78 protein-coding genes, 1 tRNA gene and 3 pseudogenes are annotated in these 107,017 nt (G+C 38.0%); 34 read left to right on the top strand and 48 right to left on the bottom strand.

Annotated features, from left to right (window positions below):
- Nucleotides 1-319 precede the first annotated feature (319 nt).
- Nucleotides 320-976: a hypothetical protein gene (locus D0T53_RS08820; protein WP_163266966.1), complete on the top strand. Its 657-nt coding sequence runs from the start codon at nt 320-322 to the stop codon at nt 974-976.
- 251 nt (nt 977-1,227) lie between these two features.
- On the top strand, nt 1,228-3,864 hold the full coding sequence (gene ppc / locus D0T53_RS08815) for a phosphoenolpyruvate carboxylase (RefSeq protein ID WP_255489422.1): 2,637 nt from the start codon (nt 1,228-1,230) through the stop codon (nt 3,862-3,864).
- A 92-nt stretch (nt 3,865-3,956) separates the two neighbouring features.
- On the opposite strand, the gene D0T53_RS08810 is transcribed toward ppc, so the two are convergent.
- Nucleotides 3,957-6,170, bottom strand: a complete 2,214-nt coding sequence (locus D0T53_RS08810) for a leucine-rich repeat protein (RefSeq protein ID WP_163266964.1) — start codon at nt 6,168-6,170, stop codon at nt 3,957-3,959.
- A gap of 134 nt (nt 6,171-6,304) precedes the next feature.
- Between D0T53_RS08810 and D0T53_RS08805 the strand changes: the two genes are divergently transcribed.
- Nucleotides 6,305-6,739, top strand: a complete 435-nt coding sequence (locus D0T53_RS08805; RefSeq protein ID WP_163266962.1) for a phBC6A51 family helix-turn-helix protein — start codon at nt 6,305-6,307, stop codon at nt 6,737-6,739.
- Between the two features lie 62 nt (nt 6,740-6,801).
- Here D0T53_RS08805 and pflA read toward each other — a convergent pair whose 3' ends face one another.
- The 7 genes from pflA to D0T53_RS08770 all read right to left on the bottom strand — a co-directional run bounded on the left by pflA (nt 6,802) and on the right by D0T53_RS08770 (nt 14,228).
- Nucleotides 6,802-7,524, bottom strand: coding sequence for a pyruvate formate-lyase-activating protein (pflA, locus tag D0T53_RS08800; protein WP_163266960.1), 723 nt, complete (start codon nt 7,522-7,524; stop codon nt 6,802-6,804).
- A 96-nt stretch (nt 7,525-7,620) separates the two neighbouring features.
- Entirely contained in the window at nt 7,621-9,852 is a 2,232-nt protein-coding gene (gene pflB / locus D0T53_RS08795) for a formate C-acetyltransferase (protein ID WP_163266958.1), read from the bottom strand.
- Nucleotides 9,853-10,178: 326 nt separating this feature from the next.
- Nucleotides 10,179-11,414, bottom strand: a complete 1,236-nt coding sequence (gene xseA / locus D0T53_RS08790; RefSeq protein WP_163266956.1) for an exodeoxyribonuclease VII large subunit — start codon at nt 11,412-11,414, stop codon at nt 10,179-10,181.
- 221 nt (nt 11,415-11,635) lie between these two features.
- The gene (locus D0T53_RS08785) at nt 11,636-12,130 is read right to left on the bottom strand and encodes a metallophosphoesterase (protein ID WP_163266954.1); all 495 of its coding nucleotides are present in this window, start codon (nt 12,128-12,130) and stop codon (nt 11,636-11,638) included.
- Nucleotides 12,127-13,062 carry a DMT family transporter gene (locus D0T53_RS08780; RefSeq protein ID WP_163266952.1) on the bottom strand — a complete coding sequence of 312 codons (936 nt, stop codon included), beginning with the start codon at nt 13,060-13,062 and terminating at the stop codon, nt 12,127-12,129. The genes D0T53_RS08785 and D0T53_RS08780 overlap by 4 nt, the downstream gene beginning before the upstream one ends.
- Before the next feature lies 1 nt (nt 13,063).
- Nucleotides 13,064-13,609, bottom strand: coding sequence for a nitroreductase family protein (locus D0T53_RS08775; RefSeq protein WP_163266950.1), 546 nt, complete (start codon nt 13,607-13,609; stop codon nt 13,064-13,066).
- Nucleotides 13,610-13,619: 10 nt separating this feature from the next.
- Complete coding sequence (locus tag D0T53_RS08770; RefSeq protein WP_163266948.1) at nt 13,620-14,228, bottom strand: riboflavin synthase; 609 nt, start codon at nt 14,226-14,228, stop codon at nt 13,620-13,622.
- A gap of 162 nt (nt 14,229-14,390) precedes the next feature.
- Between D0T53_RS08770 and D0T53_RS08765 the strand changes: the two genes are divergently transcribed.
- Nucleotides 14,391-15,314, top strand: a complete 924-nt coding sequence (locus D0T53_RS08765; protein ID WP_163266946.1) for a YeiH family protein — start codon at nt 14,391-14,393, stop codon at nt 15,312-15,314.
- Nucleotides 15,315-15,317: 3 nt separating this feature from the next.
- Here the strand turns inward: D0T53_RS08765 and D0T53_RS08760 are convergent, their stop codons facing one another.
- From D0T53_RS08760 to D0T53_RS08745, 4 genes are read right to left on the bottom strand one after another with little or no spacing between them, the layout of a single operon-like run.
- Nucleotides 15,318-16,715, bottom strand: coding sequence for a DUF6056 family protein (locus D0T53_RS08760; RefSeq protein WP_163266944.1), 1,398 nt, complete (start codon nt 16,713-16,715; stop codon nt 15,318-15,320).
- Nucleotides 16,712-17,644, bottom strand: a complete 933-nt coding sequence (locus D0T53_RS08755) for a glycosyltransferase family 2 protein (protein WP_163266942.1) — start codon at nt 17,642-17,644, stop codon at nt 16,712-16,714. Before D0T53_RS08755 ends, D0T53_RS08760 begins: the two co-directional genes overlap by 4 nt.
- A 19-nt stretch (nt 17,645-17,663) precedes the next feature.
- Nucleotides 17,664-18,701 carry a glycosyltransferase gene (locus D0T53_RS08750; RefSeq protein ID WP_163266940.1) on the bottom strand — a complete coding sequence of 346 codons (1,038 nt, stop codon included), beginning with the start codon at nt 18,699-18,701 and terminating at the stop codon, nt 17,664-17,666.
- Between the two features lie 47 nt (nt 18,702-18,748).
- The gene (locus tag D0T53_RS08745) at nt 18,749-19,750 is read right to left on the bottom strand and encodes a lysylphosphatidylglycerol synthase transmembrane domain-containing protein (RefSeq protein WP_163266938.1); all 1,002 of its coding nucleotides are present in this window, start codon (nt 19,748-19,750) and stop codon (nt 18,749-18,751) included.
- 111 nt (nt 19,751-19,861) lie between these two features.
- On the opposite strand from D0T53_RS08745, the gene rsmA reads away from it, so the two are divergent.
- Both rsmA and corA read left to right on the top strand, forming a co-directional pair.
- Nucleotides 19,862-20,665 (top strand): 16S rRNA (adenine(1518)-N(6)/adenine(1519)-N(6))-dimethyltransferase RsmA, encoded by an 804-nt coding sequence (gene rsmA, locus D0T53_RS08740; RefSeq protein WP_163266936.1) that lies wholly within the window; start codon nt 19,862-19,864, stop codon nt 20,663-20,665.
- Nucleotides 20,666-20,689: 24 nt separating this feature from the next.
- Entirely contained in the window at nt 20,690-21,634 is a 945-nt protein-coding gene (gene corA, locus D0T53_RS08735; RefSeq protein WP_163266934.1) for a magnesium/cobalt transporter CorA, read from the top strand.
- A gap of 81 nt (nt 21,635-21,715) precedes the next feature.
- Here corA and D0T53_RS08730 read toward each other — a convergent pair whose 3' ends face one another.
- From D0T53_RS08730 to D0T53_RS08715, 4 genes are all read right to left on the bottom strand, one after another.
- On the bottom strand, nt 21,716-23,089 hold the full coding sequence (locus D0T53_RS08730; protein WP_163266932.1) for an MFS transporter: 1,374 nt from the start codon (nt 23,087-23,089) through the stop codon (nt 21,716-21,718).
- A gap of 12 nt (nt 23,090-23,101) precedes the next feature.
- Nucleotides 23,102-23,779: a porin family protein gene (locus D0T53_RS08725; protein ID WP_163266930.1), complete on the bottom strand. Its 678-nt coding sequence runs from the start codon at nt 23,777-23,779 to the stop codon at nt 23,102-23,104.
- Nucleotides 23,776-25,554 (bottom strand): LysM peptidoglycan-binding domain-containing protein, encoded by a 1,779-nt coding sequence (locus D0T53_RS08720; protein ID WP_163266928.1) that lies wholly within the window; start codon nt 25,552-25,554, stop codon nt 23,776-23,778. Before D0T53_RS08720 ends, D0T53_RS08725 begins: the two co-directional genes overlap by 4 nt.
- A gap of 70 nt (nt 25,555-25,624) precedes the next feature.
- Complete coding sequence (locus D0T53_RS08715; RefSeq protein WP_255489421.1) at nt 25,625-26,356, bottom strand: 1-acyl-sn-glycerol-3-phosphate acyltransferase; 732 nt, start codon at nt 26,354-26,356, stop codon at nt 25,625-25,627.
- A 128-nt stretch (nt 26,357-26,484) separates the two neighbouring features.
- On the opposite strand from D0T53_RS08715, the gene rlmD reads away from it, so the two are divergent.
- The 5 genes from rlmD to D0T53_RS08690 all read left to right on the top strand — a co-directional run bounded on the left by rlmD (nt 26,485) and on the right by D0T53_RS08690 (nt 32,307).
- Nucleotides 26,485-27,894: a 23S rRNA (uracil(1939)-C(5))-methyltransferase RlmD gene (gene rlmD / locus D0T53_RS08710; protein ID WP_163266924.1), complete on the top strand. Its 1,410-nt coding sequence runs from the start codon at nt 26,485-26,487 to the stop codon at nt 27,892-27,894.
- Between the two features lie 75 nt (nt 27,895-27,969).
- Nucleotides 27,970-28,977: an aspartate-semialdehyde dehydrogenase gene (locus D0T53_RS08705; protein WP_163266922.1), complete on the top strand. Its 1,008-nt coding sequence runs from the start codon at nt 27,970-27,972 to the stop codon at nt 28,975-28,977.
- A 196-nt stretch (nt 28,978-29,173) separates the two neighbouring features.
- Nucleotides 29,174-29,659 (top strand): T9SS type A sorting domain-containing protein, encoded by a 486-nt coding sequence (locus tag D0T53_RS08700; RefSeq protein WP_163266920.1) that lies wholly within the window; start codon nt 29,174-29,176, stop codon nt 29,657-29,659.
- Nucleotides 29,656-31,008 (top strand): hypothetical protein, encoded by a 1,353-nt coding sequence (locus D0T53_RS08695; RefSeq protein WP_163266918.1) that lies wholly within the window; start codon nt 29,656-29,658, stop codon nt 31,006-31,008. Before D0T53_RS08700 ends, D0T53_RS08695 begins: the two co-directional genes overlap by 4 nt.
- Before the next feature lie 24 nt (nt 31,009-31,032).
- Complete coding sequence (locus D0T53_RS08690) at nt 31,033-32,307, top strand: hypothetical protein (RefSeq protein ID WP_163266916.1); 1,275 nt, start codon at nt 31,033-31,035, stop codon at nt 32,305-32,307.
- Between the two features lie 86 nt (nt 32,308-32,393).
- On the opposite strand, the gene rhaD is transcribed toward D0T53_RS08690, so the two are convergent.
- From rhaD to D0T53_RS08665, 5 genes are all read right to left on the bottom strand, one after another.
- Nucleotides 32,394-33,203 (bottom strand): rhamnulose-1-phosphate aldolase, encoded by an 810-nt coding sequence (gene rhaD, locus D0T53_RS08685; protein ID WP_163266914.1) that lies wholly within the window; start codon nt 33,201-33,203, stop codon nt 32,394-32,396.
- Nucleotides 33,204-33,235: 32 nt separating this feature from the next.
- Nucleotides 33,236-34,267: an L-rhamnose/proton symporter RhaT gene (rhaT, locus tag D0T53_RS08680; RefSeq protein WP_163266912.1), complete on the bottom strand. Its 1,032-nt coding sequence runs from the start codon at nt 34,265-34,267 to the stop codon at nt 33,236-33,238.
- Nucleotides 34,268-34,359: 92 nt separating this feature from the next.
- Nucleotides 34,360-35,616, bottom strand: coding sequence for an L-rhamnose isomerase (locus D0T53_RS08675; RefSeq protein ID WP_163266910.1), 1,257 nt, complete (start codon nt 35,614-35,616; stop codon nt 34,360-34,362).
- A gap of 46 nt (nt 35,617-35,662) precedes the next feature.
- Entirely contained in the window at nt 35,663-37,135 is a 1,473-nt protein-coding gene (locus tag D0T53_RS08670; protein ID WP_163266908.1) for a rhamnulokinase family protein, read from the bottom strand.
- A 264-nt stretch (nt 37,136-37,399) separates the two neighbouring features.
- The gene (locus tag D0T53_RS08665) at nt 37,400-39,460 is read right to left on the bottom strand and encodes an acetate--CoA ligase family protein (RefSeq protein WP_163266906.1); all 2,061 of its coding nucleotides are present in this window, start codon (nt 39,458-39,460) and stop codon (nt 37,400-37,402) included.
- Nucleotides 39,461-39,758: 298 nt separating this feature from the next.
- Here D0T53_RS08665 and rpoN point away from each other — a divergent pair, with 298 nt between their 5' ends.
- The 5 genes from rpoN to D0T53_RS08640 are packed head-to-tail and all read left to right on the top strand — an operon-like array spanning nt 39,759 to nt 43,441.
- Entirely contained in the window at nt 39,759-41,213 is a 1,455-nt protein-coding gene (gene rpoN, locus D0T53_RS08660; RefSeq protein WP_163266904.1) for an RNA polymerase factor sigma-54, read from the top strand.
- A 13-nt stretch (nt 41,214-41,226) separates the two neighbouring features.
- Nucleotides 41,227-41,856, top strand: a complete 630-nt coding sequence (locus D0T53_RS08655; protein WP_163266902.1) for a hypothetical protein — start codon at nt 41,227-41,229, stop codon at nt 41,854-41,856.
- 36 nt (nt 41,857-41,892) lie between these two features.
- Nucleotides 41,893-42,273, top strand: coding sequence for a glycine cleavage system protein GcvH (gcvH, locus tag D0T53_RS08650; RefSeq protein WP_163266899.1), 381 nt, complete (start codon nt 41,893-41,895; stop codon nt 42,271-42,273).
- Between the two features lie 26 nt (nt 42,274-42,299).
- On the top strand, nt 42,300-42,806 hold the full coding sequence (gene purE / locus D0T53_RS08645) for a 5-(carboxyamino)imidazole ribonucleotide mutase (RefSeq protein ID WP_163266897.1): 507 nt from the start codon (nt 42,300-42,302) through the stop codon (nt 42,804-42,806).
- A gap of 23 nt (nt 42,807-42,829) precedes the next feature.
- Nucleotides 42,830-43,441 (top strand): SIS domain-containing protein, encoded by a 612-nt coding sequence (locus tag D0T53_RS08640; protein ID WP_163266895.1) that lies wholly within the window; start codon nt 42,830-42,832, stop codon nt 43,439-43,441.
- Nucleotides 43,442-43,515: 74 nt separating this feature from the next.
- Here the strand turns inward: D0T53_RS08640 and D0T53_RS08635 are convergent, their stop codons facing one another.
- The 3 genes from D0T53_RS08635 to D0T53_RS08625 form a co-directional block, all read right to left on the bottom strand.
- On the bottom strand, nt 43,516-44,298 hold the full coding sequence (locus D0T53_RS08635) for a hypothetical protein (protein ID WP_163266893.1): 783 nt from the start codon (nt 44,296-44,298) through the stop codon (nt 43,516-43,518).
- A 147-nt stretch (nt 44,299-44,445) separates the two neighbouring features.
- A complete protein-coding gene (locus D0T53_RS08630; protein WP_163266891.1) occupies nt 44,446-45,339 on the bottom strand; it encodes a transporter in 894 nt (297 codons plus the stop codon).
- A gap of 44 nt (nt 45,340-45,383) precedes the next feature.
- Nucleotides 45,384-45,527, bottom strand: a complete 144-nt coding sequence (locus tag D0T53_RS08625; RefSeq protein ID WP_163266889.1) for a hypothetical protein — start codon at nt 45,525-45,527, stop codon at nt 45,384-45,386.
- A 146-nt stretch (nt 45,528-45,673) separates the two neighbouring features.
- On the opposite strand from D0T53_RS08625, the gene D0T53_RS08620 reads away from it, so the two are divergent.
- The 4 genes from D0T53_RS08620 to D0T53_RS08605 all read left to right on the top strand — a co-directional run bounded on the left by D0T53_RS08620 (nt 45,674) and on the right by D0T53_RS08605 (nt 50,404).
- On the top strand, nt 45,674-46,255 hold the full coding sequence (locus tag D0T53_RS08620; protein WP_163266887.1) for a helix-turn-helix domain-containing protein: 582 nt from the start codon (nt 45,674-45,676) through the stop codon (nt 46,253-46,255).
- Nucleotides 46,256-46,297: 42 nt separating this feature from the next.
- Nucleotides 46,298-47,950, top strand: a complete 1,653-nt coding sequence (locus tag D0T53_RS08615; RefSeq protein WP_163266885.1) for an AMP-binding protein — start codon at nt 46,298-46,300, stop codon at nt 47,948-47,950.
- Between the two features lie 27 nt (nt 47,951-47,977).
- Complete coding sequence (locus D0T53_RS08610; RefSeq protein ID WP_163266883.1) at nt 47,978-49,177, top strand: hypothetical protein; 1,200 nt, start codon at nt 47,978-47,980, stop codon at nt 49,175-49,177.
- A 333-nt stretch (nt 49,178-49,510) separates the two neighbouring features.
- Entirely contained in the window at nt 49,511-50,404 is an 894-nt protein-coding gene (locus tag D0T53_RS08605) for an AraC family transcriptional regulator (protein WP_163266881.1), read from the top strand.
- Nucleotides 50,405-50,595: 191 nt separating this feature from the next.
- Here D0T53_RS08605 and D0T53_RS08600 read toward each other — a convergent pair whose 3' ends face one another.
- The 3 genes from D0T53_RS08600 to D0T53_RS08590 are packed head-to-tail and all read right to left on the bottom strand — an operon-like array spanning nt 50,596 to nt 52,935.
- A complete protein-coding gene (locus tag D0T53_RS08600; protein WP_163266879.1) occupies nt 50,596-52,002 on the bottom strand; it encodes a PspC domain-containing protein in 1,407 nt (468 codons plus the stop codon).
- Between the two features lie 12 nt (nt 52,003-52,014).
- Nucleotides 52,015-52,350 carry a PadR family transcriptional regulator gene (locus tag D0T53_RS08595; protein WP_163266877.1) on the bottom strand — a complete coding sequence of 112 codons (336 nt, stop codon included), beginning with the start codon at nt 52,348-52,350 and terminating at the stop codon, nt 52,015-52,017.
- 12 nt (nt 52,351-52,362) lie between these two features.
- Complete coding sequence (locus D0T53_RS08590; RefSeq protein ID WP_163266875.1) at nt 52,363-52,935, bottom strand: PspC domain-containing protein; 573 nt, start codon at nt 52,933-52,935, stop codon at nt 52,363-52,365.
- A gap of 474 nt (nt 52,936-53,409) precedes the next feature.
- Here D0T53_RS08590 and D0T53_RS08585 point away from each other — a divergent pair, with 474 nt between their 5' ends.
- From D0T53_RS08585 to D0T53_RS08565, 5 genes are all read left to right on the top strand, one after another.
- Nucleotides 53,410-54,636 (top strand): 3-phosphoshikimate 1-carboxyvinyltransferase, encoded by a 1,227-nt coding sequence (locus D0T53_RS08585; protein WP_163266873.1) that lies wholly within the window; start codon nt 53,410-53,412, stop codon nt 54,634-54,636.
- A gap of 27 nt (nt 54,637-54,663) precedes the next feature.
- On the top strand, nt 54,664-55,080 hold the full coding sequence (locus D0T53_RS08580; protein ID WP_163266871.1) for a phospholipase: 417 nt from the start codon (nt 54,664-54,666) through the stop codon (nt 55,078-55,080).
- A gap of 13 nt (nt 55,081-55,093) precedes the next feature.
- The gene (locus tag D0T53_RS08575) at nt 55,094-55,918 is read left to right on the top strand and encodes a metal ABC transporter permease (protein WP_163266869.1); all 825 of its coding nucleotides are present in this window, start codon (nt 55,094-55,096) and stop codon (nt 55,916-55,918) included.
- A gap of 382 nt (nt 55,919-56,300) precedes the next feature.
- A complete protein-coding gene (locus tag D0T53_RS08570) occupies nt 56,301-57,713 on the top strand; it encodes an amidophosphoribosyltransferase (RefSeq protein WP_163266867.1) in 1,413 nt (470 codons plus the stop codon).
- A 23-nt stretch (nt 57,714-57,736) separates the two neighbouring features.
- Nucleotides 57,737-58,576: a lysophospholipid acyltransferase family protein gene (locus tag D0T53_RS08565; RefSeq protein WP_163266865.1), complete on the top strand. Its 840-nt coding sequence runs from the start codon at nt 57,737-57,739 to the stop codon at nt 58,574-58,576.
- A gap of 14 nt (nt 58,577-58,590) precedes the next feature.
- Here the strand turns inward: D0T53_RS08565 and D0T53_RS08560 are convergent, their stop codons facing one another.
- Nucleotides 58,591-59,997 carry a transporter substrate-binding domain-containing protein gene (locus D0T53_RS08560; RefSeq protein ID WP_163266863.1) on the bottom strand — a complete coding sequence of 469 codons (1,407 nt, stop codon included), beginning with the start codon at nt 59,995-59,997 and terminating at the stop codon, nt 58,591-58,593.
- A gap of 161 nt (nt 59,998-60,158) precedes the next feature.
- Between D0T53_RS08560 and D0T53_RS08555 the strand changes: the two genes are divergently transcribed.
- From D0T53_RS08555 to D0T53_RS08540, 4 genes are all read left to right on the top strand, one after another.
- Nucleotides 60,159-60,674 carry a pyridoxamine 5'-phosphate oxidase family protein gene (locus tag D0T53_RS08555; protein ID WP_163266861.1) on the top strand — a complete coding sequence of 172 codons (516 nt, stop codon included), beginning with the start codon at nt 60,159-60,161 and terminating at the stop codon, nt 60,672-60,674.
- 502 nt (nt 60,675-61,176) lie between these two features.
- Nucleotides 61,177-61,857 carry a succinate dehydrogenase cytochrome b subunit gene (locus tag D0T53_RS08550; RefSeq protein WP_163266859.1) on the top strand — a complete coding sequence of 227 codons (681 nt, stop codon included), beginning with the start codon at nt 61,177-61,179 and terminating at the stop codon, nt 61,855-61,857.
- Nucleotides 61,858-61,888: 31 nt separating this feature from the next.
- Nucleotides 61,889-63,847 (top strand): fumarate reductase/succinate dehydrogenase flavoprotein subunit, encoded by a 1,959-nt coding sequence (locus D0T53_RS08545; protein WP_163266857.1) that lies wholly within the window; start codon nt 61,889-61,891, stop codon nt 63,845-63,847.
- 18 nt (nt 63,848-63,865) lie between these two features.
- Complete coding sequence (locus D0T53_RS08540) at nt 63,866-64,621, top strand: succinate dehydrogenase/fumarate reductase iron-sulfur subunit (protein ID WP_163266855.1); 756 nt, start codon at nt 63,866-63,868, stop codon at nt 64,619-64,621.
- Nucleotides 64,622-64,744: 123 nt separating this feature from the next.
- Here D0T53_RS08540 and D0T53_RS08535 read toward each other — a convergent pair whose 3' ends face one another.
- From D0T53_RS08535 to D0T53_RS08490, 12 genes and pseudogenes are all read right to left on the bottom strand, one after another.
- Complete coding sequence (locus D0T53_RS08535) at nt 64,745-67,849, bottom strand: glycoside hydrolase family 2 TIM barrel-domain containing protein (RefSeq protein ID WP_163266853.1); 3,105 nt, start codon at nt 67,847-67,849, stop codon at nt 64,745-64,747.
- A 503-nt stretch (nt 67,850-68,352) separates the two neighbouring features.
- Nucleotides 68,353-68,577, bottom strand: coding sequence for a T9SS type A sorting domain-containing protein (locus D0T53_RS13615; RefSeq protein ID WP_370457809.1), 225 nt, complete (start codon nt 68,575-68,577; stop codon nt 68,353-68,355).
- Between the two features lie 72 nt (nt 68,578-68,649).
- Nucleotides 68,650-70,983, bottom strand: a pseudogene (locus D0T53_RS13610) (family 43 glycosylhydrolase); the annotation flags it as partial.
- Between the two features lie 9 nt (nt 70,984-70,992).
- A pseudogene (locus tag D0T53_RS13745) lies at nt 70,993-71,766 on the bottom strand (immunoglobulin-like domain-containing protein); the annotation flags it as partial.
- A gap of 336 nt (nt 71,767-72,102) precedes the next feature.
- Complete coding sequence (locus tag D0T53_RS08525) at nt 72,103-73,773, bottom strand: RagB/SusD family nutrient uptake outer membrane protein (RefSeq protein WP_163266848.1); 1,671 nt, start codon at nt 73,771-73,773, stop codon at nt 72,103-72,105.
- Between the two features lie 20 nt (nt 73,774-73,793).
- Nucleotides 73,794-76,967 carry a SusC/RagA family TonB-linked outer membrane protein gene (locus D0T53_RS08520; protein ID WP_163266846.1) on the bottom strand — a complete coding sequence of 1,058 codons (3,174 nt, stop codon included), beginning with the start codon at nt 76,965-76,967 and terminating at the stop codon, nt 73,794-73,796.
- Between the two features lie 25 nt (nt 76,968-76,992).
- Nucleotides 76,993-78,549, bottom strand: a complete 1,557-nt coding sequence (locus D0T53_RS08515) for a fasciclin domain-containing protein (RefSeq protein ID WP_163266844.1) — start codon at nt 78,547-78,549, stop codon at nt 76,993-76,995.
- Between the two features lie 39 nt (nt 78,550-78,588).
- The gene (locus D0T53_RS08510; RefSeq protein ID WP_163266842.1) at nt 78,589-80,409 is read right to left on the bottom strand and encodes a fasciclin domain-containing protein; all 1,821 of its coding nucleotides are present in this window, start codon (nt 80,407-80,409) and stop codon (nt 78,589-78,591) included.
- 11 nt (nt 80,410-80,420) lie between these two features.
- Complete coding sequence (locus D0T53_RS08505) at nt 80,421-82,010, bottom strand: RagB/SusD family nutrient uptake outer membrane protein (protein ID WP_163266840.1); 1,590 nt, start codon at nt 82,008-82,010, stop codon at nt 80,421-80,423.
- Between the two features lie 23 nt (nt 82,011-82,033).
- Nucleotides 82,034-85,336 carry a SusC/RagA family TonB-linked outer membrane protein gene (locus tag D0T53_RS08500; RefSeq protein ID WP_163266838.1) on the bottom strand — a complete coding sequence of 1,101 codons (3,303 nt, stop codon included), beginning with the start codon at nt 85,334-85,336 and terminating at the stop codon, nt 82,034-82,036.
- 14 nt (nt 85,337-85,350) lie between these two features.
- The gene (locus tag D0T53_RS08495; RefSeq protein WP_163266836.1) at nt 85,351-87,906 is read right to left on the bottom strand and encodes a fasciclin domain-containing protein; all 2,556 of its coding nucleotides are present in this window, start codon (nt 87,904-87,906) and stop codon (nt 85,351-85,353) included.
- A gap of 186 nt (nt 87,907-88,092) precedes the next feature.
- Nucleotides 88,093-90,195: an RICIN domain-containing protein gene (locus D0T53_RS08490; protein WP_163266834.1), complete on the bottom strand. Its 2,103-nt coding sequence runs from the start codon at nt 90,193-90,195 to the stop codon at nt 88,093-88,095.
- 368 nt (nt 90,196-90,563) lie between these two features.
- Between D0T53_RS08490 and D0T53_RS08485 the strand changes: the two genes are divergently transcribed.
- The gene (locus D0T53_RS08485) at nt 90,564-93,302 is read left to right on the top strand and encodes a glycosyl hydrolase (protein WP_163266832.1); all 2,739 of its coding nucleotides are present in this window, start codon (nt 90,564-90,566) and stop codon (nt 93,300-93,302) included.
- A gap of 101 nt (nt 93,303-93,403) precedes the next feature.
- On the opposite strand, the gene metG is transcribed toward D0T53_RS08485, so the two are convergent.
- The 3 genes from metG to D0T53_RS08470 all read right to left on the bottom strand — a co-directional run bounded on the left by metG (nt 93,404) and on the right by D0T53_RS08470 (nt 98,651).
- Complete coding sequence (gene metG, locus D0T53_RS08480) at nt 93,404-95,443, bottom strand: methionine--tRNA ligase (RefSeq protein WP_163266830.1); 2,040 nt, start codon at nt 95,441-95,443, stop codon at nt 93,404-93,406.
- 585 nt (nt 95,444-96,028) lie between these two features.
- The gene (locus D0T53_RS08475; protein WP_163266828.1) at nt 96,029-96,556 is read right to left on the bottom strand and encodes an RNA polymerase sigma factor; all 528 of its coding nucleotides are present in this window, start codon (nt 96,554-96,556) and stop codon (nt 96,029-96,031) included.
- 325 nt (nt 96,557-96,881) lie between these two features.
- On the bottom strand, nt 96,882-98,651 hold the full coding sequence (locus tag D0T53_RS08470; protein ID WP_163266826.1) for a DEAD/DEAH box helicase: 1,770 nt from the start codon (nt 98,649-98,651) through the stop codon (nt 96,882-96,884).
- A gap of 332 nt (nt 98,652-98,983) precedes the next feature.
- Here D0T53_RS08470 and pncB point away from each other — a divergent pair, with 332 nt between their 5' ends.
- A complete protein-coding gene (gene pncB, locus D0T53_RS08465; RefSeq protein WP_163266824.1) occupies nt 98,984-100,144 on the top strand; it encodes a nicotinate phosphoribosyltransferase in 1,161 nt (386 codons plus the stop codon).
- An 85-nt stretch (nt 100,145-100,229) separates the two neighbouring features.
- On the opposite strand, the gene D0T53_RS08460 is transcribed toward pncB, so the two are convergent.
- On the bottom strand, nt 100,230-102,236 hold the full coding sequence (locus D0T53_RS08460) for an OPT family oligopeptide transporter (protein ID WP_163266822.1): 2,007 nt from the start codon (nt 102,234-102,236) through the stop codon (nt 100,230-100,232).
- Nucleotides 102,237-102,445: 209 nt separating this feature from the next.
- On the opposite strand from D0T53_RS08460, the gene D0T53_RS08455 reads away from it, so the two are divergent.
- From D0T53_RS08455 to D0T53_RS13600, 3 genes and pseudogenes are all read left to right on the top strand, one after another.
- Nucleotides 102,446-102,527 (top strand) — tRNA-Leu (locus D0T53_RS08455).
- A gap of 177 nt (nt 102,528-102,704) precedes the next feature.
- Nucleotides 102,705-103,244 (top strand): hypothetical protein, encoded by a 540-nt coding sequence (locus tag D0T53_RS08450; RefSeq protein ID WP_163266820.1) that lies wholly within the window; start codon nt 102,705-102,707, stop codon nt 103,242-103,244.
- 191 nt (nt 103,245-103,435) lie between these two features.
- Nucleotides 103,436-103,650, top strand: a pseudogene (locus tag D0T53_RS13600) (helicase); the annotation flags it as partial.
- Nucleotides 103,651-103,694: 44 nt separating this feature from the next.
- On the opposite strand, the gene D0T53_RS08440 reads toward D0T53_RS13600, so the two are convergent.
- From D0T53_RS08440 to D0T53_RS08425, 4 genes are all read right to left on the bottom strand, one after another.
- Nucleotides 103,695-104,288: a YdeI family protein gene (locus D0T53_RS08440; protein ID WP_163266818.1), complete on the bottom strand. Its 594-nt coding sequence runs from the start codon at nt 104,286-104,288 to the stop codon at nt 103,695-103,697.
- Complete coding sequence (locus tag D0T53_RS08435; protein WP_163266816.1) at nt 104,285-105,421, bottom strand: DNA alkylation repair protein; 1,137 nt, start codon at nt 105,419-105,421, stop codon at nt 104,285-104,287. Before D0T53_RS08435 ends, D0T53_RS08440 begins: the two co-directional genes overlap by 4 nt.
- A 126-nt stretch (nt 105,422-105,547) precedes the next feature.
- Nucleotides 105,548-106,102, bottom strand: coding sequence for a flavodoxin family protein (locus D0T53_RS08430; protein ID WP_163266814.1), 555 nt, complete (start codon nt 106,100-106,102; stop codon nt 105,548-105,550).
- An 87-nt stretch (nt 106,103-106,189) separates the two neighbouring features.
- The coding region (locus tag D0T53_RS08425; RefSeq protein ID WP_221411514.1) for an AraC family transcriptional regulator at nt 106,190-107,017 on the bottom strand (828 nt) is incomplete at its 5' end.

Raw genomic sequence — 107,017 nt, 5'->3', positions numbered from 1 at the left:
TTTTTTTACTTCGCATCTCCTGCAAAGCGGGTGCAAAGATAAATACTTTTTTTACCTAATTCCAAATTATTATTGAGGTTTTTTTGTGATTTTTTTTCTCAAAACAAACAATCTTATGTTAGACAACATGTTAACCTCAAAACTTTTTTTGTGATTACTACTATTAACTCCTTAAACACGTCTTGAAACGAAAGAATAAAGACTTTTCTTCTGCATTTAATACTAATCCACATTTTACCTCGTTATTTGTTTAAGTGCTTTTAGAAAAACATCGATGTTGACATTTCTCTTATCAACAATTAAAAAACTTATTTGAAGTATGAAGAAAATATTTTTGTTTCTTTTAATCTCAACTTGTTTACTCTTCAACTTTTCGTGCGATGACGGCGACAACGAACAACACACCAACCCTATTGAGGAAACCAAACTATACCTACCAATGCAAGTAGGCAACTATTGGGTATATGATAAGTATATCATATCGCCTGACGGAAAAGAAACGTTTAAAGGTCAAGATTCGCTAAGAATTAAAGAAGAAAGAACTTTTAAAGAAAAAACCTTCTTCGTTTTTGAAGAAAAATTGAATCTCGGAAAATGGAGAGAAGTATATACAAGGACAGACTCCAACGGATATTTAATTAGCGAAACAGGGCAGATATATTTCTCTAATATTAATTTTAAAGACACATTGGCTATACGCGATGATATATATTTTAGCATATATGCCAAAATGGAAAAAGTAGACAATACCGTTTCTGTTCCGGCAGGGTCTTTTAATAATGCACTAAACTTCAATGGTAGCACTACAGTACATCTAGCACATTCTCCCTGGGCTGAAAATGCTCCCGATATATATAGTTATTATGCTAAAAACATAGGAATAATCTGTTACAATAACTATTATCTAAATTCGCCCGACATCATGGAATACAGGCTGGCTAAATGTTATGTAAACGGAAAAACTTATCCCAAATAAAATTCTTTGAGAAAAACAAAGAAGACAGAGCTTAGCTTCAAAACTAAGCTCTGTTTCATTTATATGACCCACACACAATAATTTCAGAAATTCATCTTTTCAAATTAAAGCACAATAAATAGTCCTAATTAAAGACCAATTTGATGAATAATTAAATTTCCACAAACAATATTATATTCTCCTTTGTTCAATTTTTGTATTTTTACCAAACTTTTTAAATAAGCGAAAGTAAATAATTATATATATAGATTATGAAACAATCACAATCACTGATGCATCAGAACACAAAAATGCTGGGAGCCCTCTTAGGCGAAAACATAAGGGAAGCTTTAGGCGAAGAAATGTATGAGCGCATCGAAACTATCCGCAGGTTATCAAAAGCAGCACACGAAGGAGAAGAAAAATCTCATGAAGAATTAGTTGAAACTTTGCAAAACCTATCGGATGAAGAATTTCTGCCTGTAGCAAAAGCTTTCAATCAATTTTTAAACCTTACAAATGTTGCCGAACAGTACGATATAATATCGCCTCATGCCGAAGCAAGTGAAAATCCGGTAAACTTTAAACGGATATACGACAAACTTAAAGAGAATAAGATTGACAACTCTAATATTGTTGAAGCAATTGAGAACATGTCGATAGACCTTGTTTTAACGGCACACCCCACCGAAATAAACAGACGGTCGCTAATTAATAATCTGAATGAGGTTAATGAATGCCTGCAACAACTGGATCATGACGACCTTGTAGATTACCAGAAAGACCAGATAATGCGCCGCCTTAAACAGCTTATAGTGCAATACTGGTACACCGACGAGATAAGACAAAACAGGCCAACGCCTAACGAAGAAGCTAAATGGGGATACGATGTTGTGCAAAACAGCTTATGGCAAGCCGTACCTGCTTATCTGAGAGAGTTAAACAAACAATTAAACGAGAACTTCTCATATATGCTTCCTGTTGAAGCATGCCCCATACACTTTTCATCGTGGATGGGAGGCGACCGCGACGGAAACCCGAATGTAACCGCAAAAGTTACCGAAGAAGTATTTCTTCAAAGCCGAAGAAGAGCTGCCGAATTATTTTTAAAAGACATCGAAGTTCTGGTTAAAGAGTTATCAATGTCGATATGTACCTCCGAATTCAGAGAGTATATTGGCGACAGCGAAGCTCAGGAGCCTTACCGTGTAGTAACCAAAAAGCTACGTTCGCAACTTCGCAAAACCATTGCATACCTTGATAATAAAAACGAAGGAAAGCAAGTTACACTTACAAGCGATATTTTAATACATAACAACCAGTTATGGGAACCGCTATACGCAATATACAAATCGTTGTCGGCTTCGGGTATGAGTATGATTGCGAACGACAAACTACTCGATACATTGCGCCGGATAAAATGCTTTGGCTTAACACTTGTTCAGACCGATATACGTCAGGAAAGCACAAGACATACCGAAGCTATTTCGGAACTGACAAAATATCTGGGAATGGGAGATTACGAATCGTGGTCGGAAGAAGAAAAACAAGCCTTTCTTATCAGAGAGCTCAACTCCAAACGCCCGTTAATCCCTCAAAACTGGGAACCTTCGCCCGATACAAAAGAAGTTCTCGATACATGTAAAGTTATAGCCCAAACCCCCGAAGGAACAATACCTGTGTATGTTATATCGATGACACGTATGCCTTCGGACATACTAGCTGTATATTTATTGCTGAAAGAAGCACATTGCCCATATGTACTACCGGTTGTTCCTTTGTTTGAAACCCTGAACGACCTGAACAATGCCGACTCTATAATGAGCGAATTATTCAATATAAGTTGGTACAGAGGTATAATAGAAAATAAACAAATGGTAATGATCGGTTATTCCGATTCGGCAAAAGATGCAGGAGCAATAGCTGCCGGATGGGCTCAGTACAGAGCTCAGGAAGCGTTAATAAAGAGTTGCGAAGAAGCAGGAATAACGCTCACTTTATTTCACGGACGTGGAGGAACAATAGGTCGTGGAGGAGGCCCTGCTAAAGTTGCACTGTTTTCGCAACCTCCGGGTTCGTTAAAAGGCGGGCTTCGTGTTACCGAACAGGGCGAAATGATACGCTTTAAACTCGGATTGCCCGACTTGGCAATTCATACCCTTTCGTTATATGTAGACGCTATATTGGAAGCAAACTTACTGCCTCCACCTGCACCTAAAGACGAATGGAGATTGGCTATGGACGAATTATCCGAAACTTCGCGCGAAGTTTATCAGAGACTTGTAAGACATAACCCCGACTTTATTCCTTATTTTTATCAGGCAACCCCCGAAGCCGAGCTTGCTAAATTACCGTTAGGTTCGCGTCCAGCCAAACGACGTCCAACAGGAGGAGTAGAAAGCCTTCGTGCAATTCCATGGATATTCGGGTGGTCACAAAACAGGTTATTGCTTCCCGCATGGTTAGGAGCCGGCGAAGCTATACAGGCTGCGATTGATAATGGCAAAAAACAGACTCTTGAAACAATGTATGCCAAATGGCCTTTCTTCAACACCCGCATAAGCATGCTCGAAATGGTGTATGCAAAATCGGATTCGCGCATGGCGGAATATTACGATGAGCGGTTGGTTGACCAAAAACTACAATATTTGGGTAAAGAGCTAAGAGAAAGCCTTCAGAATAATATAAAAGTTGTGTTGGAAATCGCACACGATAATTTCTTGATGCAGAGCCTGCCTTCTATTGCAAATAATATAGCAATGCGTAATATATATATCAATCCGTTAAATCTGTTACAGGTCGAACTTCTGTCGAGATGCAGAAAAGACACAAACCCGTCGTCGCAGCTTGAACAGGCATTAATGGTTACTATATCGGGTATTGCGGCAGGAACCCGCAACACCGGATGATACTGTTATTATATAAACGTTCTAAACAAACAAGGTTGCCAAATGGCAACCTTGTTTGTTTATGTTTCGAAAAACTAAAATTCGTATAAGTATTATTGTTTGATAATATTCATTATTTCATCGTTTATACGTACCAAATACAGACCTTGAGGCAAGTGACTTATACTAATACGTTCGTTTGGCGAAACCATTTGTTGTAATACAATTTTTCCAGTCATATCACAAATGGTTAAGAACGAGTCTTTTTCAAGACCATTAACATTGAAACTCTCTAAAACCGGATTGGGATAAACCCGCAATTTTGAATCACTAACAATTACCTCTATGCTTGTACCCGCAGTGGTTGTAAAACTATCTGAGAAAGAAACAATATTATTATGTTCACTGTCAAAAGCCGAAAGTGTATAGAAAAACATTGTTTCTGCCGATAAGTCTTGCAGCGTATAACTTATTCTTTCGCCTGCCATCCGAAGGCTGCCTTCTGCATCTAAATTGTATGTTTTATAAATCTGAGTTTGGTCTTCATCCGTATAAACAGTAATGCTATAAGCCGAAGCATTCTTTACCGGATACCAACTTATAACTGCCAATTGTCCGGCAACATCATTTTGAAGGAAAACATCTTCTACTGTTGTGAAATTTCGCCAAACCGGATGATTGGCATATAACTCCTTACTACCATGAGGAATGTGAAGAGTTAATCGGGAAATGCCATCGAAAGTATTGGAATAACAAGTGGGAGGTGTGACAGACGATTTCAAAATAACATTCTTAAGCCCATTGCAATTATAAAAAGCTTTTTCTCCAAAAGAATATACCTGTCCTTCAAATGTCAATTTTTCGATATTACTACAGTAAGCAAATGCCGACAAACCAACAGTTTTCAACGACTCAGAAAATAACAACTCTCCATTCAAATTGCAATTATTGAACGCCGACTCTCCGATATTTATTAATGTTTCAGGAAATTTTATCTGAGTCAAATTTGTACAACCTTCGAAAGCTCCTTTACCAATAGCCGTAACACCTTCTTCAATAATCACCTCTTTTAGCGTAGCTTTATACCTGAACGGAGACGTATTACCCCAAATAAATTCCGCGCCCATATAAATTGTTTCGATGGGGCAATTGCCAAAACCTCCTGCAATAAAATTAATTGAGGAGCCTTTTTCCTTTACAATTTTCGTCAAAGATGTACAGTTATCAAAAGCACTTTGACCCACATTTATTTCAGCCTTCCCCGGAAAAGTTATCTCCTTTAATCCGGTGCAACCATAAAAAGCACGTCCCCCGATTTTCTGAAGATTATCCGACAAGTCAATTTCTACTAATCCTGTACAACCCGAAAAGGAAACTATTTCAGTTACCGAATTAGGCATTTTAATCTCGGTTAAACCCGTGCAATCAGAAAAACTACAAAGTTTTGTAACTTGGTCGCCAATCGTCACATTAGTTAAAGTAGGTGTATTAAACCCTATTTCCATATTTCGTCCTATATATACAGTTTCAATAGGACAATAATTAAATACAAATACACCATCCATTGACAACGCTTCGCTTCCATCTTCAATTGTTACTGTTTTTAAATTAGTACAACCACTAAAGGCATATCCGCCAATGCTGGTTACGCTACTTGGTATAGTAACAGAAGTAAGATTTGTCCAATTACTAAAAACATCATTTTCAATCCTCATTGTCCCTTCTTTAATATCGGGAGATGTTGCTTGGGGAGTTTCCCCTTTATAAGCATATAATATTTTTTGAATATAGACATAACCATCCTGTTGATTATTCCACCAAGCAGTACCGGCAAAAGCATATGGACTAATACTTTTTATACCCTCTGGCACTTCAATGGTTGCTAATCTTGCACAATTAGAAAAGGTGTTTGCATCAATAGTTGTTATACCTTTAGGAATCGTAATAGAAGTAAGACTCTGGCAACCCCCAAAAGCATACTGCCCAATATATGATACGCTTTCGGAAATTGAAACAGAAGTAAGGTTGCCGCATATATAAAAGGCATATACTGAGATTCTGGTTACGCCTTCTTCTATCACCACCTGAGTGATAGACTGAACAAATTTGCCCCATGGATAAGGGTTATACCGCTCGTCTGTATTCTGTCCCGGTGTATACGATATCATTTTTCCGGTTCCACTAATAGTCAATAACCCTGTCTCTGTATCAAAGTTCCAAACAACATTATCGCCACCTTCCCCACAAGAACCACTTGTTTCCAAAGCAAAACCGTGCACAGCAAATAGGCTGCATATAGTCAATAACAGTAATTTTATTAGTTTCATAAAAAATGCAAATTATAAAATTTCGATAAAGATATAATAAAAACTAATACTAACATTAATGATTGTTCATATCCCCCGAAGAAATTCATGGAGTTTTATCTATAAGTAAAAACAATATTTAAACTCTAACGATTATGGCAAAATATACTCCCGAAACAGTAGAAAAAATCTGTATCCTTATATCAGAAGATTACCTCTCAATAGCTAACGTATGCGATGCAGCGGATATAAGCCGCGAAACATTTTACGAATGGAAAAAGTCTAAACCCGAATTTGCTCAGGCTGTTGAAGAAGCCATCGAAGAACGTCAGGAACGTTTGTACCGACTTGCCCGAAATGCAATGCGCCGAAAAATGGAGGGTTATACCCAGAAAATAGTGAAAAAGAAATACGTTCCTTCCCCACTCGACCCCGACGAACTTGAACTGAAAGAAGTGATAGTAACCGAAAAGCATTGCGAACCTAAAGCCTCCGACATTGCCCATACACTAAAAACGGAACAATTACCCCGCCGTCTTAACGATCTCAACTACATATATCAACCTATGCCCGACGATTACGAAGGGTAGCTTGATTACATAAAAAACGTTCTTAAAAAAACACCTTGGAGTTATTAACGAAATTTGTATGGCTAAAGAAGCGGAAGCCCGTAAGATTTGAATATGTCTTCTGCGTTTTTCACCTGTTCGGGTGTTGGAGATGGCACATCTTTAAGCTTGTATTCCTTATTCATTTCTTTCCACTTGTGTATTCCCATTTGGTGAAAAGGTAGAATATCTACACGTTGTACGTTAGGATAGTGCGATACATATTCGCCCCATTGCTTTAAATCGTTTTCATCGTCCGAAAATCCCGGAACAAGAACATAACGCAACCAAACAGGTTTGTTTATTTCTTCTAGATAATCGAAGAAATCTAATGTAGGTTCGAGCGGACGAGCTGTAAGGGCTGTGTATTTTTCGGGATTGATGTGTTTGATGTCGAGAAGAACTAAATCGGTTAAGTTTAAAACCTCTTTTATTTTATCGTTCAACAAATATCCCGATGTGTCGACGGCAGTATGCAAACCTTCCTGTTTGCATAATTTGAAAAGATTGAGTATAAAGTCGGGTTGAAGAAAAGGTTCGCCTCCCGAAACAGTAACTCCTCCGTTCCTCAAAAAGCCTTTTACTTTTTTTATTTCGCTGAAAGCTTCTTCGGGGGTTACCTCTATTTTAGAATCCGACATGTTCCATGTGTCGGTATTGTGGCAATACAAACAACGCAAAGGACATCCTTGTAAAAACAGAATATACCGTATGCCCGGACCGTCTTTTGTGCCAAATGATTCGATTGAATGCAGCTGCCCTTTCATCTTGAGTTTCTTTTGTATAAAGATAAAAACGAACAGACCGATTAACGTGATAGTTAAAGCCTGTTCGTCTTTTTTGTATAGTTTCTGTAAGAAAGATTAGAAGCTTGTAGTTATAGTTCTGCTTATAACGTCAAGCTGCTGCTCTTTAGTCAGTTTTATGAAATTAACAGCATATCCCGATACACGAATTGTTAACTGTGGATATTTCTCAGGGTTCTCCATTGCATCTATCAGCAAATCGCGATTGAATACGTTTACATTCAGGTGGTGGCCTGTTTGGTTGAAGTAACCATCCATTAATCCTGCAAGGTTGGCGATTTTTTCGTCATCGTTTTTACCTAAAGTACCGGGAGTAATGGCGAATGTATAAGAAATACCATCGTTAGCATGTTCGAACGGAAGTTTTGCAACCGAAGACAAAGATGCTACCGCTCCTTTTGTATCGCGTCCGTGCATAGGATTTGCACCGGGTGCAAAAGGAGTTCCACCACGACGTCCGTCGGGAGTGTTACCCGTTTTTTTACCATACACCACATTGGATGTGATAGTCAGTACCGATTGGGTAGGAATAGCGTCTTTGTACATTTTACGCTTACGTATTTTGTTCATGAATTTTTCAACGATTCCTGCTGCAAACCTATCGGTGTTTTCGTCGTTATTTCCGTATGGAACATAATCTTTTTCTACTATATAGTCTACTGCGTCACCGTCTTCGTCTCTCACAATACGCACTTTTCCGTATTTGATAGCTGCGAATGAGTCGGCTATAATTGACAAACCAGATATACCGAATGCCTGAGTACGCACAATGTCAACATCGTGTAAAGCCATTTCCAAAGCTTCGTACGAATATTTATCGTGCATATAGTGAATAATATTCAAAGCTTTTACGTAAGTTTCGGCCACCCAGTCTAATGTGCGGTCGAATTTCTCCCAAACTTCGTCAAACTCAAGATAGTCGCCCGAAACTTTCTCAACCCAATGTTTAGGCAATACCTGAGCTTTTGTTTTTTCGTCTTTACCTCCGTTTATAGTGTAAAGCAATGCTTTAGGCAAATTGGCTCTGGCTCCGAAAAACTGCATTTGGTGACCAATACGCATTGGCGAAACACAACATGCAATACCATAGTCGTCTCCTAACTGAGGACGCATAATGTCGTCGTTTTCGTATTGAAGTGATGATGTGTCGATAGATACTTTTGCGCAATAACGCTTCCAGTTTTCAGGCAGGCGGTCGCTCCATAAAACCGTAAGGTTTGGTTCGGGTGCAGGCCCCAGATTATAAAGTGTATGCAACATACGGAAACTGTTTTTCGTAACCAGCGATCTCCCTCTGTTAGTCATACCTCCCAACGATTCGGTAACCCAAACAGGGTCGCCCGAGAATAGTTCGTCATATTCGGGTGTGCGAAGGAAACGTACGATACGTAGTTTCATTACAAAGTGGTCGATAAATTCTTGTGCCTCTTGCTCTGTAATAACTCCATCTTTCAGGTCTCTTTCGATATATATATCAAGGAACGTTGTTACACGTCCAAGACTCATGGCGGCACCGTTTTGATCTTTAATAGCTCCTAAATAGCCGAAGTATGTCCACTGAATAGCTTCTTGTGCATTTTGTGCAGGTTTCGAAATATCAAAACCGTAAGCAGCAGCCATACGTTTCAATGCTTTCAGCGCATCAATCTGAGAACTCAATTCTTCACGAAGGCGGATCAGGTCGTCTGTCATCACAATAGGATCACATTCGGCAAATCTTTTCTTGCGTTCTTCTATCAATCTGTCTACTCCATAAAGTGCGATACGACGATAGTCGCCAATAATACGTCCACGACCATATGCATCGGGCAGACCGGTTAATAAACCGTTGCTTCGTGCCCTGCGTATACTATCTGTGTAAGCGGCAAAAACTCCTTCGTTGTGGGTTTTACGATATTTTGTAAATATTTCTTCTGTTCTGGGGTCTATTTCGTATCCGTATTCTGCTAGGCTTTGTTTTACCATTCGCAGACCACCATTCGGAAATATGGCCCTTTTAAGAGGTTTGTCGGTTTGTACTCCAACTATTTTCTCAAGGTTTTTGTCGATATAGCCGGCGCCATAAGCGTCAACAGCCGAAGGTATAGATGTTTCGGCATCGTAAACGCCTTTTTTCTTTTCTTCGACAAACATTTCGCTCAATTGAGCCCACAGGCGGTTAGTAGCATCTGTTGGTCCCTCAAGAAAACTGTCGCTTCCGGTGTACTCTGTGTAATTTTCTAATATAAAGTTATTTACATCAATTTCTTCAATCCATTTTGTACCACGGAAACCTTTGTATGAGTCCATAATGTTAATTAATTTTGTTGTTTTTATTACCCTTAACTATATATCTCATTTACGAGGCTACAAAGTTACGTAACAAATAAACAATATGCAATTTGTTAAACATTTATTTCAAAATGTCTAGCATAGAAGCATGTTTTACAACATGAATTCTTTCTGTTTTTACAAATGATAAGAATTATAATACTCGCTTTTGTTAAGTCTGCATTACAATCTGTCTTTGATTAATAAATGACACCTATATGCAATAAGAAATAATGATTATTGATTTAGCCTCTCTTGCTTATAGATAATTCGCGTCAAAAGATGTATACAGGTAATCTGTTTTCTTAACCTATTGTCGATATTACTTTTCCGTCAGAGAACAGGGTGGTTATTTGCTCTCCTTTTGTTAAATCAACTGCAGATTTCACTATGGCATTTCCTTTCAGGGTTAGCGTATAACCTTTCTTCAGTATGTTTTCGGGAGACACCAACTCCAGATATTGAGCTTTTACCGCAAGCGCATGTTCGTGTTCTTTTAATAGGTGAGATGATGCTGTTTTTAATCTGATGGTAATTTTTGCAAGCTCGGATAACTGTTCCTTTGTCTGCTCTTTTAGCAGATACGAGAAATGAGTAGTCAGATTATTTATTCGTATGGCTTCGTTTTGGAGCAGCTGGGTTGTTTTATAGCTGATTTGTTCTTGCAGGAATAACAGTTCGTTTTCGACACTTTCGTTTTTTGCGATCAGAAATTCAGCTACGGCAGTAGGCGTTTTGCATCGGGTGTGAGCCACAATATCTAATACGGTATCGTCTCTTTCGTGCCCGATTCCTGTGATAATGGGTAGTGGAAATTGTGCCGAACTGGTTGCCAGCAAGTATGAATCGAAACTGCTTAGCTCGGAAGAAGCTCCACCTCCCCGAATAATAACTACGGCGTCGAACAGGTCGATATATTGGTTTATCTTATCTAAAGCCAAGAGAATCGATTCTTCAGTCCGTTCGCCTTGCATAATAGCCGGAAATAATTTTGTATAGAAAACAAACCCTGATTTATTGTTTTCTAACTGGTTGCAAAAGTCCTCGTATCCGGCAGCCGTGGGCGACGATATTACAGCTATACGATTTACAACATACGGCAGCTGTAATTCTTTGTTAAGGGTTAGTACGCCTTCCTCTTCTAGTTGTTTAAGTATGAGTGCACGGTTGCGGGCTTGGTCGCCAAGAGTATAGCTGGGATCTATGTTGTGAACATTGAGGCTGAATCCGTATAACTCGTGAAACTCTACGCTTACCAAAACCAGCACCTTGATACCTGAAACAAAGGGCTGACTTGTTTCGCTTTCAAAATAGGGTTTAAGTATGCGGTAAGTATTTGCCCATACAGAGGCTCTGCCCCGCGCTATTATATTGCGGTTCGAGTCGTCCTTTTGTATAAACTCCAGATAACAATGCCCATTTTGGTTTTCCCTTACGTCGCTGGTTTCAGTCCTTATCCAATACATATCGGGCAGGCAGCCTTTCACGGCGTTTTTAATCGCACTATTCAAATCGTACAACGAAAGTATCTGTTCATTCATATCCTTAACTATATAAATTGAGTAAGCAAATACAAAGTTGGTTTTTTAAGTTTGATTATCCTCTGACTAAAATGTTAAAATAGAGCAAACATAATCTTTATGAAAGAAGTATTCTATGTACATAGAAACGCACAGTAAAGGGCGCTAATTGTATCTTGATAGAATTAATGTGTGACTGTTGTAGATTTTAGTTTGCGATAAATAGACGACAAATATCGGGCTTACCGGTTTGCCAATTCAATAACTTCAAGGTCTTTAATCTGCCCCTTATCCAACACAAATTTCAACAGTGTACGTACAGTGTGAAATCCATAGAGTCCGGCAGCACCCGGATTTATTGTGAGGCAACCATATTGTTTGTCATATATAACTTTTAGTATATGCGAGTGACCACAAATGAATAACTTGGGAGGCGACACCTGCAATATTCCTTTAATTTTAGGGTTGTATTTTCCCGGATATCCTCCTATATGCGTCATCAATACATCTACACCTTCTGTTTCGAAGCGTAGTATTTCGGGGTAAGCAGAACGAACTTTAGTGTCATCTATATTTCCGTATACAGCTTTAAATGGCTTGAATGCCTCGAATTGCACAGCCAGTCCAAGAGAACCGATATCGCCTGCATGCCAAACTTCGTCGCAATCGGCAAAGTACTCTTCATACTTCTTATCCCAATGGTTATGGGTATCCGATAGCAAACCTATTTTTTTCATTGCTTAGATGTTTGTATTTGCTCAGCATCCAGATCGGCTTTCGATTTACTCTGTGTAACCAGATATACACCCATAAATACCAGAATGCCCGAAATAAGCTTTCCTACTGAAAATGTATCTTGCCCTATACTGATAGCTACAAAAGATGCAATTATGGGTTGCAGATTATTGTACATCGATATAGTAGTGGGACGTATTCTTTTTTGAGCTACTGGGATAAGCATATAAGCGATGAATGTAGCAAAGATTAGAACATAGGCATAAAATGCGAATGGCAGGCTTTCTGTTTGCTTGAATAAGTCAGCATTTACAAGGTCTTTATAAAACAACGGAACGAAAAAGATTGCTGCATACAGGAACATCCACTTCATTATAGTTACCGACGAATATCTGGTACTTAACGGGCGCGTAATTACCAGATAGAATGCATAGCTGAACGAGCTTCCTACAATAGACAGATTCCCGATCATACCCGATTCGGTTGTTACATTTCCGTGGTGGCTGCTGTAAACCAACGATACGGCTCCGGCTATTCCTAAAAGAACTCCTCCTGCCTTTTGTAACGTTATGGGCTCTTTTAGTATAAGCGCCGCTATTATCATGGCAAAAAGCGGGCTGCTTGTTGTGATAATGGAAGCATCGACAGGCGACGTATTTCCCAGTCCGAATATAAATAAGCCTTGATTAAATATTATCCCGAAAATGCCACCTCCCAACAATATAAGGTGGTCTTTTATAGCAACCCTCTCCTTTTTCATAAATAGGGATGCTATCCAGAAGGCTATTGTGGCAAAAAGTATTCGCGATACTGTGTACCCGAATGGGGATATAAAGTTTGACAGAAGATATTTCCCGATAGGAATGTTCAAAGCGAACATAGTTGCCACGGAGAACATTGTAATATGCCCCCATTGCTTTTGCGATATAGCCATGTTATTTATATTTGTTGTAAGAAACGACCTCTTCTGTAGCCTTACGTTTTTTAGGACGTAACCCTTGGGCAGGGTAGCCTATTACTATGTCGAGTATTACACGTTTACTTTCGGGGATGTCCAAAAGTTTGCGCATTTTCGATTCATTAAACCAGCCCAGCATACAACTGCCTAAACCTTCGGCTTCGGCAGCTAAACATATGTGTGCAGCGGCAATACCAATATCGACATGAGCAAAGTGCTTGTCTTTTATCATTCCACCTATACCCGATGTAAAATTCACTTTCTCCTCTACAATAAGTATATGCACAGGAGCCTGTTTAGTAAAGTGATTCATCCCTAATAGCTTTGCCGATGCTGCATCGGCTACTTTATTTTTCAGATCGGGATCGTCAACTACTATAAAGTGCCACGGCTGCGCATTACAAGCCGACGGCGAAAGCCGTGCAGCCTCGATAATACGAGCGACTTTTTCAGGTTCAACAGCTTTATCTTTATCGTAAGCTCTTGTGCTCTGACGTTTGTTTACAAGTTCAAGAAAATCCATAATTATAGAATTAGTCTTGTTGAACAGCCAATATACGGCTTATATATTTGCCTATAATATCAAACTCAAGGTTTACTGTTGATCCCTCTTTTATCTGGTGGAAATTAGTAAACTCGTAAGTATAAGGTATTATAGCTACCTGAAAGCTATTGTTTGTAGGGTTCACAACAGTAAGGCTCACTCCGTTTACTGTTACCGAGCCTTTGTCTACAGTCATGTAACCGCGTGTAGCCATCTCCTTGTCGAAGTTGTATTGAAAAGTAAAATACCAACTACCATCGGCTTCTTCAACTTTTATACATTTGGCTGTTTGGTCTACATGCCCTTGTACAATATGCCCGTCTAAGCGTCCGTTCATCAACATACTGCGTTCAAGGTTTACTTTGTCTCCGGGGCTTAGTAATCCAAGATTCGAACGCTCTAAGGTTTCTTTTATGGCTGTAACAGTGTATGTATCTTCAGTCATGCTTACTACAGTAAGACATACACCATTATGGGCAACACTCTGATCTATTTTCAACTCGTTCACGAACGAACACTTCATTGTGATATGCAGATTCTCACCTTCTTTTTTTAGCGCAACCACAGTTGCAGCTTCTTCTACAATACCTGAAAACATAGTCGTATGATTTAATTTTGTTGGTACAAAGATACTACTTTTTAAATCAAAGCATAGATTCATATTTAAGTTATTTAATGAAGACTAATTAACTTATCTTTATAGTGTATAGATTAATAATCTCATATTCTGTTATACCTTTGTATAAAAATCAATATAGTTATGTCTAAAGTATTATGTCCTTTATTTTATGTAATTCCCGCACTCTGTTTGTTCCCGTTTGTCAGTCCGCCTTTGGCTTTGTTTTCCGGCATCTTTCTTGCCTTTCTGTATAAAGGCGAGCCGGTTTTTAATTCGGGTAAATTGACTAAGTATTTGCTTCAGATATCCATTGTTCTGATGGGTTTTGCAATGCCTGTCAGCGAAGTTATACATACCGGCAAAACGGGTTTTGTGTTGACTCTAGTCTCGGTTTTCCTAACCTTGTTGTTGGGTATACTTTTAGGGCGCATATTTAAGGTCGAAAAAAATACATCTCTACTTATATCGGGTGGAACTGCCATTTGTGGAGGAAGCGCCATTGCTGCAATTGCTCCTGTAATTAACGCAGAGAATAACCAGATTAGCTTTTCTCTTGCTGTGATTTTTATACTTAATGCCGTGGCTCTTTTCGTCTTTCCTGTTGTCGGGCACTTATTTTCGATGGATGAAACTACTTTTGGTTATTGGGCGGCAATTGCAATTCACGACACCAGTTCGGTTGTGGGTGCATGTGCCGAATACGGAGAGAAAGCCCTTCAGGTGGGAACAACAGTAAAACTTACCCGAACTTTGTGGATAATACCTGTAGCCTTTATTATTGCTTTTTATAATAAGAATAAGGCTTCGAAGATTTCTATTCCGTGGTTCATTGCTTTATTTGTTATTGCCATACTTATTGGATCGTATGTTCCCGGTATGGAAGAAACTAACGGACATTTGAGCTGGCTGGGACGAAAAGGCATGACTATTGCCTTGTTCTTTATCGGAACATCTATAAAAATGGATGAGGTGAAAAAGGTTGGTATTTATCCATTTTTACAAGGTGTTTGTTTATGGATATTAGTTACTGCTATATCCCTTTGGTGGATGATTTCTTACTTTTAGTAGCTATTCGGGTTTCATTTCAACCGATTCAATTCCATAATATTTAGAAAAGACATTATTATCCCATAATTCCGGATTGTTAAAGAAATCGTAATAATGAACGAAGCGGGTCTTTTGCTCAATTGGTTTACCAACAAAAGTAACATGCTTAATTCCTTGCTGTTTTGCTTCCTTTACAATCTCGATACGCTGCGAAAAAACCGTGTTAATATCGTCAAGATCTTTGTATCCCCGGTAATAATCGGCTACGAAGAATAATAGAGCAAAAATTAACGATGTGTACGCTATACCTTTTATAAGTCCGCTTCTGAAATCGAGGTTGGCATATAGGGCCGCAATACTTATGATAAGCAAAGTGTTAATGCCAAACGAAGCGCGCCCCGGAAAAAATGGGGAAGCCGACATTACCAAAGTTGCGATTAGTGCTCCAGCCAGCCATATGGATGATAAAATAAATGTACCTTTTTTGAGCTCGGTTTTTCCGTAATAACGATGGATAATGAAACTAAGAGCCAGAATAAATGCAAGAGGAAGACAATAATAATAGAAAGAAGCCAATGCGCTAATAAATTGTCCCAGATACCGTAATACAATCGAACTTTGTTCTACCGGGAACTCGGCATACCTTACGTAATTGCCCGGTGCTGCTATCAATAATATTGTCCCGGTTATAGTTCCTATAAGGGCTGTTATTGCCCAACGAGGTATTCTTTTTTCCCTTATCTTAAACAAAACAAGAAATACCGAAACTATACAAACCAGAGCGACAGCCATATTCTCGTTTGTCCATCCTGCAATAATTCCTGCAAATAGGAATAGGATAGTTTTAAAAAGGTTGTCATTGCTATTTGCATTCAAAAAATGTAATTTGAACGGAATCAGAAAGAGAACAATAATAAGTGTACCCCATAAATAATTAGCACTGCCAACTATCCACAGCATTGTTTGCGCAAATGCAGGTTGAAATAGCCACACAAGCATGGTTATTCCTATAAGTAACGATACGTTGTAGGGAGAATCCTTTTTTTTCACCAAATAATAAACAGCAACTATAAGAGCTACAAAAGCCATACTGTTCAGTAAGTCGTTCCATGGACTGCCTAAAAGTAATAATGTTTGCGCTATAATATGCACAATGGTTCGTCCACCCCAAACAAAGTAATGACGGTATTGCGATTCTAAAATTTGTCCGAAACTATTAAGATGATTGTCTCCGAACATACTGTAACTCCAATCGTCTCCATATAACATATGGAGCGAATTTAAGATGTAAACACCACCGAAAATTACGAGCAGAGCACACCCAAAAAGGATTCTTCGAACAGCTATGTTATCGGTTAAATTTTCAAATGTTGTAGCCAGATTATTCATCTGTCTTGCTACACTTTTAAATACTGTCATTCTTGTTCAGTTTCTTTAATAACGAATAAGGGTCTGTGTTTGGTTTCAAGATAAGTACGGGATATGTATTGCCCTAAAATACCGAGACAGAAAAGTTGTATTCCCCCAATAAAGAATATAATACATATTGTTGATGGATAACCGGCTACAGGATCGCCCCAAATAAGAGTTTTGGTTATTATAACAGTAATCATAACCAAAGATATTAGAAAAAAAAGCAAGCCAAAAAGTGAAGCTATAGCTAAAGGACGCGTTGAGAATGCAACAACTCCTTCGAGCGAATAGAAAAACAATCCCCAAAAAGACCATTTGGTTTCGCCTGCCACACGTTCGATATTTTCGTACGAAATCCATTTAGTATTAAAGCCCACCCATTGAAAAATACCTTTCGAAAAACGGTTGTACTCAGGCATATCAATAATGGCATTTACCATTTGGCGAGTCATTAGTCTAAAATCACGCGCACCGTCGACCAATTTGGTATCCGATATTCTATTCATCATTTTATAGAATTGGCGGGCAAAGAAAGATCGGATAATGGGTTCGCCTTTCCTATCATCTCTACGGGTTGCTATACAATCGTAACTTTCCTCCTTTATGGCTATATACATTTCGGATAAGAGAGCGGGCGGGTCTTGAAGGTCGGCATCTATCATCGCAACATAATCTCCTTCCGAGGCTTTTAATCCGGCAAGTATAGCTGCTTCTTTTCCAAAGTTTCTGGAGAACGAAACAAACCGAACTCTTTTATCTTTCCTTCGTAGTTCTTTTACAATGTCTAAAGTTTTATCTCTCGATCCGTCATTTATAAAAATAAATTCAAATGTTTGTTGGTTCATTTTTGCCGAAACCCGTACCAATTCTTCATACAGAAAAGGCAGTGCCTGTTCTTCGTTATAACAAGGTATTACTAACGAAATTTTATCCATTATTTTTTTCTTGTTTAGTTTATGTCCGTTTGCCTTTAATATAAGTTAGTTCTTCAAAAATACTCAAAAATAAAGAGCATCGGTACTTTATGAAGAACAATAGTATATTTTCTTTTAGGCTGATTTTGTTTTTCCTGATATTACGAGAAGAAATTCTCACATTTTTATCTTTTATTATATGAGCTATTCTCTTTTTTTTGAAATTAAAAGGATTGCTGTGACCGGTAAAAAATTCGTAATGTATACTTACTATAGCACGCAGCAAATAATCGTTCTGCAAACGGGGTGTTAAATCCATTTTATTATCTGCCCGAGATAACGGCTCTATAACATTTTGCTTAAGCATGTCTAGATAGATGAGCTCCTGCTCCCATCGTCCTTCCTTGTACGATTGGGTCAGAGAATCCCCATTCAGTTCGTAGTGATACAACACATCGTTAACAAACAAAACACTCTTCGAGTGCGATATTGTTGTTATTGTAAACAGGCGGTCTTCGTTTTGACGAAGATCCGGGCTGAAACGTATGTTATTGTCTTCAATAACAACTCTTTTGAATAGATGCATCCATAAAACACCTTGTATAAATGTTCCCCCGAATTTATCAGCACCTATCATTGTATGCAGAATTTCGGTCTTTAACTTTTGATTTTCATATAAGCCATCGAAAGGAATTCTGTTCATTATATGTTTACCTCTATAGGCATTGAATCTGACAATGTCTGCCTGACAGTCTTTCAGGTGGGATGTCAGAATCTCGTACATATTATGTTCTATTCTGTCGTCAGAATCAATAAAGCTGATATAATCGCCATTAGCGTACATCAGTCCGGAATTACGAGCTGCCGAAACTCCGGCATTCTTTTTGTGAACAACTTTTATGCGGGAGTCTTGTTGTGCATAATTGTCGCATATATCTCCGGACGAATCGGTAGATCCATCATTAATCAGGATAATTTCGAGTTTTGTGTATGTTTGTTTTATTACAGAGTCAAGGCATCTTGACAGATATTTTTCCGTATTATAAACAGGGATTATAACTGATATAAGTAATGACATATTTTGACCTGTTTAACAATGTTTCTTTATCGTTTCTGTAGGGATTATTATTTTCGATTCCTGATAGCCATAGCAGTGATTCCAAATAATCCGCAAAGAATTACCCAAAGCGATTGTATTGCAAATACACCTGTTGCAAAGGCTGTTGCTTCAACATTGTTTACACCATATAGTGTAAGCGAGGCTATTACGGCAAGCTGCCATGGGCCTAATCCTCCGTTCGATGGCACTCCCATACTTATACTGCTAAGGGCAAATGCTACTAATGCTGCAATAAATCCTAAATTTTCAGTAAACCCAAAGGCGAAAAATGTTATATAAAAATAGAAGAAATAGGATGTCCAGATTGCAAGAGAGTAGAAAATCAATCGTCCTTTTGTTTTCATCTTCCAGATGTCTTTCATGTCGTTCCACATTCCGACAAGAAGATCTTTCACTTTTTTTACAATGAAGTTCTCTCCCATATATTTGAATACAACAAATATTATAAGAACGGAAACTAATATTCCTATATATAAATAGGGCGATGTTATTAGTCGCGATATACTACCCAAACTTTCTTCGCTCTGTTTCATTAAAAATTGCATATTAAGAAAAAATGCAACAACAGTTATTAGCAAAACAGTGAGTGTGTCTAGTACACGATCCAAGATCATTGTTCCAAATAATTTTGTGAAGGGAATTTTTTCGTCTTTGGCAACAATTCCGCATCTCCATATTTCTCCTGCACGAGGCAAAGCAAAGTTTACGGCATAACCTCCATAAATTGCAAAACAAAGATTTGATACTTTAGGAGAGTATCCAAGCGGGCGAATAAGTAGCTCCCATCGATATCCTCTGATAGTATTACCTAACAACCCAAATATGAGAGAAAATAATAAGATACCCCAATTTGCATTTTTAAGTATCGACCATAATTCCTTGGGATCGATATCCTTTACGAAGAAGTAGACAATAAGAATGCCCAGACCTAGAGGAAGAATTATTTGAAGGATAGTTTTTACCAGTGATTTTTTCTGAGGGATGGTTTCTTCAATATTATTATCCATTTATCCGATGTTTTATAAATAGCTGAATGTTATTATTTTTCGACAGCTCGCTAAAAGCCTTAAAAAATATTCATTATCTTTGCAAGCTACAAATATAATCATAAGTTGTGGATGAGAGCTGTTAAACCAAAAAAATTCCTGGGTCAGCATTTCCTTAAAGATTTGCAAATAGCAAAACGAATAGCCGATACGGTTGACGATTTTGCTGGTACTCCTATCATAGAGGTAGGGCCCGGAATGGGGGTACTTACACAGTTTCTCATTGACAAGGGAGACCTTACGGTTGTTGAACTTGATAAGGAATCGATCCCTTATTTGGAAGAACGTTTTCCCACGCTTAAAGGGAAGATAATTGAGGCCGATTTTTTAAAACTGGATATTTCTGATATCTATACAGACCAGTTTTGTGTTATAGGTAATTATCCGTATAACATTTCGTCTCAAATATTTTTTAAGGTACTGGATTATAAAGATCGCATCCCGTTTTGTTCGGGAATGTTACAGAAAGAAGTTGCAGAACGTATAGCTTCGAAGCCAGGGAATAAATCATATGGAATATTAAGTGTATTGTTACAGGCTTGGTATGATATAGAGTATTTATTTACGGTCAGCGAACAGGTTTTCGACCCTCCGCCTAAGGTCAAATCGGCCGTTATCAAATTAACAAGGAACGGGCGCAAACAGCTGGATTGCGATGAAAAACTTTTCAAGACGGTTGTTAAAACAAGCTTTAATCAACGCCGCAAAACATTGCGAAACTCGATGAAACCTCTTTTGGGTAAAGATTGTGAAGCGTATTCTGATCCAATATTTGATAAACGGCCTGAACAGCTCTCGGTAACACAATTTGAGGCATTAACCAATATTGCAAAAAAATGCCTGCAAAACCGGGAATACAATTCGGAAAACGAGTAAAGAACCTATCAAAAAGCGGAGAGTATGTCAGAAATCAAACTCTTTTACCATAAGGATAATGTTATACGGATAAGCCGTAGCCTTGAATTTCTTAAAGAAACCCCGATCAAAAATTTTCTTTGGATTGACTTAAACAATGTTGATGAAGAGATAGAAAATGAACTGGAAGACTATTTGAGAATATATATTCAGGAAGAAGAAGAGATGATAGAGATAGAGATGTCGTCTCGTTATATGGAGACTTCCGAATCGCTTGTCGTAAATCTCAACTTCCTTCTAAATTCATTTGAGAAAGAGACTGTTTCGTTTATATTGAAAAATAATCTTCTCATAACTGTACGTGACGAAGAGCTTGTGTCGTTTCAGGAAACGATAAAGAAAATATCTGCAAATCCGCGTAATTATCCAACCGGATATCATGTTTTTGTGGCTTTGCTCGAAACACGGGTAGAGGTAGATGCCGACATGATTGAGGAAATGACTCATCATATTACAGATTTGAGTAACAGTATAAGTATACAGGAAGCTGACGAGGAACTTTTGATGGAAATAAAGAACCTTCAGGAAAAGACGATGCTTTTACGCGAAAATATAATAGAGAAGCAACGTGCCGTATCAAGCATGCTCAAAAGCGAACTTATACCGAGGGAATTGCATGGCAAGCTAACTATATTGGTAAAAGATATAAATTCGCTTTTAGAACATATTCGTTTTAGCTTCGACCGTCTGGACTACTTACAAGATACATTCCTCGGTTTCGTTAATATCGAACAGAATAAGATAATTAAGATGTTTACCGTAATTTCGGTAATTTTTATGCCACCTACGCTTATTGCAAGTATTTATGGAATGAATTTCACTGTTATGCCGGAACTTGATTGGAAGCTTGGGTATCCGTTATCTATCGGGCTGATGGTATTTGCTTCAGGTATTATCCTGTATTTCTTCCGACGAAAGAAATGGCTTTAATTTATCTTATAAAAATTACAAACCCTTTCGATATATCAATCGAAAGGGTTTTTTATTAGTCATGAAGTCTTGGACTTATAATTATTCTATTGTGTTTGCTTCGGTAGCTGCCTTTTTATCCATCCGACGGGTAATTATACCATATATAACAAGGGCTATAGCCGAAATCATGCCGATTCCGACAAATACATACCAAATGTAATGAGCATTTTCTGTAACTACTGCGTATTCAGCAGGCGTATAATCTTTAGGGTCAGGGCAATATTTATTAAGTAAAAAACCTGATAACCCGAAAGCAAGCAGATATGATAAGAAAGAATGCAAGTGGCTAAACCCTAGATACAATCCTTCTTCACCCTTTGGCGATTGAAGAGAAAAATATTCAAGATAGCGTGGTGAAATGAAACACTCGGCTAATGCTTGCATAGCTATACCTACAATCATCATAAAAGCAATAGGATGAAGTCCTAGAATATACTCTGCTCCTATCTGATTGCCAAAGGACATTACCAGCGCCGAGAAAGGAATTATAAGCATACCGATGGTCATTGAAGCTAAGGCTGTACGTTTTTTCATGAGTGATGTAACTAAGTTTACACACATAAAAACCACAAAAGGGTTTACATTAGCATACCATCCGGGCGAGGCTTCTGCTCCTATCATCCTGATTACAAATTTAGGCATTGTTGCATACATCTGCCCTTGAATCAGCCAAAAGCCACTTATAATGAGTATTAGGGTTATAAGGCGTCCGTTTGTACAAACTTTAATAAAAGCACGACCCACCTCAGCTAAACTTTTGCCTTCGCCTTCTGTTTTAACAGATTTATAGAGAAAATAAACTGCAACTAGGGCTATTAGCGTCATTGCTGCAGAGAAAAAATTCAAGTATACAAGACCTTCATTTCCCATTCCTCTCCTTAAGGGGTCTACAACTGTTTTGCCGATGAAAGCACCGAAGTTTACCATCATGTAGAATATCGAATAACCACGAGCCCTGTTTTCAGAAGTAGTTTCACGCGCTACGGTTCCGGTTATAACAGCTTTGATAAAAGAACCTCCTATAACTATAAGAATTAATACCGGAGCTATACTCCAACGCAGATGGCTGGATTCTAGACCTGTAAAAGTTGTTTCCATACCATACTGTACCAAGCCTGCGCTTTCCAGCATAGTAGGTAGTAATCCTAATCCACCATAACCAATAGTTAAAAGACCAAAGGCTAGAATTATAGATGATCTGAATCCGATTTTATCGGCATAGGCACCTGTGAATGTGGGTAGGAAGTACAACAAAGCAGAAAATATACCCGAAATTATACCCGCTTCTATATCACTGAATCCCCATACATTAGACAGGTAAAGAGTTATTACGATAAAAACAGCATAGTAGGCTAACCTTTCTAAAAGTTCTACAGAGTTAGCTACCCAAAACGCTTTTGAGAATTTTGTCATTATGTATTGGTTTTAGAATGCTTTGATATAATAAGTAAGCTTTGCCGATATTACACGATTTGCCGAACGGCTGAAGCTATCGGCACTTTCTCCAGATTTGTATATATCTCCCAGACCAAAATAATAACGGCCTTCAAGGGCAAAATTCCCAATTCCTGTTCTTAATTCAAATCCAACACCTCCCATTATTCCGTAATCAAATTTATGCTGAGCATTTCTGTTGTATTGAGGTGTACTGTTTTCGTCAATATCATTTGCTAAGGCTTCGCTTATCTTTTCTTTTTCGCTAATCAGAAATTGAAATTTAGGGCCCAGATTTACAAAGAAACGCCCCTTTCTTCCAAAATAAATATGACTAAGAACCGGTAATTCTATATAGTTTAACGAATGTTTGTGTGCATATTCGGGATTGTTTTTAAATTTACCTTCCCAGCCTTGTTGGCTATAGTTTAGCTCGGCAATTAGTCCCAGATTCTTTTCCGATATATATCGAATTGCTAATCCGCCATGAAACTGTTGTGTATTTTGTGCCGGTATCTCGGCTCGTTGATGTATTAAACTTTGAGTAGAGAATGTAGGCCCAAAACCTATCCCAACATTCCATTCCGGCTCAAATTTCGATTGGGCTTTTATAAGGTTTATGCTGCATACTACAACAAAAAGAAAATATATGAAGGTCCTTTTTATCATTTGCTCAAATCAATCTTTTCTATAGTGGCATCTGTTTTGTAATGAATGAAAAACAAGCCGGAGTTAGTGTATCCGTTACCTTCGTTAGATTTTTCGAAATGAAAGGCCGATTGCAAGGTTGTTGAATTCAACATATATAGCCTGTTTTCAAACGAGTCTCCATGCCGGGCTAAAGCTGTCATAAAATATATTCCTGTATCGTATCCTAGTAATCCATAACGGGGGTATGTGTTAATCATAGCCTTCCCATACCAGTTTCTATACCGGTTCATCAAACTTTGTACAGCAGGACTATTAGTGTCGGCATAGAATGAAGAATAAATATATGTTCCGTAACGGTAAAAATCCTGAAGATACTGAGCCGAATAAGCCTGCCATTCCGGGTAACCGAATATATTTATTTCGGTATTTGCATACGACTTCTTCATATTTCTTAATGTAGGTATTATTTTACTGAGTGTTAATATAGAGCTCGATGTTGGTATTACTATATTTTTTGCCGAAGGATCGATCGCGTTTTTAAACTGTGCTTCAAAACTTTGTCCAACATTAATGGTACGGCTTTTTAATGTCGACATTGTAAGGTTGCTATTCAGTGTAGTTATAAAATCGGCCTTATCGTTAAGCGTACTTTCGTCTTCGATAATAATAACATTGTAATCTCTGAAATATTTACAGAAAGAAAAAGCGGCTTTGGCATAAAGTTGGCTTATTGGCAAATTTACCTGAAAAGATTCAGGGCTTTGTTGTAAATCCCAATCGTCTTTTACCGGAAATGGAATGGCATATTTTATGCCATGTTCAAAGGAAAACTTATTTAGAATGCGTATTTCATCAGATGTTACACCCCCAATAATAAGATCGAGGTTCTTCATCTCGTAAGTATCGAGTAGGCTTTCGAGTTTTTTAGTATTGTGCCCTTTGCTTATATCAAATGTGTATATTTCGGCTGAAAACCCTTGAGCCTTTATATCCTGAACAGCTAGTAAAAATCCTTCGTAATACTCAATGAACCGACTTTGCTGATGATCGCGTTGATCTAGTAAAGGAAGCAATAAGCCAATTTTCATTGTTTTATTATTTTCGGTAGTATAATTGTTGGTTGTAGCTATAGAGGTATTAACAGTTTCAGTATATTGTGGTGCCGATTGTGCCGGCGTTGTAGATGCCGCTTTATGATCTGTTGGGATAGATAGCATCATACCTTTTTTTAACCCGTTCTCTTTTACCGAAGGATTTGCTTCAGCTATTTCTTGTATCGATACATTATACTTTTGAGATAGACTAAATAGGGTTTCTTTCGGCTCAACTTTATGACTGATATAGCTTTGAGTAATTGCGCTTGGTTGAACTGATGCTACTGGAGTAGTTTTTACTTTTGGTATGCGAATAACATTGCCTATTTTGAAGTTTTCGGAAGTTAGCCCCGGATTTATAGCGACAATTTGGTCGATAGGCACATCATAAAGTTTCGAAACCGAAAATAAAGTTTCTTTACTTTTTATACTGTGAAAAAAAGAATTGTCATCGACTGACACTGCGGTTGTTTGGGTAGCAGGAATCCGTAATATTGTTTTTTCTTTTAACCCTTTTTCGATACCGGGATTTAAATCGTATAATTCCTGTAACGAAACTTTGTGTAACGAAGCAATAGAATAAGCTGTTTCACCCTTTAAAACAGTGTGCGTGCGGTAGTTTGTTTGTTGTGAAAAGGTAACTTGCGACAAGCTTAGCATAGAAAAAAGAATAGCTGCGCAAAAATATTTTAACCTCATGATTTTATTGGTTTTAATTGAATTAATTGCAAATGTACAAAATTATATAGTTAAAAAAGTCTGTGTTTTCTTATTTATAAATATCCCATAAACCGGAATGTACTTCATTATGAGTTTTGTTCAATAATTCGGGTATGTCGTCTTCCGTCATACCTTGAGTAGGAATCGGATCGTGTATTATAAGTTCCATTTTTCCCGGATTTATAAGGTATGTATGTATTTTCATCACATTAAAAGGTCCATTAAGTGTAAGGGGAACAACTGGAAGTTGCATTTGTTGTGCAATAATAAAGGCTCCTTTCTTAAAGCGTCCCATTGTTCCGTCTTTAGTTCTCGAACCTTCGGGGAATATGGTTATCGAATCGCCTTTTTTCAGTTCTTGTTCAGCTTTGGTTATGGTTTCTTTCATCGATTTTAAACTTGATTGATTGACAAAAATGTGCCCTGCAATTTCAGACGCTTTACCCACAAACGGAATTTTTCTCAACTCCTGCTTTTGCACCCATTTAATGTTTTGTCCCAAATATCCGTATATAAGAAAAATGTCGAATGCCCCCTGATGGTTTGGGGTGAAAACATACGAAGTGTTCTTGTCTAGTTTTTCGCGTCCTTTTACCGTGATTTTACATAAAGAAAGACGACAAGCAAGTTTGGACCAATAACGAGGAGGTACAACACTCCAAAAACGATTATTGCCTAATGTGCAACCAATCATAACAGTAAGGGCTGTTATAATTGTAGCAATAGCAAATATTGGTAAAAATATAAATATTTGATAAAGGGCTATTAAAAACTTCTTCATAGTGGGCATTACTGGATAAACGAAAAAATACTCTAACATACAAAAATACATTTTATTAGTTAAAAGTAGTACTGTCTACTGCAAAAACATTACTACATTTGTGGTCTTAAAAGTAGAAACGACAACTAATGGCAAGAAAGAAAAAAGAACTTCCTATACTCGAAGCAATAGAAATAACCGATGTTGCCGCCGAAGGCAAAGCGATAGCTAAAGTAAACGATATGGCAATATTTGTGCCTTATGTTGTGCCCGGCGACATTGTAGACTTACAAGTAACGCGTAAAAAAAATAAATATGCCGAAGCTAAGGCTATAAATTTCATAAAGTATTCGGACAATCGGACAGAGGCTTTTTGTGAGCATTTTGGCGTTTGTGGCGGATGCAAATGGCAAATATTGCCATATAGCGAACAGCTGAAATATAAGCAAAAACAAGTAACTGATAATCTTACCCGCATTGGTAAAATAGAACTTCCCGAAATAGCCCCAATTATGGGATCGGAAAAAACAACTTTTTATCGCAATAAGCTTGAATTTACTTTTTCGAATAAAAGATGGTTGACTCAGCAACAAATCGAATCGGGGGTAACTTTCGATAATATGAACGGGCTTGGATTTCATATACCGGGAATGTTTGATAAAGTTCTCGACATTAATAAATGTTGGTTACAAGATGACGTATCGAACCAAATACGGAATTTTATACGTGAGTACTGTTTTCGCGAAGGTTCTTCTTTCTTCGACCTGCGTAATCGTGGCGGCTTGATGCGTACCCTTATTGTCCGCACCTCTACTACCGGGGAATTGATGGTAATTGTTGTGTTTTATGACGATGATCGTGAGCAAATAGAAAGTGTGCTTAAAGCGGTAGAGTCAGAATTTCCGCAAATAACATCGTTGTTATACATTGTTAACCAAAAAGCCAATGATACTATAACAGATCAGGAGGTTATGACATGGAAAGGCAACGGGTTTATTTATGAAGAGATGGAAGGGTTGAAATTTAAAATCGGCCCAAAATCGTTCTACCAGACAAACAGCGAACAAGCTTATAATTTGTATAAAATTGCCCGCGATTTTGCTGCGCTTACCGGAAATGAGTTGGTTTATGATCTTTACACAGGCACAGGTACTATTGCTAACTTTGTAGCAAAGAAAGCTAAACAGGTGGTTGGTATTGAATATGTTGAAGATGCTATAATAGATGCACGATTCAATTCGGAAAACAACGGCATAAACAATACTCTTTTTTATGCAGGAGATATGAAGGATATACTGAATCAGGAATTTATTAACGAGCACGGAAAACCTGATGTTATTATAACCGATCCGCCACGCGCTGGTATGCACGACGATGTTATCGATGCTATTTTGTTTGCCTCTCCCCAACGGATAGTGTATGTAAGCTGTAATCCGGCAACGCAAGCCCGTGACTTAAGTTTACTCGATAGCATGTATAAGGTTACAAAAGTTCAGCCAGTTGATATGTTTCCGCATACACATCATGTTGAAAATGTTGTTTTATTGGAAAAACGATAAATCAAGATATATAATGTTATTACTTTTATATTTACCTTTGCATAATATTTTATCAATCAATAATTAATTACTAAAATGAAAATTGCTATTGTTGGAGTTAGTGGTGCTGTTGGGCAGGAATTTCTCCGTGTGATTGAAGAGCGTAGCTTCCCTTTCGATGAGTTGGTGTTGTTCGGTTCGGCGCGTAGTGCCGGAAATGTCTATACTTTTAAAGGTAAGGACTATACAGTAAAAGAACTAAAGCACAACGATGATTTTAAGGGTATCGACATCGCTTTTGTATCTGCCGGAGGTAGTATCTCGACCGAATTTGCGTCTACTATAACTAAGCATGGAGCAATTATGATCGATAATTCAAGCGCATTCCGTATGGATGCAGACGTACCTTTGGTTGTGCCTGAAGTAAATGGCGAGGACGCAAAAGTACGTCCGCGTAACATCATTGCCAATCCCAACTGTACAACCATACAAATGGTTGTGGCACTAAAGGCTATTGAAAATATTTCGCATATCAACCGTGTGCATGTTGCAACATATCAGGCTGCTTCGGGAGCCGGAGCATCGGCGATGGATGAACTTGTAAACCAGTTTAAACAGATTATGAACGGGGAAGAAGCCACTGTCGAAAAATTTGTTTATCAATTAGCGTATAATGTTATTCCTCAAGTAGATGTATTTACCGAAAACGGATACACAAAGGAAGAACTTAAAATGTATAACGAAACGCGCAAGATAATGCATTCCGATATTGAGGTTAGTGCTACTTGCGTACGTGTTCCTGTTATGCGTGCTCATTCCGAAGTTACATGGGTCGAAACCGAACGTCCTGTAAGTGTTGAGGAGGCTCGTGAAGCATTTGCAAAAGCCGAGGGTATTGTATTGCAAGATAATCCTTCGGAGAAAGAATATCCAATGCCTTTATTCGTTACAGGTAAAGAGCCTGTTTATGTAGGGCGTATTCGTAAAGATCTGGCAAATCCGAATGGGCTAACATTCTGGACGGTAAGCGATCAAATAAAAAAAGGAGCTGCACTTAATGCCGTTCAAATAGCAGAATACCTTATTAAGGAGAACGCTTTGTAAGTTTACTATATTCGAATAATATAACAGAAGGTTATGCTGAATAAGCATAACCTTTTTTTGTTATACAACACTTAAAAAAAGTAAGTGTGAACTAAAATGCGACTTATTTGAAATAATAATGGAAGTGTATGTTTTACCTTTCATTTACTTTTGTTTAAGTAAACAGGTTTACTAACCAAATTAATATCTGAAAAATATGAGATTAAAACTTTACTTGGCTTTTATTTCTCTTTTGGGCAGTTCGTTGTTTATTCAAGGGCAAAATTCTTTGAAGATAACAAGCTGGGACAATACAGAGAAAAAGATTGAGCTTTCGTTGTTGGATAAAATTACATTTTCGGGTGACGATTTAATTTTTTCGTATAATGATGGAAGTGTTTCTGAGAATTTCGGGATGCAAACTGTCAGGAATATTACTTTCCCTCAGTCTCTTAATAGTATTGAAGATGTAACTGTTAATAAAACATTGCTCTCTGTTTTTCCAAACCCTGCAACCGACCGTATTGCGTTAACAAATTTACCGGAGGGTAGCAACACGGTGTCTATATATTCTATTGCAGGAAGTTTAGTATTAACTGTACAGTTAAGTTATTCGACACAGGCCATTGATGTTTCGGCATTGGCACAAGGTTTATATATATTGAAGACGAATAACGAAGTTGTAAAATTCACAAAACAATGAAAAAACAGTTATTAATAATAGTCGCTATATTTTTTGCAATAAGTGTTTCTGCGCAAAAAACATTGAACCTGTATAAAAACGATTTGTCGGTTCTAAAGTTCTCGACCGAACAAATTGATAGTATAAAAGTTAGTAATGAACAAACTAAGCTTGATATTTATCAATCGGACGAAAGTTTAACCAATGTTACACTCTCCGAAATTGACAGTATTAATTTTAGTGACGGAAATTTAAACAATCTGGCTTCCATTAAAACATTAGGAGTAACTCAAATATCTTTTAATAACATAATAATGGGACTCGAAGTCTTATCCACAGGCGGATCGTCGGTTGCCGAAATGGGGATTTGCTGGAACAATCGTAAACTACCTACAATAAACCGTAGTGTAGTAAAAGTGACTCCCGATATGGATTTGACTGACATAAAACTTACAGGATTAGAAAATAATACAACATATTATGCCAGAGCATTTATAAAAAATGCAAGAGGTGTTTCGTACGGAAATGAGCTTAGTTTTACAACTAAAAGCGGAATGCCTATTATTCAAACGATATCGGCTGTATATAACCGTACAAGTAAATCGGCTTATTGCGTAGGCAATCTGGTAAATGCTGGAACAAGTGAAATTACAGAACATGGCTTCTGTTGGTCAACAAAAAGCGGTGCAACTATAAATGATTCTAAAAAAGTTATGGATAATACCGCTTTGGGGCAGTATAATTTCACAATTGAAGATCTGAATATCGATAACGATTATTTTGTTCGAGCTTATGCAACTAATGCATCGGGGACTACTTATGGTAAAGAATTCAGGGTAATTCCTGTTATGGGAAATATTACTTATCATTTTGCAGGAGGGGCAACACCTGAATATATGGGAGAGGCTAAGTTTAAGATGTTGAAGCAGGCAATGGATAGCGCTTGTTATTATTTCAACAAATATACGGGTTATACAGCCAATATTCGTGTCGATCATCATGAGGGAGTTCCTACAGCTGAAGCTAGCTATCGGGGGCAGTTGAAATTTGGAGCGAACGAACGCTATCTGTTTGTTGGTACAGCTATGCACGAAATGGCTCACTATTTTGGATCGGGAACTCATTGGAAATGGATAGAGTATCAGGATTCGGGTTTTAACCTGCCGGTAGCAAATGCGCTTGTAAATGAATTGACCAATGGCTACTATACTAAGCTTAGTGCCGGAGGATATCATTATTGGCCTTTCGGGTGTAATCAACGTGAAGAAGTTGGAAGTGATCCGGGTGGATTCTCTAATGAGAAATACCTCCGCATTATGGCCAAATTAGTATGGGCTATGCAGCAGGATTGTGGTTGGAGAATAGAATAGTGAAACCCTATAACAAAAAATAAAATGAAGAAAAAATTATATATATTGGCCTCATCATTGTTTACTGCATTTAATTTATTGGCAGCAATTCCGAACGCGAATGCAGTTACAGATGACTGTTTTACCCCAATGTTTCCGACAGGAAATCTTGTTCCGGACCCGGAAATAACAGCAGTTAGTAAGTTTTCAGAAAGTTGGGGATCTGTGTCTATTACAATGCTCAAAAGTGAAATTTACTGTGGTACATCGAGTGGTAAAATATCGAATGTTGCAACCGGCTCTTTCTCTTTTAATGTAGACTGGCAGCCAAACACCAAGTATGTTATAAAGGCGATGGTGAAAACCAACGGGACTTTTCAAATAGGAACAGGAAATACCTATATAAATAATGGAAATGCTTCGACCGACTTTGAAATAGCAAATACAAACAATGAATGGATTGTATTTGAGAAGCGTTTCACTACCGGAAATTCGGCAACAAGTGGAAATTGTTGGTTTAATAATTATCAAAAGGCCGGGACAATAGGTTATATCGATAATTGGGAAATATATGAGGATATTGATATAAAAGTATCAACAACAAGTCTGGCTTTTGACGAGAATAGCCGTGAGCAGGTTATTAAGGTTTCGGGTGTTCAACTTTCTCAGAATATTTCGATTACTTTACCGTCGGGACTAACTGCCGAACCTGCATCTATTGCAGCTACAGCGAAAGATATTGATGTAAAAATAACCTATGATGGATCGACAGATATTAGCGGTAATATCGTTTTCAAGAGTGGAGATACGGAAAAGCAAATTTCGGCTGTAAGTATAAATGCAGGCAATTGTTTTGAACCAACCTTTCCGGAAGGAAATTTAGTTTCCGACCCACATATGTTGAGCCTCTCAAACTTTTCGGTAACGGGTACTTGTCGGCTTGTTTCTGTGGTCTCCGAACCCGGAGTTCCTTATTGTGGTATTACTTGTGTAAAAGTGGGAGACGAATCTACAACAAATAGTGGATCGATAGGCGTTTCGGATATCGAATGGGAGCCAAATACTATTTACCGTGTAGTTGCAAAAGTAAAATCGATGGGTACTTTCTGTATGTCTGCTACCGGAGTTGATGGAGACGGAACCGATCGTAACTTCGTTTTCGCAACCACAAGTAATCAGTGGTATGCACTCGATCATTCTTTTATAACCGGCGAAGATGTATCTAAAGGACAATGCTCGTTTAATAATGGAAATGGAAGTACTACAAAATATATTTATGTCGATAGTTGGGAAATCTATAAAATTGTACCAAAGAACTGATAAAATACATTTCTGTTAACAGATAAAAAAGCCTGCTCGTAAAAAAGCAGGCTTTTTCTATAGAATTAATTTTATAATTTTTCTGATTACTTAGGTAGGTTGAACGCGTCTCTCAATTCATTCATTTGTTCCAGAGTTGTGCCTGTTGGTTCGAAGCCCATAGATTTGGCTGTAAGATATATTTGAGCCGATTTAGAAAGTGTGTCAACCATATCAAATGCTTCCATAATATCTTCACCTGTAGCTACAACGCCATGTTTTTCCCACATAACAACATCATACTCTTCAAGCTCTTTAATTGTCGCATCTGCCAAAGCAAAAGAACTTGGCATTTCGTAAGGGATAATGCCCAATCCTCTGGGGCAAAAAGCCCGGGTTTCGGGGATCATACTCCAAAGAAGAAAAGTAAGCTTATCCTTCTCTAAGAACGCAGGGTTATGAGTCATTGCAATAAGATCGATAGGATGCGAATGGAATACAGCTTTGTAAGACGATCCTTTGCCTATCAAATAATCGTGTATTGATAGATGCGACACTAATTCCGATGTTGGTTTTACCGGATTGTCTGCAATAATTTCGTAATGCGCACAGTCGTCAAGAATACGTATCACCGAACCGTTATCCATTGGCCAGCGTGCTAAATCGCGCATACGCCTGTTTGTGCCTTTACAGAAAAAATAGCATCCTTTAAGGTTTGGTAAAGTTCGGCCAATAGCTATTTTATCGCTTATCGGTTTTAAACTTTTTATTTCATCGTCAACAACATCGGTTATGTTTATTGTTATATTGCCTCCATTGCGTTCGGCCCAGCCCTTTTGCCAAAGGTATCCTGCTACCTCTGCAACATCGCCTACCTGTTTAGCTAGCTCGGGACGATTGTCCAAAATAGATTTCATGTAATTTTTTTATTAGTGAATATTTTGTTTAATTATGATTGCGCCATTGATACAACAATGATTGAAGATATAAGTACAATTAAACCGACAACCAGTACCGCAATAGTTGATTTGCTTACACCTTTCCACTCTTTCAGTATAATTCCCCATACATTACTGAAAGTGACATTCAGCGACATAAGGATACTCCACGAAAAGGCTAATAGTACAGGACTCTCGGTAAGAAAACTCTTACCCATCTCCAAGCCAAAAAATTGTGAATACCACAAAATTCCTGCCAGAGCGCAAAATAATAAATTATTTGTCAAAGTTCTACTATCTACCGCAAAATATTGTTTTCCGGTGCTATTCTTTATGTTTTGTTGAATGCAATATATTGCATTTGTAAAAAATCCACCAAGGGTTACCAGAAAAATAACAGGAAGTCCAGCAAATAAAGGTTTTACGCCCCCAATCAAGGCAGCTTCTTTAATTGGCACCCCGGCATCAAGTCCTAAGGCGAAACATGCGCTCATAACCCCCGCAAGCAATGCAACCAATAGTCCTTTTGTTAGAGCAAAGTCTTTTACGGCAGCTTTACGCTCTTCTTCGCTCATGTTTTTCGAACGTAAACTACCTGCATAGCCGATAATAGCAATACCTGCCAATGTTATACAGACTCCGATAAGAAGCATCAGTCCCTCTCCGTGTAACAAATCGGTGCCGGCGATAAGTGCAGGAAATATTGTCCCGAATGCGGCACATGTCCCTAATGCGATGCTTTGTCCTAAAGCGACACCTAAAAAGCGCATACTTAGCCCGAAGGTTAAACCTCCAACACCCCACAATACTCCAAATGTTATAGCTTTAAGCGCGCCTCCCGACGACCACAACTCTATTAATCCGCTATCGGAAGGAACTCCAAGCAGAGCTCCGAGGAATGGAAAAACTAACCAGGCAAATATACCTTGTGTAAGCCAGAAGCATTCCCATGCCCAATTTTTCACTTTATTTATAGGAACATACGAACTTGATTGTCCGAAACTTCCTATGGCGATTATAATTAATCCTATAATTGTATTCATGGTGTTTGATTGGTTATTAATACAAGCTATGGACTATGGCATAAGTATAAAACTTACGCTCATAATCCATTGCTATAAGGGTAATAATTTTATTATCGTTTTGATGTTACATCTTTTTCGTATTGCTGTACTTCTGTAATATAATCTTCACCAACAGCAATGTCGTTTTTCATACAGAAATAATCCCAAACAGCGTTCCATGGTAATCCTTTAGCCTCTTCAAGCAAAGCCAATCTTTCGAAGTATTGCTCATTGCTTTCGTATTCGCGTAGCTTGGCAATAGGCTCAAGCATTGCCTGTAAAAATGCTTTTTGAGTTGCGCGTATACCAATAACGTAAGCACCAATGCGGTTAATAGAAGCATCGAAGAAGTCGAGCCCAACGTGTACGCGCTCTAGTGCTTCGGCACGAACTATTTCTTTTGCTAAGTCTGCAATATCGTCATTCAAAATTACCACATGGTCAGAGTCCCAACGGATAGGACGGCTCACATGAAGCATGATTTCGGGCGTAAATAGAAGCATTGCTGAGATTTTATCGGCAACACTTTCTGTTAAGTGGAAATGTCCTGTATCTAGTGTTACTATTTTTTGTTTTTTTGCACCATATCCCAAGTAGAAATCGTGTGAACCTACTGTATAGCTTTCGAGGGCAATACCGAACAATTTAGATTCAAGACAGTCTTTCATGTTTTTGTATTCGGTCTTGAATATTTCGTCTAACGATTGTTCTAATATCTGGCGGTATTTATAGCGGTTTACAGTCAGATCTTTCGATCCGTCATGTATCCAAAGATTCATAATACATGGGTCGTTCTGGAATTTACCCATTTCTTCAGAAACTGCACGACAACGTTTAGTGTGCTCGATCCAGAAATCGCGGATCGATTTGTCGGGGTTTGCTAAAGTAAGGTTGCCACTTTTAGGATGACCGAAAGATGTTGAGTTAAAGTCCAGTTTCATCCCTTTTTCTTTAGCCCATTGCATCCAGCTTTTAAAGTGCTCAGGTTCAACTTGGTCGCGATCTACAACTTTTCCACCAAAATCTCCATATATCTCATGCAGGTTCAAACGGTGATTACCTGCAACAAGCGTTAATACTTTTTCGATATCACTGCGTAGTTCGTCAATGTTACGTGCTCTTCCCGGATAGTTACCTGTAGCTTGAATACCTCCGCCGCCAACACTTTCCAGTTTTTCGAAACCAACTACATCGTCGGCTTGCCAGCAGTGAATAGAAATAGCAACTTTTTGCAATTGTGTCATTGCTTTTTCTACATCAACACCAACAGCAGCATAGCGCTCTTTTGCTATTTCGAACGATTTTTGTATTAATTCATTTTTTTTCATGGGTTTATTTATTTAAAAAGTTGTTATAATGATATAGTTTCTTTGGCTACTTGGATATTTGAATAAAAGTCTGGTAATGCTTATTCCATACCTCAGAATCTTTAGGCTCGAATACTGTAGGTGTTGTTGAATTACGGATCACTTTTCTCATATCGGATAGAGACGAAACTGCGCCTACACCTTTGGCTTGCATCATCACATTTCCTATGGCTGTAGCCTCAGCCGGACCTGCCACAACCGGAATTCCGATTGAATTGGCTGTCATTTGGTTGAGTAATGCATTTTGCGAACCACCTCCAATAACATGTAATTTTTCGATAGTAAACGGTGCTACTTTTTGCAGGCAATCGAGTACAGCCTTATATTTCATGGCAAGACTATCGAAAATGCAACGAATAAAATCGGCATGAGTAACGGGCGCCTTTTGTTTCGTTTTAACACAAAAATCAACAATAGCTTTAGTCATGCTTTCGGGGTTTGCGAAAGAAGGATCATCGGGATCGATCAGCGATTGAAATCCTTCAACCGACCCCGATAATTCCACTATTTGAGGATAACTGTAATTTGTACCCGTTGTCTCCCATTCTTTTCGGCACTGTTCGAGCAACCACATTCCTGTAATGTTTTTCAGGAATCGGGTAGTGCCGCCAACTCCACCTTCATTTGTGAAGTTCATCTGGAATGAGTCTTCGTTAATGATGGGATCTTTTACTTCGATACCCATCAGCGACCATGTTCCCGAACTGAGGTAAGCGAAATTTTCGTTTTCAGCAGGAACAGCAGCAACGGCAGAACCCGTATCGTGCCCGGCGACGGCTACCACAGGAACCCCATTCAATCCACAATCCTTATTTATATTATCTGTAGTATAGCCGATTACCTCGCCAGGCATGACAATAGGTTGCATTATTGATGGATTAATATCCATAGCTTCGAACAACTTAGGTTCGAAATTTTTAGTTCTCGGATTTAATAACTGAGAAGTTGAAGCTATTGTATACTCACATACTTTTTTTCCTGTAAGTAAATACGAAAGGGCATCAGGCATAAACAAAACATCTTTAGCCGCATTAAGAGCCGAAGAGTTTTCTTTTTTTGCTGCAAAAAGCTGAAATATACTATTAAAATTCATTATTTGAATACCAGTAAGCTCATAAACCTCTTTTCGTGGTATAATCCTGAAATATTCTTCGGGGATGCCATTTGTGTAAGGGTCGCGATATGAGCGGGGCAGTCCTAAAATGCTGCCATCTTCTCCTAAATAAACAAAATCGACTCCCCATGTATCGATGCCGATAGCATCGAGTTTAACTCCTTTCGACGCAACTACTTTCAGACCTTCTTTTAAAGCTTCGAATAACGAAAATATATTCCAGTAATATTTGTTATGTATCCTTTGTATCTTATTCGGGAAACGGGTCATCTCTTCCATTTCGAGTTTACCGTCGGTAAGTGTGGCTAAGATTGAACGTCCGCTTGTTGCGCCTATATCAAAGGCAAAGAAGTTAAATGTTTTCATGAATAAATATTATTATATGTTACAAAAATAGATATTAGAATAGGCAAATCGCCTCTAAAAATGATTTATATACTTTAAATATTGACACAACACCCAATTTGGATGTGTTTTCGTATTGTTGTCTATATATGCGTTTTAAATAGCATACAAGGATGTGCTAAATTCCTTTTTCTTCGTTTTGTGATATTTTCATCATTCCTGAAGTAAAGGCAGCCTACAATACAACGGCTGCCCTTATATTACCACTTAAAGTATTGAGATTTCTCACTTTTCTATACGTATACGGGCATCAACAGCAATTACCTGTTTGTCGTTTGCCAGAAGCGGATTAATGTCAATTTCTTTTATTTCCGTAGCAAAACGAAGAAGTATGGATAAACGTACGATTATTTCGGCGAACAAGTCTTCGTTTAGTCCCTTTTGCCCTCGTGTTCCTTGTATTATTTTGTACGAACGTAACGATCGTATCATTGACGTTGCCTCGATAAAACTTAGCGGCGCAAGCCCCGATGCCACATCTTTTAGAACTTCTACAAAAATCCCACCTAATCCACATAACACAATGTGTCCGAATTTGGGCTCATATTTTGCACCTATAAAAAGCTCGGTGCCCGACAACATGGGTTGTACCATTACCGAATGTACTTCGGGGATATTCATAAGCCTGTCGAATTCGAATATAAGATGCTCCTTACTCTTTATATTAAGAACCACGCCTCCTACATCCGATTTATGCACAGGCCCAACGCATTTTGCAACAACGGGAAAATCGACTCGTTCGGCAAAAGCGACAACTTCGTCCCTGTTGTCCGATACAAATTCTTCCACGCAAGGTATTCCCGCAGCTCTCAGTAACAGGCGGACGGTATCGGGGTCGACATATCCGTTAACTTGAATAGAGTCTACAATGCGGCGTATTTCGGATATATTTACATCTAAATCTTCAATTTTCCCAACCGAAGGTTCGGTTCGGGTAACTACTTTTGATAAGGCATTGGCCAACGCTACTTCGTCGATAAAATTCACATGCCCTTTTTGCACAAATTCGCTCATTTCTTCAGCAGCCATTTTTACGGACGGAAGAATAGGGTAAATTGGAATTGGGGAGTTCTTTATTTTTTTGTCCAAAACATCATATGCTGCCCGTACTTTTGTTACGCCGGGATTTCCGTATATCACAGCAATACCGTCTACTGCCATAAATTCGTCAATGCATAAGTCTATAGCCAACCCCAAGTGTTCGCCTGTACCCGTCCCTAGTATATCAATGGGATTAGATACTGCCGTTCCGGGCAATAGTTTTTCTTTAAGTTTTTCGCCTAGTTCTTTAGGCATTTCAGGCACATCAATTTTTCCTTTCGATAAAGCATCGGTAAGTATTACCGCAGGGCCTCCCGCTTGTGTTATAATAGCCAGATTTCGGCCTTTTAATTCCGGCATCAGCAACACTGCTCCTACATTAGCCAGCTCGTCGCGCGAATAACAACGAATGATTCCCGCTTTTCGGAAAAGTGCTTCGACTGCCAAATCGGAACTGGCAATAGCACCCGTATGTGACGATGCAGCACGGCTACCCGATTCGGTTGTTCCCGATTTTATGGCAGCTATATTACATCCTTTTCGGATTAAGGATGCTGAGTGCTCCAGAAAACGATCGGGATTTTTAATTGTTTCGGCATATATAAGTTTAACCCTTGAACTGGTTTTAGCATCGAACGATTCATCCCAATATTGCAGAACGTCTTCGACACCGATTTGAGCTGAGTTACCTACCGACCAAACCGAACTGTATCTTAACCCTAAGCGTATTGAGGACTCGATAATGAAAGTAGCCGTTCCTCCCGAACTCGAAACCATGTCTACACCTTTAGCGTCGAGTAAAGGGACGGGTTTCGTAAAAATGCACTGATGATTTAGATTAAATATTCCACTGCAATTAGGGCCAACCATTGCTACATTGGCATCATTAACCAATTTCAGAATCTGTTGTTCCATTTCTGCTCCTTCGACAGTTTCTTCGCTAAAACCGGCGGAATATACAATGAAAGCTTTGACTCCTTTTTCCTCAATCAATGTTTTCATTACACTATAACAGGTTTTTGCTGGTATCGAAATCACTGCCAGTTCAGCTTTAGGAACATCTTCTACTTTTCTGTACGATTTTATGCCTTGCACAAGATCTTCTTTGGCATTAACGACATATAAATCGCCTGAAAAAGTTCCGTTTATAATATTGAATAAAGCACTACCACCGGGCTTCAGTATGTCGTTAGAGCCACCTACAACAATAATACTTTTGGGGTTAGTTAATTGTTTGTTTATCATAGCCTGATACTTTTTACACAAATATAACTTTAAGTTTTCTATCAAAATGATACTCAAATATATTATATAACATATTTTATGCTTGTTTTTGTTTGTTTTCGAGCTCATGTAACGGTGTTTTACCGGGCAATCTGAAAAGAACGTACTTTTTTGTGTCAGATAATATTCAACTAAAAAGGATCGGAACTGTTATAAAAAATAGATAGTGCTATTGCATACTTTGATTTTTGACCGATAGTTTTACTATTTAGTCAATTTTTGTGTAAGTTTGTATATCCGATAAATCAAAACAGGTTTTATGGCTTTACGGCAGCATTTACAACAGAAACAACAGCAAAAGCTTACGCCTTTGCAAATGCAGGTTATTAAATTAACCGAGTTGCCTTGTGTTGAGTTGGAGGAGAGGATAAAACAAGAGCTGGTAGATAACCCTGCCCTGGAGGAAGGACGAGACGAAGATTTCTCGGCAAACGATGTGGCTCAAGACGATTTTGACGAAGGAGCAAGCATAACACAAGAAGATATTGCTTTGGGCGACTATGCCAACGAAGAAGATATTCCCGATTACAGACTGAATAATCAGTACTCCGGAGAGTTCAGAAGAAATGACATGCCATTCTCGGAAGGAGAATCTTTTCACGAGTCGTTACTTAATCAGTTACGCTTATACGAACTTAATGACAGGGATGAGAAGATAGCTGAATATATTATTGGAAACATAGACGAAAACGGATATCTGGAACGCCCATTAAGTGCCATATCCGACGATTTGCTGTTTCAGGTAAATGTTGACGTAAATGTTGACGAACTTGAAAAAATATTAGACATAATACAAGAATTTGAACCGGCCGGAGTTGGAGCACGTAATTTGCAGGAATGTTTGTTATTGCAATTAGAACGTATGCCCGAAAATGATATTAAACGTTCGGCTGAAATTATTGTAAAGAAGTATTTTGACGAATTTTCGAAAAAGCATTACGTGAAGATAAAGAAAGCCTTATCGGTTAGCGATGATGTGCTGAAAGAAATTATTGAAGAAATAACATCGTTAAATCCTAAACCCGGAAATAATTGGGGTGATTCGCTGGCATTGGCTATGGGGACTATAATCCCCGATTTTATAGTAGAAACATTTAACGGAGAGATAGTATTGAGTTTGAATAACCGCAATATTCCCGATCTGAAAATAAGTCGTGAATATTCGGATATGCTGCAAGGTTATAACGATAATAAAAAAAGTGTTTCGGGCGACACAAAAAATGCTATATTGTTTGTAAAACAAAAGCTCGATTCGGCCCGGTGGTTTATCGAGGCATTGAAGCAAAGACAGGAAACTTTGCAACGAACAATGGAGGCTATAATAGAGTTTCAATACGATTTTTTTCTGTCGGGCGATGAAACACAGCTAAAACCAATGATATTGAAAGATATTGCCCAGCTTTCGGGTTACGACATATCCACAATATCGAGGGTAAGCAATAGTAAATACGTACAAACAAATTTTGGAATATATTCGTTGAAGTTTTTCTTTTCAGAGTCGTTACAGAACGAGGCCGGAGAAGAAATATCGTCGCGTGAAGTAAAGGCAATTTTGAAAGAATGCCTTGATAACGAAGATAAAAAAAAGCCGTTGACGGATGATAAATTAACTGACATCCTCAAGCTAAAAGGTTATACTATTGCTCGCCGTACAGTTGCGAAATATCGGGAGCAAATGAATATTCCGGTTGCCCGATTGAGGAAAGAAATTTAAGCTGCTTAATATTATGAGAGTTGGAAATTTTTTAGCAAACGTATTTTCTATAATTCTGCATCCTTTTTTAATGCCTTTTTATAGTGTATTGCTCTTGTTTATGTACACAAACTTCATAGGGGCGTTTTCGAAGCAGGTTTTTAGCTTTTTGTTTCCGATATTGCTTTTTAGCGGAATCATTCCGGCATTATTTATTTTGGTTCTGAAAAAGGCACGAATGATAAAAGATTATGCTTTGTCGAATCGATTCGAACGCTTTATCCCCTACTTGATGTCTTGTTTTGCTAATGGTACAATGTTGTACTATTTCTACTCGTCACATATATATTATTGGTTTTTGGGTGTAATAGCTGCACCTTTAACGGTATCGTTAGCCGGATTCCTTATAAATATATTTACAAAAGTAAGTGTTCACATGCTGGGCATAGGAGGACTTTTAGGCGTAACGTTATCGGTTTGCTATAATGTGAAGTCTTTGAATCCCTTTCTTTTATTTATTATTTTGTTTATATTAGCCGGGTGCCTTGCTGTGTCGAGGTTATATTTGCGGCAGAATTCAGCATGTCAGGTTTATGGCGGATTTATAGTAGGATTTGCAGTGTCTTTTCTTACTGTTTGGGGAAAGATTGCGCTTAGTTATTAAAACAAAATATTGTTAAATCATAAAAATTATATTGCGATGAGCTATCCTGAAACTTTAAAGTATTCGAAAGATCATGAATGGATCCGGGTCGAAGGAGATATAGCATATGTAGGAATTACTTATTATGCACAGAAAGAACTTGGCGAAATTGTATACGTTGATGTTACCACAGTTGGCGAAACAATAGAGCAAGGAGCCGTGTTTGGCAGTATTGAGGCTGTTAAAACAGTGGATGATCTTTTACTGCCTGTTTCGGGCAAAATACTGGAGGTTAATGCCGATTTGGAGAATAATCCGGAATTGGTGAATAACGACCCGTATGGAAAAGGATGGATTGTAAAGATTGCACCATCGAATGTTGCGGAAGTTGAAGGATTGATGGCGGCTACCGATTATAAATCTCAAATAGGAGAATAACCTGTTTAACAATATAAAGCTAAAAAATGAAACCTGTGATAAGTATTATAATGGGCAGTACCTCCGATTTGCCTGTTATGGAAAAAGCTGCAAAGTTTTTTGACGAGATGGAAGTGCCATTCGAAATAAATGCTTTGTCGGCACATCGAACTCCCGAGCAAGTGGAAGTATTTGCAAAAAATGCGAAAGACCGAGGAATTAAAGTTATAATAGCAGCTGCCGGAATGGCGGCTCATTTACCCGGAGTAATAGCTTCGATGACTACTTTACCCGTGATTGGCGTACCCATAAATTCGACTTTGGACGGCATGGATGCTTTATTGGCAATAGTTCAAATGCCTCCCGGCATTCCAGTGGCAACAGTAGGTATAAACGGAGCATTAAATGCCGGAATATTGGCTTTGCAGATGATTGCTACGGGCGATGAAGGGTTGCAGCAAAAATTAGCCGTTTACAAAGAAGACCTTAAAAAAAAGATTGTAAAAGCGAACGAAGAACTGTCGCATGTGCAATATAAATTTAAAACAAACTAAAAAGACAGTTTTGTCGTTGATAAATGGAAATGGACGAAATTAAATGTCTGCTGGCGGACGAGTCGCAGGCAATATTAAATATACCGGTGTCGGATGCATACAAGGAAGCTATAGACCTTATTGTAGAGTATGTACATAAGCGAAAAGGGAAGCTGGTGACAAGCGGAATGGGCAAGGCTGGGCAAGTAGCCCAAAACATTGCTACTACATTCAGCTCAACAGGTACACCTGCTATATTTTTGCATCCCAGCGAGGCTCAACATGGCGATTTAGGAGTTCTTCAGGAGAATGATATCATGCTGGTTATTTCCAATTCGGGTAAGACCCGCGAAATTGTCGAGCTGATTCTTCTTAGCAGGGGATTAATAAAGGGCATAAAATTTATTGTTATAACCAGCAATCAGGAAAGCCCTTTGGCCGAAAAATCGGATGTATGTTTGTTGACAGGCAACCCCTGCGAGGTTTGCAACCTTGGGCTTACACCAACTACCTCGACAACGGTTATGACCGTAATTGGAGATATTTTGGTTGTTGGAACAATGCGAAAGATTGATTTTAAACCTACCGAATATGCAAAACGGCACCATGGCGGTTACTTGGGCGATGTTTCGCGGAAAATGAGTGAAGAGGAATAGTCAAAAAATCATCGATAATACAAAAAAGCCTGCTTTTTTACGAGCAGGCTTTTTGTATTATATAGGTTAAAATTTCATCTTACTTCAATCCATATTTCGCCATTCGGATTTTTTGAGCTTCTTTTCAGTTCCTTTTTAATAATATCTTTTTGCTTTAGCTTTCTCACAACCTCTGCATCGGACACATTTCCGTTGATATAATAAGTTGGTTCGTTTCCGTATTCCGCCATCAAATCAGTATCGCTCTGTTTATTCCTGCTTTGCTTTATTGTAATGCTGTTGTTCCGTAAAGAACCATCTACTCCGTTAGAAATCCGGTTTCCAAAAGAATTGGTCTTGGGACTGCGTTGCGAGTATTGTTTTTTCAACTCTTCCATTTTAGCCTCAACAGCTAAACGAGCTTCTTCAAGAGTTTTATAAGTTAACCCCGATGATGTCTTTTCTGATTTATTGTTTCCTGATGTCTCATTTTGTGTAGCAGTGTCAGCTTCCGATTGTGTTGATTCTTCAGATGCAACTTCTCTTTTTATCGGGATAGACTTCGCTGTATGTTCAATTTCGCCCTCATTACTGGTTACTATATATTCTCCGTTTTCGTCTTGTGTAACCTTCACTTTTAGTCTGGGGGTAGCAGCTTTTTCCTCTTTTTTTGTTTGTTCAGGATCGTTCTCTTTAGGTTGATCCTGATCTGTATAAAATACTACAGCTCCGTCGTCATCTATATAGAAAGTCTTAAGGCTACTGAATCTTTCTTCCAACTCTTTCTTGTCTTTTTCCGATATTGAACTTTGTCCGTTAATAGAAAAAGGAAAGCAAACAATAAAAAGTGTAATTAAAGTTCTGATAGTTTTGTCCATTTGTATTATTTGTGAATAATATTGCTCTTTTTTTGAATGCGCAAAGATAATATAAATTTTTAAGTTTCGCGTTTTAAACGAGATACTTATGCGTAAAAGTATACATTTTGAGTCGTATTATCCTAAGAAAAAAGGTTAAAAATGCAGTTAGTTAATATCCCTCCTCTTCTTCCATATTTGATACGAGTTTATCAGATTTTGCCAAAGAACGTAAGACCCGGGAGCAATTGACGATATCGGGTTTAAAAATGTTTGTGCCATCCAGATAGCTAATATTGTATTTTTTTGACCCAATCCTTGCCCTCCGGCTACTGTGTCATTAAAACGCTTGCCTAAGCGGCGACCTACAAAAAACTGTAATATGCATATTATCAGCGCTATTAATGCTATCGCTATTTCTATAAAATAATTATTTTCGTCCTGATTCAGAATAAATGATACGGTTTTGGCTGTAACAATAGTAAGGGCTATGCTCCACAAATAGAACGATACCGATTGTTTCCGCCGGATAACGCAATAAGCAAATGGAGAAATTTTCTTCAAAATCAATGATGCAATAAAAGGAGCTAAAAGTATAAGGAATACTTTTTCGCAAATATTGATAGCCGATTGCCAAAAAGAAAGTTCGGATGCATGCCCCAGATAAGCAAAAATAACAGGCGAAACTATTGCAACAGACAAATTACTTAATAAGCTGAAAGCTGCCAAACTAACCATGTTTCCGCCCAACATGCCGGTAATAACAATTGCCGCAGTGGCGGTAGGTGCCAATACGCAGATCATTGCGCCTTGTGCCAAAACCGGATGTATAGGGGCTAACAACCAATATACAACTAGGCTACCACCCAGCTGAATAAGCACAAGCAGAAAGTGAAGTTTTGTTATTCTCATATCCTTCAGCGAAAGCTTACAATAGCTGATAAAAAGCATTATTATAAGCAAATAGGGAGTAATATCTCCCAACAAACTTAGCTGTTTGTAAAAAATAATGCCTATCAACATAGCAATGGGCATCATGTATGATTTTATTGTATTAAGCATTTTTTTTGCAGCTTTACTATACCATTGATATTTGCATTGTTATATTACCCAAGCCCCATTCTCCACGATGTGTTACAAACAGAACAGGATATCACAAATGACGAATAACGGGGCACACCATCTTGTATAAATTGTTGTGTATAGGTATTGCGTGCAACAATTGATGAAACCGCAGTTAAATATCTCATGAATTTTATTTTAAAATGTAAAGAAAGTAAATATAATGATGTAGTTCGTATTGTTTTAATACCCAGATGGTACAAAATAAAAAAAATATCATATTTTTGTGTTCTATGCGAGAAAAAAACGAGCAGATCAACTTAGAATATAATACATGAAAGCAAACAAAAAAATAGGCGACCGTATAAAACAATTGCGAGACTCGAAATCGATTACGATAACCGAAATGGCTGAACGTTCGGGTTTAGATGAAAAACAAATAATAAAGATAGAACAAGCCGAAGATTTACCGTCGCTAGCTCCGTTGATAAAAATAGCCAGAGTATTGGGTGTAAGGCTGGGCACATTCTTGGACGATAATGACAATCTTGGACCAACTGTTACCCGAAAACAACAACATGACTCGAAATCTGTCAGTTTTTCGACAAAAGATAAAACGTCTCATCAGCATATGGACTATTATGGATTGTCGAGCGCAAAAGCAGGCAGACATATGGAGCCGTTTATTATACAAATAGATTCGATTGAAGAAGGCGTCGACTTTGTATTGTCAACACACGAAGGGGAAGAATTTATCTATTGCCTTGAAGGTGTAGTAGAAATAAAATACGGAGCAGAGACTTATCTGCTTGAAGAAGGCGATAGCATATATTACGACTCGATAGTAGAACACCATGTTCATGCCGCCGGAGAGCAGTGCGCAAAAATATTAGCAGTTGTGTATACGCCTCTTTAAATAAAAATTATCTGGAAAATAAAAACCTGAACATCTAACAAAATGCAATTATCGGAACGAACTCTTGGGCAATGGCTCGAACATTGGGCTGAAAAAACTCCCGATAAAGAATATATCGTTTATTCGGACAGAGATTTACGCTTTACATGGAAGCAGTTTAACGAGCGTGTCGACAACATGGCGAAAGGCTTGTTGGCTATCGGTGTTAAACAAGGCAGCCATGTTGGAATATGGGCTACAAATGTTCCCGATTGGTTGACTTTTCTGTATGCAGGTGCCAAAATAGGTGCTGTGTTGGTTACTATAAATACAAATTACAAGCAGCACGAGCTTGAATACATTGTTGAAGATGCCGATATCGACATTTTATGCATTACCGAAGGTGTGTTTGATGGAAGCTATATTGACATGGTTTACGAAATTGCTCCCGAACTGAAAACTTCGCAACGGGGTTATTTTAAAAGCAAACGTTTTCCAAATCTCAGAAATGTAGTCTTTATCGGACAGGAAAAATTTAGGGGAATGTATAATACAGCCGAGATACTATTGTTGGGGCAAAATATTGCAGATAATATTTTATTGGAAACAAAAAAACGTGTAAGCTGCCACGACGTTGTAAATATGCAATATACTTCGGGTACAACAGGTTTTCCGAAAGGCGTAATGTTAACGCATTACAATATAGCAAATAATGGCTATTTTACAGGCGAGGCCATGAACTTTACGTCCGAAGATAAGCTTTGCATATGCGTTCCATTGTTTCACTGTTTTGGCATAACGTTAGCAACAATGAACTGTTTGACGCATGGCTCAACTCAGGTTATGGTCGAACGTTTCGACCCCTTGGTTGTTCTGGCTTCGGTGCACAAAGAGCGTTGTACGGCATTGTATGGAGTTCCTACAATGTTTATTGCCGAACTTAATCATCCGATGTTCGAGATGTTCGATGTCAGTTCTTTACGAACAGGCATAATGGCAGGTGCTTTATGCCCCATTGAACTAATGAGGCAGGTAACCGAAAAATTGCATATAACACACATAACCAGTGTTTACGGGTTAACCGAGTCGTCGCCGGGTATGACTCATTCTACAATAGACGATTCGTTCGAGAATCGCTGTACTACAGTAGGGAAAGAATATCCGTTTACCGAGGTGCGGATTGTTAATCCGGATACAGGTGAAGAATGTGCGGTTGGCGAACAAGGAGAAATATGTTGTCGGGGATATCTGGTTATGAAAGGGTATTATAAAAACCCGCAGGCAACCAAAGAAGTGATAGATAAAGACGGGTGGTTGCACTCCGGCGATTTAGGTATAAAAGATGAAAACGGGTATTACCGGATTACGGGGCGAATAAAAGACATGATTATTAGGGGTGGTGAAAATATTTATCCACGCGAGATTGAAGAATATCTTTATCATCTTAACGGGGTAAAAGATGTGCAGGTAGTAGGAATACCTTCAAATAAATATGGCGAAGAAGTTGGTGCTTTTATTATATTGCAAGAAGGCATTGATATTCAGCCCGAAGATGTGAAAGATTTTTGCAGGGGGCAAATAGCACGGCATAAGATACCTAAATATATATTCTTCGTAGACTCTTATCCTTTGACCGGTAGTGGAAAAATACAAAAGTTTAAACTGAAAGACATAGGACTTACATTGCTTAACGAACAGGGAATCGAGGTTCTGTAAGCATTATATTAACTTAATTGAAACATTATGAAAAAAATTAAATTCTTTTTTTGCATGGTACTAACAATTACTGTTGTATCAGGATTTATTGCATGTAACGACGATGACGGCGAATCGAAGAATGCGATTGAAGGCAGCTATTTCACAATTGAAGACGCTTCGTTTGTCGATGCAGCTTTACCTTCCGGATCGGAAGATATACTTACTTCGTTAAGTGTAAACCGAAATGTTATAAACGGAGGTTCGGCTATTGTCACTTTAGTTTCTGATGAACCTCTTAAAAACGCGAATATAGGAGTTAAGGGAGTGAAAGGGTATTATAAATACGAATTGACTGCCGATGCAACTCCTAAAAATTCTTCGACTTCGGGGTATGAGTATGAAGTAGTTATTAACGTTATACAAAACATAAAAGTCGAAGATTTTGTCCTTAACTTAAGCGTTGAGACTGTAGACGGAGTTGTGAGCAGCGCCACAAATTCCGAAGTCATCAACGTTGTTGAAGTAGGAACCGGGCAGTTGCAAGTGTCTCTTTCGTGGGATCAGTTTGATGATGTAGATTTACATGTATTTACTCCAGATGGAAGACATATATACTATGGAGACCGATATTATTTAGATGAAAATATAAATGAAGCTGAATTTTACTTTAACTTTTTAATATATCTTGTTAAAAAATACACTGACAACAATCCTAAAGATTTAGATTATAACAATCAGAGCGATTGGGACTTGTTGTATACTTATTTGGATGAAGCCGAAATTGACGACGATGATGTGTTGGGTAAAGAGCTTCCTGAATTTGCAGAAAAATATAAATATACAGTGTATGGTTTCTTAGATATAGATTCTAATGCAGGATGCGATATTGACGAAGTGAACAATGAAAATATATTTTTCCCTAAAGCCATAAAAGGAACATATAAGGTTGCGGTTAACTTATATTCAAAATGTCTCCTAAACGCAAATGGCGCTAAGTACTCTGTTACAGCAAATAACAAAGGACAAAATGTGAAAATTTCGGACAAGCAGGTTGGGCAGTATGCCAGCAATTTGTATGGAAATTACTACGATGAAGAAGCAGAAGATACTGCCGAAGAGTATGTTGTGATAGGCACATTTAATATAAATGAAGGTGTTGATTTAAAAACAAGCACCTACAGAACTAAAGAAATGCCTAATCCCCAGTTGTTGAAAGTAAAGAAGAAACTTTTTTCGAAAAAATAAATTAAGTTAAAGTTTAAGGAAATACCCGCCTGTTTTAGGCGGGTATTTTTATTTGGTAAAAAAATGTTGAATTGTAATGTTATTGTATTCAATTCATTATTTTTGCCCATATCTTATTTATTGTACTAAATATTTATCTATAATGTAGTATAGTTTACGAGATACAAACAGACAAGTTACGAGTGTGCAAAAATTAGTGCAAAATATGTCAGAATTGTCAGGTTTTGTAAATATACTGTACTAAAGATGTTTTGTCGGGCTATTAATTCTATTCAGATAGGATTGTATAGTTTGCCTGAAAGCCGGTAAAAACAATAAGAGTCTCTTGAAAAAATGAAAGAATCGATTCATATAAAATATTTGATAGCAAACGAGCAAGATGCCTTGTGGGGATTGACTGTGAATACAGTGGGTTATCAGCATATCAGTTCGGGGTCATCGTATCCTCCGCAAAACCATCCGACACGCTATTTATTCTCAACCGAAAAAGGACGGATACTAGAGGAATATCAGCTGCTTTATATAACTCAGGGGAAAGGATCTTTTGTGTCGGAAAGCCAGAAGAGCATAACAGTGAAAGAAGGTAATATGTTTCTGTTATTTCCGGGCGAATGGCATAATTATAAACCAGATAACCAAACGGGGTGGGCCGAGTATTGGATCGGCTTTAACGGAATTAATATCGACAATCGTATATTGAATGGTTTTTTCAGTAGACAAAAACCCGTTTTTAATGTTGGCATCAGCGAAGAAATAGTGCAGCTTTACAAACAGGCTATCGATACGGCGCAAGCGCAGGAGTCGGGCTTTCAGCAAATGCTGGCAGGCATTGTTAATCATCTGCTGGGTTATGCATATGTGCAGGACAAACGTTCGGTTTTTAACGAGATGAAAGTTATCAATCAAATAAATAAGGCCAAAGTTATTATGCTCGAAAACTTTAAAAACAACATCTCGCCCGAAGAGGTTGCTAACCGCGTGAATATGAGTTATTCGTGGTTCAGACGAATATTTAAGCAATATACGGGGTTCTCGCCCGCTCAGTACATTCAGGAGCTGAAAATTCAGAAAAGCAAAGAACTTCTGACAAACACCATGCTTACCAGTCAGGAAATAGCATTTGAAATAGGATTCGACAATTCCGATTATTTTTGCACAACCTTTAAACGAAGAACGGGTACTACCCCGATAAAATACAGAGAGTTTACCCAAGGAAAGAATTTGTAGTAACAGGGACATAGAAATAGACGGAACCAGTTTCGCAACTACCCCCGTCTTGGATAAGAATTCTAAATCTAATTTAAAAAAATTGAGTTTATTTGAAATGCTAGAGTTGTGTGTGTCGTTTCTAAATTATTAAAGCATTTATTTCAGTCTCTATATAAACATAAGACGTGTATAGTTAGATATTGTTACAATTAGTCGGGGTTGTTCCAATTATTTGGGCATAAATAATCGTCTATATCTACATCCTTTCCGGAAGGAACGGATATTACAAGGCGATACGAAGTTCTGTCCCACAAGTTGTTTTTGTTATATAATTTAGGGCATATTACTAACAGCGAGTCGTTAAGGGTATAATCCAGATTTATGATTTCCGATCTTCTTCGTGCTGCACCCCTTGTTTTATCGTATGCCTTTTTTTCCAAAGCAATTTTAAAAGAAGTTAGTGTAGTGTCTTTTTGCACTCTTATTTTAGGTATTATAAAAAATGAATAATTATCGGTATTATCCTTCAGATAATAAATAGGGTTATGCCCCGAAACAGGGCTGGCGTCGGCTAAACTATTATCAAGTTTTATATATAACTTGTCAGACATTGTATTTGGCTGAATGTTTTCTGTAACCTCATAGTTTCGTCTGTATTCCTGCCCCAAAGAAAATGCAAAGCCTCCTACGTAACATCCGGCTCCGATCCATATGATGAATGCGATAAGGGATATAACCCAATCGGCGCGGCCAAACCGTTTTGTGAATAACAGCTTTATAGTAATATAAAGTAGCCCTATCAGAGGTAAGCAAATTACCATTATTAAAGCTATCCGCTGATTCCACGAATCTACTCCGATAGCCTCGAGGCACGAAATAAGATCGGGGGCACCCCCTTTTGAATAAAAAGCACCAAGAAACAGGCTTATAATGGCGATAATCGATATGGTTATTGTAACGCCAATTATGCCCATAAAAACACCACAGATTATTTTTAACACTTTCAGCAATCTCGATCCTTGTGGTTTTGGACTCTGTATGTTCCGGTTTTCTATATCGTATAAGGATGTTTTTGTTCCTGTCATTTCCAGTTTTTGAGCGAAGCTACGGGCTTTAGGCATTGCTATCCATAAAACCAGATATATGAGTACTACAAAAAATGCCGAACCACCAAAAGGCATAACCCCGATAATAAACAGAACAGTAACAAAGAGTATTCTGATAAGGACAGGGTCGATATTGAAAAAATGTCCAAGGCCACTACATACACCTCCTAGAATTGCATTATCAGCATCGCGGAACAATTTTTTCTTGATGGTATTCGGCTCTTCCTTTGCAATACTGCTATTGCTTTCGTCGCCAAAATCGGCGGGGCTACCAATTGTTTGAATCACCGTTTTGGCATCGTCTTCGGTTATGGTAGCATATTCGTTAGCCATTTGCATTCTGAACAATTCGGCAATACGTACTTCTACATCCGATATAATCTCGTTTCCTTCGGCATTTTGGGCAAAGTGTTGCTTTAGTGTTTTAAGATAATTATCTGTTATATCGAAAGCTGATTCTTCCAGATTGAAAGCATAACTTCCTATACTTACTTTTATGGTAGGTTTCATGGCTTTCTTTTTTTATTTGTTTCGTATATTTTCTATAACCCTTACCAAGTCGTTCCAAACAATGTCCAATTCGGCCAAAACGGCATTCCCTTTGTCCGTTATCGAATAGTATTTACGTGGAGGCCCTTGCGTCGATTCTTCCCACCTGTAGCTTAATAAACCCTGATTTTTTTGACGGGTAAGCAGTGGATAAAGAGTTCCTTCCACAACAATCATCTCCGAATCTTTCAGCTCGCTGATGATTGACGACACATAGGCGTCGCCTTTCGATAAAATGCTTAGAATACAATATTCGAGTATTCCTTTTCGCATTTGTGCTTTTATATTATCAACATTTATAACTTCCATAATCTTACTTTTTTATTTACGGTTTGCTGTGTATTTACGAATATTCTCGGCAGTAACAGGGATTCCCCGCATTTCCAATTTTTGAGGAATAGACAGTGCCTCATTTGTGGCGAGCCATAATACAATGTATATAATGAGGGTAGATCCGTAACAAATTAATGCCACTAAAAATATTATTCGAATGATGGTTACATCTAAACCAAAGAACACGGATAAACCACTGCATACTCCTGCTATTTTTTTGTCGTCAGGATTTCGGTACAATTTTTTTGAGTTTTTAGCCCCAAAATCATCAGATTGTTCTGTGTCCGATGTTTTTTTAGTTTGACTCTCCGTATCTATTTCTCCCATGTGTGAAATAACGATGTCAACTATTTTTACATCTATTACCTGATTCTGATATTTTTTCTCCTTCAAAAATATTTCGGCAACACGGGCTTCAACATCTTCCATAACCTCCTTTACTTCGTTTTTATCTTCAATGCTCGATTCAAAACGATTCAGGTAATTCTTTAGCTTGTAATAAGCATCGTCTTCCATTGTAAAACTGATGCCACCAATACTGACTTCAACAACTTTTTTCATAATCTATATCTTTACTATTCTATAATACAATGTTGTTTGTAATGCAAATATATAAATAATTAATAGTACCATGCAATACATAGTACTATTTTATATAATGCGTATTTTTATAAAAATCTGATTATCAACACACCATTAAAGTTCACATCTTGCTTGTTTAGCTTTTTTTAACCTTTTGACAGGAAAATAAAAGCTCACTTTCGCAGAATAATATCAGGTTTAGACCTAAGTAGATGCTAAAAAAAGTTCTATTTTAGGCAAATATCGTTCTTGATGAGAAAGCTTTCTTGAAGAAGGAGGTTGGTAGGTTCGGAATAAATTTCGAGAGATACGTTTTCTACACTAAAATCTGACATAAATATATACATCTTATGTTGCAAATTAACACGTATTCGATAAATTCATAATCTTTGTTTAAGGCCTTATCGTTTCGCTTGTTTTTAGTAACTTTGGGGCTGTAAAAACGAACCAATAATGAAATATAAAGTAAATGCTCCGGAGAATATTCATTCTGCCATAAAGTTACCTGCATCGAAAAGCATCAGTAACAGAGCATTAATTATTAATGCACTAAGTTTAAGTCCGTACGAAATAGACAACTTATCGGACTGTGACGATACCAGAGTAATGGTAGAGGCTTTTAATGCAGAAGATAATCTGTTTGATGTAAAAGCCGCCGGAACATCAATGCGTTTTCTTACAGCTTTTTTATCGAGATTACCGGGCGAATGGATAATAACCGGCACAGAACGTATGCAGGAGCGTCCGATTAATATATTAGTTGATGCGCTTAACTCGCTGGGAGCACATATCGAGTATTTGGGAAAACACGGTTGCCCTCCGTTGAAAATACGGGGAAGTGTACTTACCGGAGGTGAAATATATCTTTCGGGAAGTGTTAGTTCTCAATTTATATCGGCTTTATTGATGATAGCCCCTACTATGGAAAGGGGATTAACCATCCATCTTGAAGGTAATGTTATATCCATTCCTTATATAAAGCTTACCCTGAGAATGATGTCTGAATTTGGGGTAAAAGCTCATTGGGATGAAAATACTATAAAAATATACCGAGAAGAATATAAACCCGTACATTATAGTGTAGAGTCCGATTGGTCGGCAGCTTCGTATTGGTACGAGATGGTAGCACTAAGCAATGATGCCGAAGTTGAATTATTGGGGCTGAACAGCGATAGCGGACAAGGGGATTCGAAAGTTGCGGAATTATTCATCGATTTGGGCGTAAGCACAGAGTATACCGATAAAGGTGTTATTTTAAGGAAAACAAGCAGGGTGACTAAAAAAATGTTTCACAATTTTGTGAACGAACCCGATTTGGCTCAAACTTTTGTTGTCACTTGTTGCTTGATGAATGTTCCGTTTATGTTTACAGGCCTGCAAAGCCTTAAGATAAAAGAAACCGACCGCATAGAAGCTTTGAAAGCTGAAATGAAAAAATTGGGTTATATAATAACCGATAGCGAAAATAGTATTTTGGAGTGGAATGGCGAACGCATCGAATCGCAAACAGATGCAGCAATTGATACTTATGAAGATCATCGCATGGCAATGGCTTTTGCTCCGGCTTCTATAAAACGCAATAATATTATTATAAATAACCCCGGAGTGGTAACAAAGTCATACCCTCAGTATTGGGCCGATTTAAAGAAATCGGGCTTTACAATAACCGAAATTGATTAGAACCGCATATAAACCGGAATAAGCCTCATGGAAATACTTTTTATCTTTTTAGGACTAATTTTTTTCTTTGTTTTATCTCTTTTTATTTGGAATACAATGCAGGTAAAAAGAGGAAATACCGAAAAACTTGAAGAAATTGAAAGTGATCCTGTGGATGGCGAATGTTGTGGAAAACATGCTACATGCGAAAAAGACAGCCTCCTGAGCGCATTTTCTGAAGAAATAGAATATTTTGACGACGAAGAACTGGATGCCTACAAAGGATTAAGTTCGGATCGTTATTCCGAGAAAGATGTAGAAGAGTTTCGGTCGGTACTATACTCGATGTATGACGAAGACAAGCCTCGCTGGGTACGTAGTTTACAATTGCGGAATATATCTATACCCGACCAGTTAAAAGATGAAGTATTTATGTTCGTTAACGAACTTCGCGCAAGCCGTTAGTTAAACCTTTAATATGGAATTTCTTGAACTATTCGAATACGGGTTCTTTCAGAATGCTCTTCTGGGCAGTTTGTTTGCCAGTATTGCCTGTGGCATCATTGGCACATATGTTGTGGTAAGGCGGCTTGTGTTCATAAGCGGAGGCATAACCCATACATCGTTGGGCGGTTTAGGCTTAGGTTTTTATTTGGGCGTAAATCCTGTATTGTCGGCAATGGTGTTTTCTGTTCTGTCGGCGTTTGGTATTCAATGGGTCAGCTCGAAGCAGGGGGTACGAGAAGATTCGGCAATAGCGGTTTTTTGGTCATTGGGGATGGCCGTGGGGATAATCTTTATTTTCTTAAAGTCGGGTTTTGCACCTAATTTGTCAGAGTATCTGTTTGGAAATATACTTACCATTACCCAATCTAACATCCTGTATTTAGCAATACTGTCTGTTGTGTTGACACTCTTTTATATAATATTCAGACACGAAATAATATATGTGGCGTTTGATTCGGATTTTGCTCGAACCCGAAATATTCCGGTAAAGTTTATCGAGTATTTGATGATGTTTTTTATTGCGGTGTCTATTGTTTTGTCTATACGTTTGGTAGGTATTGTTTTGTTAATGTCGCTACTTACGGTTCCGCAAATGACAGCAAACCTTTTTTCGTCGAATTATACTAAAATAATGTTGGCGTCTATCGTTATCGGTTTTTTAGGTTGCGTAGGCGGTCTATTTTCTTCATATTTTCTGAATGTGCCTTCCGGTGCATTCATCATATTTGTCCTTATAGTTATCTTTCTTGTTTGCAAACTGTTTTTAATGTTCCGTCCTTCAAAAACAGTTCGTTAGAGTAAATCTTCGTAGGTTGTTTATCTATGTATTGGATGGCTTTTGTTGGCCAATAATAAAAATATACTGGGTTTTGCGCTTATCAATAGTGCATTGTCGGTTTTTTGTTTCGGCATGTGCTGCAAAAATTAATCGAATATTGTCAGGTGTGTCAGGTTTTGAACAGAATATGAGTAGGAGAACGCTGTCGCAAAGGGTTAATTCTATGTGGGTATAATACACGAATATAAAAAGGAAAGGTTTCCTTATCAGGCAACATCTTTTCGAGACGCGGTTTTGATGAAATTATAAGATTTGATTATCTATAATTGTCCTCGAAAACTTGTATATTTGTTCCCTCAAAAAATAAATACGATCAATTAATCAAAATAAAAAATAAAAAATGGGTGGTTTTTTCGGAACGATATCAAAGAAAGCATGTGCAACAGACCTCTTTTACGGAACAGATTATAATTCCCACCTTGGAACCCGCAGGGGAGGGATGGCAACGCTAGACGATGATGGAGTCTTTAGACGTTCGATACATAATCTCGAAAATTCGTATTTCAGGTCGCGTTTCGAAGCCGATTTAGGTAAGTTTAAAGGTAATTCGGGTATTGGAATTATTAGCGACACCGATCCGCAGCCCATTTTTGTAAATTCACATTTAGGTAAGTATGCAGTTGTAACCGTTGCCAAGGTTAACAATCTGGAAGAACTGGAAAAAGAGCTTTTGAGTAAAGGTTGTCATTTTACCGAATTGAGTTCAGGGCAAACTAATCAGACCGAGCTTATAGCTTTACTTATATCGCAGGGAAAAACCTTTATAGAGGGTATAAAACTTGTGCAGGAAAAAATAAAAGGGTCGTGTTCGATGCTTATTTTAACCGAAGACTGTATTATTGCAGCCCGTGATAAATGGGGACGAACACCTATACTTATAGGAAAGAAGGACGATGCTTATGCTGCAACAAGCGAACCTTGTAGTTTTCCTAATCTCGATTTCGATCTCGTCTACGATCTTGGTCCGGGAGAGATAGTGAAGCTTACCGCCGATAATATGACTCAATTGTGCGCGCCTAATGCCCAGAAGCATGTATGCTCATTTTTATGGGTTTATTATGGTTATCCGGTTTCGGATTATGAAGGCAGAAATGTAGATGCCGTTCGGTACGATACGGGTATGAGAATGGCTAAAAAGGATGACGTTGAAGCCGATTATGTAGCAGCAATACCCGATTCGGGAATTGGTATGGGATTAGGTTATGCCGAAGGTAAAGGTATTCCTTATCGTAGGGCTATTATAAAATACACACCAACATGGCCCCGTAGTTTTACTCCGGTAAATCAGGATGTCCGCGATTTGGTTGCGAAAATGAAACTGATACCCAACCGCGAATTGTTGAAAGATAAAAAAGTTATATTTTGCGACGATTCGATTGTCAGAGGAACGCAGTTGCGCGACAATGTCGGTATTTTGTACGGATACGGAGCAAAAGAGGTTCATATGCGTTTAGGCTCGCCTCCTATTATACATTCATGTCCTTATATAGGTTTTTCGGCTTCGAAATCGGCATTGGAATTAATTACACGCCGTATTATAAAAGAACTTGAGGGCGATGACTCGAAAGACCTAGATAAATATGCGACAACAAATTCGGAGCAATATAACAAGATGATTGATTGTATCCGAAAGAAATTGAATATAACAACGCTAAAATTTAACACGGTAGAAGATCTTGTCGCTTCGATAGGCTTGCCTAAAGAGTGTATTTGTACACACTGTTACGATGGTACAGGAAGAGGAAACGAGTAAGCCTGTTTATAATATTGCTGTTTATGAAAGATAAGCTTATAAGTTACGACGACGTCCGTAGAATGAGCCCGATATTCAGAGGCAGGTTTGGAAATACTCTGATAAAGCTAGTCCTGAAAATTTCGGGGTTGAACAAAGTTAATCAGGTTTATGATGGGGCAAAGCAGTGCGAGGGGGTAGATTTTTGTACCCGTTTGTTGAAAAATGCAGGGATAAATATTGTAGTCGAGAATAGTGAAGTTCTTGACAGGTTTAAAGACGAAGCCTTTGTAACGGTTTCGAATCATGCTTATGGCCACATTGATGGTATTGCGGCCATAGAAACAGTAGGAAGCATTCGTCCCGATTATAAGATGATGGTAAATTTTATACTCGGCATGATAGACACTATGGCTATGCATTTTATTGCTGTAAATCCTTACAGTAGCGGTAAATTAGCCGACAAATCGAGCCTTGACGGTGTAAAACAATGTATCGAACATCTGAAAGAAGGACACCCTCTTGGTTTTTTTCCTGCAGGGGCTGTGTCGAAAACAAAAGTAAAAGGCTTAAGGTTTACAGTTGAGGACAGAGAGTGGCAACCAACTGTTATAAAACTGATAAAAAAAGCTAAAGTGCCTGTAATACCGATGTATTTTAGTGGTAAAAACTCTTGGTTTTTCAATTTCTTAGATCTTGTCGATTGGCGACTGCGCTCGGTTAGATTAGGTCATGAGGTAACAAACAAAAAAGGGAAGACTATTTATATACGCTTTGGCGAACCCATTATGCCGGAAGAACAAGCTAAGTATTCCGACTTAAAGGAATTCGGCGAATATCTCAAGTCCAAAACTTATGCATTAGCAAAGCCAACAGATAAATAGCAAAAGAGTATATCTTATTTGCTTTTATGATGATGAACCGACATGTGTCTTTGTCTGAATCGTTCTCGGTTTTTGGCAACTTGCTTTACATAGTTAAGTGTTTCGGTACCCCGTAAATATCCGTTTTTCACAACAGGGTCGTTATAATAATCCGGATTACTTTTCAGTTCGAGGAATTTATGCACACTATCCCAGGTCGAAGGGTCTCCTCCATACTTTCGGGCTAGAGCCTGAGCATCGTAAATATGCCCATGACCACCATTGTAAGCAGCGAGGATAAAATTAATACGTTCGTCTTTATCCGGAACGCTTTTGACAAACATCTTATCCAGCCTTTCCAGTAGTTTTACACTGGCCATAATGCTCAATTCGGGATTAGTACGATCTTCAACCGATATACCTAACGATACTGCGGTTCTTGGCATTAACCCCATCAGCCCTGTTGCTCCTGCCCACGATGTAAGATTAGGTTTAAAGCGGGACTCCTGATAAGCCATTGCCGCCAGAAGGAACCAGTCGAAATCCGAATTCTCGGCATATTTTCTGAATAGCGGATCGTAGCCCGAAATGCTTCCCTTAGGCAGGCTGTCGGGTACTATATATTCACCATCGAAAGGCATTTTGCTCAATTCGAAGTATTTTTTCGTTATCGCCTTATACACAGGGGTTTTGTCTATTGTTTCGCCCCATTCCTCCAAGGCCTTTGCCAGTTCGGGGGTGTTTTTTCTGACTAGCCACGACGATCGCTGATCGAAGCTTAAGGCTAACGAGATGTTGATGTTGTTGTAATAGGTTCGGTTTAGTTTAGCTACATAGTCGTCGCTTACGGTGTATTTTATTTTACCATCCGACACCATCTCTATCAGATCTTCAGTTGTCACAGTGTCTTTTACTATATCCTTTATATCGATACCGCCTCCCAATTCGGCATTCAAATTAACTAATCGCTGATAGTATTTTGTGTTATGCTTTACATATATATCTTTCCCTATAAGTTCTGTAACATCGGTAAGCAGGGTGTCGGCACTGTTCGACCGCTGAACAAGCACCTGATGCGAAACTTGTTGAGGACCGCAATAAACAAGTGAATCTTTCAGCGAATTTTGTATTACTATAGGGTATGCTATAATATCGCCTTCACCATTTTGTAGCATCTGAATAAGGCGCGTGGCATTTTCGGCCACAATAATATTAAGCTCAAGGTTGTGGTAATCGGCAAAGTCTTTTGCCAAATCGTAGTCGTAGCCCATTGGTTCTTCTTTGTAGATAAAATAAGAATACGAACTACTTAGTGTTATCACATTTAACTTGCCCGATTCTTTTATTTGCTCAAAGTCCCAAACTTTTTCCTGCCTGTCTGTTTTGCACGAAAACAACAGGAAACAACAAAATAAACCGAATATAAAAGCCTTGTTCCTCATTAGTTTATTTGTTTATTGCTTGCCATAGAATAATTAGTTGTCAAAAGTAAATAATAAAGATGTTAATAGATTATTTTATCTATATATTATACAACATCAAATAACCGATAAGGTTTCGCAAAGTCTTTTTTTATCTTTATGGCAATAAAAAAAACAGCAATATGATAACAGTTACAGTTGAAGAGAGAGAGCTTATAAACGAAATTATAAAAAAAAATAAAGTTTGCTATGTGGGTATGGTCGATACAGAAGGAATGCCATATGTTATCCCCATGAATTTTGGTTTTGATGCCGGAAACGATATCATTTATTTGCACTCGGGCCCCGATGGTTCTAGTGTTTCGGCTATTGAGAAAAATCCGAATTTGTGCATTACTTTTTGTACCGAACCTAAACTTATTTACCAACATAAAGACGTGGCATGTAGCTACCGGATGAAGTGTAGCAGTGTTATATGCAGAGGTAAAGTTGTTTTTGAAGAAGACTTGGATAAAAAAAGAGAAGCCCTTAATTTTATTATGCAACAATACTCGAAGTCGGAATTTAAATATTCCGATCCGGCAGTAAAAAATGTAAAGATTTGGCGGGTGGAATTGGATAGTATATCTACAAAAGTGTTTGGGGCGCCTAATCCCAAATCGCCGAACTATAAAGATCAGGATTTTGCAGAATATTGAACCTAAACTTTGCAAATCAGAATTTTCAGAAAAACTGTCAGGATTGTCAGGTTCTCTTATTTATAGGCTTTTCGATGCACTACAGGAGGTGCACAATTCTATATACATAGAATTAGAATAAGATATAAAGATATAATTGTCAGAAAATTATTGTGTTTCCGAACAGAGAGGAAAAACCGAAAAAGAAGGACACTTTCCACTAATTTGTACCTTTATACTGTAAAACACAAAAACTGTCAGAATTGTCAGGTTTTAACATTCTTCATAATCTTGGAATGTAAGCCCGGTTTAGCAAACTATGGATAATACGTAACGAAAACCTTTTTAGACCCATCTGAAAAGGGGAAAAAAAGCCGAAATTTCCTTTGAAAATCTTTAATATTAGCCTATTTTTGTAGGGCTTAAAAAATAGATATAATTTATCTCAAATTCAGGCCGTTTATAATGCCATGAACCAGAAAACAAATTAATATTCTAATATAACTAAAAACTATTTAATTTTATGAGTTGGTTACTTAATTCTTCTATTGGCCGAAAGTTCATTATGGCTTTGTCAGGCTGTTGTTTGGTTTTGTTCCTGCTATTTCACATGTCGATGAACCTTGTGTCGATAATATCGATGCCTGCGTACGAAATGATTTGTGCCTTTTTAGGAACTAATTGGTATGCTGTTGCAGGTACAGCCGGATTGGCAGCACTTATTTTAGTGCATGTAATTTATGCTGTTATCCTTACGCTTCAAAACCGTAGGGCTCGCGGAGGCGACAAGTATGCGTCGTCGAATCTGACTCCTGCCGAGTGGTCGTCTAAAAACATGTTTGTATTGGGTGTGGTACTTGTTGCATTCATGCTTCTTCACCTTTACGATTTCTGGTTCAAGATGATGTTTGCCGAGCTTTTCCACATCGAAGACATTATGGTATTGCCCGAAGAAGTTGGCAGCCATATGGTAATGCTGTTTGGCAGCCCGGTTAGAATTGTTTTGTACCTTATTGGTATAATAGCATTGTGGTTCCACCTTACTCATGGAATCTGGAGTATGTTCCAATCTACAGGTATTAACGGACGTACATGGTTGCCTCGCTTGAAGTGTGTAGGAAACTTGTTTGCAACAATCGTTTGTTTAGGTTTTGCAGCAGTTCCTGTTTTCTTTTTTGCGAAATACATGCTTTGCGGAGCTTAATTAACTAACTTAGACTAAAAGAAAAATAGATATGAGTACTATACTTGATCCAAAAAAAGATTCAAAAATTCCAGAAGGCTCTTTAGCCGAAAAATGGACCAATTATAAAAACCACCAAAAGCTTGTAAATCCCGCTAATAAACGTCGATTAGATATTATTGTAGTGGGAACAGGTCTTGCAGGTGCGTCGGCAGCCGCTTCGCTTGGCGAAATGGGATTCAATGTGCTTAACTTTTGTATACAGGATTCGCCTCGCCGTGCACACTCAATTGCTGCGCAAGGAGGTATAAATGCTGCAAAAAACTATCAAAACGATGGCGACTCGGTTTACCGCTTGTTTTACGACACTATTAAAGGGGGCGACTACCGTGCACGTGAGGCAAACGTACACCGTTTGGCTGAAGTTGCAAACAGTATCATCGACCAATGTGTTGCTCAAGGTGTTCCTTTTGCCCGCGAATACGGTGGCTTGTTAGATAACCGTTCGTTTGGTGGAGCACAGGTTTCACGTACGTTTTATGCCAAAGGACAAACAGGACAACAGTTACTTCTTGGTGCTTACTCGGCTCTTAGCCGTCAGGTAAATAAAGGAACTGTTAAATTATACACCCGTTACGAGATGTTGGATGTTGTAATCATCGACGGACGTGCGCGTGGTATCATCGCCCGTAACCTTGTAACAGGTAAAGTTGAGCGTTTTGCGGCTCATGCAGTAGTTATTGGTACCGGAGGTTATGGAAACACATTCTTCCTTTCTACTAATGCTATGGGATCTAACGGATCGGCAGCTATTCAGGCTTATAAAAAAGGTGCTTATTTTGCAAACCCATGTTTTGCTCAAATTCACCCAACTTGTATTCCTGTTCACGGCGAATTCCAATCAAAACTGACTTTGATGTCAGAATCGCTTCGTAACGATGGCCGTATCTGGGTTCCTAAAAAGAAAGAAGATTCGGAAGCTATTCGTGCAGGAAAATTGAAACCTACTCAGATAAAAGAAGAAGACCGTGACTACTACTTGGAAAGACGTTACCCTGCATTCGGTAACCTTGTTCCTCGTGACGTAGCTTCGCGTGCTGCTAAAGAAAGATGTGATGCAGGTTTCGGAGTAGGATCAACAGGACTTGCCGTATATTTGGATTTCTCTTCAGCAATCGATCGTCTTGGAAAAGATGTTGTTGAAGCACGTTACGGAAACTTATTCCAGATGTACGAAAAAATTGTAGACGATAATCCATACGAAACTCCGATGATGATTTATCCGGCTATCCACTACACAATGGGTGGTATTTGGGTCGATTATGAATTGCAAACATCAATACCCGGATTATTCGCTATTGGCGAGGCTAACTTCTCAGACCACGGAGCTAACCGTCTTGGAGCTTCTGCGTTGATGCAAGGTTTGGCCGACGGATATTTTGTACTTCCATATACAATTCAAAATTATTTGGCAGATCAAATTTCAGTTCCTCGTTTCAGCACTGATCTCCCTGAATTCCAAGAAGCAGAAAACGAGCTGAACAAGAAAGTTGCTAAATTAATGGCAGTTAAGGGTAAACGTTCGGTTGACTCTATTCATAAAGAACTTGGTATTGTAATGTGGGATTTTGTGGGTATGGCTCGTACAAAAGAATCATTAGAGAAAGCCTTGGAAGACATTAAAGCATTGAAAAAAGAGTTCTGGGCAAATGTACGTATACCGGGTGAGGCAAACAACCTGAATGTTGAGCTTGAGAAAGCGCTTCGTTTAGCAGATTTCCTTGAAATCGGGGAGCTAATGGCTCGTGACGGTTTGAACCGTAACGAATCGTGTGGAGGTCACTTCCGTGAAGAATATCAAACTCCGGAAGGAGAAGCACTTCGTCAGGATGACCAGTATTCTTATGTTTCATGTTGGAAATACGCAGGTGAAGATCAGGAGCCAGAGCTTTTGAAAGAACCTCTCGACTACGAATTTGTAGTTAGACAACAACGTAATTATAAAGCCTAACCTGTAACTGATTAATCAATGGAAAAATTAATAAATATAACGCTAAAAGTTTGGCGTCAGAGAGGACCAAAAGAAAAAGGTGCTTTCGAAACATATAAACTCGATGGAGTATCTACAGAAAGTTCATTTCTTGAAATGTTGGATATCCTTAACGAGAAACTGATAAACGAAGGAAAAGAACCTGTAGTATTCGATCACGACTGCCGCGAGGGTATCTGCGGAATGTGTAGCCTTTATATCAACGGGCATGCGCACGGACCGGATGAAGATGTTACTACTTGCCAGTTGCACATGCGTAAGTTTAAGGATGGCGAAACTATCACTATCGAGCCTTGGCGTTCGGCTGGTTTCCCTGTTATACGCGACTTGATGGTCGATCGTCAGGCATTCGATAAAATCATTCAGGCAGGAGGTTACGTATCCGTAAATACTGGAGGCATACCTGATGCTAATGCAATTCCTATTTCGAAAATAGATGCTGATGAAGCAATGGATTCGGCTTCGTGTATCGGTTGTGGGGCTTGCGTAGCTACATGTAAAAATGGTTCGGCAATGTTGTTCGTATCGGCTAAAGTTAGTCAATTGGCTCTTCTACCTCAAGGACGTGTTGAGGCGGCTCGCCGTGCGAAAGCAATGGTTGCTAAAATGGATGAACTAGGTTTTGGTAACTGTACAAATACAGGAGCTTGCGAGGTTGAATGTCCAAAGAATATTTCGATAAGCAACATCGCACGTTTGAACCGTGAGTTCCTTAAGGCTAAATTCAAAGACTAAATTAGAATAGCTTCTATAATAGAAAAGGATGTACTTTGCAGTACATCCTTTTTTTGTTTCAAGTGTGAAATAAAAGAGTCTGAATGAATTCAGACTCTTTTTTATAAGGATTGTGGATATTCTTTATTTCACACTAATGGTATAGCTATATTTATATTCTTTGTTACCCCAGAAACGATACTGGTCGAGCGGAGCAGCTCCCCACGATTGCAAACCTCCAACACCACGCTGGAATAAGTCTACAGAAAGAACTGTTTCGTAACGAGGCAATAAATCCGACATGTGCTGTTGCTTTTTAGTCATACCCGGATCTAAATCTTCGGGGCGATAGTTTAATGCACTAACCGACAATGGTTGACCTCCATCAATACGAATGCTTCTGCCTCCCTCGCTTTCGAGTGTTAGCCAGCGAACATCGGTTTTGTTTCCTGTTTCCTGAGGACGGATATACGCATGTGCCTGATCTTCAACTTTGCCGTTCCAAACGCCCATGAATGTGTCGAATTTACGGTCTATGTAGTTTTCGTGCGGGCCACGTCCGTACCAAGTGAAGTTATCCATATTTTTGGGTAGAATCATAATCATACCGAAACGCATCATTTCAGGAAGATCGTTTGATAGAGGCTTATAATCGGCATCTATAGTCAGACTACCATCTTTATTTACGGTGTATGTTAAGTTCACCTGAGCTTCTATACCTCTAAGTTTTGCTTCGTAGTTGAACGATATAGCACCGTTATTTTCCTGATAATTTTTGTATTTGTATATAACATTATGACCTGCAGCATCCCATAGGCGCAATTTGTATTGTATCCACTCGCCAAAATCGTTATCGGTTGGGGCGCGCCAGAAGTTAAGACGGGGTAACTCGTTAAATACCCTATGTCCGTCGTTAGTCATATTCAGTAAAGTGCTTCCATCTTTCAACGAAAATACGTACGCTACCTGACCCGATTTTACATTTACTTTGTCGTCAGCTTTCTCTATTTCAAGGCTGCCCGATTTGTCGACCTTTGCGAAATAGTTGTTCGACGCAAATTCCATTTGCTCCTTAGCTACCTCAAAACCCGCTTTAGTAAACGGAGTTTCTTCATTGCTATAAGCATATACCTGAAGGAAATATTCTACACCTTCCTCTGCTTTGATGGCAGGAATGTTCAGTTTAACATCTTTCCGGGTATCGGCATTAACAGTTACGTCAAATTTGCCTTCCGCATCTTGTTTGCCATTTTTAAGCAGTACCCATTTGAATGAATAGTTTTTAGGAGTGATGTTTGTAAACTTAAAATCGTTTATAACGGTAATAATACCTTTATCCAAGTCCTTAGCTACGAATAGTATATTTTGGTATACTTTTTTTACAATGTAGGTGTGAGGAAGATATTGCTGATCGGGGGCGATTATACCATCGGCAACAAAGTTTCCGTCGTTCATTTTATTATATCCGTTAAGGTCGCCACCATAAGCCCAATAAAAACGTCCTTGTTCGTCCTTTGCAGGAAAACCATGGTTGTACCACTCCCAGATGAATCCACCTTGCATATTTTTGCTCGAACGCATTAAATCCCAGTATTCTTGGAAATTACCCATACTGTTACCCATAGCATGTGCATATTCGCACATAATATAAGGCCTACCTAAGTCTTTCTTCGAATCTCTTACCATATTGTCCCACGATGGATACATATGGCATATTATATCGGTATTTCTATCTCTTTGATATGCTTGTTCGTACTGAACAGGACGGCTGTTATCGCGTGCTTTTGCCCAGTCGTACATATCGAAGAACGCTTTTCCATTACTAGCTTCGTTCCCTAACGACCAGAATGTTACCGATGCATGGTTTTTATCACGTTCAATCAGACGATAAATTCTGTCCATGTGTTGAGCATGCCATTCAGGAAAATTAGATACATTGTCTTTTCCATATCCTAAGCCATGCGACTCAAGGTTTGCTTCGTCTACAAGATAAATTCCGTACTCGTCGCATAACTTGTACCACAACGGAGGCTGTGGGTAGTGAGATGTGCGAACCGCATTGATGTTCAACTCTTTCATGAGTTGAAGATTACGCATCATTATGTCGCGGTCTACTACGTTTCCGTTGTTTGTGTTAAACTCGTGCAAGTCAACACCTTTTATCATTACCTTTTTGCCGTTTATAAAATATTGACCATCGGTTATCTCTATTTTACGGAATCCTATTTTGTGAGAAGTTGCCTCAACCACATTTCCTTTTCCGTCTTTCAATGTGATAAGCATCGAATACAGATTGGGAGTTTCGGCTGTCCATTTTAAAGGATTCGAAACGCTTCCGTTAAGTACTATATCGGCATCGCCGTTAGCAGGAATTGCTACTTCTTGCGATTTGCCCATTACTTTTTTACCGGCATTGTTCAATATAGCTACTTCAACCGACTGGTTTTGAGCGTCGCCTGTGTAGTTTCTTAATTTAAGATCGATACTAAACACTCCATTTTTATAGTTCTTATCAAGATCGGGATGTGCAAAAAAGTCTTGGATACGTGTTTGAGCGGTGCTGTAAAGATATACATTACGGCTTATACCTCCTAAACGCCACATGTCCTGATCTTCGAGATACGAACCATCTGTGAATTTGTGTACCTGACAAGCAAGGGTGTTGTTTCCTTTGCGTATATACTTGGTAATGTCAAATTCGGCAGGGCTTTTAGAGTTTTGTGTATATCCTACTTTCTGACCGTTAACCCAAACGTACATACCGCTTGTTCCTCCTTCGAAGTGGATAAATACTTTGCGTCCGTCCCAGCTATCGGGGATGTTAAATTGATGGCGGTATGTTCCTACGGGAGAGTCTTCTTTGTCTATGTGAGGAGGTTTGGCTCTAAATCCGAAACCTGTGTTTACGTACATTGGTATACCATATCCGTTAAATTCCCAGTTGCCGGGAACGGGCATGTCTACCCATTTGCTGATGTCGTAATTCTCGTTATAAAAACCTTCGGGCACTTCTGCTACTTTAGATACCCAATGGAATTTCCATGTTCCGTTAAGTGACTGAAAGTAGGGTGATGCCGAATAATCGTCTGTTAGCGCAAGCCCCTCGTTAGGATAGGGGATAGACGTTGCTCGCGTTTCTTCTTTGTTTACAGCAAAAACTTCGGGATTTTCCCAATCAGGATTGTCTGCTTGTGTACTGAACGATGTACCAATAAGCAAAGACAAAGCTAAAAATAAGGGTCGTTTCATAGATTAATGATATTAAATTATAGTTTTAATGAGTGTAAAAATATAAATATTTTTTCTTATCGAGGGGGACATAATCGTGCATAAGGTGGTACAAATCGTTCAAAAAAATACATTTTAGGTACTTAGCGCCACAAAATAATTCGAATCTGAATATTTCATCTATGCATCCCCATAAATATAGAATTGATACAAAGTGGTAGGATTTGGAAGAATACTTATTCTATCAATATAGAATTATACATGGCGTACACCCCTCTATAAAGCCTGTTATTAAAAAACCTGACATTCCTTACAACTTTCATCTTTTTTTATACTCTATAAACTAATTGTTGTAAACCGATAAAAACCTGACAATATTAAAGAACATTTCACAGTCATTATTCATTATTTATATCCAATAGATTACCCTCCATACTAAAGATAAAAACAACCCCGATTTATCTAAAAAAACAAGGCGGTTAAGAAAACTCAACCGCCTTACACTCGTATATACTAAAGTTTACTTATTCCTTTATAAACATCGAATGTTTAGTTGCACCTTCTTTTGTTACAGTTATCACATAAACACCCTGAGGCAATACCGAACAATCTACTTTATTGTCCGATATATTTTTACTCATAACCAAAGATCCTGCCGTATTATAAACCTTCACATTCAAATCTCCGGACAAAGATTCGGCATTTATGTTCAGAATATCTTTTACAGGATTAGGATATACCAACAGCACATTTTTATCAGAACCTTCAACAGCATACGGCTCAATAGAAGTACCTCCCTGCCCTAACTTCGAAACTCCATCTAAAGTAGGTTTAGTTTCTTTTATACTTCCATCTGCATTAAATTCCATTTTGTCGATACAAACCTCTCGATAGTTTCCGGGTTTCGACATTGTAATGCCTTTAGGACGAGAGATTCTGTGGTATACAACATACCATTCATCTTTATTTGGTATCTGCAATATTGAATTGTGCCCTGTTCCGTAAATAGCTTTAGAGTCGTCTCTTTGAATCACTATATTATTTGTAGGTATAGTTAACACTCCTAACGGTGAATCGGAAGTCGCATAACGTACTTTATAATTTGCACTACCCGTATCGTCTTGCGACCATGTGAAATAATACTTACCATCGCGATAGAAAACGTATACTGCTTCGCGGAAAGTAGAGTTAGGAGTCATTACCTTAATGGTTCCTTCTTTAATAGACATCATGTCGTCGTTCAACTCGGCGCCAGCCATATAACCGTTACCCCAATAAATATAGCTTTTACCCGTTACAGGATCGGTAAATACATCAGGATCTATTTGCTGCCCCGAATTTGTAGGACTACTGTAGATAAGAGGTGTTGTTGAAGCAACAAACGGTCCGGTTGGGTTACTTGCCACTGCCACACCTATTTTTTTAGCGCCACCATCAAGCCCTCCGCTGAAATAGTAGAAATATCTGTATTCTCCATCAATTTCTTTCTCGATGATACATGGAGCCCAAGCGTTCCCATTAGCCCAGGTAAGTCTGTCGGTATGCATATCAATAATAACACCCTCGTCAGTCCAATTTACCAAATCATCAGAAGAGAATACCTTGAAATAGTAACCGCTCCAGCTGTCAAATCCGTCACTTGTAGGGTAGATATAATATTTCCCTGTTTTTTTCGAATATAATACCTCCGGATCGGCATAATAACCGTCCAGTACCGGATTATGGTCTACAGCAACTGTTACTGCATAGTTTACAGTAGTTGCACCAGACGAAAGAGTGTAAGTAACCGCCCCAGCGCTAAAGTCTTGTGCTCCCGCAGGTTGTACATCCACTCCCGCTAAAGATTTCAATTGAGGATCGAAAGAGGTTATATCAGTTCCTGCTTTCACAGGTACATACACTATTTTATTGGTATTATTAATAATAATATTACGGCTTTTCACATCAGGCGACAAGACACCATCAACAATAACATTTGAAGCTTTACCCCATTTAGCAGCTAAACGCTCAGCTTCTTGCGCAGTGATAGGGATAACCGTGCCATGACGGGGATGGAAATCCATTTCAACATCAGCGTCTATCACTTTAAAGTTGTCAAGATTGGTACTTTCAGTAAATTGATACTTTCCTGAAGTATATAAATCGTACATTAATATATAATAGTCACTGTCTATCATTTTAAATACACACGAACCTTCAACCGCTTCTGTTGTTTGTTGCAAATACTGGTCGTTTTCGATCACATATGGTCCCGTAACATTATCCGAAACTGCTTTTTTAATACCATTTCCACTACCTTCGGTCTTGAAAAACATGTGATATTTTCCGTCTTTATAAATAATATCACCGTCTATAGTCGACGTAGGATAGTCGAACAATACTTGAGGCGTAGTTTCTAATGTTGTAAACTCGTCGTTTGCATACGAGTAGTAAATAACATCTTTAGCATCGCCCGAACGCATCGACCAATAAACCATATATTTGCCTGTTTTCTCATCGTAAATAGTTTGAGGAGCCCAGCAACGGTTTATAGTACTGAATGCCGGGAATAGTGTGGCAACATTCACTTTACTGTGAGTCCAGTTAACAAGATCGGTCGATTTCAAGAAAACCATTGCATTGTTACTGCTCCAGCCATTACTCGACTTCATGTCAGTAACCACCATATAAAATGTATTGCCATCGTGACCTCTTAAAATGTGTGGATCGCGAACTGCCTTTTTCTCACTGATTGAGTCGGAGCCGATTACAGGATTACCACTGTTTAAGGCTGTATATTTGTATCCGTTATTACTTAAAGCAAATCGGATAGACTCCTCATTTCCTGTGTTACCGGTGAAATAAGCGAACATGTATGCCGAATAGCCTTCGCTTTCGGGTATTACTATGTCAAATTCTCGTGTTTTGCTTACATCTCCTTTAGTTGCAGTAACAGTAAGTTTTACTGTTAAACTGCCCGAACCTTTAGCAGGGAATTTCAACACTTCGCCTTTATCCGACAAATATTCTGCATTATCCGATTTCCACGAGAACTTAGCGCCCTCTATTCCAGCCGAAGGCAAAGAAAGGCTTTGGCGAAGAGCATTCAAATTCTCAGCGAAAGCTATTGTAGCTAAATCACGGTCTACGCTTCCTTCATCATCAAGCAAAGGCATAACAGTTGCGTCAAATTCTTTAGTTTTAGTTTTCGAACCACTTGTCAGTGTAGCAGTTAAACGCACAGTTGGAGCCTCGTCGCCAGCCCCAAGAGTGGGACGCTTTACGAAACCCTCATTCGATATATAGGCAGTATTGGACGAAGCCCAACTAACCAATACTCCATTAGACATTGCCCGCGGTAGCTTTATATCGGAATACACTGCATCCAGATTTTCCAAGAGCAATTCGTCCCACGCTTCATCTATTCGCGCTACATGTAAAGCTTCTTCCAAAGTCTCTGTTTCAGAAGCCATTGTAGTTATAGTTTGTGCGTCCAACGATTTGTTGTATATACGAAAATCATAAACTAATGTATTTTTCAAATAGTTGTCAGCACTAAAATGCGGACGTCCAATCCAGTTATATTTAGTTGCTTCGCCAATATCGCTTGGTTTGTTCGATGCTGTTCCCGATGCTATAACTTGTCCGTCGACATAAAGTTTTCCGGCAGTACCACTTTGAGTATATACGACGTGCTGCCATACACCTTTAGTAGCTGCTGCTCCTTTTTGTATTCCAACTTTTTCGTTACTCCATCCTCCTGTCGATTGGGCATATCGCTGAGCATTTACCCTATAAGCAATGTATTTTCCACTAGTTTGGCCGCATGCTGCACTTGTCGAAAAAGCCCAAACAAAATTTCCGGCACCGGTTATGGTTACATTCGGATCAATATAAATATAAGTAGATACAGTAAAATCGCCAAGAGAAGAGATTAAACTGCCGATAGCAGTTCCCATGTCCAAATATCCGTTTTCTGTACCGAGACTCAAGACATGCAAATCGCCAACCTTTTTAATTGAAGCATTGTTATTCAAGGTTGCTGTATATCCGTTTCCCGAATTGTCGGCAACACTATTTCCCGTTACATTGGTAAACAGATACTGTACTTTTAGCGAGTCGTTCTGCCCCGATAGGAAACCCGGAAACAAAAGTGTTGCTAATAAAATAAAGTAAAAACTTTTTTTCATGGTTTATTATTAAAATTTAGGATTGATTCTGCATAAAATTAAAGAAAAATCCTTCATTTAAAATGTCTTATGAAGGATTTTTCTTTAAAAGTGTATTTTTACGTTTTACTCCTCCGGAAACGGTATAAAGAAATTCTCTTTATTCCTCAGCTTAGCTTTAATTGTTTCGGCATCGGCCGAAGGAGTTGAAGACATCAATCCTCCCGTATTTGTAAATTTCTCAGCTACAATATTCGCCAGATAATCTATATTCGGGCTATCGGCATCGTCAAACCGCCTTAAAGCTACGCGCACCAAGTCGCCCCAACGATTTCCTTCGTAAGCCATTTCAAGAGCAGCCTCTTTCAATATCATGTCCTCAACATACAACATAGAATCTTTTGTTGTAACAACTGTAGAAGGGATAGTTATAGGCTTCAAATCCACACGCCCTCTAACTCCGGCTGTTGTATTATACAATGTATGATCGAAATTAGTAATGTATGTCTTCTCGGCCACCTCGCTCTGATTTACGTACAACGGGTTTTCTAAAACCGTCTTCTTCACTCCATAATTCAATGCAGCCAAAGCCAAAGTTGGTTTTCCAAGCCTATTTACAGCCTCGGCATATCGTAAGTGAACAAGAGAAGCACGCTCCAATATCAATCGGCCCATAGCCGTGTTCGTTGAATCGTATCCAAACTTATTGATATATGCATCAGTAGTAGTTTTATCTTTTGCTCTTGACAACTGCGATCCTCTTTTCCATGACACATAACTTCTAAAATCGCCATATATATTGCCATTAATATAGATATTAGTTTGCTGATCGTACCAATAATTTATAGAAGCAGAACTAGGTTTAAGTTTATAATCATCAACAAACAATTTGGGAAGTTCGTTCTCGTAACCGTAAGTCGCATGATAATACATACCTGCCATTACCTCTACCAAATTTGAATTATTTATATTTGTAGCTGTCGGACTAAAGATATCCCCCCAGCTAACTCTTACTCCTCCCGAAACATAATATTCGATAGGGTAATAAGTATCACTACACAAGTAACCATAATTCCCTTTTTCCATAACCTGTTTGTAATAAGTCGCTGCCTCGGTATATTTATCCTGCCACAAGTATAACTCTCCTAACAAAAAATCAGCGGTTGGAATCATGTATTTCATATCAATAGCATCAACATATCTCAATGGTCCGGGCACATGATGCACTTTCAATAATTGATCAATCAGTTTATCTATAATTTCATCTTTCGAAACAATCGGATAAAAATCAGGATTTAACGCATCTTCTACATTTTCGATAGGTTTTTCGCTATATCTTACATACGAATAGTTTTTCAACAGTTGAAGATATGTCCATGCTCTAACCCTCACTGCTGCTGCATAGTCGGGTAATAAAGCGCCCTTAGAAGCGAGTGTATCCATATTTTCGATTACATAATTACAGTTATTGATAACCGTATAAAATGGACGAACATCTATATATGGATTTTTACTAGATATATTAAATTCATTTATTTCGCGCAGATACTTGTCCGAGTAATTTGTTACGTCTACCAAATCGCCACGCAGCTCCCCTAATATCACATATTGAGACCCTAACTTCTGCATCTCTGCTAAAATGCCAAATAAGGAGAATACAGAGTCGTTCGGATTTGATAAATCGTTATCGTCTTTCTCTATATATTGATTGTCTATGTCTGTATCTAATAAGTCATCGCACGAAGGAAAGACCAAAGATAAAGACAGTACAATAATTAAAAATCTTAATGTTTTCATATTTCTATATTGTCAATAAATTATAGATTGATTTTAATTCCTGCCATAAAAGATCGACCTTGCGACAACAGTCCAGTGTCAATACCTTGTAAAACAGGCAAACTAGAACTGCTAAATTCAGGATCGGACCCTAAATATTTAGTAATTGTAAACACATTATTAGCAGAAGCAAAAACAGTTAATCCATCAATAAAAGGTATCTTTTTAGGCGAAGTCCACGAAAGAGTTACATTTTTCAACCGTAAGAAAGAACCATCTTCAATCCATCTATCCGAAAACCGCGAGTTGCCTCGTACATCGTCATAGGTCGCTCTTGGCATATTTGTTACATGTCCTTCACCTCTCCAACGGTTAAGCACAGAAGTCGACTGGTTGTTAAAGCCAGTCATCGACTCGATATTTGCCCGTTGATAGTTATAAACATCGTTACCATATACTCCGCTAAATACAAAGCCTAAATCGAATGCCTTATATGTAAAGTTTAAAGCAAAAGATCCATAAAAATCAGGATTAGGATCGCCAATAACCTGATTATCCTCTTCGTCTATATAACCGTCTCGGTTTACATCTTCAAAATGTATATCTCCGGCTTCGAACGAATAGATATCCGTGTTATTATAATAGGTTTTCAGGTCTGCATCCAAAGCGTCTTGCGTTGTAGCAAACACTCCTTTCGTTTTAAGTCCGTAAAACACACCTATAGGTTGTCCAACTTTGGTTAGAACTGTTGCTCCAGCATAACTTGTCAGTATATCCTTATCAGATGTTAATACAGTTACCTTGTTCTTATATTTAGCAAAAGAAGCCCTTGCATTCATTTTGAAATCACGCGTGTCGATTACCCGAACATTCAGAGCCAACTCAAAACCCTTATTCTCCAACTCTCCACCATTAACAAGTATCGACGATTGCGAACCGGCTGTTGATGATGTTGTTTGCAGTGTAAGCAAATCTTTAGTTTTATTATTATATACATCGGCCGAAACAGACACACGATCATTAAACATAGAGAAATCTAATCCTAAATTTGTTTTAGTAGTTGTTTCCCATTTCAGGTCTTTATTATTCAAACTATTAATAGTTAGTCCCATATAATTCAGATAAGGTGCCGCACCAAACGATTGAACAGTTCTGGCACCACCAAAGTCATCGCTTCCAACAACACCAAGGCTAGCTCTTAACTGAAACAAATTGAGAAAGTCGAAAGACTCCATAAAACTTTCCGAAGAAAGTTTCCACATGGCACCCACAGATGGAAATACACCATATCTTTCGTCTTTTCCTGCTCTGGATGTTCCATCGCGGCTTATGCTTCCCGATAAAATATATTTATTCCTTAATGCATAATTAGCTGTTATATAAGCCGAAGCCCATTTCCAATTCTCTTTGTAAGAATTAAGTACCCTATCCAAAAGATCATTCGATAAATATATCTTGTTATTTGGAGAGTTATGCCCATATCCGCCTATACCTTCAAATGTATTCGACTGGTAACGTAATCCAACACTTGCATCAATTTTATGTATATAGTTAAATACTTTTCGGTATTCGGCCGAGAGCCCTCCGTATATACTTTGAAATTGAGTAACATTACTTGACGATAGATTCTTTCCCTCTTTATCATTTCTTAGTTCTATAAGAGAGAGCCCCCCGCTGGCTAAAGAAAAAGTTTCTTTTAGCTTATCAAAGTCGTATGCAAACACTCCACTAAGTTTCAAATCCGAACTTAGGTCATAAGCCAATTTTGCATTCAGATTAAGCCTGTATTGATTGTTTTCTCCCGTACCCCTTTCGATTAATGCAATAGGGTTACTGCGCCCCCAAGTATCAACACTTTCCAGCGCAGAAGATACATGCCCGTTACGCCCGATAATATATGGAGATACCAAAGGCGATTTTATTAACGATATATATGTTGGAGAAGTACGTTCAGAAACACCATCGTCCATCAAATACTTATTAGTTTGGCTATATGCAACACCTAACGATAGTAGCAAATCTTGTGTAAGAGCTAAATCTCCATTAAAACGGGTGTTAAACCTGTTAAAACTCGATTCTTCTATTGTATTCTGAGCATCCATATACCCCAAAGAAATTGCATATTTCGCAATATCATCTCCTCCCGTAACATGGATATGATAATTCTGAGTCATCGCATCTCTATACACCTCGTCTTGCCAATCTGTATTATTATGATACTTGTAATAAGTCGATTTTGAGGGATCATCATTCATATAAGGTAAATCGTTAATTTTCTGAGACGAATACCCTACATTTACCAGTTGTTCTGTCAGATAAGATCTATACTCCTTATTATTTAATACCGGAATTTTTTTAGGTGAAAGATTTACACCCCACGATGATGTAAAAGTTATCTTCGAAGGTATTTCTTTTGCTCTCTTTGTTGTAATACTAATTACCCCGTTAGCACCCTTCACTCCATAAAGGGCATACCCGTCCTTAATTACTGACATATCTTCAATGTCCTCGACATCAATGTTGGCCAAAGCATTGATATAGTTGCCCGATATTATCGATCCTCTATCCAGTAAAGTCTCATACGGAATACCATCTATAACAATTAAAGGTTGAGAAACTCCTGTTATAGAGTTATACCCCCGGATAAACATATTCGCCCCCATTCCGGCCGAACCAGAACGTGTAATTGAGCGAATTTCGCCCAACTCGAATTGCATCCTCTCTTCTAACGAAGTAGTTGTTACCGGATAAAATTCTTTCATATATGAATTAGAAAAAGGAGAATTAATGTTTTCACCCTTACCGGCAATGCCTGTACCCTTTTCATGTATCGAAGTAAATACACTACTTATCAGCTCTATATCAATCTGAGAGCGTCCTTTCACAGCAATTTCTTTGGTATGAAAGCCCCAAGCTTTAACCTTTAATACTTCTGTTGCAAAAGGAACTTTAATACTGAATGATCCGTCTTCGTTAGTTATGGCCGATGCATAACCTTCAACTTCTAGTTCGGCAGCATTTACAGGGTCTTTTGTTGCTGCATTAATAACCTTACCACTTACTTGTATCTCCGAATCCGATTTTCTTATTACACTGCTTTTTGCTTGAACCGAGGTGGTATCGGCATCCTGAGCCCATGCAGAAGAAGCAAAAGAGAAACCGAGAAACAGTAGAGTGAATCCGGATACTATATTTCGTTTATTTTTAAAAAACATATTTTTCCGCTTATTAGATTATTTATTAGTCTTCACTTGGAATTAAATAGATACAATCAATCCTGAATGAACCCGCATAGTCAGGTGCTTTAGACCGACGGTTTAGAGATGTACGAAGTCCAACCTTTCCGTCAAAAGAGGGTAGCTCTACACCCCTTCCAACCAATAATGTTTCCATATTTTCAGGATCAGTCTCATGTGCTGTCATTAGAGTTATTGTTTTCAAAGATGTTCCACTTCTATATACCAAAGCAAAATCTATTAAGGCTTTTTCTCCTACCAGCGAAACATCTTCTGCTATAGCAGGTACAATTCTGCAATAAATATCGTATTTTGCCGAAACGACTTTGTTCTCGCCAAAATAAATATCATATCTGGGGTAAAGAGTAGATTGCATCTGGCTAATTTTCACATAACCATAATTAATAACCGATGCCCACTCGTTGGATGGAAAACCTGTTGAAATATTACCTAACTCAACGTAATGTTCTTCCCTGTCTATGGAAAAGTACTCAGGATTATATATACGAGGCTTATAATATGTATTACGAATATCAAGATTCAAATTGTCTGTTATCAGCAAAGTACCATTACTGGTTGTAACCTGTTCGCCGTTAAGTATATTAGCTGGGTTATGAAAATAAAAACCTCCGCTTGATAAGATAGAATCCTGAGCTAAAAGCGTATTATAATCTTTTCGGTAGATCATCGCATTCAGAATAGCCCTGTTAGCCCGAGCATCTGTTACCGAATCGGCATCCAGCTTACCTGTTGGTCCTCCGTTCGATTTAAAATACGAAAGATATTCCTCATATTTAAGCTGATACGCCTCATTTGTTGGAGCAATACATGTATAAATACTGTCTTCGGAATACAATTGTCCCAATTTTTTCAATAAATTATTCTGAACAACCCATACGGTATCATACAATTTATTACCATCCGAATCGTACCCTAAAAAGTCGCTCCGGTTTTTATCCATATAAGTAGAGTCAAAACGGTTCACATAATCAAACATCATAGTAAGATTATTGTTGGACTGAATATTTTCCCAAATATTTTTTAAGTAAGGAACCCTTCCGTCAATTATATGCAAAACTCCATTTGTACATATCTTATTTACATGATTGTTTAAAAGAGATATGTCTCCAAAAGTATAGTTACCGGCTCCATGTTTATCAAAAGCAATATATTTACCATTGACCATTGGAATACGGGCTGCTTGTACCTCGATAGGAGATGTTGAATAAAGTGCATATGCAATATGATTAGTTACAATAGACTTAATATTAGCCGAATCTTCTGTTGTTAAATTGTCTAACGACACACCAGCCAAAGCATCATCATCAGGAGCCCATACAGTGTATGTATCCAGTCCTCCTAACCGTTTCTCCAATCCGCTGATTTCTACCATTTTCACAAACTTACTCAGTTGCGGATATGACTTCATTGTAGTCAACAAGTCAGATCCATTAACTTCTGCATTATTGTCATAATGGTCATCCCATTCATCATTACAGGCTGTAAAAACCTGTAAAGCAACCATTAAGATGGGGATTATTATATAATTATATTTCTTCATATTATTAATCTGAATGTATATTTAATGATTTCCTTATTATCAGTCTGTTCCTTCATTCTCTATTTGATCTACCGGAATCCACTCTACGAAGTTGAGTGATAACTGACCGGGTTCGACTGTTTTAAATCGAAGTGTGTGTTTCTTCATTTCAGAGAAATCATAGATACCAATAATTCTTCTCATTCGGTCGGTTGTTGTATACGTTGCCGCGGTTCCCGACTCATTTGTTATATTCGAGGGGAAAGGCATAAAGCTATTATTATACATAACTTTACGAGCCGTTTCTTCGTCCATTCCTGAAGTACCATAGTCTTCGCCCGGCCCTAAATTTAAAGGAACCCCCGATGGCACACCATCAAAATATAATTGAGCCATTCCACGATACTGGTTCGATGTAAATCCGAATCGAATTTCCCATTTCCCCGGCGGAATAGGAGGCAAAGTAAGGGTTACATCGTAGCGAGTCGACGAAAAAACTGTTAAATCAGTACATTGCTCATTAGCAACATATCCCATACCAATTAAAATTTCGTCATACTGATGTCTTATCCAATAAGTATTGTAATCATATACAGGAATTACATACCCCCCCTCTCCTCTCATAGTGAGATTCTTGAAATACTGTTCCGAATTTTCAAATACACGAGGGAATTCACGTCTTACTTTTCCTCTGAAATTTCCATTCATTAGCTCTGGTAAAAAACTGGCAACATTAAATCGCATTTTTTTATTGAAATAACGAACCTGATCCGGAATTTCAAGTATACTCTCTATTTCGTGAATCATACCATTGTTCGACATAATGTTCTTGCGGGAATTGTCGGTAGTAAATGCAGCTCCTTCGTTAATAACAACTCCATTTTCAATAAATCTGTTCAAATGCATTCTTCCTGTAAAATTTCCCATTTGTAACAATGTATTTTCACACATTGTTTCTACAATCTCATACCCGTCTTGTTTTACAAAGAAATTCATATCCGTTTCATCATAAATACGGTCAAGACAGTGATATGCCACAAATCGGTACAATCCATTTGTAGGGCTTGTTATATCTCCTTTTCCGTCGTCATATCTTCGCTTCAGATCTTCGAAATTGTAAATTCCTTCATTTTCATAAACCTCATTGCTTTCTACAAAAAGGGTATATTTATAATAACGAGGTATAACAATTATTGCTTTATCAGTAACCCTCTCGTACGAAAACTCTTGCGAATCGAGATATTTGGTCAACTGACTTGCTATGCCGGTTTGTACAAGTGCTTCGTAAAAAATACTATAGCGCCCCTCATACTCTTCGTTGTTAATTTTCTCGGCTGTATTATCCCTATCTCGTTTTATAACAGCATCAATAACATGTATAACCCCATTGGTGGCTTCCAGGTCTCTTTCTAAAATTTTAGAGCTTCCATTTATTATGTACGTAGCACTAACCCCCGATTCTATTTTACAGATAAGATCATCGCCGGCCATATTAGAAGTAGACAATCGGTCGCCAACCATATTTGCCGTAAAAATTGAATCCCCTTCTATTATCTGATATAACACCATATTTTTTAATGTATCAACCGGAATCTCATCAAGAGTTGCATACTCCGAACTATCTACATATGCAATAATAGCATTATTATTAGGGGCAAAGCAAGTATACAAACCATACGAATCGAGTAAACCCTCCATTCCTGTTTTCTGTAGTATTTCATAAAACATCGAAAACGTTTCGGGCTCTTCTCTGATATATTGCGCTACAGTTTTACCTTTCGCTGTATAGATATTATCGCCAACATCATCTCTACATGAAGAAACTAGCCCGACAATAGCTAACATTAAAATGAGTATATATTTAAAATGTTTTTTTTCCATAAAACAATTATTTAGTTTATTACTATTGTAGATGACGTTTCGTAGAACGGATTCTGAATCATTTTTGTATTTGTCTTCATCTCTTCTTCGGGTATTGGCATATATCTAGCCCATTCGCTTTTAAATTTCGACTCGGCCAAAGATCTATATTCGATTGGAATATTACGAAGTACAAAATCATTGAATACCCGCATTGGATTAGCATCGCGTCTTGATGTGCGTAGTAAATCGAACCAGCGCTTGCCTTCGAACAAAAATTCTTTTTGTTTTTCGAGCAAAATCAAGTCTAAGAAACTCTGTTGAGTATTGTAATTCTCAATTTTCAATTTTTGAATTTCCAGAAATGTAGGATGCGAGCGCATAAATATTTTATTTACCAATTCTAAAGCCTCTTCTTTATTTTCATCAAAGTTCTGCATAACCAAAGCCTCTGCTTTCATAAAATAAATTTCGGGTAAACGGTACAAAACCCAATTAGCTCTGGTGGTTTCACTGCTTACAAATTTATTGATAGATGCAGACCCTGTAACCGATGACAAACTGGAAGAGTAGGAATAGAGTTGCCTTATATCGGCATCATCTACAGCTTCGTTTATTGTAAAAATTGCATTTAACGACCAGCCTGTATTATCTTCCAGAGGAGCTCTAAAATGTTCTGTTCTTCTATTCGAGCCATAGCTTTCGAATAAAACATTATTTACCTTTCCTTCGCTCGAAGACCCATACTGAAACTCGAAGATACTTTCTGTTGAATTTCCGGTTTTAAAAACTGGAAAAATCCAATGATCAAGTGATGAATTATATAATTTAATTGTTTTATTAGCAAGAACTCTGTTACAAGCTTCTTCGCATTCGGGATACATTTCAGCCCACAAATACACATCGGCTTGCAAAGCAGCTACCGATGTTTTTGTAAACCGTCCTTTGTCATAGTCGTATGAACTATTATTATCATAAGAGTTATATGCCTTATCGTAAGCCCATTCCAAATCGGTTATTAGTTGTGTAATAACAGAAGCTTCCGACACTTTGGGCACATCTGTTTCATCATCATTTGTTCTGAAGCCTTTCAATCGCAACGGAACTTCTTTATAGGTGCGAACCAAATAAAAATACATAAGCGAACGTAAAGCCAAAGCTTCTGCCTTATAAGCATCTACTTCTGCTTGCGACATATCTTCTACATGATTTAGTACCAAATCGGCATTATCGAGAAATATATTACAGTTATTTATTACTGTATAAATCGGCGACCATGAAGCTAATCGGTTCGAGTATGAAATATTGCACGTCATTACCCGCGATTCATCTGTAGTAATACCTCCCCCTGTTGTCAAATTATCGGCACGTAGTTCACCCCAAAGAATCATTAAACCTACAGCTCCTTTATACCATGTAGGGTTATCTACTTTCCAATCGTCAATAGCCGACCTGTAACAGCCAGCAATAGCATCATTCAGATCTTCTCTGGTTTTCCAGAAATCTTCATAAACTATCATATCCTTTGGCCTTGTATCCAACCAATCATCAGAACACGATGATAGGCCAGCAGCTATTGCAAAGAAACAGATTATAATGTTTGTTAATCTTATATTTTTCATATTAACTTAAATCTCTAAATGAATTAAAATCCAATTGTTACACCAAAAGTAACATCCTTACTTCTGGGCGTTTTAGATGAGTCATAACCAATTCGAAACGGATCATCCTTTGATGCAGCATATCCAATTTCAGGATCAACTCCTGTGTAATTTGTCCATATTGCGATATTATTCATCGTACAGTAAAATTTAAGATCGGTTAATCCAAAACGCTTTATCCAAGCTTTTGGTGCTGCATAATTTACTGTAAGATATTTAAACCTTAAAAAAGAACCATCTTCCACATATCTGTCCGAACCTAGCCAGTTATACCCCACATTATATAATGCTCTTGGCATATCAGTCACATCGCCATCTTTACGCCAACGCCAGTTTACCGCTTTACTCTGGTTATCACTGCCATGCATATTTTCCAAATACATTCTGGCCTGATTTACAATATCATTACCATATCTGAAGTGGAAGAATGTATTCACTGACAGGTTCTTGTATTTTAACATAAAGCCAAAACCTCCATTCAGCAATGGATTAGCATTACCCAGATATACAACATCCAATTCGTTAATAACTCCGTCATTATTTATGTCTTCATATATAGCATCTCCTCCTTTAAACTCATATTCTGTCGAACCTGCGTAGTTAAACATCATTGGCTTAGGCTTTCCATATTTATCGTAAATAACATTGCCATTAGCATCGCGAGCCACAGGTGCATTTTCCTGAACACCCTCAATGTAATCGTTATATTGATATACACCTTTATAACGATAACCATAGAACGAACCTAAGGCATTTCCAATAACAATCTTCCTCAGATAATCTCCATTATTCAACATATTACCCGATGTTAAATCTATTTTATCAGAGAGTTCCTGTATACGGTTTTTGTAATTCGACAAGTTAAAGTTGAAATCCATCGAAAAATCTCCGGCCTTAATAAAGTTTGGCGCACGCATATTAAATTCCCATCCATCGTTATCCATTGTTCCAACATTCATATAAGCCAATGTTGAGAATCCTGTCGAAGTTGGAATTTTTATATTCTTAAACAACAAGTCTTCTGTTCTTTTATGATAAACGTTTGCATCGGCAATTATCTTTCCTCCAAACAATTCTAAGTCAAAACCTAAGTTGTATTGTGTTGTTTTTTCCCATTTCAAATTATTCAACTGTACGTTCGATTGATAAATTGCAGGCATATCCATATAATTACCATCGTAATACTGATATTTGCTGAAATACAGGTAATCGCTGCTAGGTGCATTTCCTGACACGCCCCAACTCGGGCGTATTGCTAACATATCTAAGAACTTAAAACTATCCATGAATTTTTCATCCGAAATAATCCATTTTGCCGAAACTCCGGGAAAATAAGCTACCCTGTTTCCTTTTCCAAAACGAGAACTAACATCACGTCTTAAAACGGGGTCTATTATATACTTTTCTTTATAAGCATAGTGAGCTGTAGCAACTATACCATAGTTTCTCGATTCCCACGAGTAAGACTTCGACTCTTCAAGGAATCCACCACCAACAGACTCCATATTGGAAGAAGGAGCTCTATTGGATTTGAAACTTTGAGAATACCCTTTTCCAATATAAGTTTGAACAGAACCATACAACATGAATGAATGCCCTTCGGGTAAACGAGGTTGCCATGTTATGTTGTTATTCAGGTTTATATTGTTAGAGGTATCATCACCTGTTGTAGACGAGTTTATCTCTGTTGCGGTATAATGTGCTCCCGAAACTTCTTTTGGTAAGAAAGCTGTAGTTTTTACTGTGTTTACGTCAATCGACACTTTTGACCTGAATCTTAGCAAGCTTTTTTCCGGATCTAAAATATCAAACTGTAATTCAAAGTCAGGAACTACACGATATGTTTTCACATTATACTTTGCTAAATTTACCAAAGCTACAGGATTTATCATATCCCTTTGCGCTGCTAATAAGTTTGAGTTACTTCTGTCTATATTGAAATAAGCTCCTGTACTATTACCATTTTCGTCGCGGGCATATACTGGTACATTCGGCATTTTCCTTAGGGCATAATCCAACACCTCTTTTCCATCATATACATAGTTTCTATCGTTATCGCTATATGTGTAGGCTACTTCTGTTGTGAAATATAACCTGTCGGACATCTTATACCTGATATTTGATCGATTTGTGAAACGGTTTAGTCCTTGTCCCTTAATAATTCCATCTTCTGTTAAATAACCGAACGATATACGATAATCTCCACGCTCGCCTCCTCCTGCTATTGAAACATTATGATCGTGTTTCCACGATGTTTGTTTAATCTCGTCAACCCAATCGGTATTATTATTATAATTCCAGTAGAAAGCCGTACCATCATTTATATAACTATATTCGGGTATATCCGAATCGCCAGGACGAAGTTTTGAATTAAGCATAGCTTCCTTCATCATCATAGTATACTCATCTCCGTTTAATAATGGTATCCCTTCGGGCATCCATGCTGTAGTAACACGATAAGAATATTGAATACGGGGTTTTCCTCTGGCACCCTTTTTAGTGGTAATTTGTAATACCCCGTTTGCACCTCTCGATCCCCAGATAGCTGTAGATGCAGCATCCTTTAATACAACAATCTCTAAGATATCATCCGGATTCACATTCAGAAGATCCGCATACTGTTCTTCCCTTGCAGCCGTAAAATCGAAGTCGTTACTTATCGTTGTTTCGTAAGGCACACCATTAACAACAATAAGTGGTTGAGCATTATTATTAATAGTTGAAGTTCCCCTGATACGCATAGACATACCACTACCCGGAGACGAAGAGTTGGAAACAATATCCAATCCACTAATACGTCCCTGTAATGCATCTTCTATCGACGAAACTTGTATTCCTTCAAACTCCTTCGTATTGATTTTTTGCATTGCTGTAGAAATCTCACGTGTAGGAATATTCATGGAACCGGTATTCGTTGTTTGACGAGCTGTAACAATAACTTCAGTCAATTGATTTTCTTCCTTCAACGACATGTTAATTGTCCTCTGTTTTCCAACTTTCACTTCTCGTTTAGAAAATCCTATGTAGTTAAATGTAAGTTTACTATCCTCACTTTTTACTTTTATAACATAGTCTCCTTCCAAGTTAGTCAACGTACCTCCAATTACACGGTTATTTTTGTCAATCTCACTCACAGTTACCGATATTAATTCTTCGCCATCGGTAGCTGATGTCACCTTACCTCTTACTATTATCTCGTTCTGAGCCGTAGTATAAAAAACAGTCAGAGCAAAAAAAGCAATAATAAAAGTAGTCGCTTTTCTTAAAAAATTATCTCGTATTATCATGTTATAGTATTATATTAATTAAGAGGTAACGCTTCATTAATCATATGAATTACAATTCTTGAATTACTTCCTATCCCCGAATCTAGAAACTTGTACTGACGGGTCATAACATCGGTATAGCCATTCATAGTTTCCGCAATGTTATTTCCATCCATATCCTTCAATAGTAATTGATTTCCTGCCAAATCAACTTGCATATTATAGAAACGATTTGTAAGCGTATCTTTAGCAGAAGTTGTAAATGTTACAGGCCAATTATAAGTTTCGAAAGCCGATTGATAAAATTTCGAAGTAAATACTCCTCCATCAAAGAAATGTTTCTTCAGGAACAGAATGTTTCGTTTTATTTCGCGCATTTTCTCTCCATCATCAGTAATATCCTCAATGTCAGAAATAGACTTATATAAACCGTCGCTCAAAGCCTTAGACATGGCGGCATTTGAAGGAGCAAACAATGTATAATTATATAATCCCAAGAAAGGTATTACATAATCAACCCCATCGCTATTCTCAAATATTGGTGGAACAAATTCAGTTTGTTTTCTTTCTTTCACCGAAGCTGCAAATGTTATCTTCTCATCAGAGAAAGTAAATATTTGATCCGGATCGTTATACTGAGCCATCATGTCAAAAAATGTTGATGCATTTGTAGCCTCAACTCCATATGCATAAACCGATTTTAAGGTATGCTCTATTCTCTTGTTCACAATATAAACGGTTCCGTTTTTTATGTTGTTAGATATGTCATATTTCTCCAACACCTCTACATAATCACCATTTTCAATATCGCCGGCACCTTGGAATCTGATTTGTCCACCGGTACGATCTATTTTAATAAAAGCACCTCCTTTAGTCTGAACATAATCCTGATCGTCTTCGATCTCTCCAACAACAATATGATAATCAAGAACATCTTTAAGTCTGTTTCGTAATGTTTTATATGTCGAATTATTCGAATTTGTATACACAGGAGTAGATGGACGCCCAATTGAGTCGCCTGCCATATTAAGATAAATATAATTTACACCTTTAAGGTTTTCGTAATATCTAAAACGTAACATAGCTTTTACATTGGCACCCATCATTGTATATGGATAAGGATCAACATAATCTTCAAAGCTTTCGTCTACAGGTAGTATAAGGGTAAACTTATTTTCTAACGATGTTAAATAATAGTTGAACTTCAACAGCTTGTTATTGTAGCTCTCATTTATTAACCAATTCAAAACCCTTAAATTAGGATTTTTATAAAGAGGCGACACAACAGTAACAAAATCGCGTGGCCCAACAATTGTATTTATTGTAAACAGAGCTCCATTTCTACATATTTTACCATCCAACAAATTGTCTTTTGTTAAGTGAATAGAGTCTCCCTTTACATCATCTATAAATGACTCTACATTAGATGGTAAAGTATTAAGAAAAGACAATTTCATATGAGTATTGACAAATTTTGCAGCAATATCATCAGGTACATCCTCCCACGTTCCATAATCTGCCAAGAAACTGTCTTCTAAATACGAAATCATCGCTTCGTTAGTAGGGATAAGCATAGCCGGCATATTTGAAGGCGTTTTTCCTATATTTGTTGATGTGGTACCGCCATCGTTTGCCGCCGGAGAAAATGCAATTTTAGAAACAGTCACTTCGTTTCCATATTCATCGATAATAGTTCTGTCGTTATCAAAAAAGCTGATATAAAATACCGAATCCTGAATAGCCGGATTACTGGCTCGTAATGCCGCTGTTGCCTCAGGATCATATATTGGTTCACAAAAACGTTCTAATAAGTTGCGGAACACAGACAAGTTGTCATCATTCCTTATATAATCGTACATCGTCATTGGAGGCATCACAACCTTATCCAAAGCATGTATGTATCCATTCTGAGTTGTTATATCCCCATCTATAATTCTAGCTCCGAAAATAAATGCATCACCTGCTTTTCTATTAGCTTCGGGATAAAAGAAATTGAAATCGTCATTTTTCACCTCATTTTTATCAAAATATTCTTGAGTGAAATTTAGAATAGTTCTTTCTCCATGTGTCGAAATATACATTCCCTTTTCTCTATACTTGTCGAAATAAGAACTATTTGGCAAATTGGTTTCCAACGCTATATCATCAGTTCTCAAATATGTTGTGTAACGTCTTAAACAGTTTCCTCGAATATAATTCTCTGATGTACCTAAATTAGATGTTACAAATGCCCCTTTCAGTGTATAATAAGTAAGGTAAGTTTTTATTACTGACGTAGGCATATCGTCAACGCTTGTATATCCGTCCGGATTGTCATTAAAAAACGCATTAAAAGCACTATCGGTAGGTACAAATAATGTACGGCTACCGGTTTTCTTTAATACATCAACATATGATTCGTCCATCCTGTTGAGCATCTTTACATAAGTTGTGAACCGAGAATCGTTTTCTAATGTGGCATAAATATTGTCGCCCAACCAATTCGGCAGTTCGTTCAAATATTTATATTCATCATCACAACTTGAGAATAACACTACTGCCATTATTAACATGGCAATATATTTTTGTATATACTTTTTCAGTGTATTCATTATGTGGTTTTAATTTATAATTGTAAGGTTTTTTCTGTAAATTGAAGTTTGCCTTTTCTCAAAAGCCTGTTGTGAATAGTCACAGTGTGTTCAATGGTTGTTAGGCCGTTAAAAACAAATATAATTATAGAAAAAACAGGTACTGAAAATCTCAGTAACCAGTACCTGTTTTTCTTCATTTTCAAATTATTTTACGTATACTTTAAAAGCAGTATTACCCACCTTTGCAATGTAGAATCCTGACGCAACAGGAATCGATGAATCTTTAGTTTGTTTTACAAACATACCGGTCATTGTGTAAACTGTAGTAGTAACAGGATATTCTGAATTTACGATAATACTACCGTTAGCACCATATACTTTCACATCAGAACCCGATACTGTAACATCTTCGATTGAAGTTATGTCAGGTACAATTTCGCTACCATCTTCAGCAACTTCACGTATTACAAAAGTTTGAGCAGGACCAGCAGGCACTTTCCATTGCGAATATGTTCCAACCTGATTGTCAGCATAAGGCTCTGTCCATACATCAACCAAGAAGTTTGTTGTACTTTGAACTCCATCTGTTACGTTATCATTTAATATAGCATATGCTTTTTCATAATTTCCGTTTTCATTTTGGAGATATTCAACAAACAAGAGTTTCAAGCTCATAAATTGCACCATATAATCGCTCCAGTTATTAGTAGTTAACGCATTCAAACTCAAATTGTATCTTTCGTCATCTACACTAGTTTCCCATTTCTGCACAGCCATAAACTGATAAGTGTCTGAGTTAACTATATAATAATATCCATCGCCAGCTTCTTCAAATTCCCACATTTGAGCTACTTCATCCTTTTCAAACTTAGTCATAAATACAGAACCTCCAGCATCAGTTAAGCGGCAGTTCAATTTTTCTTCTTCAAATTCCTCTTGTGTCATTCCTAATTCTTCTGGAACTGTAGTAGTGAAATTGCGAGGTCTGAAACGATATTTAGTCATTTCTTTCGGAGTAAACACAGTCTCTGCTTTAGCATCTTCGTAAGCCGTAAGATCTTGGTCCTGAACAAGCCACCAGTTTTGGTTAACACCACCCCAGTCGTCATACGATCCCATTTTCCAAGTATCCGGAACATTTGCTGTTCCATACAAGTCCATAGCCTGATTACCAACAGAATTAGTTGCAATTAATGTATATGGTTGCATTGTAAACGATTTAATCGACTCTACAACATTTCCATCAGCATCTTTCAATCCGATGAATACTTCAGCTAGTCTGGCTTTTACCGAAATAGCATAACGCTCTGGTTCGCTATCTGCACTTTTATCTCCTAGTTTAAAGAAATTCGCACCTCTATATTCAGCTGCGTCTGTAGCTTCATAATTTCCTTCATATCTAATACTTCTACCTGTTGCAACATTCTTTAGTTCGTAACCGGTAGTATAATCCATAGATATTTTCCATTTAGCATTATCATTCAGTTTAACTTCTGCATTGCTCATAGCCACAAAACTAATAGTGTCGCTATCGTCTGCATCTACCATAAAGTGAGTGTTACGACCTTTTGCCTCATCATGCGATTTTATATAATAAACGCCATCGCCTTCAGGGATGAAAGCAAAACCATCTCCAACAACTAAAGCGGCATCAAACAGTGCAGCCTCTTCCGGAGTCACAAACCACCAAATATGGTTAACTTTAGAATTGCTATCAAAAGTCCATGTTCCTATTCCCCAAGTCACGCCTGCTTCTTCAGCATCCCATGCATCCAAACACTGTGGTTTTGTTGATGTTGATGGAGAATAAGGAGCACGCACCAAATAGCCTTGAGTTTGGAACGGGAACTCTTTGTTACCTAATTTAAATACGGCATTAGATTTTAAAAGCTCGAAATAGTAAGAAGTATCCATAGCTGCAGGCTCAACAGCCGGAGCTATTTTATTTTTCCCTGTATACTTCAACGATTCGTCAGCCAAAACTTCCGGTCCATTATACTGGAATAAATTTCCTGTATTTTTGTTTTGAATAGTGTACCCTTTTGCTTCTTCATATTTAATAATCCACTGAGCAGCCTCGTTAGCTGTTGCCTCAGCTGTGGTCATATTAGTTATTTGAAGAACTTTACCTTCTGCTGTTTCTGTTTCTATTAAATACGAATTATTACGCCCTTTATCCGTAGACTGGCTCTTAATTAAATAAACCTGATCGTCAACCGGATCGAATGTCTTATTGACTGTCAATGTTTGTGCAAACAACCCCGAGGAGAGTAATGCACAAGAAAAAAGTGATAGAATTTTTTTCATGATACAATTAATAATTAATTAATACTGCTTTTAACAATGCACAACAACACACTGCATCAATTGCAAAATAAAGCCATTTAAAATAACGCCTAGGGAAAAAATAAACCAAACTAGGGGAAAAATAAATCAATCGCTTATTTTTAACCATCTCCACCCTTCTAAAGTACTTCTGATAGACTTTTGCAGCTACAGCGTATAACAATTATCAAATATATAACAAGAATCGAAACTTTAAAAGACACAATAAATCAAAAAACGATTATGAACAATTTCTAATCTATTAATGAGCCATTTTTCAACTTTTAGTAAAAGAAAAATCCATTACTTTGTAAATAAAGTCTCACTAGTATCATTTAATTACATAAAGCATGAAGAACTATTACATTTTAGTTGCTTTTTTTGTCCTTTTTTGTGGAACACTAAAAGCAAATGAAGTTACAATAACCGGAAAGCAAACAGCTGCTTCTTATTCGGAAACAACCGTAACTATTAGCGACAATTCGGAGCTACATTTAACATCGGCTACCCCCCTAACAAATAACAGTAAGGTATACCTCGAAACCGAGAACTCATGGATATACTTCGAAGCTTTGCGTCCTAGCCAGGTTGTAGCAAGTTACCTTAGTTATATATATGTAGGAACGCAACAAGCTGTACTAAACACAAACGTACGGGTAGAAATGTATCTTAATGGGGCTGTAGTTATACCTCACTCTAAAGATTTTCAGCCTCTTGAAGTTTTCGACGAAAAGAATTTTGGAGGGAACTCGCAAAAATACAACATCTTAACATTCTATAAAGGATTGGGCGATATGAATAAATCAATACGCTCATTTAAGCTAAGAAAAGGATATATGGCAACCTTTGCCACAAATACAGATGGAACAGGTTACAGCCAAGTGTTTATTGCCGACGAAGAGGATCTTGAGTTGAGCGAAATGCCCGATCTTTTAGACCAATCCGTTATGTTTATCCGCACATTTAAATGGAAATGGCCTACCAAAAAAGGATGGAATGGAAGTAATGCCGAACAATTAAACACAATTCAGGCTACATGGTACTATAACTGGGATGCCGCAGGAAATACAAGCTATCTGGACGCAGAATATATACCTATGAGACATAATGCAAACTGGGCAGGTTGGGAGACCATCAATTCGCGCGAAAATTCGACTCACGTACTCGGTTTCAACGAACCTAATCAGGACGTAGCCGGAGGAGGTTCTAATATGACAGTAGACCAATGTGTATCATTATGGCCTAACCTGATGAAGTCGGGATTACGTATAGGATCAATAGCTCCAACAGACGGAGGGTTGAATTATCTATACGAATTTGTAGATAAATGTGATGCTTTGAACTATCGTATCGACTTTATTGCCGTACACTTTTACAGAGGAGGACAAACTCCACAGAACTTTTATAACTTCTTAAAAGGAATACACGACAGAACCGGAAGACCTATATGGATTACAGAGTGGAACAACGGGGCTAACTGGACTTCAGAGAGCTGGCCTTCAAGTGCATCGGAACAACAAGCTAAACAGAAAAGCGATATGACAGCATTCTTCAATATGTTGGATACGGTTTCGTTTGTTGAAAGACATGCTGTATATAATTGGGTTGAATGGAAACGTTATATGATAGACACTGATAAAAATAACACTACATTGACTCCTGCCGGCGAAATGATGAAAAATTTCAAAGCAGTTAAAGCATATAACCCAAACAAGGTATTCACGCCACTTCCGTGGAAATACGTAGCACCAAACGTTACTTCGGCATTACTCTCGTCCGACCAATCGACCTATACAATTAATGTAGGTTCGAACGAGAACGGGGGCCTTGCCTCAGCTATTCTTGTTGAGAAGAAAGAAGAAGGTGGCGAATTTGCTGTTATAGATTCTATTGTAAACTTAACTCAAACAAAATTCGAATTTGCTGTAGACCAAACGAAGGAAGGTAAGACATCCTATCGCTTAAGATACAAAGGTAAAGGCAAAGACTACTCGGACTATAGCATTGAGTGTTCTTACATTTTAACACCAGACGAAGATATCCAATTGGGGAAATATTCAACTTCCACTCTGGATTGGACTACGCTTAGTTTCGGGAAGCAATTTGTCCGCATTAATCCTGTTGCAATATTAGGAACTCCTACCTTTGCCAATAATACAGCGATGGTAAACCGCATTAAAAACCTAAACAGCCGCAAATTAGATTTGAGATTCGAACCTTGGGCATATACAAATGCCAGCTCTATATCAAAAGAAGAAAGCTTATCTTATCTGCTATTAGCCCCCGGAAAATACGATTTTGGAGGATTAAAAGCTGAAGCAGGAAACACTACTGCAAAAGGAGAATGGGTTACGATTAACTTTAGCGAAACCTTTTCGAGCAAACCCGCTGTATTTGTATCTGTTACATCGAACCGATCGGCAACTGCAACAACTGCAAGAATTAAAAACGTTACAACTACAGGCTTCGATTTAATTGTAAAAAAAGAAGCAGCCCAAACATATACAACCTCGACAGAAGATATTAGCTATTTTGCTATAGAACAAGGTACAGGAACTATAAACGGACAACCAATTACGGTTGGGATGACTGCTGAAAATGAAGTTGGTTATACATTTACATCATCTCAGCTGGCTAAAGTAACATGGGATAGCTCGGTATATACCGATCCTCTGTTTTTTGCTTATGTACAAACATCAAACGACGAACGCGGTTCGTATTTAAGGGCACGCAAGTTAACCGAAACCGACGCACAGTTTTTCAGACAATACGAGCAAAGTAACACATTTTCGCCATCGAAAGAAACAGCTGTATGGATGGTTATTAATAAGCAAAAGAGTGGTGGTAGCTCAATAAACCCCAATGAAACAGGTAGCAACAATTTAACCATTTATCCAAATCCTGCTTCCGAAATCATCTACTTCAGCAACTTATCGGGCAGTAATTTAAACGTTACGATAAGCGATATGCTTGGTCGTGAATTAATAAACATCAACACAACCGATAATAATGTAAATATACAGGATATACCAACAGGGTATTACATTATTAATATAGATGGTAAATCATCAAATTTCATAAAGAAATAAAAGAACTCTCTTCTCTAAGTATAAAAATAATAAAGGCTATTCGTATTGAATAGCCTTTATTATTTTATCTAATGATCTTACTTAATTAAGAAGAAGATTCACTATTTTACTTGACTCCCCGATTCAACCTCGGTCGAAGGCTCAATTATAGATAAACTTCCGTCAGAATTTTCGGCCGAAAGTATCATTCCCTGAGACTCAATACCTCTAAGCTTTCGTGGGGCAAGATTTGCTATAAAGCAAACCTGTTTCCCGATTAAATCCTCAGGTTTATACCACTGTGCGATGCCCGATATTATGGTTCGTTTAGCTATACCATCATCAATCAGAAATTGGAGCAATTTATCGGCCTTTGGTACTTTAGTACACTCCAAAACCTTACCAACACGTATATCCAGTTTTTCAAAATCTTCGAACTGTATATTTGGCTTCACAGGAACTGTCGCACGCTCATTTTGTTCGTTCGATGCCTTTGTATCTAAAAGCTTCTGTATTTGCTTTTCAATTGTTTCGTCTTCTATTTTAGCAAAAAGAAGATCAGGTGTGCCCAATTGATGTCCTACCTTCAATAAATCAGCACGACCTAATTGACTCCATTCCAACTCGGTTATATTCAAAAACTCCCTTATTCGTTTTGCACTGAATGGCAAAAACGGTTCGAAAGCAATAGTTAAATTCGCCGATATCTGCAATGCAATATTCAGAATTGTTTCGGTACGCTTCATATCGGTTTTCGCAACCTTCCAAGGTTCGGTATCCGCCAAATATTTATTACCTATACGCGCAAGATTCATTGCATCCTTCAAAGCATCCCGAAAACGGAAGGTATCGAGATTTTTCTCGATAGATACCCGCACATCGGCAAACTCCTTCAATGTTTCCTTATCATAATCAGTCAGCTCATTACACGGAGGTACCTGACTCTTAAAATACTTTTGGGTAAGAACTAATGCCCTGTTTATAAAGTTTCCGAATATGGCAACCAGTTCGTTATTGTTACGAGCCTGAAAATCTTTCCACGTAAAGTCATTATCTTTAGCTTCGGGTGCATTTGCCGTTAGCACATAACGTAAAACGTCCTGTTGTCCTGGAAAATCTTCAAGATATTCGTGCAACCACACAGCCCAGTTACGCGATGTTGATATTTTATCTCCTTCGAGGTTAAGAAATTCGTTTGCCGGAACATTTTCGGGAAGTATAAAAGTTCCTTCTGCCTTCAACATAGCCGGAAAAACAATACAATGAAAAACAATGTTATCCTTGCCTATAAAGTGTAACAAACGTGTATCTTCCGACTTCCACCATGTTTCCCACGAATCGGGGAATAGTTCTTTAGTATTCGATATATACCCGATTGGAGCGTCGAACCACACATAAAGAACTTTATGCTCGGCTCCTTCAAGCGGAATTGGCACTCCCCAATCAAGGTCGCGACTTACGGCACGAGGCTGCAAGCCCATATCGAGCCACGATTTACATTGTCCGTATACATTTGTCTTCCACTCTTTATGATCTTCCAATATCCACTGGCGCAACCATTCTTCATGTTTATCAAGAGGAAGATACCAGTGCTTTGTTTCACGCAAAACAGGAGTCGATCCCGATATAGTAGAACGTGGATTCTTCAATTCCAAAGGGCTTAACGATGTTCCACATTGCTCACACTGATCGCCATAAGCATTCGGGTTTCCACAATGAGGGCATTCGCCCATAATATAACGGTCGGCCAAAAACATTTTAGCTTCGTCGTCGTAATACTGTTCCGACACCTTTTCCTCGAATTGTCCGTTTTCGTACAATTTCAGAAAGAAATCGGCGGCAGTTTTTTTATGAATATCGCTACTCGTCCGCGAATAAATATCAAACGATATTCCAAATTCTTCGAACGATTTCTTTATTATTCCATGGTATTTATCGACAATATCCTGTGGCGTTACACCTTCTTTTCTGGCGCGAATAGTGATAGGCACACCATGCTCGTCCGATCCCCCGATATGTATAACCTCTTCTCCTTTCATCCTAAGGTATCTGACATAAATATCAGCGGGAACATATACTCCGGCTAAATGCCCTATATGTACTGGTCCGTTAGCATAAGGCAATGCCGATGTAACTAGTGTACGTTTGAAATTCTTGCTCATAAAATGATTATTTTCAGAAACGCAAAGATAGACAAATATCTTTGAAGATTATTCGATGAATACCTATCAATTTGACTATTTCTTCACATCTGCGATAATTCTACATTAATAGAATTACACTATCTTCTCAGCATGGCATAATGCATATTTTTTACAAAAGCTGACATATCTGACGGTTTCGGCACAAAACAGAAAGCTATAAAAAATATACGATTGCCAGTCTACTATCTAAGCCAAAGCCGACTTTATGCCTTTGTCAATCTCCAATAGTTCTACACAAGTAGAATTATTATTCGAATACAACCGTCTACAATGCGTTTTTTCTGAAAACCTGACACTCCTGACATAATTTTACCTTTTTTCTTATCTACATCAATCAACGTTGTCGAAACAACATATCACTCTAATAGATAGATAAATAAGCATAATTAATTACCGCAACATCGCTTAAGTTTTTTTTATCAGCTACCAATAATCAGATATTTCTATAAAAGAATGGAATACTTGAGATGCAATATCTTTGATTACAAAAAAAAGCCGATGAGATAACTCATCGGCTATATCATAAACAAGACTGCTTTTGTATTATTCTCTATCTTGGTATTTATAATCTTTCAACATTTCTTGCAATCTTTTTCTTGCAAAAAATATACGACTTTTTACAGTACCTATAGGTAGGCCTAATTTTTGAGCAATCTCCTCATATTTATATCCTGAGACATGCATTGAAAATGGCACACGATATTCATCCGAGAAACTTGTTATCGCTTTATTTATCTCCGAAATAGTATAAGCTCCTTCGGGAGTATCAAATCCTGAATCTTGTGGAAGATTTAGGTGATACAAATTCTCTGTTTGATCAATAATCGTTTGCGTGCGAACAACTCTACGATAATTATTTACAAATATGTTATGCATAATTGTAAATACCCAACCTTTGAAGTTTACATTTTCGTAATACTTCTCTTTATTATCTAAAGCCCTCAAGGTTGTTTCTTGTAAAAGGTCTTTAGCTTCTTCTCTGTTAGCTGTTAATGTTAAAGCAAAATTCATCATGTTGTTTTGCAAGTCAACTAACTTTTCTTCAAAATTGTTTTGGTTGTTAGCTTTCATAATTGTCTCGTTTATGTGTTTATGTGAAATAATACTTCATTCTTACAACTTACTTAACATTTATAGTCGTAAAATTGTTTAACAAAGTTATTAATTTTTCCTTTATCGGTCTTAATAACTTATTCATTCAGGGGATGGCTGTGAATATTAGAGAAAATACCACAGCATAAATCGCTACCGATCAGCAGATTATCGAAAACCTATTATAAATCTTATCAATCATAGAAATAATTTATGTTGCTAAATAAAAAAAAAAACAACAAGCCGTTTTTCTATCATCGGCTTGTTGCAAATATAACATTAATATTTTAAGAATCAAATATTTTTACCGTTTTCTAGACTTTCTATTATCGCTCGAACCTTTACGCCCTCGGTCGCCTCCTCCCGAAAAACGGCTTTCGCTTCTGTTGCCTCTACTACCGCTACCATTCGATTGCCCGCCTTGTGATATTTCTACCACCACACGACGTCCGTTATATTCGGTATTTCGCAATGATTTAATAACTTTATTAGACTCTTTTTCAGGCACTTCGAAGAAAGAAAAGTTCTGCATTAAATCTATGCGCCCTATTCTTACCTTATTATCTACAAAATCGTTAACAAAACCCATCAGTGTTGCCGGATTTATTCCATCGGTACGCCCAATGTTTATAAACAGACGCGAATAACCTTTTTCGGCTGTACGCACAGATTTCCTGTCGCCTCCGGATCTTCTTTCGCCTCTATCTCCTCTTTCACCTCTTTTTTCGTCTTTAGAAAAACGCCCCGTTGGCACTTCAATATCTTCGGCATCGCGATAATAGTCAAGCAAACGATTCAACTCTAACGACACAATACGTTTTACTATATCTTCTTTTTCGAGCCAATCGAGTCTTCTGTATACAGATGGCATAAGCGAAGCAATTTCATCTTCGTTAACCTTAACTTTTTCCAGTTGATCAACAAAGTTAAATAATTGCTTTTCGCAAATAGATTGACCTGTTGGAATAGTACCTTCCTCAAATTTCTTGTTTATGATCTTTTCGATCTCACGCATCTTGCCTTTTTCTTTTATATGAACTATGGCAATAGATGTACCTGTTTTTCCGGCACGTCCGGTACGTCCGCTTCGGTGGGTATACGACTCTATATCGTCGGGCAAACCATAATTAATTACATGCGTAAGACTGTCGACATCAAGTCCGCGTGCAGCAACGTCTGTTGCCACAAGAAGCTGTATGTTCTTAATCCTGAACTTCTGCATCACATAGTCACGTTGAGCCTGCGAAAGGTCTCCGTGCAACGAATCGGCATTATATCCGTCTTGTATCAGCTTATCGGCAATTTCCTGAGTTTCGCGACGCGTACGGCAGAATATTATACCATATATATTAGGATAATAGTCGGCAACACGTTTTAACGCCAAATATTTGTCTTTAGCATGCACCATATAATATACATGCTTCACATTATTCGAACCTTCATTTTTTCGCCCGATAGTTATTTCTTTAGGCTCGTGCATGTATTTTCGTGTGATCTTAGCTATTTCTTTAGGCATCGTTGCCGAGAATAACAACATAGACCGTCCATCAGGCACTTGTTTCAGTATTTCGTCAATACTATCCGAGAAGCCCATATTTAACATTTCATCAGCCTCGTCCAGAATCACATATTTTACCGATGCCAAATCGACCGTATTACGGTTTATCAGGTCGATTAAACGACCGGGAGTAGCCACAATTATTTGCACACCCCTCTTTAGCGATTTTATCTGGCTTTCGATACTTGAACCTCCATAAACAGGAAGTACACGTAATTTCTCAATATATTTCGAGTAGTCGGCCAAATCTCCGGCTATCTGTAAACAAAGTTCACGTGTAGGGCACAAGATAAGGGCTTGCGGAACTTTTTGTTTAATGTCAATAGATTGAATTACCGGCAACCCGAATGCAGCTGTTTTACCTGTACCTGTTTGTGCAAGGGCTATAACATCCCTCACCTCGTCCAGCAAATAAGGAATAACTTCTTCCTGCACCGGCATCGGATTTTCATAACCCATCTCTTCTATCGCCCTCAATATATTGGGGGCAATACCTAATTCTTCAAATGTTTTCATTTCGTTTTAATACGTTGTAAATAATGGTGGCAATTATTTTTCTCGCCGCCCAACAACGATCGAAAAAAATAGAGAGAAAAACAATCGGCCTCAGTTTGCCTTTTTATTAACTTATCGGCAACAGTCTGGTTTCTAGTTAAAAAAATAGTTACTTTTATTATTTTTTCGTTATAGGAATAAAAGTGGGCACAAAGGTAGTTATTTTATTGATAATCTGCATACAATTTTAAAATTTGTATATCAAATTCAGATTTAATTACCAGCAAGAAGCAAACTATTCTAATTTTTACATGTTAATAATATCTGTATATAATAGATAAAACACTCAAATTATGATTATAAAACATTTTACAGATAACGACCTGTATAAGTTCTCCGTGATGATGGCTATCCAGAAATTATACCCATGGTCGTACGTTAAATATGAATTTATAAACAGAGGGAATACCGAATTTCCCAAAGGCTTTGACAAAAGGCTCAGAGAGGAAGTTAATCAGATGGCAAAGCTGAAGATGACTAAAGCCGAAAAAACATTTATCACAAAAAGGTGTTATTTTTTCGACCCTGCTTTTATTGATTTTCTCGAAGGCTATCAATACGACCCGTCGGAAGTGAGTATCTCGCAGAAAGACGGAGTACTGAATGTGTCGGTTGAAGGCTATTGGTACAGAACGGTGCTGTGGGAAGTTCCATTAATGGGTTTAATCTCCGAATTGTACTTTCAGATGTTGGGCGTTGAGCCTAAAGATATTGAAACAAAAGCAACCGATAAAGCCAAAAGAATGTCGGAACTGAAAGCCGATTATTCTGAATTTGGCACCCGCCGTCGTTTTTCGTTCGATGTACAAGACAAGGTTGTTGCCAAGCTAAAAGAACATTCGGGCGACTTTTTTAAAGGCACAAGCAATGTATATCTGGCAATGAAACATAATACAACCCCCATAGGGACTCTTCCCCACGAATGGTTTATGTATCATGGTGCACTGTTTGGGTATCGTTCTGCCAACACGAAGGCATTGGAAGCTTGGGTCGACGTATTCCAAGGAAGTTTAGGAATAGCCCTGACAGATACATATACAACCGATTCGTTTTTTAGCTCGTTTAGTCTGAAAGAAGCTAAACTTTTCGACGGTGTACGCTGCGACAGTGGCGACCCTCTGGCTTTTGCCGACAAAACTATCTGCTTTTACGAAGAAAACAGAATAGACCCTATTGCTAAGACAATTGTTTTCAGCGACTCCTTAGACCTTAACGAAGTAAAACGCATAAAACAATACGTGAACAACCGCATTCACGATACATACGGAATAGGAACATTCTTTACAAACGATGTTGGAGCAAAGCCGCTAAACATTGTAATAAAACTAACCGATGTGAAATCGAATATAAAAGCCGAATATCACAAAGCTGTAAAGATTTCGGACGATTTAGGGAAAAATACAGGCGATAAAAAAGAGATCGAGATATGTAAACTTACTTTAGGCTTGGAATAAGCCTTAACATTAATTCAACATATATAATAAAAAACAGAGGAATAAATCCCTCTGTTTTTTTTCATATAATACGAACAGTATACTTTTATATTGTTTCCTTCTTAGCTTTTAGCGACGAATAGCCCAAATAGACTATTACAAGCACATACATAACCAAAGCCAGATACTGCGAAGCATCGCCCGCACTCCATTCTTCGTTCACAAGATCCAGACCTGCAAAACGCATTGTAGCACTAACAACCCCCATCAGTGCGCCACCGGCAATAAATCCGGAAGCCAACAGGGTTCCTTTTTCTACACGCGCAGTATTCAATGCCTGATCTTTACTACGGCTTCCTACATACCAGTTTATAGCACCACCTATTAATAAAGGAATATTCAGTTCGAGAGGAATAAACATACCCAATGCAAAAGCAAGAGCAGGAACTTTCATAAATGTAAGTAATAATGCAATTAAAGCACCTATTCCGTAAAGCAACCAAGGTGCGCCTGCTCCCATCATCAATGGCTCGATAACTGCAGCCATAGCATTAGCCTGAGGTGCAACCAAGGCATTGTCGCCTGTAAATCCGTATGTTTTGTTCAACACAAGAATAACCCCTCCAACTGTAGCAGCCGAAACCAACGTTCCCAAAAACTTCCACGATTGCTGTTTTGCAGGAGTAGAACCTAACCAATACCCTATTTTCAGGTCGGTAATAAAACCTCCCGCCATAGAAAGAGCTGTACACACAACGCCCCCTATTATAAGGGCTGCAACCATACCCGAAGTACCCTTCAGCCCAACAGCAACCATTACTACTGATGCAAGAATAAGGGTCATCAATGTCATTCCCGACACAGGATTTGTACCTACAATAGCAATTGCATTAGCTGCAACCGTAGTAAATAAAAATGCAATAACACCCACAACCAATATAGCTATTACTGCATGCATAAGGTTATGAATAACGCCAAAATAGAAGAATATGAAAGTTACAATAAGCGCTAAAACAACTCCTATAGTAATAATCTTCATAGGAAGATCCCGCTGAGTACGCTTGTCGATTACAACTTCGCCTTGCTTGTTTCCACCTTTAAACTCTTTAGAGGCAAGCCCTATCGCACTTTTTATAATACCCCACGACCTTATTATACCGATAATTCCGGCCATTGCAATACCTCCGATACCTATATGACGGGCAAAATCGGAAAATATTTTTTCGGGGGCGAACGATGCTATACCATCAACATAAGAGGGATTCAATCCCTGAAGCAGCGATTCGCTCAACAAAGGCAACACTGGCACGATAACAAACCAAACAAGGATTGAACCTGCACATATTATTGCAGCATATTTTAAACCGACAATAAATCCGAGCCCCAATACGGCAGCACCAACATTTACTTTGAAAACTACTTTTGCTTTTTCTGCTATTTCTGCGCCAAACGGTAATACCCTCGACGAAAACGTCTCAGCCCATGCACCGAATGTAGCAATTACGAAATCGTAAAGACCTCCAATAATCCCTGCAAAGATCAAGGGCTTTGCCTGTCCCCCACCCTTTTCGCCGGAAATTAACACCTGAGTAGTTGCTGTAGCTTCGGGGAACGGATATTTACCGTGCATATCTTTAACAAAATACTTACGGAAAGGAATAAGAAATAAAATACCCAAAATACCCCCAAGCAAAGAACTCATAAATACTTGGAAAAAATCGACTGTTATTTCCGGATATTTTGCCTGAAGGATATATAGTGCAGGCAATGTGAAAATTGCTCCCGCAACAATAACCCCGCTTGTTGCACCAATAGACTGGATAATAACATTTTCGCCCAATGCATTTTTGCGCTTCAACCCGCTGGAAAGCCCTACGGCTATAATTGCAATTGGGATTGCGGCTTCGAACACTTGTCCTACTTTCAGCCCCAGATAAGCGGCTGCGGCACTAAAAACAACAGCCATCAACAACCCCCAGGTTACCGACCATGGTGTTACTTCTTTATACTGTTTATCGGGCGACATTATAGGCTTATACTCCTCACCGTCTTTAAGTTCCCGAAAGGCATTCTCGGGCAAACCTTTTACTTTTTCTTCATCTTCAGTTTTCACGATAATGAACTTTTTGTTATACATTACTTTTTATGGTCACAAATCTACATTTTTTTTTGCCATTGATATAAAAATAACATTAAAATATAAATTCTGCCGTCCTAAAAAGCCTTTTTTTAAAAAGATAAAATTCAGATTATATTTTTTATTCAATTTGTTTGAATTTAAAAATATTTACTATCTTTGTACCCGCTAACACAATAGCACCTGCGGATGTGGTGTAATTGGTAGCCACGCCAGACTTAGGATCTGGTGCTTCACGGCGTGGGGGTTCGAGTCCCTTCATCCGCACTGAGAGCGACAAATTGAAGATTTCTTCTTTTTGTCGCTTTTTTCGTTTTTGTAAGTTGCTATTTCTGTGTTAATTAACACTTGGCACACAACTAAACAACAAAGCAAGGGAGAAAAAATAAACTCCCTTGCAAAACTGACTAAATGCATCTACATTTGTATTGACAAAAACCAAAAATGATGAAAAACTTACTTTATATACTTCTCACCCTTTTTATCCTTACTGCTTGTAGCGATAGTGATGATGATAATCCAAACAATGGTAATAATGGTAAAGGGGAGTATTCAAAAACAGATTCTATATTTAACTATAGATTCGGATCTTCAATAGAAGACATTAATCCAGATTTTGTAAGATCAAAAAATCTCGCCTTTTCCTATGGTGAGTTTGGAAGTATGTTACCTGGTACAGTTTTTTATTTTCAAGATGATAAATTGACAACTGTAAGCAAATATTATTCAGCCAACATATTCTTTCATCAATATCAAAAATTATTTTTAAATGATGTATCAAAATTGAGTCCTCCTATACTGATAGAATTAACAAAACCAGCAATAGATAAAAAAATAACTTATATCAAAGAAGATTCAATTTCCTGGACACATGAACATTTAAAGATATTAGTACGAAATGATTATTTTAATTTTCTTGAGAAACAGGAAGAATTCTTAAAAGAACATTATTTGGTAATTGAATATACTCAATCAGAATATTGATGATTACTTTCATGACATATAATTAAACATTCAAAATTGAAAGAAACTCACTGCTTGTAGCGATAATGACGACAACTATATACAAATAAAAGTTACACAAAATGGCTTACCTGTGGAAGGTGCTGATGTTAGATTTTATGAGTTCCAATTACCATTAGATTATTATTATCAAGGTAATGGCATATTATGCACAAGCCCAATATTATATTACAGTTACCACCGCCGAACGAAATATTCTCAAAAAGGAGACTAAGAATATGTTTGCCGGGAAATGATATTCAGGTCTATAAAGATTTCTTTGAGTGATAGGTAAGCCTAAAATGTTTAAGATGCAGATTTAGCACCATTGGCATATATTCATATTGTGTTGGATGGAAATAGTATGAAATCGTCTATTAAACACCTTTTTGGATGTCTAAAATTATTAAGAGGTGTATCTGTGTTTATAAATCAATAGTATTTTTCAATTCCACCAAATCCTGTTATTATTTTATTCTCTTTTGTTTTACCTATAAAGTTGTTTAATCGCTTTTCAAATTCTTCGGATCGTTTCCTAGCAGCTTCAATGTATGCTATCCGGATACGTTTATATGTATCAGAAAAATGTTGATAGGTTTTCCAGACTGTTTTATCTTCTTTCAATCTGTCGATTATATCATTTGGAAAAACAAAAGGAACAGACAAGATATTTCGTATTTTATCCTCAAACTTCGGGTGTATCATTTTGTTTTCCAACAACCAGTTAAGTCTTTCTTTGTTGGCTTGCGAGTATGTGCTCTTAGGATTTCTAGGAGTGAAACGCTGAATCCGATGTTCTTCGTCAAGCGGTTTTATCGTACTGTCGATCCACTCGAAACAAAGGGCTTCTTCAACAGCATCGTTGTACGTGATACTTTTTTTGCCCGACGACTTCTGAGGAAATACAAACCAAACTTCATTGGCTGTTTCAAAGTTATCGGTCAGCCACTTTCGCCAATCTTTTCTATCTTCAAAGTATTTTATTTCTATTGACGATTGTAATCGGTTGTTTGCTATGTTCCTCATTCTACCAGTTCAAAATTATGTTTCTCAAGCTCATTCCCGTTTATTATAACTGCAACCTGATGAAGCCCGAGATGAAGTTTCCGTGTGGTTACTACTTTGAAAGAGTGTTTTCGGGTGATACGTGTGGTTGATTTTGCAGCATAGTCTTTTTCACTGATTTTGCAAACTTTCTTCGACAATGTACCGTTTGCCTTTTGGTAATATAGTCCGTATTCAAGTCTTATTTTAGTTCCCTTGTTTCCATTATTCAGTAGATTGAAACTAAACTCCAACGAGTTACCGACTTTCACTTCGGGTGTTGTGATCTGAAAGTCCTTAATAGTTATATGCTTCGTAGAACCTAAACCGAATAGTTCCATCACTTCCGGATTGCCTTGTTTTAGGAGTGTCCGGCAGCCATGTTTAATAATCCAATCTACTTCTTCCGACTCTCCTTGCCATCTTTTTACCAAATCAATCACTACTTCGGGGTTATCTTTTGCGATGTCATTCAGGTTGTTGGCAACACTTAGTCGCACAAATCTTGCCGGGTCGTTTTTAAGATTTTCTAATATAGGGATGATAGGTGCAGGATTTTTTTTCAGATTTGGTAAAGCTATTGCCCAAGGCAAGCGCGGGCGGCAACCTTCTGAGGCAAGCCGCCTTACTCCCCAATGTTCGTGCCTCGACCAAACGAGCATTTGCGCCATCATCGCGTCGGGGTATTTGACTATAAACGAATGAGCGACAAATTCGCAGCTTGTGAACTGGGTAATTCTCTCTATTGCTTCAATAGAGGTCTTGTAATCGTCCAGTCCGTATTGATCTACATAATTATCCAAAATTCCTCCATACTCTAATAGTAAGCCATACTTTGTATCGTCTATTTTGGAACAATGTGGATATCGGGCTTCAATACGATCCAGTAGTTCGAGTATTTTAGCAATAGCATCTTTGTAGTCTGTCGGTAAAAACCGTCTGAGTACTGTTGCAATGTGTGCGGTGCGTTGTTTGAGCTCTCTGTTTTCCCATTCCTTATCCATAACCTGAGACACAAATGCACGGGTATCTAAATCGAGGATAACGAGCTTTAAGTCTTTCGTAAACAGGGCTAAGAACTGCTCGTTGTACATATTTTTAAAGGGTTCTGCCATACGTATGCTCTTATTCCTGACAAAGATAATGATTTTAAGGACAAAGGAAAAGGGAGCAAAGGGACAAGAATTCCTTTTCTCCTTTGCATAAAGTGCATCCCTTCTTCTTTATTTCACTAATTTAACTTACAATGCAAGCCCAAGTTCTTTGGCCAATTTAAGATAGTCCTGTCCTTTGGTGTTTATTTCGCCTTTGGCAAAGACACCAGGAACGAGTAATTGCCCACGATCTTCCCATGTTAAGTACGAGGCTGTTTTTTCGTATGTTTTGGTCATGCCTTCAAAATCGGTTAGGTCTGATGTTTCTCCGCAGGCCAGTAAAACTGTTTCTTTTATTCTTAGTGGTTCAGGGCTTGAATTGAAGGAATAGAGCCGATCTATAACGCCCTTTATTTGTGCCGGAAAAGAGAAATAGTATAGTGGCGAACTGAATACTAGTATATCGGCCTGTGCAATCAGAGGAGCTACTTCTTCAAAATCATCTTTTATTGCACATGCTGTTCCACGGGTAAAGCATTTGTCGCAGGCTATACAACCTCTGACATTCTTACGACCGCTATTGAAACGATCGACGGTATGCCCTGCCTGTAAAGCTCCTTCGATAAAGGCTTCTGCCAATAGATCACTATTACCGTTCTTTCTCGGGCTTCCTGTAATAACTAAAATTCTTTTCTTATCCATACATTTATCTTTGATAGTTTATTCGATGCAAAATTAAAGTGTATTCTATCCATAAGATTTGCTATATGGCTCAAAGTTTTATTCTGTTCAGTCCAATCTGATGGGTTGGCGATAATCGGTTGGCGATTGACCATAATGTTTTTTGAAGATACGCGAAAAATGGGATATATTTTCAAAGCCCATGGAATAGCCTATCTCATTGACAGGTATTGCGGTGTTCTGAATCATTTCCTTGGCCTTCTCCAATCGTTTTTCTTTTATCCATCGGGCGGGAGGCATATTGTATAGTAACTGAAAGTCGCGTTTGAAACTAGAAAGGCTCCGTCCGGAAAGATAGGCAAGTTCGGGCAGAGTGACCGGTGTGGCATAGTATTGTTCTACTACTTTTCGGATATCCATACGTGCCGGTTGCCTGAATTGAAGCAACTGAATGAACATATTTTTATTGGATAGGGATATGTCATACAGCAGCTCCATTATTTTGAGACGGAGCAGTCCGGGATCTACCGATGTGGGACATTTAAAATAAGGGTCAAGAGAGCGGCCAAAAGCAATCAAACATTCATTCATCGGATAGACTGATGTTTTTATCTCTTCTTCTGTACGGGGAATCTTTACGTTTGCCATAGTGAGAAACTCTTTTATCAGGTTATCTTTCAGACAGAACATAATGCATTCGGATATATTATCATTATCTGGGTCGCCAGTCTTTTCATACTTCACCGAAGTGGCCTTCTTTAATAAAATCATTTCGTTCTTATTCACCGTATAAGTTTGTTTCCCGTGGTGCATAATGAATTGCCCCTCAAGCACGAGGAATAAGAGATGTTCTTCAAGAAACATGTGTATAATATAATTGAAAAGTAGTCCACTAAAATAATTGAAAAGTATACCACCAGTTAGGTAAAATGTGTG

The organism is Dysgonomonas sp. 216, from assembly GCF_010501065.1.
In the GTDB taxonomy this organism is placed as follows: Bacteria; Bacteroidota; Bacteroidia; order Bacteroidales; family Dysgonomonadaceae; genus QVMM01.
This window is presented reverse-complemented; position numbering and strand designations above follow the sequence as displayed.

Excerpts from the sequence above, each read along its gene's own strand:
- D0T53_RS08820 (WP_163266966.1), top strand. The coding sequence starts at position 320 with ATGAAGAAAATATTTTTGTTTCTTTTAATCTCAACTTGTTTACTCTTC.
- ppc (WP_255489422.1), top strand. The coding sequence starts at position 1,228 with ATGAAACAATCACAATCACTGATGCATCAGAACACAAAAATGCTGGGA.
- D0T53_RS08810 (WP_163266964.1), bottom strand. The coding sequence starts at position 6,170 with ATGAAACTAATAAAATTACTGTTATTGACTATATGCAGCCTATTTGCT.
- D0T53_RS08805 (WP_163266962.1), top strand. The coding sequence starts at position 6,305 with ATGGCAAAATATACTCCCGAAACAGTAGAAAAAATCTGTATCCTTATA.
- pflA (WP_163266960.1), bottom strand. The coding sequence starts at position 7,524 with ATGAAAGGGCAGCTGCATTCAATCGAATCATTTGGCACAAAAGACGGT.
- pflB (WP_163266958.1), bottom strand. The coding sequence starts at position 9,852 with ATGGACTCATACAAAGGTTTCCGTGGTACAAAATGGATTGAAGAAATT.
- xseA (WP_163266956.1), bottom strand. The coding sequence starts at position 11,414 with ATGAATGAACAGATACTTTCGTTGTACGATTTGAATAGTGCGATTAAA.
- D0T53_RS08785 (WP_163266954.1), bottom strand. The coding sequence starts at position 12,130 with ATGAAAAAAATAGGTTTGCTATCGGATACCCATAACCATTGGGATAAG.
- D0T53_RS08780 (WP_163266952.1), bottom strand. The coding sequence starts at position 13,062 with ATGGCTATATCGCAAAAGCAATGGGGGCATATTACAATGTTCTCCGTG.
- D0T53_RS08775 (WP_163266950.1), bottom strand. The coding sequence starts at position 13,609 with ATGGATTTTCTTGAACTTGTAAACAAACGTCAGAGCACAAGAGCTTAC.
- D0T53_RS08770 (WP_163266948.1), bottom strand. The coding sequence starts at position 14,228 with ATGTTTTCAGGTATTGTAGAAGAAGCTGCAACTGTGGTTGCGCTAAAA.
- D0T53_RS08765 (WP_163266946.1), top strand. The coding sequence starts at position 14,391 with ATGTCTAAAGTATTATGTCCTTTATTTTATGTAATTCCCGCACTCTGT.
- D0T53_RS08760 (WP_163266944.1), bottom strand. The coding sequence starts at position 16,715 with ATGACAGTATTTAAAAGTGTAGCAAGACAGATGAATAATCTGGCTACA.
- D0T53_RS08755 (WP_163266942.1), bottom strand. The coding sequence starts at position 17,644 with ATGGATAAAATTTCGTTAGTAATACCTTGTTATAACGAAGAACAGGCA.
- D0T53_RS08750 (WP_163266940.1), bottom strand. The coding sequence starts at position 18,701 with ATGTCATTACTTATATCAGTTATAATCCCTGTTTATAATACGGAAAAA.
- D0T53_RS08745 (WP_163266938.1), bottom strand. The coding sequence starts at position 19,750 with ATGGATAATAATATTGAAGAAACCATCCCTCAGAAAAAATCACTGGTA.
- rsmA (WP_163266936.1), top strand. The coding sequence starts at position 19,862 with ATGAGAGCTGTTAAACCAAAAAAATTCCTGGGTCAGCATTTCCTTAAA.
- corA (WP_163266934.1), top strand. The coding sequence starts at position 20,690 with ATGTCAGAAATCAAACTCTTTTACCATAAGGATAATGTTATACGGATA.
- D0T53_RS08730 (WP_163266932.1), bottom strand. The coding sequence starts at position 23,089 with ATGACAAAATTCTCAAAAGCGTTTTGGGTAGCTAACTCTGTAGAACTT.
- D0T53_RS08725 (WP_163266930.1), bottom strand. The coding sequence starts at position 23,779 with ATGATAAAAAGGACCTTCATATATTTTCTTTTTGTTGTAGTATGCAGC.
- D0T53_RS08720 (WP_163266928.1), bottom strand. The coding sequence starts at position 25,554 with ATGAGGTTAAAATATTTTTGCGCAGCTATTCTTTTTTCTATGCTAAGC.
- D0T53_RS08715 (WP_255489421.1), bottom strand. The coding sequence starts at position 26,356 with ATGAAGAAGTTTTTAATAGCCCTTTATCAAATATTTATATTTTTACCA.
- rlmD (WP_163266924.1), top strand. The coding sequence starts at position 26,485 with ATGGCAAGAAAGAAAAAAGAACTTCCTATACTCGAAGCAATAGAAATA.
- D0T53_RS08705 (WP_163266922.1), top strand. The coding sequence starts at position 27,970 with ATGAAAATTGCTATTGTTGGAGTTAGTGGTGCTGTTGGGCAGGAATTT.
- D0T53_RS08700 (WP_163266920.1), top strand. The coding sequence starts at position 29,174 with ATGAGATTAAAACTTTACTTGGCTTTTATTTCTCTTTTGGGCAGTTCG.
- D0T53_RS08695 (WP_163266918.1), top strand. The coding sequence starts at position 29,656 with ATGAAAAAACAGTTATTAATAATAGTCGCTATATTTTTTGCAATAAGT.
- D0T53_RS08690 (WP_163266916.1), top strand. The coding sequence starts at position 31,033 with ATGAAGAAAAAATTATATATATTGGCCTCATCATTGTTTACTGCATTT.
- rhaD (WP_163266914.1), bottom strand. The coding sequence starts at position 33,203 with ATGAAATCTATTTTGGACAATCGTCCCGAGCTAGCTAAACAGGTAGGC.
- rhaT (WP_163266912.1), bottom strand. The coding sequence starts at position 34,267 with ATGAATACAATTATAGGATTAATTATAATCGCCATAGGAAGTTTCGGA.
- D0T53_RS08675 (WP_163266910.1), bottom strand. The coding sequence starts at position 35,616 with ATGAAAAAAAATGAATTAATACAAAAATCGTTCGAAATAGCAAAAGAG.
- D0T53_RS08670 (WP_163266908.1), bottom strand. The coding sequence starts at position 37,135 with ATGAAAACATTTAACTTCTTTGCCTTTGATATAGGCGCAACAAGCGGA.
- D0T53_RS08665 (WP_163266906.1), bottom strand. The coding sequence starts at position 39,460 with ATGATAAACAAACAATTAACTAACCCCAAAAGTATTATTGTTGTAGGT.
- rpoN (WP_163266904.1), top strand. The coding sequence starts at position 39,759 with ATGGCTTTACGGCAGCATTTACAACAGAAACAACAGCAAAAGCTTACG.
- D0T53_RS08655 (WP_163266902.1), top strand. The coding sequence starts at position 41,227 with ATGAGAGTTGGAAATTTTTTAGCAAACGTATTTTCTATAATTCTGCAT.
- gcvH (WP_163266899.1), top strand. The coding sequence starts at position 41,893 with ATGAGCTATCCTGAAACTTTAAAGTATTCGAAAGATCATGAATGGATC.
- purE (WP_163266897.1), top strand. The coding sequence starts at position 42,300 with ATGAAACCTGTGATAAGTATTATAATGGGCAGTACCTCCGATTTGCCT.
- D0T53_RS08640 (WP_163266895.1), top strand. The coding sequence starts at position 42,830 with ATGGAAATGGACGAAATTAAATGTCTGCTGGCGGACGAGTCGCAGGCA.
- D0T53_RS08635 (WP_163266893.1), bottom strand. The coding sequence starts at position 44,298 with ATGGACAAAACTATCAGAACTTTAATTACACTTTTTATTGTTTGCTTT.
- D0T53_RS08630 (WP_163266891.1), bottom strand. The coding sequence starts at position 45,339 with ATGCTTAATACAATAAAATCATACATGATGCCCATTGCTATGTTGATA.
- D0T53_RS08625 (WP_163266889.1), bottom strand. The coding sequence starts at position 45,527 with ATGAGATATTTAACTGCGGTTTCATCAATTGTTGCACGCAATACCTAT.
- D0T53_RS08620 (WP_163266887.1), top strand. The coding sequence starts at position 45,674 with ATGAAAGCAAACAAAAAAATAGGCGACCGTATAAAACAATTGCGAGAC.
- D0T53_RS08615 (WP_163266885.1), top strand. The coding sequence starts at position 46,298 with ATGCAATTATCGGAACGAACTCTTGGGCAATGGCTCGAACATTGGGCT.
- D0T53_RS08610 (WP_163266883.1), top strand. The coding sequence starts at position 47,978 with ATGAAAAAAATTAAATTCTTTTTTTGCATGGTACTAACAATTACTGTT.
- D0T53_RS08605 (WP_163266881.1), top strand. The coding sequence starts at position 49,511 with ATGAAAGAATCGATTCATATAAAATATTTGATAGCAAACGAGCAAGAT.
- D0T53_RS08600 (WP_163266879.1), bottom strand. The coding sequence starts at position 52,002 with ATGAAACCTACCATAAAAGTAAGTATAGGAAGTTATGCTTTCAATCTG.
- D0T53_RS08595 (WP_163266877.1), bottom strand. The coding sequence starts at position 52,350 with ATGGAAGTTATAAATGTTGATAATATAAAAGCACAAATGCGAAAAGGA.
- D0T53_RS08590 (WP_163266875.1), bottom strand. The coding sequence starts at position 52,935 with ATGAAAAAAGTTGTTGAAGTCAGTATTGGTGGCATCAGTTTTACAATG.
- D0T53_RS08585 (WP_163266873.1), top strand. The coding sequence starts at position 53,410 with ATGAAATATAAAGTAAATGCTCCGGAGAATATTCATTCTGCCATAAAG.
- D0T53_RS08580 (WP_163266871.1), top strand. The coding sequence starts at position 54,664 with ATGGAAATACTTTTTATCTTTTTAGGACTAATTTTTTTCTTTGTTTTA.
- D0T53_RS08575 (WP_163266869.1), top strand. The coding sequence starts at position 55,094 with ATGGAATTTCTTGAACTATTCGAATACGGGTTCTTTCAGAATGCTCTT.
- D0T53_RS08570 (WP_163266867.1), top strand. The coding sequence starts at position 56,301 with ATGGGTGGTTTTTTCGGAACGATATCAAAGAAAGCATGTGCAACAGAC.
- D0T53_RS08565 (WP_163266865.1), top strand. The coding sequence starts at position 57,737 with ATGAAAGATAAGCTTATAAGTTACGACGACGTCCGTAGAATGAGCCCG.
- D0T53_RS08560 (WP_163266863.1), bottom strand. The coding sequence starts at position 59,997 with ATGAGGAACAAGGCTTTTATATTCGGTTTATTTTGTTGTTTCCTGTTG.
- D0T53_RS08555 (WP_163266861.1), top strand. The coding sequence starts at position 60,159 with ATGATAACAGTTACAGTTGAAGAGAGAGAGCTTATAAACGAAATTATA.
- D0T53_RS08550 (WP_163266859.1), top strand. The coding sequence starts at position 61,177 with ATGAGTTGGTTACTTAATTCTTCTATTGGCCGAAAGTTCATTATGGCT.
- D0T53_RS08545 (WP_163266857.1), top strand. The coding sequence starts at position 61,889 with ATGAGTACTATACTTGATCCAAAAAAAGATTCAAAAATTCCAGAAGGC.
- D0T53_RS08540 (WP_163266855.1), top strand. The coding sequence starts at position 63,866 with ATGGAAAAATTAATAAATATAACGCTAAAAGTTTGGCGTCAGAGAGGA.
- D0T53_RS08535 (WP_163266853.1), bottom strand. The coding sequence starts at position 67,849 with ATGAAACGACCCTTATTTTTAGCTTTGTCTTTGCTTATTGGTACATCG.
- D0T53_RS08525 (WP_163266848.1), bottom strand. The coding sequence starts at position 73,773 with ATGAAAACATTAAGATTTTTAATTATTGTACTGTCTTTATCTTTGGTC.
- D0T53_RS08520 (WP_163266846.1), bottom strand. The coding sequence starts at position 76,967 with ATGTTTTTTAAAAATAAACGAAATATAGTATCCGGATTCACTCTACTG.
- D0T53_RS08515 (WP_163266844.1), bottom strand. The coding sequence starts at position 78,549 with ATGAAGAAATATAATTATATAATAATCCCCATCTTAATGGTTGCTTTA.
- D0T53_RS08510 (WP_163266842.1), bottom strand. The coding sequence starts at position 80,409 with ATGGAAAAAAAACATTTTAAATATATACTCATTTTAATGTTAGCTATT.
- D0T53_RS08505 (WP_163266840.1), bottom strand. The coding sequence starts at position 82,010 with ATGAAAAATATAAGATTAACAAACATTATAATCTGTTTCTTTGCAATA.
- D0T53_RS08500 (WP_163266838.1), bottom strand. The coding sequence starts at position 85,336 with ATGATAATACGAGATAATTTTTTAAGAAAAGCGACTACTTTTATTATT.
- D0T53_RS08495 (WP_163266836.1), bottom strand. The coding sequence starts at position 87,906 with ATGAATACACTGAAAAAGTATATACAAAAATATATTGCCATGTTAATA.
- D0T53_RS08490 (WP_163266834.1), bottom strand. The coding sequence starts at position 90,195 with ATGAAAAAAATTCTATCACTTTTTTCTTGTGCATTACTCTCCTCGGGG.
- D0T53_RS08485 (WP_163266832.1), top strand. The coding sequence starts at position 90,564 with ATGAAGAACTATTACATTTTAGTTGCTTTTTTTGTCCTTTTTTGTGGA.
- metG (WP_163266830.1), bottom strand. The coding sequence starts at position 95,443 with ATGAGCAAGAATTTCAAACGTACACTAGTTACATCGGCATTGCCTTAT.
- D0T53_RS08475 (WP_163266828.1), bottom strand. The coding sequence starts at position 96,556 with ATGAAAGCTAACAACCAAAACAATTTTGAAGAAAAGTTAGTTGACTTG.
- D0T53_RS08470 (WP_163266826.1), bottom strand. The coding sequence starts at position 98,651 with ATGAAAACATTTGAAGAATTAGGTATTGCCCCCAATATATTGAGGGCG.
- pncB (WP_163266824.1), top strand. The coding sequence starts at position 98,984 with ATGATTATAAAACATTTTACAGATAACGACCTGTATAAGTTCTCCGTG.
- D0T53_RS08450 (WP_163266820.1), top strand. The coding sequence starts at position 102,705 with ATGATGAAAAACTTACTTTATATACTTCTCACCCTTTTTATCCTTACT.
- D0T53_RS08440 (WP_163266818.1), bottom strand. The coding sequence starts at position 104,288 with ATGAGGAACATAGCAAACAACCGATTACAATCGTCAATAGAAATAAAA.
- D0T53_RS08435 (WP_163266816.1), bottom strand. The coding sequence starts at position 105,421 with ATGGCAGAACCCTTTAAAAATATGTACAACGAGCAGTTCTTAGCCCTG.
- D0T53_RS08430 (WP_163266814.1), bottom strand. The coding sequence starts at position 106,102 with ATGGATAAGAAAAGAATTTTAGTTATTACAGGAAGCCCGAGAAAGAAC.